Genomic DNA, 110,690 nt, shown 5'->3' with positions numbered 1-110,690 from the left:
GATCCACCCGCGCTACCGTGAAGCCGTCCAGCACGCCCTGCGTCAGGCCCAGATGTACGGCGCGTTTGAAGTCAGCTTCCCCGTGCCGGACGAGAACGGGCGCGCCCGCTGGATCGATGCCCGGGGTCAGGCGCGCGGCGAACGGGGACAGGACGGCTTCACCTCCGTGCTCGGCGTCGCCCTGGACACCACCGAGGCCCGTCGCGCCAAGTCGCAGGCCCAGGCCGCCGAAAGCCGCCTGCGCGACGGTATCGAGAGCGTCTCTGACGCCTTCGTCCTGTTCGACAAATCAGGTCGGCTGATCCTGTCCAACCAGGCTTTCCAGGACGCCTTCGCCTTCGAGGACGGCGTGGTGCGCAAGGGCGCCTACAAACAGGACCTGAACCGCATCGCCGCGCTGGCCATCAAGTCGGAGCAGCCCGCCGCGGGCGGTCGCGCCGGGGCGCGCGAGGTCGAGCTGGTCGATGGCCGCTGGCTGCAACTGGTCGAGCGCTTCACCTCGGATGGCGGCTCTGTGGTGTCGGCCGCCGACATCACCGCCATCAAGCAGAAGGAAGCCGAGCGCCAGCGCGCGGTCGAACGCCTGCACGTCACCATCGCCGAGCTTGAGGATCGCGAGGAGAAGCTGTCGCTTCTGGCCCGCAAATACGAAGTGGCCATGACCCGGGCCGAGGCCGCCAACCAGGCCAAGTCCGAGTTCCTGGCCAATATGAGCCACGAGCTGCGCACGCCGCTGAACGCCATCAACGGCTTCTCCGAGATCATGGCCAATGAGCTGTTCGGCCCCTTGGGTGACGCCAAGTACAAGGGGTATGCAGGGGACATCCTGAGGTCGGGCCAGCACCTGCTGAGCCTGATCAACGACATCCTCGACATGGCCAAGATCGAGGCCGGCAAGCTGACGCTGCACTATGAGCAGGTGTCACTGAAGGAGGTCGTCGATGACGCGGCGCGCCTCATGCGCGGCAAGATCGAGGAGGCCGGCCTCAAGCTGGTGGTCGACGCCGCCCCCCTGCCCGACATCGACGCCGACCATCGCGGCCTGAAACAGGTGGTGCTGAACCTGATCTCGAACGCCGTGAAATTCACCCCCGAAGGCGGCGACATCATCGTTTCGCTGTCACGGCTGGACGACGAGCGGGTGCGGGTCGCGGTCACGGATACCGGCATCGGCATCGCACCCGAAGATCTGGCCCGACTGGCGCGGCCGTTCGAACAGGTCGAGGGGCAGCATTCGAAGACGACCCAAGGCACCGGCCTCGGCCTGGCCCTGACCAAGTCGCTGATCGAACTGCACGGCGGCGAACTGGTCATGGAAAGCCGGCCTGGTCAGGGCACGACCGTCAGTTTCGACCTGCCGATCACCCGCCCCGGCGGCGCGCAGGCCCAGGCCCGCGCCGCCTGACGGCGCGGCTAGCGGTCCGCTTTCTTCCCGGCCGAGCTGTCCGTATTGGCCTTGGCCGCCGAACGGCCGCGACGGGACAGGATTTCCGACAGCACCTGCCGATCGGCCGGCCCGAGCGTCCCGAACAGCCGGATGGCGTCCGCCTCCAGCCGGGCGCGACCCCGCAGTTCCGCTGCGCGGGATTGCTCAAGCAGGGCATGCACCTGAGCCGGGTCGAATGTCGGCGCGGCGGACAGGGCGACAGCGGCGCGGCGCTTGGCGCGGGCCTCCTCGAAATCCGGTTTGGCGGCCAGCGCCGAAGCCTTCAGCGTCCGGCGAACGCGCTCGCGTTGGTCGGGGCTGAGGCGCGCGATGATCGCCATGGGCGAGCGGTTTCGGGACGCCTGTTCCTGCGCCTCGATCCGACTCTCGACCTTGGCGCGGGTGACCAGCATGGTCGCCCCGGCCGCCACGGCGAACAGGTTCAGTGCGACCGAGGCCGCGAGCGCGATCTTCAGGGCCTTGGGGCTCAACCGAGCACCTCCGTATCGTCCACGCCCTGCAGGGAGGCCTGGTAAAGCACGGCGTCGGCCTGGGCGTCGGCGGTCATGTGGGCGGTCATGACGATGCCCGCCGCGACGCCCGCGCAGGCCGCAGCGGCCCAACCGGCGCCGAGCGTAAGCGCCAGCCGGTCCAGCCAGAGACGGCCATGCTTGCGCGCCTTCAGTCCCGCGTCGGCCGCCGAGGCGATAATGCGGTCGCGCAGGGCGGACGGGACCTGGGGCGCGGGCGAGGCGTGCAACAGCGCATCAATGGCGTCGGCCTCGACCAGCGCCGCGCGCGCGACGTCGGGCTGCCCGGCCGCAAAGGCCTGCGCCGCTGCGCGCTCGCCCTCAGGCCAGCGCCGCACGTCAGCCCCGTAGGCCGACACCAGGGCGATGAACCGGTCCGCAGTCATGACACTCACGCTCCTTCAGCGTCCGGCCGCATATCGGCCAGAGCCAGTCTCAACGCCCGCCGTCCTCGTGACAGCAGGCTTTCCAATGCCTCGACGCTGATCTCCATCAGGGCCGCGGCTTCGATATTGGTCAACTCCTGATAGTGGCACAGGACGATGGCCTCTCTCTGGCGCTCGGGCAAACGGGACAGGGCCGCATCGACCCGGACGCCCACATCCGCCGCCAGCAATCCCCGATCCGGAGCCGGACTTTCGTCCGGCCGGTCCGGCGGCGAGTCCGTCGCGATCTCGCGCCGTCGGCGCAGCCGGTCGTAGCAGAGGTTCAGCGCCACACGGTGAAGCCATGTGTCGAACCGGGCCTTCCCGGGCGTCCATCTGGGCGCCTGTTTCCAGGCCCGCAACAGGGCGTCCTGCGCGACGTCCTCGGCTTCCATCGGATCGCCCAGCATGCGTCGCGCCAGCGCCAGCATCCGCGGCAGCTTTCGCGCGACCATGGCCTGGATGGCCGCGGGATCTCCCCGACCCACGCGGCGCACCAGATCCTCGTCGGGGTCGGCGATCAGCGGCAATCAGACCTCGTTCGAACGTCATCGACCGGGTCGCCCGGCACAGAACCGTCGTCCCCGACATCTCCTTACTCCGAAGCAGGCGTCTGAGGCGACGCCTGTCGTGCGGCGCGACGCTCGGCCATCCGCTCCCGACGATGCTCGCGCGCAGCCTGCTTGCCGGCGCGGCGTTCCTCTGTGGTGACGAAGCCATCGTTGTCGGCGTCCAGGCGGGCGAAGGCCTGTTCAGACCTCGCCTGCATTTCGGCGATCACCACCGGCCCCCGTTGGTTCCGCGACCCGGCATGGGCGTCGCGCGGACCATGGCGGCCCGGGCGGGCGTGGTCGCGCCCGGGATGGGCGGCGTGATCCGCGCGCGGAGCGCGGACAGCGGTGAACTCCTCACGGGTCAGACGGCCGTCGCTGTCGGCGTCCAGACGAGCGAAGCGGGCTTCGGCGCGTTGCTGGCGTCCGGCTCGACGCTGGCCCTGACGTTCCTCCGGAGTCACCGTACCGTCACGATCGGTATCGGCGGCGGTCAGGCGGTCCAGGCGGCGGCTGACGAACTCGGCGCGGCTGATCCGGCCGTCCTGGTCCGTATCGGCCCGCTGGGCGCGCGCAGGGCGTTCCACCAGCTGCTGGGCCGTCGCGGCTCCGGCGACGACGGCCAGGCCGAGCACAAATACGCCGGCCAGAAGGGTCTTTCTCATTCGATGATCTCCATGGCCTTTCGGCCTTGCTCGTCCCTGTCAGGAGATCAAACGGGGGTGACGTCAGTCTCCGTCGCCGACGGGCGGCAGAGCCTGCTCGAACGCCGCGCGCGCGGCCTGCCGAACATTCGCCAATCCGTCGGTCAGGGCGTCATAGTCGGCAAACCCCGTCGCCTCGGCCAGACGACGGCGGAAGCCCTCGGGCTCGGTGGACGGGTCACCCGGGTCATCAAAGGCCGCGGCCAGAACCTGTCCCAGCGCCTGCTGCAGCCGCCAGGCCTCGGCCAGTTCGGGGTCCCCGGTCAGGGCCTCGAGCGTGGAGACGGTCAGGGGTTCGCCGATGGCGGCGGCGTGAAGCTGCCGGATCTGTGCAACGAACTCGGCATCCACCTGACCACCGGGCGCCAGCTTCAGATCCCATGCGCCCTTGCCCGGCCGTTCGCGAGCCATCAGATCGCGCATGCGCCGGGCGTCGGCGGCGATGTTCACGCCGGGGCGTGGGCGGCGCAGAATGCCTTCCAGCGCCGTCGTCACAGTCTGCCCGAAGGCGGCGTCGTCCGCCCACACCACGCGCGCACGGGTCAGGGCCATGAACTCCCAGGTGTCCCCTTCTGCAGCGTAATAGTCTTCCAGCGCCGACAGCCGCAGCGAGACCGGTCCCTTGGCCGCCCCGGGACGCAACCGCATGTCGACCTCATACAGACCGCCCTCCGCTGTATGCGCCGACAGGGCCGCGATCAGGCGCTGGGTGAAACGCGACCAGAAGACGCCGGCGGCCCAACCCTTGTCCGCCGACACCGCATCCGGCGGAGCGTCATAGACGGTCATCAGATCCAGATCGGAGCTGGCCCGCATCTCCCGCGAGCCGGCCTTGCCCAGCGCCACGACCGCGACCCGGCCGCCCGGCAGCGCCCCGCCCTGCCGCACGGCCTCCGCGAGGGCCGCGGGAGCCAGCGCGGCCATGGCGGCGTCAGCCAGCGTGGTCAGGGCCTTGCCCGCCGCTTCCGGCCCCGCGCGCCCGGTCAGGATCTGAAGACCGATGCGGAACATCTGGTCGCGGTGGATGCGACGCACGACATTCATCGCCGCCTCGAAGTCGGGGGTCGCCGCAGCCTCGGCCAGCATCTGGTCGGCGACGCCGGTCTCTTCCTCAAGCTCGCGGGAGAACCGGGCGTCCAGCATGCTGTCCAGCGCCGCCGGATAGCGCCCCAGGGTCCGCGCCAGACGTGGCGCGAAGGCCATCACCCCGACCACCAGTTCGAACAGCTTGGGCTGGGCCAGAAACAGGGCCTGCACCTGAACCCCGGCATTCAGTCCCGCAAAGAAGACAGCGAAACGCGGGAAGGCGTCATCGGCGGCCTGGGTATCCGCCAGCGCCGTCAGCAGGCGCGGGGCGAGGCGGGTGAAAAGCTCACGTCCTCGCGCCGTGCGCGTGGCCGGAATGCGTCCATGGTGCCAGCTGCGTATGGCGTCGGCGACTTTTGCCGGCTCCGAGAACCCCATGCGGGCCAGCGTCGCCAGCGTCTCCGGGTCATTCTCCACCCCCGTGAAGACCAGCGAACCATAGGGCGATGACAGCTCCTCCTCGCCCTCGAACAGTTCGCCGTAGCGCCCGTTGACCCCGACCAGCAGGGCCTCGACCGAGGCGTCGAAGGCGGCAAGGTCGCCCTGCCCCGCCAGCGCACCGACCGCCGCGCGTCGGACAGGGTCCAGCGGGAGGCTGTGGGTCTGCTCGTCGTCCAGCATCTGGATGCGATGCTCCAGCCCGCGCAGTTCGATATAGGCGGCCGTCAGCTCCTCGCAGACCTGATCGGTGATGTGGCCGGCGTCACGCAGGGCGGCCAGCGCGTCGACGGTGCGGGGGGTGCGCAGTTTCGGGTCACGCCCGCCGAGGATCAGCTGCTGGGTCTGGGCGAAGAACTCGATCTCGCGAATTCCACCGCGTCCGAGCTTGAGATTGGCGCCGGCGGCCTCCAGCCCTTCTCCGGTCTTGTGGACGTGGATCTGGCGCTTGATCGACTGGATGTCGAGGATGGCCGGATAGTCCAGACTGCGACGCCAGATGAAGGGAATCAGCGCCTTCAGGAACGCCTTGCCTTCGCGGGGGTCGCCCAGCATGGCGCGGGCCTTGATGAAGGCGGCGCGCTCCCAGTTCTGGCCGACGCCCTCGTAATAGGTCAGGGCGAACGGCACGGCGACCACCGGCGGGGTCGAGGACGGGTCTGGTCGCAGCCGCAGATCGACCCGGAAAACATAGCCTTCGCCGGTTCGCTCCTGCATCAGGGTGGCGAAGGCGTGGGCCAGACGATCGACAAACCGCTGCGGCTCAACGCCCTCGGCCAGGGCGGCAGTCAGCACCTCCGGCTCCCAGAACAGGCTGATGTCGATGTCGGACGAATAGTTCAGCTCGTCCGCCCCATGCTTGCCCATGGCCAGGCCGAACAGGCCGGGGACGGGTCCGCGTTTGTCGTCGGCGGCGGAGATCAGCTTGCCACGCTCGCGTTGGTCATGGGCCACCGCCGCGAGGGCCGCGCGGGATGAGAGGTCGGCGAAGCGGCTGAGCGCGCCCGTCACCTGATCGAGGCTCCAAAGCCCGCCCAGATCGGCGAGCGCCGTCAGCAGATGCAGTTCGCCTTTCAGCCGCCGCAGCGGCGCCCGCAGGTCGTCCGCGCCGCCGGTCAGGGCGGCGGTGCGCGTCAGCACATTGCCCAGCCGCGCGTCCGGCCCCTGTTTCAGGAGTGCGCGCAGGGTGTCCGGCCAGCGTCGCGCAAGACCGAACAGATAAGGCGAGGCGGCGAACACAGGCGCCAGCGCGGGCCAGCGGGCTTCCAGCAGATCGCTCCAGCCGCCCTCGGCGGCGGCGTCCGACAGGCGCTCGTGAGCCCGGGCGGCGGCGTCGGAATCCAGCACCGGACCGCAGGACTTCACGGGGGCGGGCGGCGTCATTCCTCCGCCGCCGGGAGGACCAGCGCCACCCGCAGGCCGGGGCCGAAGCCGCCATAGGCGCCCGGGCCCTCATCCAGCACGATGCGCCCGGCGTGGGCCTCCATCACGGCGCCCACCAGCGACAGGCCCAGACCCGAGCCGGGCTCGGTGCGGCTGTTGTCCAGACGGACGAAGCGCTGGATGACGCGCTCGCGGTCCTCCTCGGGCACCCCGGGGCCGGTGTCGGTGACGGAGAACTCGATCTCCCCGGACGACCGGCGGCGCGCCCGCAGCATCACCGCCCCGCCGACCGGGGTGTATTTGATCGCATTGTCGATGATGTTGGCGATCGCCTGGGCAAGGAAGGGCTGGTTGGCGTTGACCATCAGCCCCTTCTCGATCTCGGCGGAGAACTCCAGCCCCTTCTCCTCGCTGGCGGGCTCGTAGAGTTCGGCCATGTCGGCGGCCAGTTCGGCGGCGTCGAAGAGGGCCGGATCGGGCGTGCGGCCAGACCCCGCCGCGGCCTGAAGGCGGGCGATGGCCAGAACGGTGTTGAAGGTCTTCAGCAGGTTGTCGGCCTCGGACAGGGCCAGTTCCAGCGCGTCCGTGCCGTCGATCTTGCCGGCTTCGGCGTCGATCAGGGCGACTTCCAGCTTGGCCCGCATCCGGGTCAGGGGCGAGCGCAGGTCGTGGGCGATGGCGTCGCCCGCGTGGCGGATGGACGACATCGAGCCCTCCAGCCGGTCCAGCATGGTGTTCAGCCCCTGCCCCAGTTCGTCCCACTCGTCGCCGGTGGCGCGGACGGTGGCGCGGGCCTTGAGGTCGCCCTCCTGCACCGCCGTGACCACCGCCTTGAGCCGACCCATGGCGCGCTCAAGATTGCGGCTGACCAGCAGGCCGCCTGCCAGGCCGAGCAGCAGGACAATGCCCATGGCCGCCCACAGCGCCTGGGTCAGGCGCGACAGATAGGCCTCGGTGTCGCCCATGGACTCGCCGACGAACAGGATCTCCCCGCTCGACAGCCGCATCTGCACGCCCAGCGACTGCGGGCGCGTGACCCGGCCGCTCGCGTCATTGTCGGTGTAGGTGAAGGTGTCCCAGGTCGGCGTCGTCCCGCCGTCGCCTTGATCCCGGGGCACGATGTCGATGGGGGTCTCGGTCAGATTGCCGGTGATCAGCCCGCCCTGCGGATCCATCAGCATATAGAGGTAGGGCCCGCCCCGGATGGTCCGGTCCACCAGCGCCGCGTTGAGGGCGTCGGACCCGCGCTCGCGATAGACGCCGGTCAGAACCTCGAACTCCGCCGTCACATCCGCCTGTGTCTTGGACCGCGCCTCATTGGCCGAGGCGATATAGACATAGGCCAGCACCGCGCTGGCCGCCGCCGCGAACAGGGCGACGAACAGCAGGGTCAGCCGGAAGGGCGTACGGCGAAGGAGGGAGGGAAGGCGCATCGGGAGGCGCTATGCCTCCAGCCGGTATCCCGCCCCGCGCACCGTCTGCAGCATGGCCTTGTCGAAGCCCTTGTCGATCTTGGCGCGCAGACGGCTGATGTGGACGTCGATGACATTGGTCTGTGGGTCGAAATGGTATTCCCAGACCTTCTCCAGCAGCATGGTGCGGGTGACCGACTGGCCGGCGTGGCGCATCAGGAATTCCAGCAGCTGGAACTCACGCGGCTGCAGGTCGATCTCCTGCCCGGCGCGGTGCACGGTGCGGGCGATGAGGTTCATCTCCAGATCGCCGACCTTCAGCATGGTGGCGATGGAGCCGGTTTCGCGACGACGCGACAGGGCCTCGACGCGGGCGATCAGTTCCGAGAAGGCGTAGGGCTTGACCAGATAATCGTCGGCCCCGGCCTTGAGGCCCGTAACGCGATCCTCGACCTCGCCCAGCGCGGACAGGAACAGGACCGGGGTCTGGTCGCCGTCCTTGCGCAGGGTCTCGACCATGCCGATGCCGTCGAGGCGGGGCATCATGCGGTCCACGACATAGACGTCATAGCCGCCCTTCTGGGCCTCCAGCAGGCCGAAAGCGCCGTCGACGGCGTGGGTCAGCTCGTGACCGGCCTCGGTCAGACCGCGGACCATCGCGGTCGCGGCCTCGGCGTCGTCCTCGACAACAAGAATGCGCATGGAATCAGCCCCTGAATGCAAAATCGCCGCCGATGTTAGCGCATCGGCGGCGACTTCGTCAGTTAAGGCTTATTCAGGTTGCGGACCATCACTCTTCGGCGAACTTGAGCACCACCAGAGCGGTGCCCTGCGGGGTCCAGACGGACAACAGGACGCCGGCGCGACCAGCGGCCTTCACCCGTTCGACCGCGCTCCGCAGATCGGCGACCGAGGTCACCGGGCGGTTGTCGGCGCGCGTGATGACCAGCCCTTGCTGGAGCTGAGCCCGTGAACCTGCTGTCCGGGGGGCCACGCCGGTGATGAAGACGCCCGTTACCGTATCCGGCAGTTCGTTGCGTGAGCGAAGCTGGGGCGTAACCGGCGTAACGCTGATGCCCTCGATCGGCTCGCCCTGCGCAGCAGGCGGGGTTCCCGGCGCAGCAGGGTTCTGGCTCCCGCCGTCCTGGGCGAGAAGGTCGGCTTCTGACGGACGGGTTCCCGCGCGGATACTCACAGTCTGACGGCGCCCCTCGCGGAGAACCTCCATGCGGATGGTCTCGCCAGGGCTGACCCCACCGACACGGCGGGTGACATCTGTGCTGTCATTGACGGCTTGACCGTTCACCGACACCACGATGTCGCCGACCTGCAGGCCCGCACGCTGGGCGGGGGCGTCGGGCGTCAGCGTCTCGACAAGGGCGCCCTTGAAGGTGCGCGACTGGCCGAGAGCCTCCCAAGCGTCCGGGGACAGGGTGCGCAGACCGGCGCCGACATAACCGCGCTGGATGGCTTCACCGCGCATCAGCTGATCCGTGATCGGCTTGGCGACCGAGGCCGGGATGGCGAAGCCGATGCCGACCGAGCCGCCCGAGGGCGACAGGATGGCCGAGTTCACGCCGATGACCCGACCATAGATGTCAAAGGTCGGACCGCCCGAGTTGCCCCGGTTGATGGCGGCGTCGATCTGGATGTAGTCGGTGTAGGGCGTGCGCGAGTCTAACTGGTTGCGGCCCTGCGCCGAGACGATGCCCGCCGTGGCGGTGCCGCCCAGGCCGAAGGGGTTGCCCACGGCGATGACCCAGTCGCCCACGCGGGGCTGTGCCGTTTCCTCGAAGGTGACGAACGGGAAGTCGGCCCCATCGACCTTGATGACGGCCAGATCGGTCGACTCGTCACGGCCCACCACGCGGGCGGGCATCTCACGCCCGTCAGCCAGTTTCACGCTGATCTCGATCGCGTCGGCGACAACGTGGTTGTTGGTGACGATGAAGCCGTCCGCCGAAATGAAGAATCCGGAGCCGGCGCCGGCGCCGGTCGCGCCTTCGCCATCCTCGCCCTCGCCTTCACCGCCCTGCCCGTTGGGGACCGGCACGGCGCCGAGGCCCGGGATCTGGATGAAGGCCTGACGCGGGTTGGCGACGCGGGTCTTGACGTCGATCTGCACGACCGCCGGGGCGACCTGCTGGAAGATGTCGGCGAAGCTGAGCGGCGCGCCCTGCGGCGGGGCGAAGGCCAGACCGGCGGCGCCGGCGCTGGGGGCCAGGCGTCCACTGACGCCGGCGACGGGCTCCGCATGGGCGGCGGGCCAGTCGATCACCCCACCCGCGGTCGCGGCGGCGGCGAAGGCCAGGCCGGCGACGGCTCCGAGCATGAATTCCTTGCGCTTCATCATAGGCGGTCGACAATCCTCTCACCGGGCGACGAACGCGCCCGTTACGGCGATGAATATAGGGCGTTTGTGCTTCACACCAACGCCATGACGCGATGTTGGCTCCGGCCTCGCGTCAGTCGTCGGACCGCTTTGCGTCAGGATCGCGGCGAAGCTGATTTCCCGAGAGAATATCGGCCAGCCGAACCTCCTCATCGGGCGACAGCGGCGCGACATCGACCTTGCGGCGGCGGGCGAAGGCGATGAAGGCCCCCGCCACGGCCAGCAGGACGGCGAACGGTCCGAACCACAGCAGCCAAGTCCCGATTCGCAGGGGCGGGGTGAACAGGACGAAGTCGCCGTAGCGGCGCACCAGATCGTCGCGGATGGCCTGATCCGATCGTCCGGCGGCGATCTGGTCGCGCACCAGGCCGCGCATGTCCGAGGCGATGCCCGCCGGGCTGTCGGCGATGGCCTCATGCTGGCAGACGACGCAGCGGATATCGGCGAACAGGCGTTTGGCGCGGGCTTCCTGCGCGGCGTCCGGCAGGGGCCGGTCTGGCGCGGGCGCGGGCTCGGCGGCGATCAGCCCCAGCGCAGCGACGGCGATCAGCAGGGCGCGCTTCATGCGGTCTTCTTTCCGCCGACCGCCAACCGGAGCCGGCGATCCAGCAGGGACAACACCCCGCCCAGCGCCATCAGGACCGGCCCGAGGAAGATCAGTCTCGCCCAGGGATTCCACCAGACCCGGACGTTCCAGGCCGGGGCGCCGTCGGTCGCCTGAGCCCGTTCGCCCATGACGACATAAACGTCGTCCAGCCCGCGGAAATCGAGGCCGACCTCGGTCGTGGTCTGGCCGCCCGCCGGGAAGAAGCGGCGCTCGGCGGTGATCTCGCGCGTCTGGCCGCCCGAGACCGAAACGTGCAGGCGCCCCTGCTCTGCCAGATAGTTGGGGCCCTCGACGATGCGGACGTCGTCCAGAGTCACGCTCCATTTGCCCGCCTGGATCGACTGGCCGATAGCCAGAGGCCGCGCCGCCTCGACGCGATAGCCGGTCTCGACCACCGCCCCCAGGACGAAGACGCCCAGCCCGGCGTGGGCCAAGGTCATGCCCCAGGCGCCCAGCGGCAGGCCCTTCGCCCGACGCAGGGTTTCGGCCAGAGGGGCGCGGAACAGCCGGATGCGCTCCGCGGTCTCGGCCAGCGCGCCCAGGATCAGCCAGGCGCCCAGACCGATGCCGGCTGCGGACAGGGCCTTGCGCGGCTCAAAGGCGGCGAAGGCCAGCAGGGCCATCACCACCGTCAGCCCGGCGGCCACGGCCAGACGCTGGCCGACGCCCTTCAGGTCGCCGCGCTTCCACGCCAGCAGCGGTCCGGCGGGCAGGATGACCAGCGCCACCGCCATCAGCGGCACGAAGGTCAGGGCGAAATAGGGCGGCCCGACCGAGATGGTCGCGCCGGACGCGGCCTCAAGGATCAGAGGATAGAGGGTGCCCAGCAGCACCGTCGCGGCGGCGGCGGTGAGGAACAGGTTGTTGATGACCAGCGCGCCCTCGCGGCTGATCGGGGCGAACATGCCGCCGCCCTTCAGCTGGGGCGCGCGCCAGGCGAACAGCAGGAAGGCCAGGCCGGCGGTCACGCCGAGGATGCCCAGCAGCATCATGCCGCGCTCGGGATCGACGGCGAAGGCGTGGACGCTGGTCAGCACGCCCGACCGGACCAGGAAGGCCCCCAGCATGGAGAAGGTGAAGGCCAGCAGCGCCAGGAAGGTCGTCCAGCCCGCCAGCGCTCCGCGCCGTTCGGTCACCACCGCGCTGTGCAGCAGGGCCGCCCCCGCCAGCCAGGGCAGGAAGCTGGCGTTCTCCACCGGATCCCAGAACCACCAGCCGCCCCAGCCCAGCTCATAGTAGGCCCAGAAGCTGCCCAGCATGATGCCGACGGTCAGGAAGGCCCAGCTGGCCAGCGCCCACGGTCGCACCCAGCGGCCCCAGGCGGGCCAGAAACTTGCGTTGGCGCGCCCCTCGATCAGGGCGGCGACGGCCAGGGAGAAGCAGACCGAGAACCCGACGTAGCCGCAGTAGAGAAGCGGCGGGTGGAAGGCGAGCGCCGGGTCCTGCAGCAGCGGGTTCAGAGATTCGCCCTGGAACGGGGCCGGGTTCAGGCGGGTGAAGGGGTTGGAGGTGAAGACGGTGAAGCTGAGGAACAGCGCGCCCAGCAGCCCCTGCGTCGCCACCGCGCAGGTCTTCAGACCGAACGGCAGGTTCTGCGCCCGCGCGAGAGCCGCGCCGAAGCCGGTCATAACCAGACACCACAGCAGCAACGAGCCCTCGTGGCTGCCCCAGGCCGCGGCCACCTTGTAAAGCATCGGCTTGTCGGTGTGGCTGTTGGCCGCGACGTTGGCGACCGAGAAGTCCGACACCGCAAAGGCGAAGATCAGCGCGGCGAAGGCGACCGCGATCAGGGCCGCGGAAGCGATGGCCGCGCCGTTGGCGGCGCCCGCCAGAACGGGGCTGCGGCGCACACGGGCGGCGGCGGCGATGAGGGCCTGCAGGACCGACAGGGTCAGGGCGAGAATGAGGGCGAAGGCCCCGGTTTCGACGATCACGAGACGGGGCCTCCCGCTTCGGGTCGCCACTCGCCCTTGGCCTTCAGGCGCTCCTGGACCTCGCGCGGCATATAGGTCTCGTCGTGCTTGGCCAGCACCTGTGTGGCGCGGAATGAGCGGTCGGGCAGGAAGGCGCCCTGGGCCACAATCCCCTGCCCTTCGCGGAACAGGTCGGGCAGGTCCCCGCGATAGACGACCCGGGTGGTGGCGACATTGTCGGTGACGGCAAAGGCGACTTCGCCGTCGGTGTTCCGCTTCAAACTGCCCATCTCGACCAGTCCGCCCAGCCGGATGACCCGGCCTTCCGGCGCTTTTTCGAGCGTGGCCTCGGACGGCGAGAAGAAGAAGGTCACGCTGTCGCGCATGGCGTACAGCGACAGGCCGACGGCCAGCGCCAGCACGGGCGCCACGACGGCGGCGATCCAGAGACGGCGACGCGCCTTGGGCGACTTCGGAAGCCAGCTCATGGCGTCGCTCCCGGCAGACGGCGCTCAAGATCGGCGCGGCGGGGGTCGGCGGGGTCCAGAGCCGCGATCAGGGGCAGCCACATCTCGCGCACCGTCGAGGCCTCGCCCCGGGTCAGGGCCGCTTCGCCCAGGAAGTAGCGGGCGCCGAGCTGGCCCGCATCCCGCTTCAGGGATTCCCGGAAGGCCGCCTCGGCGTCGCCGCCGACCGTCCCGGCATTGGCGCGCACGAGGCTTTCGCCCAGCCGGGCCCAGCTCTGGGCGTCCTCGGGGTTCAGCGCCAGCACCCGACGGAAGGCCGAGGCCGCGCCGATCGGGTCGCCCGCCTCGAACCGCGCGGCGCCGAGCATGGTCAGGGCCTGGCGATTGTTCGGCTGTTCCTTGACCAGACGATCAATGACGGCGGCGATCTGAACGGCTTCCAGCGTGTCCGGCTGGGCGGACCATTCGTCGACACGGCGTTCGTAGGGCTGGTCCGGCAGGCCGGAGGTTCCGACGAGCAGATAGAGGCCCAGCGCGCCGGCGACCGCCAGTCCGGCGCCGCCCAGGACCCAGACGCGATCCCTCCCACCGGCCTGAACCGGTGCGGTGACGCGCTCGCCCGCCAGAATGCGGCGCCCGGCCTCGGCGCGGGCGGCGGTCCAGGCGGCGTCGTCCATCAGGCCCCGGGCCTTCAGGCGATCCAGCTCGTCCATCTCGGCCCCGGCGGCGGCGGTTTCGACCGCCTCGCCCGCGTCCGCGCCCCGACGGGCGCCGGCCAGAACCAGCAGACCCGCGAGGGCCGCCAGAAGGGCTGTCATGGTCCAGAAGATTATCATCGTCGCGCGATGTAGCCGATCAGGCCGCCCGCGACGAGGCCCCGCCCGACACTGGGACCCCACCGGCGACTGCGGCCCGGCGACGCACGGTCCGCGCCGCCTCCTTGGCCTCGATGAGTTCGAGGTAGCGGGCGGCGATGGAAACCAGCTTCAGGGCGTGGCCTTCGTCCTCCGCCTCGGCGTCGTTGACCATGCTGAGCACCTGGTCGGCATAGTCGCTCAGCCGGTCGGTCAGGGCGTCGACCAGCGTCTTGCGCGCCGCCTCGCTGCCGAAGATGGCGGCGGCCCCGCGCGTGGCGCCGACCAGTCGCAGCAGGGACAGGGCGGCGTCGGCGGCATCGCCCCGTGCGGGAGCGGACAGCATCGGCGCCATCCGGCTCATGCGGCCGGAGGTCTGCACCCGCGCCAGCGGCAAGGCCTTGTCCACCGCCTTGTCCGCCGTCCGCAGCAGGCCGGACAACCAGCCGGACACCTTGACCCGGCTGTCGCGCACCCGGCGGCCCCATTCGGAGTCCGGGTCCAGCGTCAGGGTGACGTCCAGCTCGGCCAGCACATTGGCGCACCAGTCCAGGTCGGCGATCACCGCGTCGACCCCGCCGGGCGTTCCGTCCGGGCGATAGGCCGCGAGCCGCGCGCTGCGCTCGTCCACCCCGGCCAGCAGCCGATCGACGAAGCCGGCCAGTTCCGAGGCGCTGAGGAAACCTTTGCGTCCGGCCACGCCGGAGGTCCGCGTGATGATCCGCAGCACCAGAACGGCGTCGTCCAGCTGCGAGAATATCATCTCCAGCAGGCGGCTGGCGCCGTCGGCGTGGATTTCGGAACAGTCCTTCACCAGCAGACGCAGTTCGGCCAGTTGGTCGCCGTCGGGCCGCTTCAGCCAGATTTCGATGGACGGCAGCGCGCGCCGGGCCAGATGGGCCAGGTCGAGGCAGTTCGCCAGATCAACCAGGCCCTGCGCCCGCTGCTCGGACGCCAGCGCCTCGGGCCACACCAGCGCCGGGCGGTCGCGCACGGCGGCGGCGGCGGCGAGGCAGTAGCGGTTGGCCACGGCGACGGCGTCGGGCCCGTCCTTGTCGAGACGCGGCAGAAGGTCCGGCTCATGCTCGACGGCCGCGCGCCACAGTCGGGGCAGGACGGACGGTGGAAAGTGCATCGCCGAAATGCCGTCGGCGCGGCGCTGGAACATCCGGGCGACAGGGGCCAGGACGATGGCGCGGCGGGCGCGATCCCGCATCTCTTCGGCCAGCATCAGTCGCAGCTCGGCGGCCCGACCGCCCGGCAGGCTGACCACGGCGGCGCTGACGGCTTTCAGCACGCTTTCCGGGCAGCGCCCGATCAGGGCGGCTAACGCGATGCGATGGGCGGCGGTCAGCCCCGACATGATACCTCTTCGAACCGCCCCCGGCGTGAGCCCGAACTATGCAGCCCGTACGGTTAACAGGCCCTGACGGCCCTTCCTGCGGTCAGAGTTCCGCCGCCGGCAGCTCCAGCATCACCTTCAGCCCGCCCATGTCGCTGTCGCCCAGCGTGATCTTGCCGCCATAGGCGCGGGTCAGCTCCACGACGATGGACAGGCCGAGGCCGGAGCCCGGCGTGGTCTCGTCCATCCGCATACCGCGCTGCAGGGCGCCTTCGCGCTGATCGGCAGGGAGGCCTGGGCCGTCGTCCTCGACCACCACCACCATCTGGCCCAGGCCGGTGCTGCCCGCGGAGATGCGCACCCGGCGCTTCGCCCATTTGCAGGCGTTCTCAAGCAGGTTGCCGAGGATTTCCTGCAGGTCCTGCCGCTCGCCCCGGAAGCCCAGTTCGTCGGGCGCGCGCCAGTCGACCTCGACGCCCTTCTCCTCAAAGACCCGCTCCAGCATCACCGCCAGTTCGTCCAGAACCTCGGCGATGGGGGTGCGTTCGCCCAGCAGCTGGGCGCGGGCGGCGGCGCGGGCGCGGCGCAGGTGATGGTCGACCTGGGCCTTCATCACCTCGGTCTGTTTGCGGACCATGTCGGGCAGGTCGCCCTGCTGGGTTCCCGCCTCGGCCAGCATGACCGACAGGGGGGTCTTCAGGGCGTGGGCCAGATTGCCGACGTGGGTGCGCTGGCGCTCCACAGTCTCCTGGTTCTGGTCCAGCAGGCGGTTGACCTGCTCCGCCAGCGGCTGGATCTCGACCGGGTAGCTGTGGACGACCCGCGCGGCCTTGCCCTTGCGGACATCGGCGATCTCGTTGCGCAGGCCGAACAGGGGGCGCAGGCCAATCTGCACCTGCAGGAAGACCGCAATCACCAGACCACCGCCGAGGATGAGCAGCGCGATCCAGGTGAAGGTCGCGAACTGGCGTGTATCGGCGTCGATCATGGACCGGTCGACCCCGGACATCAGGACCAGCGGCTCCGTGCGGCCCGGCAAGGTCTTCAGGCTGGCCGCGATCCGCAACGGACTGCCGATGGGGCCGGTGGCGTTATAGCTGATGGTCTGTCCGAAGGCGTCGCGCAGGCGGTCCGGCAGGCCTTCCGGGACCGTCAGATCCTCGCCCGCCAGTGAAGGCGAACGGGCCAGGACGCGGATTCCGCCGCGATGGTCCAGTTCGCCGATGGCCCAGTATTTTCCGGACAGGGGACGAAGGGTCTGCGAATCCTTGATCTCGGCGACCTCCACGCCGCCGGGCGTGATGGTGGTGGCCAGCACCACATCATCGATGGTCGCGTTCAGCACGAAGCCGAGTCGCCGCAGGGTGCTTTCCTGATACTGGCTGGTCAGGGCCCAGCCGGTCAGCAGCAGGGCGACGATGATCCAGGCGGAGGCCAGCCAGATCAGGCGCCGCGTCAGGCTGCGGCCCGGACGACCGAACCAGCGGCCCCAGGTCTTCGGCTCGTCCGCGGACTGCTCGCCCCCCGTCGTCTCCGTCACGCCGCGTCGGACTCCCCGGCCAGCGGCGTCAGGCGATAGCCAAGCCCACGCACGGTCTCGATCCGGTCAGAGCCGATCTTCTTGCGGAGGCGGCCGACGAAGACCTCGATCGTGTTGGAGTCGCGGTCGAAGTCCTGATCGTACAGGTGTTCGACCAGCTCGGTGCGGCTGATGACCCGACCCTGATGCATCATCATGTAGTGCAGCAGGCGGTACTCCAGCGAGGTCAGGCGCAGGGGCTCGCCGTTGACGCTGGCGCGCGCGGCGCGGGGGTCAAGGCGCAGGCCGCCACACGACAGGGTCGCCGAGGCGATCCCGGCCGACCGGCGCAGCAGGGCGCGCAGACGGGCCAGCAGCTCTTCGGTGTGGAAGGGCTTGGTCAGGTAGTCGTCGGCTCCGGCGTCAAAGCCCGACACCTTGTCCGACCAGGCGCCGCGCGCGGTCAGGATCAGGACCGGCGTGGTCTTGCCGTCCCGCCGCCAGCGCTCCAGCACCGACACGCCGTCGATCTTCGGCAGACCCAGATCCAGGACGACGACGTCATATGGTTCATTGTCGCCGAGATAGTGAGCCTCCTCGCCGTCCGCTGCGTGGTCTACGGCGTAACCGGCGTCGCCCAGAGCGACCTTCAGCTGACGCGACAGGTCAACGTCATCCTCGACAAGAAGCACTCTCATGGATGAACCCTATCGGCTGGCGTCGACTGAAATATTGAAAATGCGTCCGCCGTCGTCGAACGCGAAGATGTAGCTGTTGCCCGACTGGCCGCGATACCCGACGAACCGGGCGCCGCCGGCGCGCGACTGGGCGATGCGCTGGGCCTCGGCCTGACTCATCTGCGGCCGCTCGCGTTCACGCTCGCGATCAGGACGTTGCGGCTGTTGCTGTTCGCGTCCCCCGGAGCGGCGATCACCACGCGGCCCATCCTGCGCGGCCGCGGCCTGGAGGGGCGCGACTGCGAGAAGAGCGGCGGCAAGAATGACGGACATCCGTTTCATGGTGACGGGTTTAGGCTCGCGGCTCTGAACGACGGCTGAACGGCCAGTGTAGACAGATTTCACCGTAACCGCTTCGCCCACCTGAGACGAAGCTGTCTTTTTCCAGCGACGATGAGATCGCCTCACGTGCGCGCGTACGCGGATCATTTCCCTGATTGCGTTTGCCGCTCCCGACCATGACGGCGATTTCACGCAGATGAACGCCAACTGACTTCGGCTGTTCAGATCGGGCTCAGGCCGGGGCTGCTTTTATCCGGGTCAACGCAGCCCATCCGGTTGCGGCGAACCAAGGAGAGACCCGATGTTCAAGAAAGCCCTTATCCCCGCCCTCGTCCTGGCCGCGGCTTCCGTCGCGGTCCCGGCTGTCGCCTCGGCCCAATCGCGCCACCACGACAACGGCCCGCGCTATGAGCAGAACCGCGGCTGGCAGCCGATCGCCCAGCGCAAATACCAGCTGGACCAACGGATCGACGTCGGTCAACGCAACGGCCAGCTGAGCCGCCGCGAAGCCACCCGCCTGCGCGGCGAGCTGAACTCGCTGGTGCGTCTGGAGTACGGCTATCAGCGCGGCGGACTGAGCCTGCGTGAGCGTCAGGATCTGGACCGCCGCTACGACAACCTGTCGCGTCAGGTCCGCGCCGAGCGCCGCGACCGCGACAACCGTCGCTACTAAGATCTGACCTTCCCTCCCCGAGAGGTCAGCGAGGGGCGCGATCCGGAAGGGTCGCGCCCTTTCTTCTGTTCAGAGCCTGAGTACGCTCTCGATCACCGTCACCGCCTGACCGCGCAGCAGGACCCGGTCGCCCTTCAGGACGGTGGCGATGTCGCCGCCCCGGCCCGGGAAGACCTGTCGGAAGCGCACATCCGCCCGGCCCAGCTTGTCGGCATACAGCGGCCCGAGGATGCAGTGGGCGGAGCCGGTGGCCGGGTCCTCGTCGACGCCGCAGCCCGGGGCGAAGAAGCGGTCGACCACATCCTCGTCGTCGGAAGGATCGGCGGGCGCGCAGACGATAACCTGCCCCGGCTCACCGGCTTCGCCCTGAAGGCTCGCCAGTGCGCGGATGTCGGGCGTGACGGCGTGAACGGCGGCGGCGTCCGCCAGCACGGCGACCAGATAGCGCCCGGCCCAGACCTCCAACGGCTCCACGCCCAGCGCCTCGGCCAGCCCTTCCAGCGGGCCGGTGCGGCGCGGCGGATCGGCGGGGAAGTCCATCTCGTAGCCGTCACCGCTCGCGCGTACGACCAGCGGGCCGGAGCGGGTGTCGAAGGTGAGGGCGTCAGCGGTCAGGCCCAGCTCAGCCAGCAGCACATGGGCGGAGGCGAGGGTGGCATGGCCGCAAAGATCAACCTCCATCCCCGGCGTAAACCAGCGCAGGCCGAATCTGGCGGGGTCATCGGTGCGCAGCAGGAAGGCGGTTTCGGCCTGGTTGTTCTCCCGGGCCAGCGCCTGCATCCACCCGGCGTCTGGCCACTGACTGAAGGGCTCGACCACGCAGGCGGGATTGCCCTTGAAGGGGGCGGACGCGAAGGCGTCGACGGTCCACTGCTTCATTCAGACGGTCTCCACCCTCAACTCCGGCCACCGCGCCTGTGCGCTGGCCACCGCCTTGTCCCAGCCCCTGGCCAAAGGCCGGTTCGGGTTGGGGCGCAGGACCATGTCGAACATGTCTTGAAGGCCGAAGGGGGCGGCGAGGCTGATGCTGTCGTCATCCTCGAGCCGGACGCCGACCGAGAAGGCCGGGGCGACGAAGCGGCTGAGCGCCGTGTCTGTGTCGGGCAGGGCCTCATAGGGTTCGCCGAAGCGGTCGGGGAACCAGATGTGGACGCGGGCCTGATTGCGGACCTCGACGATATCGCGGAAGGGCGGGTCGAAGGCGGCGGCGACGCGCTTGATGACGACGTCCTCCGCGTCCCAACTGGTGTCCGGGTCGAAATAGCCGAGGTCGTAGTCCTTGATGCCGTAACCCGCCGCGCGGCCGGTGACGTCGTTCCAGACGGCCTGATAGACGGCGCCGGAGAAGACCCGCCAGTCTTTGAGGCGCAGGTCGCGCACCGTGGTCAGGACGTGCATCAGGTCGGGATTGGCGTGGACGATGTCGGCGAGCCGGCTGTCGAGGTCGCTCATCTCCGCAGCGTCCAGCCGTGGTCCAGCGGGCCGTGGCCGCCGCCCAGACCGGGGGCGCGGCGGATGGCTTCGGCGACATAGGCCCAGGCTTCGGCCACAGCGGCTTCCAGCGGCAGGCCGCGCGCCAGACCGGCGGCGCAGGCGCTGGCCAACGTGCAGCCGGTGCCGTGGGTGTGGCGGGTGTCGACCCGCTCGCCCTCCAGCAGGGTCTCGCCCTCGGGCGTGACCAGCACGTCGATGACGGTTTCGCCGGGGACATGGCCGCCCTTCATCAGCACGGCCTTCGCCCCCATGCCGAGCAGGAAGGCGCCGGCGCGGCGCTGGCCGTCGAGGTCGGCGACGGTCAGCCCGGTCAGAGCCTCCGCCTCGGGCGCATTGGGGGTCAGCAGGGTGGCGCGCGGGATCATCAGCGACCGCACCGCCTGCACCGCCTCGTCGGGCAGCAGGGGGTGGCCGCCCTTGGCGATCATGACCGGATCAACGACCGTCAGGGCGTCGGAGCTGTCGAGGATGGCGGCGACGCGCTCGACCACATCGGTGGAGCCCAGCATTCCGGTCTTGATGGCGTCGGCGCCGATGTCGTCGAGCACGGCGCGGGCCTGCGCCTCGATCAGGTCCAGCGGCAGGGGATGGACGCCGTGGACGCCCAGGGTGTTCTGGACCGTGATGGCGGTGATGGCGGTGGCCGCATAACCGCCCATGGCGGTCACGGCCTTGATGTCCGCCTGTATCCCTGCGCCGCCCCCGGAATCCGAGCCGGCGATGATCAGGACGCGTCCGAGGGGCGAGGTCATGGGTTGGAGATGGCCGAGTCCGGCGCGGCGGGCAAGCCGTAGCGCGAGATCGCCGCCGTGACCGCCGCCTGCACGGCCAAGGCCTGGACCGTCTCGCGGACGTCGTGGACGCGGACGATGGCCGCGCCGCGTCGGGCGGCCTCCAGCGCCAGGGCCAGCGAGCCGCCGAGACGGTCGGAGGCGTCCGTCGCGGTCGGGTCTATGGCGGCGATCGTCCGCTTGCGGCTGGCGGCGTAGAGCACCGGCAGACCGGTGGCGCCCAGCCGGTCGAGGTTGGCGGTCAGGGCCATGTTGTGCGCCGGCGTCTTGCCGAAGCCGATGCCGGGATCCAGCCACAGCCGGTCCGGCGCGATGCCCGCCGCCATGACCTCGCCCGCGCGGACGGCCAGCCAGTCGACCACCTCGGACACCACGTCGTCATAATGGGGCGCGTCCTGCATGGTGCGCGGCTCCCCCTTCATATGCATCAGCACCACGTCACAGCCGAGGTCGGCGGCGGTCGGCAGGCTGGCGGGGGAGAAGCCCAGGGCGGTGACGTCGTTCCAGATGTTGGCGCCCGCGCCGACGGCGACGGCGGCGACCTCGGGCTTCATGGTGTCGATGCTGATCGGGCCGGCCCAGCCAGACGCGCGCAGGCCGGCGATGACCGGGGCGGTGCGGGCGATCTCGTCCTCGAGACTGACCGGTGCGGCGCCCGGGCGAGTGCTCTCGCCGCCGATGTCGAGGATGTCGGCGCCCTGCCGCACCAGCTCCAGCCCGTGGGCGATGGCGGCCTCGACCGTGTCGTGTCGCCCGCCGTCGGAGAAGCTGTCGGGCGTGACGTTGACGATGCCCATGACGCGGGGACGAGGATGGGGACGCAGGACGGCCATCAGCCCTTGCCCCCGATCAGGTCGCCCAGCGCCATCAGGTAGTCGTGGAAGGCCTTGCGGCCGGCGGCGGTGATGGAGACGCGGGTCAGGGGCTTGTTCTTCACGAAGCTCTTGTCGATGGCGACATAGCCCGCCTCCTCCAGCTTCTTGAGGTGGACGGAGAGGTTGCCCTGGGTGGCCTCGAGGACGGTCTTCAACTCGGTGAAGTCGGCGACTTCGGCCTCGACCAGATAGACCATGATCCCCAGCCGCATGCGGCCGTGGATGACGTCGTCGATCCGTCCGAGATCGGCCAGCCCCATGAACTCAGACGCCCTTGCCGCCGGCGCGGGCGTCGCGGAACAGGATCAGGCCCGGCAGGGCGAACAGCAGGAACAGGGCGACGGTGCAGACGCCGAGATAGGCCAACGGCTCCCGCACCAGCACGCCCAGCGCCACCGCCGCGACCCAGCCGCCCAGCGCGGTCGCCAGCATCCAGCCCTTGCGCTTCAGGGTCCAGGCCACAAACCACGCCGCCGCCTGGAGGGCGAAGACGATGGCGGCGTAGTAGAGCCAGATGCCGAAGTCCTGATCCCGCCAGGCGCCGACGGCGAAGACGATGATGACGGCGGTATTGGCCATGCCGGTGGCGCTGAAGGCGGCGTTGAGCGTGCGCGAGGCCAGAGGGCCACGGCTGGACGCACCCTGTTGGCGATCCCGCAGGATGGCCCAGGTCAGGATGGCCAGGAAGGTCGCGGTGATCCCGACCACGACGACCAGATTGGCCAGCTCCGGCAGGCGGATCACGCCGAAGACCTGACCCAGGTGGAACAGACACTGCGCGCCGTACAACAGTCCCCCGGCCAGATAGCAGACGGCCAGGGTCATCGGCACCCGGGCGTCGCCCTGCACGATGGAGCGCATGAAGGCGAGGTCATCCTCGGGGGAATGCAGGCGGGGTTTGGCGGACATGACGACTCTCTCGGAACCGGCTCACCCATCGGGTGGACGACCGGGGGGCTGTTTGCAAGTTATTCGGCGGGGACGGCGATCGGGTCTGCGGGGCGGCGCCAGGGGATGCGGCGGCCGTTCAGCCAGCGGCCCAGGACGCCGTGGCGCACCATCAGCTCATAGGTCAGAAGGCAGACGGCGAAGACGCCCAGCGACACGCCCGCCAGCTTGGCCCACCAGGGCGCGGCCCAATCCTGCACCCAGACCTGGGCCAGCATGACCAGCGGCAGGTGCAGGATGTAGACCCAGTAGGAGGCGTCGGCGAGGTAACGGCGCACGGCGCTGTGGCCCGACAGGAAGCGCAGGCACAGGCCCATGGCGGCGAAGGCGGAGGTATAGACCGCCAGCGCGACGACGACGGCGGCGACGGCCTTGTCCTGCGTCGGCTCGACCATGGGCGCGAGGCTGGGGCCGCCGGCGAGGATCCAGGCCCAGACGCCCGAGACCACGGCGGTGATCAGATAGACCGGCCACCAGCCGGCGATACGGGCCAGCAGATCCCGGCGGCGGTCCAGCAGGAAACCGAGCCCGAAGGCCGAGCCGAAACCGATCAGGGCGGCGGTGTTGGGGATCAGACCGGCGTCGGGGGTCGGCACGGCGAAGAAGGCGATCCATTTCGGGTCCAGCCACAGGGCCAGGGCCAGCGGCGCGGCGAGGACGGCGGGCGTCCACCAGCCGATCAGGGCGCCGGTGACGCGGTCCACCCTCCGGCCCCAGCTCCCCTTCCGGTCCAACGCCGCGAACGGGGCACGCAGGATCAGGGCGGCGAGGCAGAACAGGGTCAGGACATAGAGGAACCACAGGTGGGTCAGCGGGATGTTGGTCCAGTCATAGGTCGGCGGCGGGGGCGGCGTCGCGCCCGGGACAACCAGCCCCTGGACATGGGCGTTCCAGACCAGCGCCGTGACGATCCCGGCCATCACAGGGAACCAGAAGGCCAGCAGGGGGCCCGTGATGCGGACGGCGCGGTCGCGGGCGAAGCCGAGCCAGCCGCGACGGCTGAGCATCATATGGGCGAACAGGCCGGCGATCAGGAAGAAGGCCGTCATCCGGAACAGGTGGATGGCGAAGAAGACGACGGCCGCGCCCAGGGCGGTGCTGTCGTCGCCGACGATCCAGATCTGCTGCGGGAAGAAGGACAGGCTGGCGTGCAGGACGACGCCCAGCAACAGGGCGCCGCCACGCAGGGCGTCGAGGCCGTGCAGGCGTTCGGGAGACTGGGCGGGCGGATGGGCGGTCATGGCGGGCTCCCCTCGTTGAGAACTCCGATCTACAATAGACTTGTTTGGATTGCAAACTTGTTGGTCAATGAGCCGTCCGGCGGTTAGTCGGTACTTGTGAGTGGCGGGAATTCGCCAACCTGAACATCAGGTTGGGGGCGGGATCACCGCGTTGGCGGGCGGTGCTGGAGGGGCGTCAGGCGGTGTAAAAACACGTCCCATGCCGTCCATGCAGTCCATCCAACCCATGTGACCCATGTGACCCATGCAGTCCGCAACCCGTCGCTGGCGCGAAGGCCGGGTTGGCAGACAGGCTAACAGGCGGATGCGTCAGGATTGGTCGTGGGCACAATAAAAAAGGGGCGGCTCCGTCGCCGGGGCCGCCCTCTTCATTTCGCGATGCGCGTCGGTCAGTGGACCGTGGGAACCTCGACCTCGACGCCGTCCGAGACCGGGGTGATCGGCACGGAGACCGAAGGCCCGGCATTGGGGAAGTTGTTCTCGTCGCGGTTCGGGGCGAGGCCCTTCTCCAGCAGGTCCTTGATCTCCTGACCCGACATTGTTTCGTACTCGAGCAAGGCCTGGGCCAGGGTTTCGAGATCGGCGGCCTTGTCGGTCAGGATCTGGCGAGCTTCGTCCCAGCCCGAGGTGACCAGTCGCTTGACCTCGCTGTCGATGATGCGGGCCGTCTCCTCCGAGATGTTCTGGCTGCGCGCGACGGAGTGGCCGAGGAAGACCTCCTGCTCGTTCTCGCCATAGGCGACGGTGCCCAACACTTCCGAGAAACCCCACTGGGTCACCATGCGGCGCGCCAGCTTGGACGCCTGCTGGATGTCCGACGAAGCGCCCGAGGTGATGTTCTCCTTGCCGAAGATCAGTTCCTCGGCGACGCGGCCGCCGGCCATGATGGCGATGCGGTCGATCATCTGCTGGTATTTCATGGAATAGCGGTCGCCTTCCGGCAGCTGCATGACCATGCCGAGCGCCTGGCCGCGCGGGACGATGGTCGCCTTGTGCACGGGATCGGCCATCTTGACGTTCATGGCGACGATGGCGTGGCCGCCCTCGTGATAGGCGGTCAGGCGGCGCTCTTCCTCGTTCATGGCCATCGACTTGCGCTCGGCGCCCATCATGACCTTGTCCTTGGCGTCCTCGAAGTCGCGATGGGTGACCATGCGACGGTCCTTGCGAGCCGCCATCAGGGCCGCCTCATTGACCAGATTGGCCAGGTCGGCGCCGGAGAAGCCCGGGGTGCCGCGCGCGATGGTCTTGACGTTGACGTCGGCGGCCAGCGGCACGTCCTTCATGTGGACGCGCAGAATCTTCTCGCGGCCCGCGACGTCGGGGTTCGGCACCACGACCTGACGATCGAAGCGGCCGGGACGCAGCAGGGCCGGGTCGAGGACGTCGGGACGGTTGGTGGCGGCGATCAGGATGATGTTCTCGGACGCCTCGAAGCCGTCCATCTCGACCAGCAGCTGGTTCAGCGTCTGCTCGCGCTCGTCATTGCCGCCGCCCAGGCCGGCGCCGCGATGGCGACCGACGGCGTCGATCTCGTCGATGAAGATGATGCAGGGGGCGTTTTTCTTGGCCTGTTCGAACATGTCGCGGACGCGGCTGGCGCCGACGCCGACGAACATTTCAACGAAGTCCGAACCGGAGATCGAGAAGAAGGGCACGCCCGCCTCACCCGCGACGGCGCGGGCCAGCAGGGTCTTGCCGGTGCCGGGAGGGCCGACCAGCAGGGCGCCCTTGGGGATCTTGCCGCCCAGACGCTGGAATTTCGACGGATCCTTGAGGAAGTCGACGACCTCCTGCAGTTCTTCCTTGGCCTCGTCCACGCCGGCGACGTCCTCGAAGGTCTTGCGACCCTTGTGCTCGGTCAGCAGCTTGGCCTTGGACTTGCCGAAGCCCATGGCGCCGCGCGCTCCGCCCTGCATCTGACGCATGATCAGGATCCACAGGCCGATGATCAGGACGAACGGCAGCAGGCCGATCAGGGCGCTGACCCAGATGGACTGGCGGGTGTTCTTCACATCGACCGAGGCGCCCTTCTGGTTGATGCTCTCGATCAGGTCGGTGTTGGGCAGGGTGGTGGTCGTCTCGAAGACCTTGTCATCCTTGAGCGTGGTCTTCACCCGCTCGCCATGCACCTCGATGCTCTTGATCTGGTTGGCGTCACGCGCGCGCAGCAGCTCCGAATAGGTCATCGGCGCGGGACGCGAGGCGGCGGCCTTGGCGCCGTCGGCCGTGGGCACGACGCCGCCGCGGTTGAAGGCCAGGTAGGCGGTCAGCCCGCCCAAAATAATCACGCCTAAGATGGCCAGAGTGCGCAGATTCATTCTCGTCTCGTTCCCTCGGAACGCGGTCGCGTCCCGTCACTCGAAGATGTCACGCCCGAAAATAGGTGGTTCCGGGGCAAGGCGCCACGGGCGTGAGCCACCAGATCGTCTTCGTGCGTCATTCCGTCCAGCGCGGACGCCAGTCTTGCTTCGACCAGCGCATGCGCCCTGAACGCCTCACCTGCAAGAACCGCTGCATCCGGAGCGTTCCGGATCAGCACAGGTCGGCCGCCGCGGGCGGCGGCGGGCAGGGCCCGCAAATGCGCGTGATCGACAGGGGAAAGGGCGGCCATCCGCCCGGCGGCGGGAAGGACGGACCAGCCCGGCCCGGGCGCGGTCAGGGCCCAGCGGCCATCCCAGACGACCTCCTCTCCCGGCGGCAAGGACAGGGGCGGCGCGCCGGCGCGGCGGAACTCGCCGGCTTCACGGGTGACGGTGACGTCCGCGCCGTCCGCCTGGATCCGCGCGCCGCACAGGGTGGCGATGAAGTCGTCTCCCGCGGCCAGCCGGGCCAGGACGGCGACCAGCCGGTCGCCGCGCGGCGGACGGTCGCCGCCGCCGGCGCAGACGAGGGCGGCCGACAGGGCGCGGGCGTCCACGTCGCGCGACAGGCCGATGATATCCTCCCGAACACCGAGGACGCCCCTGCCCCGCCCCTCCGGCGGCGGCGTGGGCGCCGGGGCGCCGGCGGCCAGGGCCTTGCGGGCGCGAGGGCGGGCATAGCGCAGGTCGGCGTTGGCCGGGTCCTCGATCCAGTCGGCGCCGCGCGCGGTGAGCCAGTCGCGCAGCGCGGCCCGGCGAACGGGCAGCAGGGGGCGCAGCAGCATCAATCCCCGCCCCTCGGGCCAGACCGGCGACGGCGACCAGGCCCGCAACCGCCCGAGGGTCGAGCCTTCGGCCCGCATCAGTTCGCCCTCGTCCCGGTCGTCGGCGGTGTGGGCGATCAGGATGACCCTGGCCCCGGCCTCACGGGCGGCGGCGGCGATCAGGCGGTGACGGGCCAGACGGGCGGCGGCGGGCAGGCCGGTGACGGGCTTTTCGCCGGACCAGACCAGCCCGCGCCAGTCGGCGTCCTGCGCCTGCGCGGCGGCGGCGGCCCGGGCGGTCCAGTGCGCGCTGTCGGGATTGAGGTCGTGATCGACGGTCAGGGCCAGCAGTCGGCGGCCGTGCGCCCTCGCCCAGTCGGCGGCAAGGTGCAGCAGGGCGACGGAATCGCCGCCGCCGGACAGGGCGACCACGACGGGATCAGGGCTGTCGGACCGAAGGCGGGCGCCCAGCCGGGCGTGGGCGTCCGCGAGCCAGTCAGGGTCGCTCGGGCTCAGCCCGGGCGCCGGGCGGGCGTCCGCGCCGGCGCCGCCGGGGCGCGGGCGGGCGTGCAGGCGAAGCGCGTGGCCAGCTCGGTCGCCCGCGTGCGCTGGCTGGCCGAGGCGGTCGCGGCGTAGCGGTTGGTGAACTCGACCAGGGCGCCACAGGCGTCGGTCTTGCGGTCCGCCTCGTTGAGCGCGTTGGCCAGTTCCAGCGTCGTCGCCGCGGCCCAGGGCGTGGTCGGCCAGCCGCGGATCGCGGAGGAATAGGCGCGCACGGCGTTGGCGTAGTCCTGATCCGAGACACGCAGGTCGCCGATCCGGCTGAAGGCCTCACGGGCTTGCGGGGTGTCCGGCCAGGCCAGGGTGACGGTCTGCAGCGCCCGGTCGCCCAAGGCCGGATCGCTGGCGGCCAGACGGACGGCGGCGGTCAGGTCGCGGCTCGCATCGCCGGTCGGCGAGGTCGAGGAAATGGGGGCGTTGAGCTCGTTCTCGCGCGCCGCCGCCTGCTCCATCGTGCGGACCCGGCTTTCGGCGTCGCGCACGCGCGTGCTGAGGGCGGTGTTGTCGCGGCGGGATTCGTCGAGGGCGAAGGTCAGGCGCTCGATGTCCCCGTTGACCCGCTGGGTGGTGGCTTCCAGATCCTGCAGGCGGCGATCCATCAGGCTGACCCGGCCTTGCAGGGCGATGACCTCGGGGTCGGGCTCGACCAGCACCGGCTGACCGGCGGCGTTGCGCTGGGTCACCGCGCGCTCGAGACGGCGGACGTTGCGGTCCAGTTGATCCAGCCGGCGCTTGTCCCACTGAACAGCCTCAAGCGGTGCGGTCTGGGCGACGACCGTGGTCGTGCCGGCGATCATCAGCACGCCGAGCGCGGTGACGAGGGCTTTGCGGGTGCGCAGGGCGGGATGGAGCTTCAGCATGGGATCAGTTTCACCGGATTTGGGGCGCTCGCAAGGCGCTCAGTGGCCGAGCGCCAGGAACAGCACCGCGAGCAAGAACAGGGACATGGCCAGCACGCAGAAGATCTGCAGGAAGAAGAACCGCCAGAGGGTCGAGAACCAGCCGAGCTCGTAGCCGCCCTTGAGCTGGGCGAACTGGTGGACGGGCGTGCCGAGCATGACGGCGAACCAGGCCAGCCCGCCCAGAGCCGGGTGAATGAGCCCGAAGGCGATCGCGAGCAGGCCCGCCAGAACGACGAAGGTCAGCGAGTAGAGAACGAAGACGCCGTGGTCATACAGGGTGGTCTTGCGACGCCACAGGAACAGCAGGGCCATGAAGGGGATCGACAGCGGCACCAGCAGGAAGGCGAATTTGTAGAAGGTCTGCTGGACCTTGTAGATCGCCAGATCGGGATTCATCAGCTTCTTGGCGATCTTCCTGACGTTCTTGCTGGCGCCCTGGTCGGCATAGATGTCGGCGGCGACGTCGTGGACACCCGCCTGCCAGCTGCCGGGCTCCAGGCCGTCGGCACGGGGCGCTTCATCCTCGTCGACGGCTCCGGCCTTGCCGGCCATGCTCGCCATCACATTGTCGGCGACATCCAGCGCCGCCTTGTCCCTGGGGGTCGTCGCCTGGGCCCTGGCCGCCGCGATCTCCTGACGGCCCTTCTCGAAATCGGCCGCGCCCTCCTGCGCCGCGGCGGCGGCGACCGGGTGAACCGAAGGCTCGGGCATGTGCACGAAGCTGAGGGCGAAGAAGGTCACGAAGACCGTGAACAGGAAGATCGCCAGCGGGGAGATGTAGCGGGTGCGCTTGCCGTGGATCCATTCGCGCGTCAGCCGGCCCGGATTGAGGACCAGCAGCGGCAGGGTGCGCCAGATGCGGGCGTCGAAATGCATGACGCCGTGCAGCACCTCCTCGCCGAGGTGCAGCAGGCTGCGATGGACATGGGTGGGCTGGCCGCAGTTGGCGCAGAAATTGCCGGTGGTTTCGGAGCCGCAGTCGGAACAGGTTCCGGTGTGATCCTCGCCCGCCTTGCCCGTCGGCTTCTCGATCGCGCCGGCGACCAGACCCGCGGTCACGACGCCGCCCGCACCTTCGATATCCATCGGCAGTATCCCCCCTGGCCGAAAATCGGCGCGTTCCCCGAACCCGCCTTACAAAAGAAAGGGGCGCCGGTGAACCGACGCCCCTCCCCCTATACAACTGTCTTGAGGATTTAGCGCGTGGCGCCCGACACGATGGCGGTGTGGCCGTTGCGGTTACGGGCCCACGACTCTTCGGTCGAGCCGGCGGCGATCGGACGCTCCTTGCCGTAGCTGATGGTGTCGATGCGGGCGGCGTTGACGCCGCGCTCGATCAGATAGGTGCGGATCGACTCGGCGCGGCGGGCGCCGAGGGCCAGGTTGTATTCACGCGTGCCGCGTTCATCGGCATTGCCTTCGATGCGGATGGTGACGTTCGGGTAGCGCTGCAGCCAGGCCACCTGGGCGTCCAGACGCGGGAAGGCTTCCGAGCGGATCGAATAGCTGTCGAGGTCGAAATAGATTCGGTCGCCCACGTTGACGACGAAGTCCTGCTCGGAACCCGGCGCGGCGGCGCCGATGTTGCCGCCGTTGATGGGGCCGGTCGCCGGCGGATATTGCGGATTGGACGGGGGAGCGACTTCGCCCGAGCCGGTTTCCACCGGACGCCTGGGGGTGCAGGCCGCGATAGCGGTCACGGCGACGCCGACGGCGGCGAGGCGGACGAGGGTCGAGGGCTTCATCATCTGGATCGTCTCCCAAGATTGGTCGGGGCCCAGCCCCGGAAATAGCTTTGCTGTAAAGGGTCGGTACTGTCGCGCCAGTCAATTCACCAGACGCGATAACGCAGTAGTGAGACTAAAGGCTCCGCTTGAGAGCAGGAGCCTGATCGGCGGCGGTGAAATCGCTTCGCGATTTCGCTGATGCCGTAAATCAGGCTCCCGCTTTAATCCTGAGCGAAATCTGAGCCGGCTCGGGGCGCGCCCCGAGCCGACCGATTTCGCTTAGGCGGGACAGGCGTCCGGCCCGCCCGCGCCGGGACGGACGGGTTGCTCATCCAGCAGCGGCGACCACGCCGGGTCGGTGCCGCGACCGCCGTAGCCGGCCTGATTGATGACCCGGCCGGACAGGTCGACGGTCCACAGACGGGTGTCGCCGCCCGGGCTCTGACGCGCGAACATGATGTAGCGGCCATTGGGCGCCCACGACGGGCCTTCCTCGAAATAGCTGGACGACAGGATGCGCTCACCCGAGCCGTCGGGAGCCATGACGCCGGTCGAGAACCGCCCGCCCGACTGCTTGGTAAAGGCGATCAGGTCGCCGCGCGGGCTCCAGGTCGGCGCCGTGTACAGGCCGCCGCCGCGCGAGATCGGACGCTGGCCCGAGCCGTCGGCGCGCATGGTGTAGAGGCGCGCGTTGCCCGACCGGTCCGAGGTGAAGACGATCTGGCTGTTGTCGGGGCTGAACGACGGCGAGGTGTCGATGCCCGGATCATTGGTCAGGCGGCGCACCTGCCGGCTGCTGAGGTCCATCACATAGACGTCGGTATTGCCGTTGCGAATGATGGAGAAGGCCATCTTCGTGCCGTCGTTCGAGAAGCGCGGCGCCAGGACCTGACCGTCGAACTCGCCCAGGCTTTCACGGCGCTGGGTGGCGAGGTTGAACAGGTAGATGCGGCTGTAGTCCTTGCCCAGCGCGACATAGGTGATCTCGTTGGGGTCGCTGAGCGAGAAGCGGGGCGACATGATCACCTCTTCGCCCTGCGTCAGGTATTCCGGATTGTAGCCGTCCTGATCCGAGATCGCGAGGCGCGACACGCGGTTCAGCTGGGTGCCGCTTTCCGAAACGAAGACCACGCGGCTGTCGAACAGGCCGGTCTCGCCGGTCATGCGCTGATAGACGAGGTCGGCGATCTTGTGCCCGATCCGGCGCCACTGCTCGGCCGTGGCGGTGAACTGGTAGGAGGCCAGCTGGCACTGCCGATAGGGGTCGTAGAGGCGGAAGCCGAAGTCGTAGCGCTGGTCCTGGCGCGGGGTGACCGAGCCGTACAGCACGGCCTGGGCGCCGATGGAGGTCCACTGCGGGAAGTTGGGCGCATTGGCCAGGGTCAGGCCGGTCTCGACGAAGCTGTTGGGGTCCAGCGGCTCGAAATAGCCGGTGCGGCGCAGGTCGGCGCGGATGATGCCCGACAGGTCGGAGCCGTTCTGGCCGCTGAAATCGGCGACGGCGATGGCGAACGGGCGGATGTCGGCCTGGCTGATGACCACGTCCTCGCTCGCCTGGGGCGTCTGGGCGGCGACCACGCCGGGGACCAGGGCGACGGCCGTCGCGGCCATGAGCATCAGGAATTTCGATTTCACGCTTGGCTCTCCAAATTCATCGGCAGGCTCGCATAAGCCTGATCGACCGGCCACAGGTTCCCGGTCATTGCGGCGACAATCGGTCGGTGACGGCAGCTATCAGACGCCGTCAGCAATACTGTGACGCCGGGAACCGGAACGGTATGTCCTGCACCTCATAGTCTGACGGCATCGTGAACGGCTGGGCCGCATAGATGGCGCGGATAACCGCCTCGGACACCGGCTGGTAGCTGGGCCCGCCGCGCGGGGGCAGCAGCTGGGGCGTGCCGACGACGCGCCCGGATTCGCTGAGCCGGACCTGCACGCGGATTTCCAGGTCCTGCACGCCCTGCAGGGTGCAGCTGAAGGATGGACGGATCTGGGCGCCCAGCGCCTGCAGGGAGGCCCGGCCCAGGGTGCGCGGCGCCACGCCCGACGCGCCGCCGCCCGTCCGCGGACGGTTGCCGCGGTTGGGGGTGTTGTTCAGCTTGCCTTCCAGCTCGGGATTGAAGCCCGGCTGGGGGCGTTCGGCCGGGGGGCGCGGCTGGGTGCGCGGCGGCGTGGGCTGGGTCCGGGGCGGCGTGGGCGGGGTGCGCGGCGGCGTCGGCTGGGGACGCGGCGGCGTCGGTTGCGGACGCGGCGCCGGCGTGGGCCTTGGCGTGGGCGTCGGACGCGGCGCGGGCGGCGGCGGAGTCGGGGTCGGCTGGGGCGCGGGCGGCGTGGGCTCCGGCAGAACCTCGGACGGCGCGGTGTTGGCGTCCTCGGTGACCAGTTCCTCGCTGGGGTTCAGCGGCTGGGCGCCCAGAACCTCGACCTCGGATATCACCTGCACCGGCACAGAATTCGTCACCGGCAGGGGCGCGACCGGACGGCTGAACATCAGCGAGAAGGCGATGACGCCTGCGATGCCGGCGTGAACCGCGACCGATCCGATCAGGGCGGTGCTGGGACGCTCCACGCCGTCAGCCCTCCCCGGAGGTCGCGACGGTGTCGGTGATGAGGTTCAGCTTGGTGAAGCCTTCAGACGACAGGCGGGCCATGACGCGGGCCACGGCCTGATAGGGGGCGCGACCGTCGGCGCGGACGAAGACCGGCTTTTCGCGCGAGCCCACGCCGCCTTCCTGGGCCACGCGCAGAACCAGCTCATCCCATTGCACAAGGCTGTCGCCGACGAAGATTTCGCCGTCGCGCCTGATCGACACCGTCACCGGCTCGGTCGTGGTGTCGACAGAGCTGGCCTCGGTCTTGGGCAGCTCCACCTCGACGCCGGTCGTCAGCAGGGGGGCCGAGATCATGAAGATGATCAGCAGCACCAGCATGACGTCCACCAGCGGGGTGACGTTGATCTCGCTCAGGGGACGCTTGCGCGCCCGGCGGCCGCGGCGGCCGTGACCGCCTCCGCCTGCTCCACCCAGGGCCATGGCTCAGGCCTCCCGACGCGGGTCGGACGACGGGCCGGCGCCGGCGCCGAGACGGCGGGCCACGGCGGCCTGCAGGTCGTCGGCGAAGCTTTCGAGACGACCGGTGAACTTGCCCGCGTCGATCGAGAATTTGTTGTAGGCGATATAGGCCGGGATGGCCGCAAACAGCCCGATGGCGGTGGCGAACAGGGCTTCCGAAATGGCCGGCGCCACCGTCGTCAGATTGGTGTTCCCCGCCGAGGCGATGGCGCCGAAGGCGTTCATGATGCCCCAGACCGTGCCGAACAGGCCGATGAAGGGCGACGAGGTGGCGACGACCGACAGGACGCCCAGACCATCCTCGACCCGCTGGCTTTCCCGCGCGATCAGGCTGTCGAGCGCGCGGTCGATGCGCGACACCAGCAGATTGCCGGCGCCCTCGGTCAGGGGACCGCGGGTGCGGGCCTCACGCCAGTCGCTGAGGGCGATGACCAGCATGCGCGGCAGGGGGTGGGACGGATTCGGCCCGGCCTGGGCCGCGATTTCCTCAAGCGACCGGCCAGAGCCGACGGCGTCCTCGAAGGCGTTGGCCTGGCTGTTCAGAGAGCCGAAGCTGAGCGCCTTGCTGATGATGACCGCCCAGGACCAGACCGACGCGACCGCCAGACCGATCATGATCGCCTTCACGACGTAGTCGGCCCGCAGGAACAGGTCGACGGGGTTCAGCATCGAGGCTTCGGCGGCGATGGTCATTCAGGCGTCCTTCCGTGTCCGCCCTGTGCAGCGGACGGGCGTGGCGGTTCTGTGGCGAGTCAGGTGTCGTCAGGCGGTTTAGCGTCGTCTAGCGGCACGGTCACGCTTGTGCACATGACAGGTTCGCTATCGCAGCGAGGTTCGCTCGTGAGGTTAGTCGGCGGGCCGGTTCGTATTGGGCTGGACCGCGACCGAGACGGGGGCGCCGACGCTGATGATGACGCCCTCATGCCCTTCCTTGGCGATGGAATAGGTGGCGGCGTCGCGCAGCAACTGGTCCTCGCAGGCGACGTCGTTGGCGCGGCCCAGATCCTGACAGCCGCGCTTGGCGGCGTCAGCCCAGCCCCGCACCCGGCGGGTGGCCGCCTCGGCGCGCTTGATGGCGGCCTCGTCCTCGGCCGCGGCCTGGGCGATCAGGGCCTGACGGGCGCCCTGCTGGTACTGGAGCTCGGCCTGACCGGCCATCTTGCGCTCCCAGACCTTGTAGTAGGGGCAGCCGACCAGACCGCCGCCGACGGTGATCACGACGAGCAGGCCAATGACGATCAGGGCGCTCCAGCCCTGACGCTCGGTGAACTCGGTGTTTGAAGCCATGTCGTTCAGTCCTCTTTCGGGGCCAGCCAAGGGCCGACCTTTTCAATCAGGGCCTTGGTCGGACGGCGCGGACGACCGTCCATGTGGATGCAGACCACCTCGACCTCGGCCCGGCACAGAACGTCCGCGCCGCGCGCGATCTCCTGGGTGATCAGCAGGCGCGGTCCCCTGGCGGCGTCATACCAGGTGCGCACCACCAGTTCATCGTCGATGCGCGCGGGCTTGAGGAAGGTCAGGCCCATCTTCGACACCACGAAGGCCATGGGCTGGTCGCCGTCCAGAAGCTCGGCGTGGCCGATGCCCATCAGGCGCAGGCAGTCGGACCGCCCCCGCTCGAAATAGCGGACGTAGTTGGCGTGATAGACCAGACCGGTGAAGTCGGTGTCCTCGTAATAGACGCGGACCGGCAGGCGATGCTCCCGCCCCTCGAAGCGGCCGGCGGTGGGACTGTCGATCATCGGACGATGTCTCCCTGTCGCTTCAGGAAGCCGGGGCAGAGGTCGCCCTGCAACTGGTCGAACTCGGTCTTCAGGGGGTCGGTTTCCAGCATCAGACGATTGGGGCGCGAGACGAAGGCGACGACCTCATTGCCGTTGCGGATGTAGCCGCAGACGGCGCGGCGGCGGCCGGTCTCGGTATAGGTGACGCGCGCCTGTCGCCCGACCAGCCGGTGCACCTGGGCCTGCGCGCGCTGTTCGGGCGTCGGTTCACTGGGCCCGAAGGCGTTGCGGCTGAACAGCCACAGCATCAGGACGCCGAGCAGGATCACCGCCCCGCCCAGCACGACGATCAGTCGATCAACACGGATGGTCCGTTTAGCCATGCCGCAACCATGCCGGGGTTCGGCGTGCAGGTGAAGGCTATTTGCCCCCGAACAGGTCGCCCGCTTGCGGAACCTTGGGCGGTTCGGTCAGGCCGAGGTGGCTGTAGGCCCGCGCGCAGGCCATGCGGCCGCGGGGCGTGCGCTGGATGAAGCCCTGCTGGAGCAGATAGGGCTCGATGACATCCTCGACCGCGTCGCGCGCCTCGGCGATGGCGGCGGCGAGGGTGTCCATGCCGACGGGACCACCGCCGTAGTTCTCGATCAGGGCCTTGAGGAAGCGGCGGTCATTGGAGTCCAGCCCGACCTCGTCGATCTCGAGCCGGGCCAGGGCGCGGGCGGCGACCAGTTTGTTGATGGTCGCGTCGCCCCCGGCGTCGGCGAAATCGCGCACCCGGCGCAGCAGCCGGCCGGCGATCCGGGGCGTGCCGCGCGAACGGGAGGCGATCTCGAAGGCGCCGTCCTCGGTGATCGGCGCGCCCATCTTGCGCGCCGTGCCGATGACCACGCGGGTCAGTTCCTGCGGGGTGTAGAATTCCAGACGCAGCGGAATGCCGAAGCGGTCGCGCAGGGGCGTCGCCAGCAGGCCCGCCCGTGTCGTGGCGCCGACGAGGGTGAAGGGCGCCAGATCGATGCGGACGGACCGGGCCGACGGCCCCTCGCCGATGATCAGGTCCAGCACATGGTCCTCCATCGCCGGATAGAGGATCTCCTCCACCGTCGGGGCGAGGCGGTGGATCTCGTCGATGAACAGCACGTCGCGCGGTTCGAGATTGGTCAGGATGGCCGCGAGATCGCCCGCCTTGGCGAGGATGGGGCCGGAGGTGGCGCGGAAGCCGACGCCCAGTTCGCGCGCCACGATCTGCGCCAGCGTCGTCTTGCCCAGGCCGGGAGGGCCGAACAGCAGGACGTGGTCCAGCGCCTCCTGACGCCCGCGCGCGGCGTCGATGAAGATCTTCAGATTGCCCTTGGCCTGCTCCTGTCCGACGAACTCGGACAGCACCTGCGGACGCAGGGCGCGGTCATAGGCCTCGCCGGCGACGGGCTCGGGCGAGACGATGCGGTCGCTCATCGCCCCAGCTCCTGCAGCGCGGCGCGGATGACGGCGGACAGGTCGGCGTCCTCGCCCAGCCGGATCAGGGCCTGATCGACGGCGCGGCGGGCGTTGATCTCGGTCATGCCGAGGCCGAGCAGGGCCGAGACGGCCTCACCGGTCAGGCTGGGCGGAGGCGGCGCGATTTCGGTGTGAACGCCCGGCGCGTTGGGGGTGAAGGACGTGTCGCCCAGCGACTTGCCCTTCAACTCGGTGACGATGCGCAGCGCCAGCTTGGGGCCGACGCCGTTGGCGCGCCCGACCGCAGCCTTGTCGTCGCGCGCGACGGCGGACGCCAGATCGCCGGGGGGCAGGACATCCAGCACGCCCAGCGCCGCCTTGGGGCCGACCCCCTGGATGGCCAGCAGGGTGGTGAAGGCGCGGCGTTCGTCCCGGGTCAGGAAGCCGTACAGACGCGGGCCGGCGTCCTCGCTCCACTGCGAATGGACGTGCAGGGTGGCCTCGTCGCCGGGCGCGGGCAGGCGCTGCAGGGTGCGGGCGCCGCAGGACACGACATAGCCGACGCCGACGCAATCGATCAGGCAGTGATCCTGCTCGACCTCCGCCAGGACGCCACGAAGACGACCGATCATGCGTTTCTCCCCCACTGGGGGAGGTGGCGCGACGCGCTCGCGCGTCGTGACGGAGGGGCGCCCGACGCGGCGCCGAGCGCGCGGAACGACCCCTCCACCGCTCCGCGGTCCCCCTCCCCCGTGGGGGGAGGAACTAGCAGGGCCCGCTTGCGCAGCTGGGCATGGGTGATGGCGACGGCGAGAGCGTCGGCGGCGTCGGCCTTCGCATCACCGGACGCGGGCAGCAGGCGTTTGACCATGAAGGCGACCTGGCCCTTGTCCGCGTGACCGGCCCCGACCACCGCCTTCTTGATCAGGTTGGGCGAATATTCCGCGACCGGCAGGCCGCATTTGGCGGGCGCCAGCATGACGGCGGCGCGGGCGTGCCCCAGCTTCAGCGTCGAGGACGGGTTCACGTTGACGAACACCTCCTCGATCGCCGCCTCCTCGCAGCCGTAGTCGCCGCACAGGGCGGTGACGGCCTCCAGCAGATGCAGCAGGCGCTCGCTGAACGGCGCGGTTTCGGGGGGCGTGACCACGCCGTGCGCGATCCAGCGCAGGCGCGAGCCCTCGGCCGAAATCACGCCCCATCCGGTGCGCCTGAGACCGGGATCCAGCCCGATGATCCGAGTCGTTTCGTTCGCCATCCGTTCCCTTTTGCCCGAGAGATGCCTAACGGACAATGACCGGCGGACAAAGGGGGCCCTGTTCGTCGATCTACTCGTCCCTTGGCATGACCGAGAAGCCGGACAGGTCGTCCTCGGCGGACAGGCGGGCGACCAGGCCGTCGATGTCGAGCGGCATGGCGCCTTTCACCTTCAGATGATGCTCGTGCAGCTTGCCGTCCTGCGAGATGATGTGGCCGAGACGGACCGCCTTGAGGCCGGAATCGCGCAGCAGGTTGCGGACATGGGCCTCGCCGGGCGCGGCGTTGCGACGCCACTTCAGGACCACGTCCGTGACTCCGATGTGAGGCAGCTTCGCATCCGCCAGACGCAGCACGCCCAGCACCGCCAGCGTCGCGCCCGCCGCGATCAGGGCCAGCGGCAGCATGCCGACGCCGAACAGGACCCCGATGGCCGAGGTCACCCACAGGGACGCCGCCGTGGTCAGGCCGTGAACCGAAAAGCCCTCGCGGAAGATCACCCCGGCGCAAAGGAAGCCGATGCCGGTCAGCAGGCCGTGCGACATGCGGGTCGGGTCGATGACCACCGTCTGCCCCGGCAGGGCGGTGAAGGCCCAGGTCGACTGATGCATGGCCGCCAGCATCAGCACGCAGCTGGTCAGACAGACGAGGATGTGGGTTCGGAAGCCGGCCGGGTGCCCGTGATAGGTGCGCTCGACGCCGATCAGCCCGCCGGCCGTCATGGCCGCCAGCACCGGCCACACCAGATCCCAACTCATCAGAAATTCGCTCCGCAAACAGACGAATCCCGAGCCTAGGCCCGGTTCGCCGCGACGGGCAAGCGGCGGTCAGTCGTCGCGGGGGTCCAGTGAATAGCCGACCACGCCCTCGATCGCGCGCAGACGGGCGGCGAGGGCCTTGAGCGCGGGCTCGCCCTCGATCCGGAAGCGGAACGTGCGGCGCAGGCGGGTCCCGTCGTCGATCAGCTCGAACCGGTCGCCCCGGGGCGGGCGACGCAGACCCGCCAGGGCGGCCTCGATGCGGTCCTCGGCCCCGACGACGTCACGGCGCCAGACGATCTCGGCATCCACCACCGCCTCCTGCGGCAGACGCAGGCTGACCAGACGGAGGGCGACGAGGATCAGGACGGTCAGCGTCGTTCCGACCGCGCCCAGCAAAAACAGCCCCGCGCCGAACAACAGGCCGATGGCGGCGGTGATCCACAGCGACGCGGCGGTGGTCAGGCCATGGATCGAGAAGCCCGCGCGGAAGATCACCCCCGCGCACAGGAAGCCGATGCCGGTCAGGACGCCGTGGGCCAGACGGGCCGGATCAGCGACGACCTCCGCCCCGCCGATGGGCATGAAACGCCAGGCCCCCTGCGACACCGCCAGCTCCATCAGCAGGGCCGAGGCCAGGCAGACGAGAATGTGGGTGCGGAAGCCGGCGGCCCGCCCGCGCCACTCCCGCTCGAACCCGATCAGGCCTCCGGCGAGAACGGCGGCGAGCAGGGGCAGGGTGAAGCCGGGCAGGTCGCTGAAACTCATGCGCGACCAACGGGGGCCGGGCGGGGCGGTTCCGGTCAGCCCTCCGCGGGCGGTTCCGCGGGCGGATCGGCCCGGGGCGACGTCGGGTTCGACGTCTGGTCCGGAGTGTCCGGCGCCGGCGCCGCGGGCTCGGCCGGCGGTCGGGGCCGGTCGACGACGACGGGCGCGGGCGGACGGGCGTCGAAATGGACGCTGATCGTCGCCTCGCCATCCACGGGCCGACCACCACGGGTCATCGGTCGCATGCGGGCGGCGGCGAGAGCCGGGCGCATGCGCGCAGCCAGACCCGTGCCTGCGGGGATTTCCGTCGCCCGACAATCGGACAGAACGCCGGTGCGACTGACGGCGCAACCGAAGTCCACACGGATACGGGTGACGCCCTCGGGGAAGGTGTACCCGCGCAGCGCGGGCCACTGCGGACGAATCGCCCACTCCAGCGGTTGCGAGTCCGGTTCGGCGCGCGGCGCCGGGGCCGGGGCCGGGCGGGTCCTTGCGCCGGCCACATCCACCCCATGCTCTTCAAGGTAACGCCGCAGTTCTTCCTGCGACATGGCCTCGAAATTCGGGGCTGCAGGCACGGTGACAGGAGGCTGCGCATCCAACGGGGCTTCGGCGGCGGCCATCCGCTCCGCCTCGATGGCCTCGCGCCGCGCCTCCTCCGCCGCCCGCGCCTCGCGTTCGCGCAGACGTTCCGATTCCTGCGCCGCGCGCCAGGGCGCCGCCGCGCGGTACTGGTCCGCCAGATAAATCGCCGAGGCGAGGCCGATGACGGTCAGGGTCAGGCCCACGCCCCAGACCATGATCCGGTCGGTCCTGCTGCGCGCCGGGATCGGCGCGTGATCGTCGTAGCCGTAGGTCATGGATCCCCCTGCCCCATCATGACCGCTCCGGCCCGCCCGTGGCAACGCCGGAGACAGCGGCGGCGGTCCGGGTTAGCGTCCCCGCGTTCCGGGAGAAGCCTGATGTCACATTCCGCCGCATCCACCATGGCGATCATGGCCCATCACGCAGAAAAGCGCGTCGTCGAGACCCTGCGGAACCATGGCGCGGTCAGCGCGGACCGGGCCGTCCCGCTGGTCCTGTCGCGCGGGCTGGAACGGTCCGCCCTGCGTCGCCTGCTGCGGCGTCAGGCTGTTCGGGAGGCCGGGGAGCGGTACTGGTTGCACGAGGAAACCTATGCCGCCCTGCGCAAGGCCCGACGGGGCGGAGTGGTGATCATGCTGGCCGTCATCGTGCTGGTCGTGGCCGCCATTCTGATCTTCAGCGCCGGACGATCCGAGGCGCAGGCGACCGCGCCCCGACCGGGAGAGGCGGCGTTCCGCGACCTGTACAGGGCGCTGATCGAGACCAACACCACCCTGTCCGAAGGCAGTTGCACCCTCGCGTCCGAGCGGATGGCGGCGCGGCTTCTGGCCGTCGGCTATCCCGCCGCCGATGTGCGGGTGCTGGTCCCGGCCGAGCGGCCCCGGGACGGCAATCTGGCGGCGGTGCTACGCGGTTCGGATGCGACCGCCGCGCCGATCCTCCTGCTGGCCCATATCGACGTGGTCGAGGCGCGGCGCGAGGACTGGGCGCGTGACCCCTTCACCCTCGTTGAGGAGGACGGCTATTTTTACGCCCGCGGCGCCCAGGACGACAAGGCGCAGGCGGCCATCTGGGTCGACACCCTGATCCGGCTGAAGCAGGAGGGCTATGTGCCCCGGCGCGACATCAAGATCGCCCTGACCTGCGGTGAAGAGACGTCGGACACCTTCAACGGCGTGTCGTGGCTGCTGGAGACCCATCGCGACGCCCTGCAGGCCGGGTTCGCCCTGAACGAGGGCGCCCGCGGCCGGCTGGACGCGGACGGGAACCGCGTGGCGCTGGAAATCCAGGCCGGCGAAAAGATCTATCAGGACTACCGGCTGGAGATCACCAATCCGGGCGGACACTCGTCGCGCCCCGTCCCGGACAACGCCATCTATCGCCTGTCCGCCGCCCTGACCCGACTTGGCGCCTACACGTTTCCGACTGAGCCGAACGAAGCGGTGCGCGGCTATTTCACGGCACTGGCCCCGACCAATCCCACCCACGCGGCCGACATGAGAACCCTCGGCGCGGGCGCGTCGTCGGCGACCGACGCCGCCGCGCAACGGCTGTCCGCCGCCGATCCGGCCTGGAATGCGGTGCTGCGCACGACCTGCGTGGCGACCATGGTCGATGCGGGCCACGCGCCCAACGCCCTGCCCCAGCGCGCCACGGCCAACGTAAACTGCCGGATACTGCCCGGACACGATCCGCGCGTGATCCGCACCGAGCTGGAACAGGTGCTGGCCGACCCCGCCATCGCGGTGACCATCGCCGGCCACATCGACCCGACCTCGCCGCCGCCGCCGCTGCGCCCCGCCATCGTGGAGCCGATCCGTCGCGCCGCCGCCCTGATCTGGCCGGGTGTTCTGGTGCTGCCGTCGATGAGCCCGGGCGCCACGGACGGCCGCTTCACCAATGCGGCGGGCATCCCGACCTACGGGGTAACCGGCCTCTTCGCCGATCCCGACGGCGGCGGGGTCCACGGGCTGAACGAACGCATCCGCGTCCGCTCCCTGCTGGAGGGCCGGGACTTCCTGTTCGCGCTGGTCAAAGACTATGGAAATGCGCCGAATAACCCCTAGGTAGTTTTCCTCAGTGAATAAAGATGGGCGATATCAGGACGTTAATACATGCCTAATTCCCGCTCAATACGCCGGTATGGCGGGGTTCGTCTGGTTAACGACAAGTAAATGAACGGGATTCCGGCAAAAACTCCGACGGTTACTCAGAAATCAGCGGGAACAACCTGAAGTCAGTTTTCTTTTCCGATCGGGAAAGGAGAACACCATGCTTCACACAACCTCTGGCGCAGGCAAGGCCTTGATCTGCTGCGGGATTGCCGCAGCCGCTCTGGCCCTCACGGCCTGCAATGGCAATCGATCCTACTCTCTGGGCGGCGGGGGCGGCTTCGGCGGCGAAGGCCCGCAGGGCAACCCGGGTGAACCCGGAGCCCCCGGCGAGCCGGGCACGCCGGGAGCGCCCGGAACCCCCGGGACCCCGGGGACGCCAGGAAACCCCGGCTCTCCGGGCCTACCCGGCATCGGCGGCGGCCTGAGCGATCTCGGCGAAACCACCGGCCTGACCGGACTGACGGACGGCCTCGGTCGGGTCAGCGTCGGCGATCGAACCATCCTCGGCGCCGGCGGCTCAGGTGGTCCGGTGGGCGTCAGCGTCCTGTCACCGACACAGCAGAGCGGCACGGTGGCCACGGTCGGCGTCCTGTCGGGCGGCACGGTGGCGACGGTCTCCACCGGTACGCCGACCACGCCGGTCGGCAACGCCTCCGGTCCGGCCACCGGTCTGCTGGGCGTCAACCTCGGCGGCAACCAGCTGGTCGGCTCCGGCAACGGCAATCCGGCTGTCGATCTGAACGTCCTGTCTCCGGGCAGCGCCTCGGGCACGGCGGTGACCGGCAACATCCTGTCGAACGGCCAACCCGTCGGGGTGGGCGTGAGCGGCCCCGGCGCGACCGGCGGGACCAATCCTGTCGGCGGCCTTCTGGGCGGCGTGACGGGCACGGTCGGCGGCGTCCTCGGCGGCGCGACCGGCGGCGGAACCGGCGCCAACCCGGTGGGCGGCCTGCTGGGCGGCCTGCGACCCGGCGGCCACTGAACGGAGCCCCGGAAAGGACGGGCGGAGGACGTCGCTGATGTCTTCCGCCCTCCCCTCTCTCACGCAAGGACAGACTGAATGATCGCTTCCGCCTTGATGGCCGCGGTCCTGATTGCGGCGCCGGACGGTCCCCAGGACGGACTGATCGTGGATCGCGGCCGACTGGATCGCCGCACCCCCCTGCCCGATGCGGCGCAGGTCCCCGCCGCGACGACGGAGCCCGCCGCCGCCAGCGAGGCGCCCATTGCGCCCTTCGTGTTGCGCGCCGTCGATATCCGAACCCCGCCCGTGGTGGCGGAGGACATCCAGCGCGCCGTCGATCCCTTCATCGGCCAGACGCTGGATAACGAGGGCCTGGCCCGGCTTCGCGCCACGGTCAGCGCCGCCCTGTCCCGGCGCGCCGCCCTGCCCATTGTGGCCATGGACACGCGGGAGTCCGCCAATGGCGTGCTGCGCATCACCGCCGCGCCCGGCAAGGTCGGACGCGTGGCCATCTACGGCGACATCAAGCCCGATGTGGAGCTGATGCGGGGCTACGCCGGCAGACTGGCCGCCGAGGCGCCGCTGACCCGCGAGACCGCCGAGCGCTACCTCTCGCTGATCGCCGACATCCCCGGGGCCAAGACGACGCTGGAAAGCGTGCCCTCGGCCACGCCGGGCGCGACCGACCTGGGGTTCGACGTCGATTTCACCCGCTGGGTGGTCGAGACCGACATCAACAATCGTGGCTCGCAGGCCTTGGGCCGGACCCAGGTGACGGGGGCGGTGACCCTGAACGGCGGCTTCCGGATGGGCGACCAGACCCGGCTTGCCGTCACGGTTCCGACCGATCCCGAGCGGTTCCAGTTCGTCAGCCTGTCTCACCGCCAGCCCATCGGCTCGGACGGCATGGCGGTCTCGCTGGCGGCGGGCCGGCTGCGGACCCGGCTCGACGGACTGGACGGCGACGCGACCACCCTGTCCGCCGTGGTCAGCTGGCCGATGATCCGCAGCTATCGGCGCAATCTGGTGCTCAGCGCCGGGCTGGATGGACTGAACAGCGACAATGCGGTGTTCGGCAATCTGGTCGCGACCGAGAAGGTGCGCGCCCTGCGGGGGTCGGCCGCCTTCGGTCAGATCATGACCAACGCCACCCTGAACGCCAGCGCAACGCTGAGCCGCGGCATCGACGGCCTGGGTGCGGAGGTCGACGCCTTCACCGACGCGGACTTCACCAAGTTCAACGGCCGGATCGACGCCGCCCGCGCTTTCGGACGCACGATGCGGCTGAGCGGCGCGGTGGCCGTCCAGTATTCCGACGACCGCACCCCGACGGCGGAGCTGTTCAGCCTGGGCGGGACCGATTTCGGGCGCGGCTTCGGCGCGGGCCTGCTGGTCGGCGACAGCGGTTACGGGGCCAAGATCGAGACCGCCTGGCGCCCCGGCTTCGTGCCGCGCCCCTTCGCCGGCACCGAGGTCTATGCCTTCGCCGACGGCGGCGAGGTGACGGTCAATGCGCGCGGCCCGCTGGCCGACCGGTCAGAGAGCCTGATGTCCGCCGGCGGCGGCGTCCGCATCGCCATCGCCGACAAGGTGATGGTCGAGCTGGAAGGGGCCCGCGCCGTCGACGACCCCCGTCCATCCGGCGGCCGATCCCGCTTCGGCTTCGCCGTCACGGCCCGGTTCTAGGAGCACCCCGATGGGCCGCTGCCCCGACCGCCGGCTTCATCCCGATGACTTCGCCGCCCTCAAGGCCGAGGTGATGCGGGCCGCGGTGGAGCTGTCTGATGAACAGCTGATGGACCTGACCGACGCCCTGCACGGCATGAAGCGCCTGCGCCGCCCCGGCCGGCCGATCAGCCACGATGCGGGATGGCTGGTGGAGGAAGAGCCGTATCTGACGTGAGGCGGGCGGCGACTCCTGGCGCGGCAGGCGGTAAGCGTGGGCGTTGGTGTTCGACCTGATCACCGCCTATGCGATGTCGGGCCGGCCCGGCGCGTCAGCCGTGCTTTTCGACATAGGCCTCGGGGTCCTTGTTCACCGGCTTGATCCCGGTGATGTGATCGGCCTCGAAGGCGGCGAACTTCACCGCGAGGTCATGGCGCGTCTGCAGCGGGGCGTGGCGGCGGAAGTCTGTCAGCCCCTGCCGCTCCTCCTCGCCCATATGCTTTGAGTTCACGACATTGGCCTTGCCGACGGCCTCGATCCAGGCGCCCGTGCCGACGGGGTATTTGTCCACCGCCTTGACCGCGTCGCGCAGCTTGTTGTGGTCCTCGATCGCGTCCTCGGTCTCGGGCCCGGCATCGTCGCCCTCGGCGTCGTTCGCCGATTTCCCGACCTTCATCAGCTCCGGATAGAAGAACCGCTCCTCGGCCTCGGCGTGGACGTCGAGGAAGGCGGACAGGCGGCTCCAGACCTTGGTCAGGGCATCGACGTCGCTGGGGTCGATCTGTTCGATGATGGCGAACAGCCGACGCTGCTCGGCGTGATCGTCGAGGATCAGCTGGGTGATGTCCATGGCCGCGCTCCGCCCGCAAAGGTGAAGCGCATTACGTACGCGTCGGCGCCCGGTTCCATGCGAACGACTTGCATCGCCCGGGCGCATCATCGCAGACGGCTGTCGGCTTTTCTGCCGGCCCGGGCGACGCGGATCAGATCCGTGAGGCCGTCGGGCGCATCAGCCCGCGTATTTGGCCACGTCCTCGTCCGAGATGTCCTCGTTCGAATAGACGTTCTGGACGTCGTCCTCGGCGTCCAGCGCATCGAGCAGCTTCATCAGGGTGCCGACGGCCTCGCCGGTGACGGGCACGTCGGACTGGGGCTTCCAGACGATGGCGGTCGACTTGGGATCGCCCAGCACCTTGGACATGGCCTCGGCCACCTCGTTCAGATCCTCGAAGGCGGTCCAGATGGTGTGGCCGGGCGCGTCCTCATAGATGTCCGGCTTGATCAGATCGCTCTCGACGTCCTGGGCGCCGGCCTCGATGGCGGCCTCCATGACGGCGTCTTCCGAGCCGGCCTCGGCCTTGTAGATGATCTGGCCGACTCGATCCCACATGAAGGCGACCGAGTTCATCTCGCCCAGGGCGCCGCCGTTCTTCTTGAAGGCGGTGCCGATGTTGGAGGCGGCGCGGTTGCGGTTGTCGGTCAGGGCCTCGACGATGATGCCGACGCCGCCGGGGCCGCGGCCCTCGTAGCGGACCTCTTCCATCGTATCGACGTCGCCCGAGGCGGCCTTGTTGATGGCGCGCTGGATGACGTCCTTGGGCAGGCTTTCGGCCTTGGCGTTGTTCACCGCCAGACGCAGGCGCGGATTCATGGCCGGATCGGGCATGCCCGACTTGGCCGCGACGGTGATGTCGCGCGACAGTTTGGAGAACAGTTTGGAGCGCTGGGCGTCGGCGCGCCCCTTGCGGTGCATGATGTTCTTGAACTTGGAATGGCCGGCCATGGATAGGTCTCTACGTTTGGACGCTGACGCTCGCGGTGCGGCCGCTCGCGGCTTGAGCGCCCGGTCGCGATGGAATGTTGGAGCCGCGATCTAGCCGATGGCGGACACGGTGTCACGATTCAGGAACCGGTAGAGCTTTACAGGCATTTGGGACCCAGCAGACGGAGCCCGAAAATGACCGCCGAAGACGCCATCTACGCCAACGAAGGCTTCCACGATGACGACCTGCACGAGGCCGACATCGTGGAATGGTACGAGGCCCGCCCCGTCACCGTGCCCACCGCCGTCGCCACCGGCGCCGTGATCGGCGCCTTTGCGCTCGGCGTCCTGACCGCCGTGGGCGCGCTGGCGCTGCTGGGCCGTCTGGACGACTAGCTCTTCAGGCTTTCGAGGAAGCCGCGCATCTTGTCGTCCACCGACACCGGCCGCTTGCTCTCGCGGTCGACATAGACGTGGACGAAATAGCCGACGGCGGCGGCCTCCTGCTCGTTGTTGCGGAACAGGCCGATCTCGTAGCGGACCGAACTGGTCCCGACGTGGGCGACGCGCACCCCGGCCTCGATCTCGTCCGGGAAGGCCGTCGGCGAGAAGTAGCGGCAGCCGGTTTCGACCACGAGACCGATGGTCGTGCCCTCGTGGATGTCCAGCACCCCGTTGACGACCAGCAGCCGGTTCACCGCCGTGTCGAACCACGAGTAGTAGACGACATTGTTCACATGGCCGTAGACGTCGTTGTCCATCCAGCGGGTCGAGATCTGCTGGAAGCGGCGGTAGTCGCTGCGTTTCGTGCGTTCGATGGTGCCGGTCATTGTCCCTCCAGTGAAGTCCGCTAACGCTCGCGACGCGGTCGCTCGCGGCTTGAGCGCGAAGGACGCGCTGTCGCCCGGCGGCGGCGCCTCGCTGCGACAGCGCGGCTCTGTGATCGTTCGTCCCTCGGAGTCGGTCTGCGCCGACTTCCGATACCGACGCTCGGGCTTGGCGGACGCCGCGTCAAGCGCCTAGCGTCAAACCCATGAACCAGCCGATCCAGACCCGCGCCGCCGTTCTTCGCGCCATGGGCGCCGCCCGCCCCTATGCCGACAGCCGTCCACTGGCGATCGAGACCGTGACGCTGGACCCGCCCGGCGCCGGGGAGGTGCTGGTGGCGATCAAGGCGGCGGGCCTGTGCCATTCGGACCTCAGCGTCATCAACGGCGACCGGCCGCGCCCCCTGCCGATGGCGCTGGGCCATGAGGCGGCGGGGGTGGTCGAGGCGGTGGGCGAGGGGGTGACCGATCTGAAGATCGGCGACCACGTCGTCATGGTCTTCATGCCCAGCTGCGGCCACTGTCCGCCCTGCGCCGGAGGCCGCCCGGCCCTGTGCGAGCCGGGGGCGGCGGCCAACGGCAGGGGCGAGCTGCTGGGCGGCGGGGTCCGGCTGCATGACGCCGAAGGCGACCTGCATCATCACCTGGGCTGTTCCGCCTTCGCGGATCGCGCGGTCGTCTCGCGCCGGTCGCTGGTCAAGGTTCCCGCCGACCTGCCGTTCGAGCAGGCGGCCCTGTTCGGCTGCGCGGTCCTGACCGGTGTCGGGGCCGTCGTGAATACGGCGCAGGTGCGGGCCGGGCAGTCGGTGGCCGTGGTCGGGCTGGGCGGGGTCGGCCTGGCCTCGGTGCTGGGGGCCCTGGCCAGCGGGGCCAGCCCGGTGGTGGCGGTAGACCTGTCGGAGGACAAGCTGGCGCTGGCGCGGAGCCTCGGCCCGGTGCTGACCGTCAACGCCGCCGACGCCGACGCCGTGGAGCAGGTGCGCGCCCTGACCGACGGAGGGGCCGAGGTGGTGCTGGAGATGGCCGGGTCGGTGCGGGCGCTTGAGGCGGCGTGGAGGATGACCCGCCGGGGCGGGACCACCGTCACCGCCGGCCTGCCCCCGCCCGAGGCCGCGCTGGCGGTCAATGTGGTCAATCTGGTCGCCGAGGAGCGGACCCTGAAGGGCAGCTATATCGGCACCGCCATCCCGTCGCGCGACATCCCCCGCTATATCAAGCTGTTCCGCGAGGGCCGACTGCCGGTGGACCGGCTGCTGACCGGGGTGGTCCGGCTGGAGGACATCAACGCCGCCTTCGACGCCCTGCATGCGGGCGAGGCGGTGCGGACGGTGATCCGCTTCTGATCCTCACGCCTTGTCGCGGATGCGCATGGCCCCGCCCGAGCTGGTCTGCACGTCGAACCGGCCGGTGGCGCGGATCAGGTCCGACAGCTTGGCGTGACCGTAGGAGCGCTGGTCGAAGTCCGGATAGGCGTTGCGCAGCCGGTCGCCCAGCCCGCCGACCGAGACCCAGCCGTCGCCGTCCTCGTCCATGTCGGCGATGACCGAGGCGATCAGGCGCGAGGCCTCGCTGGGCTTGCGGCGACCCGCCGGCTCGGGCGCGGTCTTGCCGGCGGGGGCGGCCACGGCGCCCTCCTCGGGCGGAGGGGCGCTGAGGTTCTCGGTATAGATGAAGCGGGTGCAGGCCTGGCGGAAGCTTTCGGGCGTCTTGCGCTCGCCGAAGCCGTAGACATCGACCCCCTCCTCGCGGATCCGCGACGCCAGCCGGGTGAAGTCGGCGTCGGACGAGACCAGGCAGAAGCCGTCGAACCGGCCCGAATGCAGCAGGTCCATGCCGTCGATCACCAGGGCGATGTCGCCGGAATTCTTGCCCTTGGTATTGGCGAAATTCTGCTGCGGCTGGATGGCGAACCGGGCCAGCACCCGGGTCCAGCCGGCCAGCTGGGCGCTGGCGAAATCGCCGTAGATGCGCCGCGACGAGGCCTCGCCCAGGGTGGCGATCTCGGTGAACAGCGCCTCGGCGATGCGGGCCGAGGCGTTCTCGGCGTCGATCAGGACGGCGAGGCGGGGCGGTTTGGCGGCAGGCGACATGGCGGGCTTTCGAAAGGCGGAGGACGGTCGGAGGGTCGAGGGTCGGCTTCGCGGCGGGCCGGGTCAACGGGTCTTCGGTGGCGGGGTGCGGCGGCGGCCGCTTTGCGCTAGAGCGCCGGGATGACCCAAGCCCCCCTGCGCCGCCTGATCGACCTGCCCGGCCTCGACGCCCTGGAGATGAAGGCGCTGATGAAGCCGTCCGTCGCCGACCTGGACCGTCGCGACGAATTCCCCGAGATCGCCGAGGCCGCGAAGGCCGCCTTCGGCCTGACCCCGGAGGAGGCCGAGGCCGTCGCCCGGCCCGCCGACTGGGACGGGATCGACCAGCTGGAGGGCTTCGACCTGACCGACGCCTTTGAGGCCGAAGGCTGGGACGTCACCGACAGCAAGCGCAAACCCCTGCGCATGATCCGCCACTGGGCCCTGCCGCTGGCGCTGGCCATGCGCGGCGTGGCGGGCGAACTGCCCTTCCAGCCCGAGCCGGGGCCGGATGATCGCGGCGATGACTGGGGATCGAAGATGGCGGCCGAGGCGACGCGGTTCAGGAAGCGGTAGGCGACAGGCAGCAGGCAGTAGGCAGTAGGCAGTAGGGGGCAGGAAGAGGGCTGCCTTCAGATCGCGTTCCCCTGTTGCGCCCTGATCGGGGCTGCATCCATCAACGCCAGTTGGGCCCGGGACAGGGTGGCCGAGACCACGTAGTCCGGCCAGCGGACCTAGGACGGAGTGGCGCGGTTCACCTCTCCATCGCCGCTTCAAGGCGATAGGGAGGACCGATCGCGCAGCGATCAGGTGGGGGCGGCGCAGGGGGGGAGTGGGTGGCCGCAGACACCGGTGTTCGAGATTTGTCCGGCCCTGACGGAGCCGCCCTCTCCTGATCGGCGAAGACGCCGATCTGTCCTCTCCATCGCCTTGAAGCGGGCGATGGAGAGGTGAGGCTGTGGCGGCGGTGTCGGTTTGTAGAGCACCGCCCCTGGCGCCGTAGCCATGCCTATGCCTAACCTGGAATGGGCAGGGGCAGATGGCAGACCAATCCAAAGTAGGAACCGACTGGCAGGCGGATGAGCTGGAGGCGATCGTCGCCGACTACTTTTCCATGCTCGTGGATGAGGTCGCCGGCAGGAGCTATGTGAAGTCGCGCCATAACGCGGCGCTGCAAGCGAGGATCGGACGGACGGCGGGGTCCATCGAGCGCAAGCACATGAATATTTCCGCGGTGCTGCGGGAACTGAGCCTGCCGTTCATCGATGGCTACAAGCCGTTCTCCAACTACCAGGATGCCCTTGGCCGCACCATTGAACGCTATCTCGTCGCTCACCCGAATATCCTGATTGGTGAGACGATGCTGCCGACGTGGGCGCGGACTGGAGAGCTCCAACCGGCGGTCGGCTTTTCCGATGCCCCCTCTCTGTTCGAAGACCCGGGACCACCGTCTCCCGCCCCGCCGAGGGCGCCGCGACCGGCGGGGCTGGAAAGACTGGTGCGGAAATTCGACCCCACGGTCAGAGACTTCCGAAACCGCGCGCTGGGCAAGGCGGGCGAAGCGCTCGTCGTCGATTTCGAACAGCGCAGGCTAACGGCGCTGGAGCGACCTGATCTGGCGGAGAAGGTTCGGTGGGTCGCACAGGACGATGGTGACGGAGCCGGCTACGACGTCCACTCCTTCGACAGGCTGGGGAATGACCGGCTAATCGAGGTCAAGGCCACGAATGGCGGAAGGACCTCACCGTTCTTTATCACGCGCAACGAACTGGCGCTGTCGGAAGAACGACCCGACCATTTTCGCCTCTACCGACTGTATGATCTCGCGAAAGCGCCGCGCATGTTCCGCCTCAAGCCGCCCATTCCGCAGGCGGTCACACTGGAACCGGAGACGTGGAGGGCGCGGGTCAGCTAAACCGGATCAACCCGTACTTCTCCGCGAACCACTCCACGAACGCTTCCGGTGTCTCGTCGAAACGCCAGTAGCGGAGCACGTCTTCGTCAGACCAGCCGGCATCCTCGGCGTCGATGCACCAGTCGCGCTTCATCACCGCGTTGACGCAGTTGAGCCAGTCACGACAGGCGTCTGGGAGGTTGGTGGACATGCGGTAGAGCCTGTCTGGACGCAAACCACGATGCAACCACCCGAAGGTTGTTGTTACACCGCGTTTTACTCCCCTTCTCGCCGCCCACCTTGGCCACCGAGACGTCGAAGAGCCCATGACGGAAGTTCAGGCCAGCGCCCGCAGCGCCCCTCTGCCCGGCGCCGCGCGGGGCGGTCGGGGGAGGCTTGAGGCAATCGGGCTGACGCGGACGGAAACGGGCGCGCGGCGGGGAGGCCGCGCGCCCGTCCGGGACTTCGGGGAGGAGGCGCTCCGACGTCCGCGGCGGGCGGACGCCGGAGCCGTCGGCCGGCGGTTAGGCCAGCACGACGATGGTCACGCGCCGGTTCTGGGCGCGGCCTTCGGGGGTGTCGTTGGAGGCGACCGGCGATTCCTCGCCGTAGGAGATGGCCGACATGCGGTTCAGGGCCACGCCGCGACGGCTGAGGTAGCGACGCACGGCCTCGGCGCGGGCCTCGCCCAGCTGGTCGTTGTGGGTCTCGTCACCGACGCTGTCGGTATAGCCCTGGATCTCCAGATAGACGTTCTGGTTCTCGGCGGTCAGGCGCTGGGCGAACTCGGCCAGACGCTGTTCGGCTTCCGGCGACAGGGCGTTGCCGTCGGTGGGGAATTTGACCGAGTCGTCGGAGAGGACGACCTCGTACAGGAACTTGCCCTGGGCCAGATGGTGGGCGGCGTTGGCGCGGGCGAGCGCCTCGCCGGCGGTGCCCTCGACCGTCGTCACGCGGGCGTCGACCACAGCGGTCTGGTCGCGCACGAAGCGGTGGCTGGCGCAGCCCGAAGCGGCGACGCCGAAGGCCAGGATGACGCCGACGGCGGCTGCCGTTCTGAATTGCGATTTGATCAAGAGTCTCTCCATCAATGATCCGGTGCGCCATACCCGGTTGTCGCGCGCGCCGCCCAGCACAGGTTGCCCAACGGTGAAGCCCGCGCAAGGTTGCATGAGACGAATGGAAGCTGAGCCGCGAACTGCGGAAAACTGATCTGTGACGGAGGTCGGTTCAGCTTTGCCAAGACTGTCGGTGTTGCGCCTTGATGCTGACGCGGGGACAGGTTCATCATGCGGGATCGACCACTGATCTAACGGCGTTCGGGAGAGCGGATGAGCGAGACGGGACGGCGGGGGGAGGAAAAGCGCAGGCTGGCGCGGCGCGCGGGCGCGTCCGTGGCGGCGGTGGCGGCGCATCTGGCCCTGCTGCCGGTGCTGTTCGCGGCGCGCGGGGATCCGGGCGCCCTGCCGATGGCCGTGGAGCCGCCGGTGCTGCTGGTCGAACTGGTTGCGCCGCCCCCGCCGCCGCCGCCGCCCGTTCCGCCGGTCGCGCCCAAGGACCCGCCGCCGGGCGCCAAGGCCCAGGCCGCGCCGCCCGCCGGCCCGCCGCAGCCCGCTCCGGTCGCGCGGCCCGCGACCCCGCCGCCGCCGCCGCGCCTGCGTCCGGCCCGGCCGACGCCGCGCATGGCCCCGGTCCCCCTGCCCGTCGCGCCGCGGACCCCGCCCGAGATTCCCATGCCGACCATCGGCGACGCCCAGCTGGTCGGGGCGACCCGGGTCGGCGCGGGCGTCGGCGGCGGCGGCGGCGCGGGTGGAGGCGGCGGCGGCGGCGGCGGCGGTGCGGGGACCGGCGGCGGCTGCGACATGGTGCGCGAGCTGCAGAACGCCCTGCGCGAGGACGCCGAGGTCCGCGACGCCATCATCCAGGCGCATCGCGCCGGCGGTCAGGGCCGCGCCCTGCTGGTCTGGGACGGCGACTGGCGCCAGACGCCGGGGCAGTCGGGCAAGGGACTGGCGGGGGTGCGTCAGGCCATCGCCCTGGAGGTCGCCTTCGCCCCCCAGGCCTGCCGCCGCGAGGCCATGCGCGGGATGGTGCTGATCACCATGAGCGATGCGCCGGGGGCCGCGCGGCTGGCGCTGGGCACCGGGAGCTGGCGCTGGAGCGACCTGCTGCAACGGTGAAGCTGCCGTAAAGAGGCCGCGCGTCCGCCGCACCGGGGTCGCGCCCCGCCCCTACCAGCCCCCGCGGGCGGATGGCTCGTCCATATGAACGGCGGACAACGGGGCCATCAGGTTCCGTTGGGCGCGACCGTTGCATACGGCGAAGGTCGAGGATGCTCGACAAGGGTTGTGGGGCTGAACACGTGAAAATCGCTATCCTTGCGGGCACCCGCCCGGAGGTCGTCAAGATGGCGCCGGTGCGCGCGGCCCTGGCCGCCACCCCGGGCGTCGAACCGATCTGGATCTCGACCGAGCAGCAGGGCGCGCTGAACGCCCAGGCGCTGGAGACCTTCGGCATCACACCCGAAATCCGGCTGGACCCGCCGGCGCCCGAGCGGACGCTGGGCGGCCGGTTCGCGCAGATCATGGACCGGCTGGACGACGTGCTGGGGCGGCTGGAGCCCGAACTGGTGCTGGTCCAGGGCGACACCTCGACGACGGCGGCGGGGGCGATGGCGGGCTTCGCGCGGCGCATTCCGATCGGCCATATCGAGGCGGGCCTGCGCACCTTCGACCTCGCCCAGCCCTTCCCCGAGGAAGGCTGGCGCTGCGTGGTCGGGCAGCTGGCCGACCTGCATTTCGCCCCGACGGACGCCGCGGTCCGGAACCTGCTGCGCGGGGGCGTGTCCCGACACCGCATCCATATGACCGGCAATACCGGAATCGACGCCGTGCGGCTGTCGGGCGCCCGCGTGACGCCCGCACCGCTGACCGACGGCCTGCGCCGCGTGCTGGTGACGGTGCACCGGCGCGAGAACTGGGGCGCCGAATTGGAACAGGTGCTGGCCGCGCTTGTCCTGTTGCGGGACAGGGTGGCCGACATCGAGATCGTCTTCGCCGCCCACGCCAACCCGGCGCTGCGCGGTCGGGTCGACGCCGCCCTGAAGGGGCAGGACCGCATCCGCATCGTCGAGCCGCTGGATTATCTCGGCTTCCTGTCGCACCTGAAGAGCGCGACCCTGGTGCTGTCGGACTCCGGCGGGGTGCAGGAGGAAGGGCCGGTGCTGGGCGTGCCCGTGCTGGTGCTGCGCGACGCCACCGAGCGGGCCGAGGCCGTCGAGGCCGGGGTGGCGCGACTGGTCGGGACGCGCACCGAAGACGTGCTGGCCGCCGCGACGGGACTGCTGACCGAAGAGCCCGAGCGCATGCAGATGGTGCGCGCCGTCAGCCCGTTCGGCGACGGCTTCGCGGCGGACCGCATCGCCGACATCGTGTCCCGCTGGAGCCCGGTGAAGACGCCGGGCGGCGACCAGATCCGGTCGGCCGTCTGAGATGTCGCCCTTCCTGGCCGTCACCTTCGGGTACTGGCTGAGCCTGCTGGCGACGCACGCGCCGACGGGCGGGGACTGGTATGGCTTCGTGCTGGGCTACTGGGAGGTGCTGCGCTGGGCGGTGATCGTCTCGGCGGTGCTGATCCTGATCAGCTCACTCGACGACCTGTTCATCGACATCGCCTACTGGTGGGGCCTGCTGGTGCGGTTCTGCACCTTCTGGGACCGGCCGCCGGCCCAGGCGCTGCTGGCGCGCGAGCCGGAAAAGCTGATCGCCATCATGGTGCCCGCCTGGCAGGAGTCGGACGTCATCGCCAGCATGGTGGCCAACACCAACAACACCTTCGACTACAGCCGCTACCACATCTTCGTCGGCGTCTACGCCAATGACCCGGAGACGCGCCGCGAGGTCGAGAAGGTGCGCCGGCGCTTCCCCAATGTGCACCGGGCCGAGGTGCCGCATGACGGGCCGACGTCCAAGGCCGACTGCCTGAACTGGATCGTGCAGAACATCCTTCTGTACGAGGAGAAGACGGGCCAGAAATTCGGGGCCTTCCTGATGCACGACGCCGAGGACGTGGTGCACCCGTTCGGGCTGAAGACGGTCAACTGGTACGTCGACGAGGCGGCCATGATCCAGATGCCGGTCCTGTCGATGGACCGCAAATGGACCCAGCTGGTCGCCTGTCACTACATGGACGAGTTCGCGGAGTTCCACACCAAGGACCTGCCCGTGCGCTCGGCCCTGGCGCGGATGACGCCCTCGGCGGGGGTGGCCACCGCCTTCCACAGACAGGCCATGCTGGCGCTGGTCCACGAGAAGAACGGCCTGCCCTTCAACACCGACAGCCTGACCGAGGACTATGACGTCGCCCACCGGCTGAGCGCCCTGGGCTATCCGTCCGCCTTCGTGCGCTACCACGCCCGGGTGCCGCGCCAGCGCAAGGCCTGGTTCCGCAAGGGGATGGTCGACATCCAGCGCCGCGAACTGGTCTCGACCAAGGAGTTCTTCCCGCACAAATTCGCCTACAGCGTCCGCCAGAAGGCGCGCTGGACCCTGGGCATCTCGATCATGGGCTGGGCCCAGCTGGGCTGGTTCGGCGGGCTGGTGAACCGCTACTATCTGTTCCGCGACCGCAAGGCCCTGCTGACCGCGCCGGTCGGAATGTTCGGCTATGTGATCGTGATCCAGCTGCTGGGGCTGCTGCTGGTCGAGCGGATCTGGCCGGAGGCGGTCAACCTGCCGCCGGTGATCGACCGGCACTGGGTCTGGGTGCTGGTCACCGCCAACTTCCTGTTCCTGGTCAACCGCATCCTGCACCGCGCCTGGTTCACGGGGCTTAATCACGGCCTGAAGCATGTGCCGCTGACGCCGGTCCGGATCGTGACCTCGAACCTGATCTCGTTCGGCGCCTTCTGGCGGGCCTCGGGCCAGTGGATCGGCCACCTGACGACCGGTCGTCCCATCGCCTGGGACAAGACCCAGCACGCCTATCCGTCGTTGTCCGAGCTGCAGCAGGGCACGGGGCGGCTGGGCGATACGCTCAGGTTCTGGAACCACGTCAGCGAGGCCGACCTGACCACCGCGCTGGAGGCGCAGAAGGCCGGCTATCGTCCCCTTGGCCTGCTGCTGCTCGATCTGGCGGCGGTGGAGGACGACCATCTGGCCGAGGCCTTCGCCGAGCGGGGCGAGACCTACGCCTCCATCTTCGACCCCTTCCAGATTGATCGCGAGGTGCTGAACCTGCTGACGCTGGAAGAGGCCGCGCGCTATGGCGCGGTGCCGCTGCGCCGCAACGGACCCGACCTCGACGTGGCCCTGGCCGAGCCCCTGCCCCCCGCCCTGCGGTCCGCGCTGGAGAAGCGGTTCGGGCAGCAGGGCGTGCGCAGCGTGCGCTTCCTGTTCGCGCCGCTCAGCGACATCGCCTTCGCGATCCGCTTCGCCTGGGGCGAGGATCCCTTCTCCCGCGTGCGCGAGCAGCTGGGGCGGCTGAGGGCGGCGGGTCATCTGGACGCCTCGCGCGAGGCCATGCTGTGGCGTTCGGTCCGGGCGGGCTATGCGCGGCTGGGCGACATCCTGATCCGGCAGGGCCGCATCAGCCACGCCGACCTGCAGACCGCCCTGGCCGCCTCGCGCGCCGACGGCCGATCGCTGGGCGAGACCCTGACCCGGCTGCGCCTGGTGTCCGCCCCCGACATCGAGGCCGCATTGAAGGACCAGCGCAGCGCGCGCTGGCTCAACGAACATCTGGCCGAGGCGCTGCGTCGCGCGCCGGCTGACCATGAACCCGCCTGACCGCCGAGGATATCCCGTGCGCCGTTCCCTTTTCCTCGCCTCCGTCGCCCTCGCCGCCAGCGGCGCCGCCGTGCTGACGCCCGCCGCCGTGCAGGCGCAGACCGTCGCCGCCGCCCCTGACGGCTACGCCGACGCGACCGCCGCCTATGCCGCCATGAGCGCGCGCCGTCCCGCCGACGCCGTGGCGCCCGCCGCCCGCGCGGTCGCCGCCTCGCCCGAAAATCTGGAGTGGCGGCTGCTGCTGGCCGACGCCCTGACCGGGACGGGCGACCACGCCGGAGCCCTGGCCGCGCTGCAGCCGGTGGCGAACAGCTGGGATCACCGGGTGCAGACCCGTCGCGCCGAGGCCGCGCGCCAGACCGGCGACCTGCAGCAGGCGGCCGAGGCCTATGGTCTGGCGGCGCCGCTGGCCCCGACGGCCGACAGCCGGGCCTATCTGACCCGGGCGCGGGCGCAGGCGCTGACGCAGCTGGGCCGTCCCGCGGAGGCGCGCGCCGTGCTGCGCGAGGGCGCCGCCAACGGCATGCTGCCGGGCGAGGCGCCGCTGGACTTCGCCTATGCCGCCGCCGGCGCGGGCGATGACCGGCTGGCCGTGCAGGGCTTCGCCGCCGCCGACCGGGCGGAGCCGCTGAAGGGCGCCCAGGCCCTGGACGCCGCCTATGCGGCCCGTCGCGCCGGTCAGGACGCGGAGGCGATCGTCTGGCTGGAACAGGGCGCCCGCACCCTGCCCGCCGACCAGCTGACGCCGCAGCGCCGCCACGAGATCGGCCGCGAACTGCAGACGCTGGAGCAGCGCTGGGGTGGGACCGCTACCGTCTCGACCGGCCCGGCGGCCAGCGCGACGACGCTGGTCAACGGCGGCGGCGAACAGGTGACCCAGGTCGGGGGCGAGGTCTGGGCCCGCGTCGGCGGCGACAACAACGGCCGCCCCGTGCAGGTCTTCGCCCGCGCCTATCAGACGGTGGACGCCGACAGTGGACCGACCGGCGGCGACACGACCCAGGGCTGGGTCGGCGTTCGCTGGAAGCCGCTGACGGAGACCAATCTGGTCGTCGAGGCCAGCCGCCTGATCGCCATCGGCGACGCCGCGCGCGACGACACCATGCTGCGCGCCGCCTGGTCGGCCGACGTCGGCGGCGACCTGCGTTACGACCGCGACAGCTGGCCATCGGCCAATGTCTATGTCGACGCCGCCCGCCTGATCGAGGACGAACAGACCTACGCCGTCGCCGACGCCAACCTCGGCTGGACCTGGGTCGCCAGCGAAAGCCGCCGCGACACGATCACCGCCGGGGTCGGCCTGCGCGCCGACTACGACAGCCTGCGCGACGAGGAATGGGCCGTCGCCGCCGGCCCGCGCGTCGCCTGGCGCCACTGGATGGACGGCGACGATGTGCGGGCGCCGGGGCGGTATCTGGACCTGTCGCTGGGGTATTACGCGCCGATCGGCGACGGTCCGCGGGATGCGGGGGTGGTGGCGGCGGTGACGGTGGGGTTCTGAGGGTTCCCGCGCCTCAACACTCGAACGCGAAACTAGAACATACCCACAGGTCGCATTCTGCGAACAAAAAAAGAACTTGAAGAGGGCTGCGATATTTGGAAACTAACGTTCGACGAGGAACCACATTATGCCCACGGTCAACTTCTCGAGCTTCTCTTACTACCCAAGCATGCTTTCCTCATATGGAGAGCTCAGCGGGTACAGTCAGCTTTCAGGAGAGGATAAAGCTGCTCTCCTGCCAATAGCGGCCCTAAGCTGGCTGGGCTTTAATGTTTCCTTTGAACAGACAGCGGATCGCCTCAGAGCTTGTTTCGGCGACAACAGCTTTCTGCTCGATCTGGACCATCGTCCTGCCCCACCGCCTTACGAAGCCGTTGATCCACAAGACCCCGACGCACAAGCTCGCCGCTTGGTCGAACAAAGAGCCGCTCAAACAGCATATAATGCTCACTTAGAGCAGGCCTTGTCGGCGACCGATGGTTTCGCGGCTTGGAGGGCTCTTGCCGCGACGTTCCCCAACGCAGTGCCGATCCTCCAGCATCGCGACTTCTCAACAGAGGCCCCCGCCATACTACGTCAGGCCGCGCGGCTTTCAGCGGGCGGGCGTTCAATCGCTATTAGAGTGAGCGAAGAAAATGCGGACGATTCCACGTCAAGCATAGCTCAAATTCTATCCATACTTGAAGCACCAGAACAACTTCTGATCATCTACGACGCAGGCCCAGGGCGACGGTCGATAAACGAGCGCGCTGAGAGAGCCGTCGATTTCATCTCATCCCTGAGCGCTGAACTCGACGTGCAAGACGCAAGTCGCATTGTCTCAGCGCTGATATCCAACTCCTTCACTGCCGCGGTCCTCAACTACGATGAAACTCGCGTCTCGCCCAACCTTGATCGGACGCTCTGGGAGGCTGCACGGGAGTCTTTCCCGTTCATTTACGGCGACTACGCGACGACAGCGCGCACTAATGCCCACTCCGCATACATACCACCGGACTCTAGACCCACAGTTGTTTACCCGCTGACAGGCGGCTGGATTATTTACAGAGGCGAAAACCTAAATGACCCTCAAGGCTGGATTGATGGATCACAGGCAGTCACTGCACACCATGACTACGACGGCCCTGTAACCACTTGGGGCCAAAGCGTCATTGATCAAGCCGCAGGTGGGAATCTCGAGGAGATCAATTCCCCGCGCTTCTGGCGTGCCGCCAAGGTCAATCTTCACATATACCGACAACTTCATCATCCGTCCGCTGAGGGACCGGGTAATGATGTCGATTGGGATGAATTTTCATAACCCCATGACGTTGCCTAAGGATCGTTCGACAGCTCGAACGAAAACGAGGATGACTCATTAAGCCAACGGCAGCCTCCACCGTCGCGCGACGGCTTTGATTCCGCCGAATTTTACCCCCCAGAAGCCTGATAACTTGCTCAAGCTCAGGCACTGACATTGCGTGGACAAGACTCTCCGGTCGTCTCACAGGGTTTCTTTTCGCCCGCCTCAATGTCCTTGGTTTACAGTCTGGCCGAACGACTACAATTCCCCACCAGTCGGGAACAATCGCTGACGCCCTATCGAGATGCGTGTCCGTAGTAACGATATTGACGCGGTCAAACAGCGCGCTGAAGCACTTGATCTGACGAGGGAGGCGCTTCAGCGTATCAAGATCACCTTTAATCTCATAGCCAACAACTTCGCCGTTTATTACAGCAAGATCGGCGCGGCCAGATGGCCGAGGGATCTTAAACTCGTGGACCAAGCCGGTGGGAGAGGTGTGCTTCGCTCTAGCGATCCACTCGCTCAGCACCGATCTGATCTCAGCGTCACGCATAGCTGCCTCCGACTCAAGTACACAGCATGCGAATGGTTAACGCGAGATTCACGCTCAATCCTCATCCATCTTCAGCGCGGCGATAAACGCTTCCTGCGGGATCTCCACCTTGCCGAACTGGCGCATGCGCTTCTTGCCGGCCTTCTGCTTCTCGAGCAGCTTCTTCTTGCGGGTGGCGTCGCCGCCGTAGCATTTGGAGGTGACGTCCTTGCGCAGGGCGCGGACGGTTTCGCGGGCGATGATCTTGCCGCCGATGGCCGCCTGGATCGGGATGACGAACATGTGGGGCGGGATCAGCTCCTTCATCTTCTCGACCATGCCGCGTCCGCGCGTCTCGGCGCGACCGCGGTGGACCAGCATCGACAGGGCGTCGACGGGCTCGGCGTTGACGAGGATGCTCATCTTCACAAGGTCGCCGGTCTTGTAGCCGGTGATCTCGTAGTCGAAGGAGGCATAGCCCTTCGAGATCGACTTCAGGCGATCGTAGAAGTCGAAGACGACCTCGTTCAGCGGCAGCTCATAGACCACCAGGGCGCGGCTGCCGACGTAGGACAGCTCCAGCTGGTTGCCGCGGCGGTCCTGGCACAGCTTGATGACGCTGCCGAGGTAGTCGTCCGGGGTCAGGATGGTCGCCTTGATCCACGGCTCGCTAATCTCGAGGATCTGCATGACGTCCGGCAGGTCGGCCGGGTTGTGCAGGTCGATGGTCGTGCCGTCGCGCTGGGCGATCTTGTAGACGACCGACGGGGCGGTCGCGATCAGGTCGAGATTGAACTCGCGGCTCAGGCGCTCCTGGATGATCTCCAGATGCAGCAGGCCGAGGAAGCCGCAGCGGAAGCCGAAGCCGAGGGCCGCCGAGCTTTCCATCTCGTAGGTGAAGCTGGCGTCGTTCAGGCGCAGGCGGGCGATGGCGGCGCGCAGGTCCTCGAAATCGGCGGCGTCGACCGGGAAGAGGCCGCAGAAGACCACGGACTGAACTTCCTTGAAGCCCTTGAGCGGTTCGGCGGTCGGCTTCTTCTCGTCGGTGATGGTGTCGCCGACGGCGGCGTGGGCGACTTCCTTGATCTGGGCGGTGATGAAGCCGACCTCGCCTGCCGACAACTGGTCGACCGGGGTGTTCTTGGGCAGGAAGACGCCGACTCGGTCGACCAGGTGGGTCGAGCCGTTCTGCATGAATTTCACGCGCTGGCCGGCCTTGAGCACGCCGTCGAAGACGCGGACCAGCAGGACGACGCCGAGATAGGGATCGTACCAGGCGTCGACCAGCATGGCCTTCAGCGGCGCGTCCGGGTCGCCCTTGGGCGGCGGTAGGCGGGTGACGATGGCCTCGAGGACCTCCTCGATGCCGATGCCCGACTTGGCGCTGGCCAGGACGGCCTCGGACGCGTCGATGCCGATGACGTCCTCGATCTGGGCGCGGACGCGCTCGGGCTCGGCGGCGGGCAGGTCGACCTTGTTGAGGACCGGCACGATCTCGTGGTTGTTGTCGATCGCCTGATAGACATTGGCCAGGGTCTGGGCCTCGACGCCCTGCGAGGCGTCGACGACCAGCAGCGAGCCTTCACAGGCGGCCAGCGAGCGCGAGACCTCATAGGCGAAGTCGACGTGGCCGGGGGTGTCCATCAGGTTGAGGACGTAGTCGAGACCGTCCTTGGCCTTGTAGTTCAGGCGCACGGTCTGCGCCTTGATGGTGATCCCCCGCTCCTTTTCGATGTCCATATTGTCCAGGACCTGGGCGGACATTTCACGCGCGGTCAGGCCGCCCGTGAACTGGATCAGCCGGTCGGAGAGCGTGGACTTGCCGTGGTCGATGTGCGCGACGACGGAGAAGTTGCGGATGCGGTCGATGGGAGGGGTCGTCATGGTCCGGCGCGCCTAGCACGGCAGGCGCCAAAGCGCCAACGGAACGCGAGGAAGAGCCGGGTCCGCCACTGATTTCGTGGCGGATTACTTCGAGGTAAGGCGACGCTTTGTCCGTTTCCGAACGCGGGCGAAAACTGTATTCAACGACGGATGACAACCGAACGTCCGCAGGGGCGTTCATTCGCTCGACCGGTGGGCTCCCCTCCCCGCCGTCGCCATGGGGATCAGACTTGTCGCTCAAAATCCGTAGCCGCCGGGTCGGCGCCGCCGCCGTGCTCATGACCGCCGCCCTCGCGCTGGCCGCGTGCGACCATGGCCAGGACAACAAGAAGACCGAGCGCCCCGCCGGTGGCCAGACCGTCAGCGTCGAGACCGCCACGACCCAGAACCTGCCGCAGTCGGTGACCGCCTCGGGCACGGTGACGGCTTGGGAAGAGGTGCCGATCGGCGCCGAGGCCGGCGGACTGGTGGCGACGGCCGTCTATGTCGACGAGGGCGCCTATGTGCGTCAGGGCCAGCCGCTGGTGCAGATGAACACCGCCCTGCTGGAGGCCCAGGTGCGCCAGCAGCAGGCCGGGGTGCAGACCGCCGAGGCCAATGTGGCGCGCGACGACGCGGCCCTGGGCCGGGCGCAGGAGCTGAAGGAGCGCGGCTTCCTGAGCCAGGCGTCGCTGGATACGGCCCTGGCCAACCAGCGCGCCTCGCAAGCCAACCTGGCCTCGGCCCGCGCCTCCCTCGCCGAGACCCGCACCCGCCTGTCGCAGGCCACGATCCGCGCGCCGGTGTCCGGCCAGATCATCAGCCGCAGCGTGACGCGCGGGCAGATCATCGCCGCCGGGACCGAACTGTTCCGCATGGTCCGCGACGGCCGTCTGGAGCTGGACGCCCAGGTGCCTGAAACCGAACTGGCGCTGATCCGCGCCGGCCAGTCGGCCCAGGTGACCTCCAGCCAGGCCGCGCCGACGACCGGCACGGTCCGCATCGTGACCCCCGAAGTGGACGCCGAGACCCGGCTGGGTCTGGCCCGCGTCGCCCTGTCGTCCGGCAGCGCCCTGCGCCCCGGCATGTTCGCCCGCGCCGTCATCGACGTCGGGGCCCAGCCCGCGACCGTCGTGCCCACCTCCGCCATCCTGTACCGCAACAACCGCGCCGGGGTGTTCGTCATGGCGAGCGCCGATACGGTCCGCTTCCAGCCCATCACGGTGCTGAACCGTCAGGCGACCCGGACCTCGGTTTCGGGCGTCACGGCGGGGACGCGGGTCGTGGTCGAGGGGGCGGGCTTCCTCAACGAGGGCGACCGGGTGCGCATCGCCGCCGCCGCCGCCGCCCGTGAGGCCCAGGCCGCCCGGACCGCCGCCCAGTCCGACGCGCGTTAACCGGAACAGACCTCATGAACCAGATTTCCTCCTGGTCGATCCGGAATCCCATCCCGATCATCCTTCTGTTCCTGCTGCTGACGCTGGGCGGGATCGTCGGGTTCGCGGGCATGCGGATCAACAACAACCCCGACGTCGACTTCCCGCTGGTCAACGTCACCGCCGCGCGTCCCGGCTCGGCCCCGGCCGAGATGGAGGTGCAGGTCACCCGCCTGATCGAGGACGCCCTGGCCGGCCTGTCGGGCGTGCGCCACGTCAACTCGACGGTCACCGACGGCGTCTCGACCACCCTGATCGAGTTCGAACTGGGCACGGATACCGACCGCGCGACCAATGACGTGCGCAACGCCATGACCGGCCTGCGCGCCTCGCTGCCGCAGGACATGCAGGAACCGGCGGTGCAGCGCATCGACATCACCGGCGACGCCCTGATCACCTATGTGGTCCGGTCCGAGACCCTGACGCCGGAACAGATCAGCTGGTTCATCGACAATGACGTGTCCCGGGCGCTGCTGGCGCTGGGCGGCGTCGGCGAGGTCAACCGCTCCGGCGGCGTGGATCGCGAGATCCGGGTCGAGCTGGATCCGCAGCGTCTGTCCGCCTACGGCGTGACCGCCGCGCAGGTCAGCCAGGCCCTGAGCAGCGTCAACAACAACCTGCCCGGCGGGCGGGTGACGGTGGGCGGCTCGGAGCGCGCCGTGCGCACCGTCGGCTCGGCCACCTCTGTCCAGCAGTTGCGCGACACCCTGGTGCCGCTGGAGGGCGGGCGGACCGTGCGCCTGAGCGACCTGGGCTCGGTCGAGGACAAGTGGGGCGAGCCGCGCCGCATCGCCCGTTACGATGGACAGGAGGCGGTGACCTTCAACTTCCTGCGCTCGCGCACCGCGAGCGAGGTCAAGGTCGCCGAAAAGGTCCGCGAGGAAGTGGCCCGCATCGACGCGGCCAACCCCAACCTGACCATCCAGCAGGTCACCTCCAGCGTGCAGTATATCGAGGAGAGCTATCTCGCCTCGCTGGAAGCGCTGGCGCTGGGCGCCCTGCTGGCCGTGATCGTGGTCTTCATCTTCCTGAGGGACTGGCGGGCGACGCTGATCGCGGCCGTGGCCATGCCCATGTCCCTGATCCCGACCTTCGCCATCATCGGGCCGATGGACCAGTCGCTGAACGTGGTGACCCTGCTGGCCCTGTCGCTGACCATCGGCATCCTGGTCGATGACGCCATCGTGGAGATCGAGAACATCGTCCGCCACATGCGCGACGGCAAGGCGCCCTATAACGCGGCCATCGAGGCGGCGGACGAGATCGGTCTGGCGGTCGTGGCGACCACCGGCACCATCATCGCCGTGTTCGCGCCCGTGGGCTTCATGCCGGGCATCATCGGGCAGTTCTTCAAGGCCTTCGCCCTGGCGGCCTGTATCTCGGTCTTCTTCTCGCTGGTGGTGGCGCGGACGCTGACGCCGCTGATGGCGGCCTTCATGCTGAAGCACTCGAACCACGAGGACCGCGACCCCTTCTGGATGAACGGTTATCTGAAGGGTCTGCGCTGGTCGCTGTCCAACCGCTGGAAGGTCTTCCTGCTGGGCATCCTCTTCCTCGTCGGCTCGATCGGAATCTCGATCGTGGCCAAGATGTCGTTCGAGTTCATGTCGCCCGCCGACGAAGGCCGCGCCGCCTTCCAGGTGGAGACGCCGCCCGGATCGACCCTGGCCCAGACCGACGCCATCGTGCGTGAAGTGACGCGTCGGCTGGAGGCCCGGCCGGAGGTGACGTCCGTCTATGCCGCCATCGGCGGCCAGGACGTCAACCAGGCCAATGTCTATGCGGACATGGTGGGCAAGGGCGATCGCGACCTGACCCAACAGGCCTTCGCCCGCGAAATGGTCGATGAACTGAAGGCCATTCCCGGCGCCCGCATCCGCGCGGGCATCGCCCAGCAGGGCGGCGGACCGGGCGACGGCACCAGCTACACCTTCTCCATCCTGGGCGATGATCCCGCCACGCTCGACGCCGCGGCCCGCAAGGTCGAGGAGGAGATGCGCGGGGTCGCCGGGCTGGCCAACATCGTCAACAGCGCGGCCATCGCGCGACCGGAAATCGTGGTCACGCCGCGTTCGGACGAAGCGGCTCTGGCCGGGGTCTCGGCCTCCGCGATTTCGCAGGCGGTGCGGGTCGCCACCATCGGCGACGTCGACCAGAACCTGCCCAAATACAATCTGGGCGACCGGCAGATCCCGATCCGCCTGCAGCTGACCGAACAGGCCCGCGAGGACCTGACGGTGATCGAGAACCTGCGCGTGCCGACCTCGAACGGGGGGCAGGTGCCGCTGAGCGCCGTCGCCGACGTCGCCTTCGGCGCCGGCCCGGCCACCGTCAGCCGTCAGGACCGGTCGCGGATCGCCTCGATCACCGCCGAACTGGACGGGATCACCACCGGCGCCGCCGGGACGGCGGTCAACGCCCTGCCTTCGGTCAGGAACCTGCCGGAAGGCGTGCGTCAGGTGCCGGCCGGCGATGCGGAGTTCATCCAGGAGATGATCACCGGCTTCGCCATCGCCTTCATCTCGGGCATCCTGCTGATGTACGCGGTGCTGACGCTGCTGTTCAAAAGCTTCGCCTATCCGATCACCATCATGGCGGCCCTGCCGCTGGCGATCGGCGGCGCCTTCATCGCCCTGGCCGTCGCGGACAAGAATTTCTCCATGTCCGCCCTGATCGGGGTGCTGATGCTGATGGGCATCGCGGCCAAGAACTCCATCCTGCTGGTGGACTACGTCATCATCGCCGAGAAGGAGGGGATGACCCGCCACGAGGCCATTATGGACGCCGCCCACAAGCGGGCGCGGCCCATCCTGATGACCACCTTCGCCATGGGCGCGGGCATGGTGCCGATCGCCATCGGCGTGGGCGCCGACGTGGAGTTCCGCTCGCCCATGGCCGTGGCCGTGCTGGGCGGACTGATCTCCTCGACCTTCCTGTCGCTGCTCTACATCCCCGCGATCTTCACCATCGTGGACGACATCGCGGGCTGGATCCGTCGCCACCTGGGCGGCGGCTTCACGGCGCGGAAGAACGAGGGCGAACGACCGGCGACGGAACCGGTCCCGGCTGTGGACGACCGCTACTAGGCGCATTCCGGTGGGGCGGGTGGCGCTGTGCGCCGCTCGCCCGCCGTCGCTCCCGGCCGGTCAGCCCGCCCAAGCCTCCAGTTCGTCCAGAATCCGCAGCGCCGGATAGTGGCGTTTCAGGGGATATTCGGTCCGGTAGTAGGCGTTCCAGTAGCTGGTCGCTCTGGCCCGTATCGTCCTGAGGGCGACCGGATTCCGGCGGACGAGGTCGGCATAGAGCGCCCTGTCCAACAGCGGCAGGGCCGCGCCGATGTCGTCCACGATCTCGATGACATACTCGCCCAGCAGGCTGAGGACGTAGGGCCCGGCCCACGCTTCGTCGGCGGCGAAGAGGGACCGGACCGCCGCCTGTCGTAGCCGGCCGTCGGTCGAGCGGGAGACAAGACAGGCCGGCGCCAGGGACAGCCTCTCGACCTTCCCCCTGCCCAGCCCGGTGAAATGCAGCCTTCGCGGAAGCGCGATCTCCTGCCCCTCCACGACATACCGCTCGGCGCCCTGTCGGTAGGAATCATCCACGAAGGGCGAAAGGGTCGTGAAGGCCTGTTCCGCCTGCGGCCTCGCGTCGGTGGGGAAGGCGCGACGGGCCGAGGTGATGAAGGGTTCGGGAGCGAAGGCGTCCATGGCCTCGTTATGTGTCAGATCCCGGGACCGCCCAAAACAAAACCGGCCGGGGTTTCCCCCGGCCGGCTGCTCATTTCGCGGTGAGCGAAGCGATCAGTATTTGAAGCGCAGGGTCGCGCCGTAGGTGCGCGGCTGGCCCAGGAAGGCGTTGTAGGTCTGGGTGTCCAGCGCCTGGTTGTAGAAGGTCCCGGGGTTGCTGCCGCCGGCCTGAACGGTCGACTGGAAGGCGGTGCCTTGCAGCGGGCCGTTGTAGCCGACCTGCAGGTACTCCTCGTCGGTGATGTTCTGACCCCAGAACTCCATCGTCCAGCGCTCGTCCTCGGTGCCGACCATGATGCGGCCGTTCACCGTGGTGAAAGCGTCCTGCTGCTTGAAGGGCGAGAGGTCCGAGCCGGTGTTGTATTCCGACATATACTTGCCGGCGAGGCTGAAGCCGGCGCGCAGGCCGCCACCCATGTTGCGCTCGTAGTTGATCGACAGCGAGGCCGAATACTCCGGAGCGAACGAGGGGCGCGAACCCGGCAGCAGCGAGGCCTGCGGGAAGTTGTTCGGATCCACCAGATCGGCGGCGGTGAACTGGCCGTACTGCGCGTCCGTGTAGGTCAGGCCGCCCTGGAAGCTCAGGCCCTCGATGGGCGAGAACCAGACCATGTCGGCGTCGATGCCGCGCGAGGTCAGTTCCGGGATCGGCTCAACCACGAAGCCCACGCCGTTGAAGGTGTTGAGCTGGAAGTTCTCGAACGTCTGGTCGAAGTAGGTGGCGTTCAGCAGCAGTGTGCGGTCCAGCAGCGTCATCTTCACGCCGGCTTCGTAGCTGTCGACGTATTCCGACGGGAAGTAGAGCGACGACACGGGCGTGATGGTGCCGGTGCGGTGCACGCGGTCCAGATTGAAGCCGAAGCTCTTGTACCCGCGAGCGTACGATCCATAGAACATGACCGAGTCGTTCAGGCGGTAGGCCGCCTTGATCGTGCCGGTCAGTTCGCTGTCATCGGCGTCCTGGGCGATGACGCGGTTGTTGAACGCGCTGTTGGCGAACGGCAGGCAGAGGGCGCCGAGGACGCCGCCGACATTGCCCGCGCCGATCGCGCCACCGATGGCGGCGGCGTTCAGCTGGGCCGCCGTACAGGCGGCGCCGTTGGTGCCGACGTTGTCCTGGACGGCGTCGAGCGACTTGTCGTCCATCGTGTAGCGCAGGCCGAGGGTCAGATCGAACTGGTCCGTGACGTGCCAGGTGTTGTTCGTGAAGATCGCGAACGAGGTCGATTCCTGCTCGTAGGAGTCGGCGTAGCCCTGACCCAGGGTGAAGCCCTGCCCGGTCGCGGTGGCGGTCGGGACGACAGCGCCGCCCGGCCCGATGGCGCCGGTGCCGCCGCTGGCGAGACAGCCTTGCAGGCCCGTCGGGCCGGCGGTCTGGCCGGGGCGGGTGAAGCAGCCGACGATGCCGGGGCTGATCGGGATGGCGCCCGCGGTGGCCGCGTTCAGGTTGGCGCTCAGCAGGTAGGAGATGAACGGCGTGTAGTCAGCGCCGAAGTACCAGCTGTCGTGACGCTCGATGGTTTCCTTGGTCGCGAACACGCCGACCAGCCAGTCGAAGCGGTCGTTCTGGCCGGCCAGGCGGAATTCCTGGGTCCAGTTTTCAACGCCGTAGCCGTTTTCGCTGTCCTGCAGGCGGTAGGCGATGTCGGCGCCGGTGTAGTCGATGTCCTGGCCGAGCTCGGTCGACCAGTCACGCCACGAGGTGACCGAGGTCAGGGTCGCGCCGCCGAACAGCGACGGCATGTCGAAATTGGCTTCCAGCGAGAGGCCCTTGTCCTCGATGCTCTGGCCGCTTTCGCGGTTGGCGTAGGCCTGACGCGAGAACGGCAGCGGCGCGAAGCCCGGCGCCGGCGGACGCACGCCCGGGCCGACGGACAGGGCGTCGATGAAGGCCGCGGTCGGACCCGAACGGATCTGGACGCCGGTGCAGCAGTATTCGTCGCGCGTGGTGTAGTCGGCGATCAGGCGGAACGAGGTGTTGTCGTTCGGCAGCCACAGCATCTGGCCGCGGACCGAGCCGAAGTCCTGGTTCTGGTCGTCGGTCTGCGGGCGCGGGCCGTCGCCGATGTTGACGTCATAGAAGCCGTCGCGCACGCGGCGGGCGCCGTACAGGCGGAAGGCCAGGGTGTCGGTGATCGGGCCGGTGATCGAGCCCGAGACGCCCATGGCGCCGTAGTTGCCCACGGTGCCTTCGGCGTTGAAGCCCGGCGTGAACGACGGGGCCTCGGTGATGATGTTGATGACGCCGGCCGAGGTGTTCTTGCCGAACAGGGTGCCTTGCGGACCCTTCAGCACTTCGATGCGGCTCATTTCGCCCAGGTCGCCGAAGCCGACCGAGTTGCGCGAGCGATAGACGCCGTCGATCACGACGCCGACCGAGCTTTCCAGACCGGGGTTGTCGCCGACGGTGCCGACGCCGCGGATACGGGCGGTGGTCGAGGCTTCCGACGAGGTCGAGGTGACCGTCATGCCGGGGGTCAGGATCTGCAGATCCTTGATGTCACGGACGCCCGCGTTTTCCAGGACCTGCGCCGGCAGGCTGGTGACCACGATCGGCACGTCCTGCAGGTTCTGTTCCCGCTTCTGGGCGGTGACGATGATGTCGTCGATGGTGGTCGGGCCGTCCTGAGGCGTGCTCTGGGCCGAGGCGACACCGGCGAAGCCGAAGGCGCAGGCGCCCACGACAGCCGCCGAAACGGTGGTGCGAAGAAGATTGGTAAGGCGCATGCAAGGCTCCCCGACATAAGGCCGGGCTCCGTTCTTCAAACGGCGACCGCGGCGTTTCCTGATCCCTTGGGCCGCGCTCTTACGTGGAACGCGAAACTCCAGTTCCCAATGGGGTAACGCAGGCCGGAGTCACCGACAAGAAGCGCCGTTTGGTCACGCCGCATTTCAACGGTGCGCGAAGCCAAACTGTGACGCAAAAGCGACAGAAACCGATGACGCTACGTCAATATTCGCTCAACTCTGGTGAGTATCCGCGGTCAAATCGGCCAATTTTTTGCGTCTGCCCGCCGCAATTGCGAGAACCGTTGCGCCAGTGATCGCTGATAACATAGACCCGCCGAGCACCCCGATCTTCACCTCGACCTGTTCCGGCGAGTCGATCGCGCCCGGGAAGGCCAGAATACCGATGAACAGGCTCATGGTGAATCCGACGCCGCAGAGAAGACTGACGCCGTAGAGCTCCAGCCAGGTCGCGCCGGTCGGCTTCCGCCCCAGGCCGGTCGCGGAGGCCAGGGCGGCGGCGCCGAAGACCCCCAGCTGTTTGCCGATGAACAGGCCGAACGCGATCCCCAGCACCAGAGGCGCGAACGCCTGATCCAGCGACAGACCGGCGAAGCTGACCCCCGCCTTGGCGAAGGCGAAGAGGGGCAGGATGACGTAGGCGACGTAGGGATGGAGGTCGTGCATCGCCTCCTGCAGCGGGCTCTGGCCGTCGGACCTGCGGTCCTTGACGGGAACGATGGCGGCGAAGGCCACGGCGGTCAGCGAGGTCGACAGGCCGGACAGCACCGTCAGGTACCAGACCAGGCCGAAGCCCAGCACCCAGAAGGGCGCCGGGATCTTCTTCCACTGGCCGACCACCGCCCCGGCGGCCAGCAGGCCGGCGATCCACAGAAGCGGCGCGAACTGCACCCCGCTGGAGAAGAGGACGGCGATCAGGGCGATGGCGCCCAGGTCGTCCACGATGGCGAGGGTCAGAAGGAAGACCCGCAGCGAGGACGGCAGGTTGCGCGCCACCATGGCGAAGACGGCGAGGGCGAAGGCGATGTCGGTCGCCAGCGGGATCGGCCAGCCGCCATGCGGACCGGAGAAGACGCTCGAGAAAGCCAGATAGACCGCCGCCGGGGCGATCATGCCGCCCGCGGCGGCCAGCACCGGCGTGGCCAGTTTGCGCGGATCGCTGAGTTCGCCCCGCAGAATCTCGTATTTGATCTCCAGCCCCACGACGAGGAAGAAGATCGCCATCAGACCTTCCTTGATCCACTCCGAGACCGTCAGCTCCAGCATGACGGGCCCGAGCTGGACCACGTGCTCGCTCTTCAGCCAGCCGAAATAGTCCGCGGCCCACGGCGAGTTGGCGACGAACAGGGCCGCCAGGGCCGCGAAGCCCAGGACCGCGCCGGATCCGGCCTCGGTCTTGAGGAATTGGAGTGTGAGTTTGCGCGCCATACGGCCTCCGGATCAAAGGTCAGTGGCGTCAGGTTATCGACGGACGCCGGACCGGGTTCGCGGGAGGGGCGCCGGCCTGACCCGACGCGCGAGGCGGCGGGCCTGATCTCTGGGGCCAACATACCGCCCCCGTCCGACGGTTCAAGGCGAACCGGACCCGCCAACGGTTGCGCCGGAGCCCTCGAGGCCGCATCTGGCCCCCATGCCCGTCTCCCCCGCCTACCGCCCCGAGCCCCGCTTCTTCGATCTGGGGGACGAGTACGGCGACGCCGTGCGGGCGGCGGACTTCCCGCAGGCGATCCTGCGCTTCCGCAACGACCGGGCGGCGGCGACCGTGGGGCTGGAGACGCTGAGCGACGCGGAGTGGGTCGACCACTTCGCCCGCTTCCCCCCCCTGCCCGGCCAGCCGGGGCCGGTGGCGATGCGCTATCACGGCCACCAGTTCCGCACCTACAATCCCGACCTCGGCGACGGGCGCGGCTTCCTGGCGGCGCAGCTGAGGGAAGTTCTTCAGGGTCCGGCCGCGAGCGACAGCCCCCTCACCGGCCGCCTTCTCGACCTCGGCACCAAGGGGTCGGGCACGACGCCTTGGTCGCGCACGGCGGACGGGCGGCTGACGCTGAAGGGCGGGGTGCGCGAGGTGCTGGCGGCGGAGATGCTGGAGGCGCAGGGCGTGCCGACCAGCCGCGCCTTCAGCCTGATCGAGACGGGCGAGGAACTGGAGCGGGGGGACGAGCCCTCCCCGACCCGCTCGGCGGTGCTGGTGCGGCTGTCGCACAGCCACATCCGCTTCGGCACCTTCCAGCGCGCGGCCTGGTTCGGGCGGGCCGACATGATCGAGACCCTGGTGGAGCACGCGCGGTCGCTTTACCACCCGCAGGTCGCAGTGGGCGACACGCCGGGCTTCCTCGCCGCCGTGGTCGCGGCCTCGGCCCGGCTGGCGGCGCGATGGGTGGCCGCTGGCTTCGTCCACGGCGTGCTGAACACCGACAATCTGAACGTCACGGGCGAGAGCTTCGACTACGGCCCCTGGCGGTTCCTGCCGTCCTATGAGCCGGGCTTCACGGCCGCCTATTTCGACCACAGCGGCCTCTATGCCTTCGCGCGTCAGCCGGAGGCGGTGTTCTGGGCGCTGACCCAGCTGGGCGGCGCGCTGAAGCTGGCGGCGGACGCGGGCGCCCTGACCGAGGCCCTGAACGGCTTCGGCCCGGCCTATATCCGGGAGCTGCGCACCGCCTTCCTGGATCGGCTTGGGGTGAAGAGCCTGGGGGAGGCGGCGGATCAGCGGCTGCTGGACACCACCCTGGCCCTGCTGCGCGAGACGGGCGAGGCGGCGCGGTGGGAGCCTCTGTTCCACGACTGGTTCGGCGGCTTCGCCTCGTCGGCGCGGGCGCTGGCGGGGCCGCGCGCGAAGCTATGGCAGGGCAAGGCCTTCGACACCTTCCGCTTCGCCCTGTTCGAGCACGAGCCCGACCGGCCCGAGCGGCTGGAAAGCCCGGTCTTCGCGCGGCCCGAGCCGGAAGAAATGCTGATCGATGAGGTCGAGGCGATCTGGGCCGCCATCGCCGAGGCGGACGACTGGGCGCCCTTCCACGACAAGCTGGCGCGGCTGGATGCGGTGCGAGCCGCCCGCGCCTGACCTTACGAAAGTTTCATATCGTTTATCGACAATTTCCTTGATTGATAATCGATGTTTCCATATCGACTATCGACATGGCCGCGCGAGGCGGCAGGAGGTAGCCAGATGAAGCTCATCGGTCGTCGATCCGTCGCCAGCGGGGTTCGCTGGATACTGGGGTTCGTGAACATCTTCGTCATGATCGGGGTCATCGGCTCCGCCGTCGGCTTCATGGTCTCTCTGATCGCCCCGGAAGCCGCCGCCGGGTTCATCGATGGACTGGCGCGGGAAACCACGGGCGAGACCGGCATCCTGTTGTCCCAGAGGCTGGTGTACGCCGGCGCCTTCGTGGCGACCCTCAGCACCTGGTGGATCCTGAACCGGCTGCGGCGGATCTTCCTGGCGGTCAATCAGGGGGACGCCTTCGAGCGCGCCAATGTCGGACGGCTGCAGGGCATCGGCCTGGGCCTGATCGGCGTCCAGCTGAGCGCGCTGGTCCTGGCCCTGACCGTTCCCGAGGGGATGCCGGGCGACGCCGACTACACCTTCGATCTCGGATCGTGGCTGGGCATCCTGATCGTCTTCATGCTGGCCGAGGTGTTCCGGCAGGGCGCGTCCATCCGTGACGACCAGCAGATGACGGTCTGAGGGAGGCCCGGATGTCCATCACCGTTCAACTGGATCGCCTGCTTCTCGACCGCCGCATGTCCCTGACCGAACTGAGCGACCGGGTCGGGGTGACCGTGGCCAATCTGTCGATCCTCAAGACCGGCAAGGCCCGCGCCGTCCGCTTCAGCACCCTCGATGCGCTGTGCCGCGAACTGGACTGTCAGCCGGGCGAACTCCTGGCCTCCGACGACAGTCCGCAGGGCCCGGCGTCCGAAGCCTGGGACGCCTGACGACGCCGCCGGAAAGCGTGCTTGTCATGATGTAAAAGACGCTTGACTGAACGGCTCGGCGGTGTAAAACAGCCTTGTCACAACGACAGGGAGCCTTGACATGACCACCTCGACGTCTCCGGCCACGACCCGGTGGACCCCAAAGCGGGGCGAGATCGCCGTCCTGCTTCTGGCCATGGTCGCCATCGTGTCGGACATGCCCGAGCCCGTCCCCTTCTGGCCGACACCCTGGGGGCATGCGCCCTCGGTCGGCACGGTGCTGCTGATCGCCGCCATCCTTCTGGCCTTCAGCCGGTTTGGGCGCGACCTCTGGGAGACGGCCAAATGACCGAACTTCATCCGCTCAAGGCCATGCGCCTTGAGCAGAAACTGACCCAGGCGGAACTGGCCGATCGCCTCGGCGTGTCCCTGCGGACCCTGAGGGCGATGGAGCAGGGCTTCTATGACCCCTCCATCACCCTCGCCTTCAGGGCCGCCCGGGCGCTGAACCGGCCTGTGGAAGACCTCTTCCGCCTCTGAGCCCCGGCTCCAACCTCACCACAAGGAACACGACCATGACCACCAGCACCGCTCTGGGGCGCGCCGCCTCATGCCTGGAACGCTTCGCCGCCGGCCTGTGCCTGACCCTCGTTGCCGCCGCCTTCTTCTCGGCCGCCGAGGCGCAGGTCAGCGTCTCGCACCCGGTCCCGGCGCCGGCGGGAATCTAGCAGACCTGACACCCGGTGTACGGCTGCTGACAGTCTGTTGGCAGGAGGGTGGCGGTAGAGAGCCGGGGTCGGCGCCCAGCCCGCCCCTCCTGTTTCCGGACCCGCCATGACCTGCCCGTCCAACCCGCGCCACGACGCTCTTAACCCCGCCGAAACGCCGTTCACATTACAACGATTTATAGATACGGCCACGCTTTGGCCGCGGGGTGGCGTCACAGGGAAGTCACGGATGGTTACACCCGCTTTGCGCCCCCTTGCGGAACGGCGTGGACGATCCGATCTCGCCACTGTTGCAAATAACAAGAGCGCCCACCGGGCGTCATCGAAAATGACTTCTCAGACCCTTACCCCGACCCCCGCCCGCTCGCGGCTGAACGCCAGCTACCGGAACCTGACCCTGTGGACCCTGCAGGGCTGGATCGCGATGTTCTTCATCGCGGCCGGCTACGCCAAGCTCAGCGAGCCCATGGCCAATCTGATCGACCTCATGAAGTGGCCGGCGTTGATGCCGGAAAACTTCGTGCGCGGCCTCGGCGTCGCCGAGATCGTGCTGGCCGTGCTGGTGCTGGCGCCGCTGGCGTCTTGGAAGCATGGCCGCCCGCTGCTGGTCGTCGCCGCATCGGGCCTGCTGCTGCTGGAGATCGCCATGCTGGCGATCCACGCCACCGGCCTGAACGCCGGCCCGGCGATCACCAACGCCATCCTGATCGCCATGACCGCGCCGGTCCTGTGGATGCGGGCGCGCGAGGTTCGCTGAACCTCGAGGCAGTAGGCAGATAGGCATTAGGCAGCAGGGCCGCGGCGGAAACGCTGCGGCCCTTTCGCTTGAGCGCGGGTCGCCCGACCTGCTGCCTGCTGCCTGCTGCCCCGGCCCAAAACCTTCCCTTTACGTCCGCGTCAAGTTCGGGATAGAACTTCGGCATGGCGACCGCCGACGATCACCGCACCTATTCCATCCGTCAGCTGTGCCGCGAGTTCAGCGCGACGGCGCGCGCCCTGCGCTTCTATGAGGACAAGGGCCTGCTGAATCCGGCGCGCAAGGGCCAGACCCGGGTCTATGACGCCCGCGACCGCGCCCGGCTGAAACTGATCCTGCGCGGGCGTCGCATCGGCTTCAGCCTGCAGGAAATCCAGTCGATGCTGGATCTGTACGATCGCAAGGATCACAACGCCCATCAGATGGCCGTGGCCCTGCGCCAGCACCGCGCGCAGATCGCGACCCTGAAACAGCAACTCGAAGACATCGAAGGCGCTATCGGCACGGCGGAAGAAGCCTGCCGCTGGATGGAGGAGAAGCTGGGCGAATACCGTCCCGATCTTCTGCCCGGCGCCGACGAGTATGCGAGCCTGATGAAGGCCCGCCTGAACACCGAACACCATCACCCGCCCTTCAAAGCGAGAGCCTGAGCCGCATGGCCTACAAAGCCCCCGTCCGCGACCTGACGTTCATCCTGAACGAGGTTCTGGAAATCGACCGCTACACCAACCAGCCCGGCTTCCAGGACGTGTCCTCCGAGCTGGCGCAGCAGATCCTCGAGGAAGCGGGCCGCTTCTCGGACGAGGTCATCGCCCCGATCAACCACTCGGGCGACAAGGAAGGCTGCACCTGGGCCGAGGGCGGCGTCGTCACCACGCCCAAGGGCTGGAAGGAAGCCTATCACCAGATGGTCGAGGCCGGCTGGCCTTCGCTGACCGCTGACCCCGCCTATGGCGGTCAGGGCATGCCCTCGATCATCGGTTCGGCCGTGGGCCAGTTCACCGCCGGCGCTTCGGCGGCCTTCTCGATGTATCCCGGCCTGACGGCGGGCGCCCATGCGGGCATCCACGCCAACGCCTCGGACGAGATCAAGGCCAAGTATCTGCCGAAGATGACGTCGGGCGAATGGACCGGCACCATGAACCTGACCGAGCCGCAGTGCGGCACCGATCTGGGCATGGTCCGCACCAAGGCCGTGCCGAACGGCGACGGCAGCTATTCGATCACCGGCCAGAAGATCTGGATCTCGGCCGGCGAGCACGACTTCGCCGACAACATCATCCACACCGTGCTGGCCCGCGTCGAAGGCGCGGTCCCGGGCATCAAGGGCCTGTCCCTGTTCGTGGTGCCGAAATTCCTCGTCAACGAGGACGGCTCGCTGGGTGAGCGCAACAACCTCGAATGCGCCGGCCTCGAGCACAAGATGGGCATCCACGGCAACGCGACCGCCGTCATGCAGTACGACGGCGCCAAGGGCTGGCTGATCGGCGAGGAAGGCCGGGGCATGAACAACATGTTCGTGGTCATGAACGAAGCCCGCCTCGGCACCGGCCTGCAGGGCCTGGCCATCGGCGCCGCCGCCTATCAGGCCGCCGTCGAGTTCGCCAAGGACCGCCTGCAGGGCCGCTCGCTGACCGGACCGAAGAACCCGGACGGCCCGGCCGATCCGATCATCGTCCACCCCGACGTGCGCCGCATGCTGCTGGAGGCCCGCGCCTTCGTCGAAGGCGGCCAGGCCTTCATCCTGTGGACCGCGCTGCAGGCCGACCTCGAGAAGTCCGAGGACGAAGCCGTCGCCCAGAAGGCCAAGGACTATATGGGTCTGCTGACCCCGGTGCTGAAAGCCTATCTGACCGACAAGGGCTTCCACGCCGCCTCGCTGGCCATGCAGGTCCATGGAGGTTCGGGCTACACCGAGCATTTCCAGGCCAGCCAGTACCTGCGTGATGCGCGCATCACCATGATCTACGAAGGCACCAACGGCATCCAGGCGCTGGATCTGGTGGGCCGCAAGCTGCCGTCGGCCGGCGGTCGCGCGATCATGAGCTGGTTCGGCGACATCGACGCCTTCGTCACGGAGCACGGCGGCGAGAGCGCGGTGAAGCCTTTCATCGACGGTCTGGCCGACGCCAAGAAGAAGCTGCAGGACGGCACCATGTGGCTGATGCAGAACGGCATGGCCAACCCGGACAACGCCGGCGCCGCCTCGACCGACTATCTGAACCTGTTCGGCATCACCGCCCTGGCCTATGTTTGGGCCCAGATGGCGATCGCCGCCCAGAAGCAGATCGACGCCGGGTCGAGCGACCCCTTCTACGTCTCCAAGCTGCAGACCGGCCGCTACTTCGTCGAACGCATCCTGCCCGACGCGGGCGCGCACCTGACCAAGATGAAGACCGGCGCCGACGTCCTGATGGCGATGCCGGCGGACGCGTTCTGAGACCTGTCTCCTCCCTGTTCGCGCAGCGAATGGGGAGGTGGCGCGGCGCGGATATGCGCCGTGACGGAGGGGTTCTTTCCGTCACCAGAAATCTGAGCGGTGGTCCAGAACCCCTCCACCGCTTCGCGGTCCCCCTCCCCACGGAGTGGGGAGGAGACATCAGATGAACGTCCTCAACAGCCCCGACCCCGCCTTCATGCAGGACGAGGAGATCACCCTCTTCTCCGACAGCGTCGGCAAATGGATCGACGAGCACGCGCCGCTGGAGAAGGTCCAGTCGTGGATCGCCAACAGCTCCGTGCCGCGTCAGCTGTGGAACGACGCGGGCGACGCGGGCCTGCTGGGCCTGTCGATGCCGGAAGAGGACGGCGGCTTCGGCGGCGACTACCGCCACGAAGTCGTGCTGATGCGCCAGCTGGGCTGGAAGGGCGCCGATCACTTCGGCATCTCGCTGCACAATGCGATCGTCATGCCCTACGTCTGGCATTACGGCACGGCCGAGCAGAAGGCGCGCTGGCTGCCGCGTCTGGTCTCGGGCGAACTGGTCGGCGCCATCGCCATGACCGAGCCGGGCGCGGGCTCCGACCTGCAAGGGGTCAAGACCACCGCCATCAAGCAAGGCGACCACTACGTCCTGAACGGCTCCAAGACCTTCATCACCAACGGCCAGCTGGCGAATTTCATCATCGTCGTGGCCAAGACCGACCCGGCCGAGGGCGCCAAGGGCACCTCGCTGATCGTGGTCGAGACCGACGGCGCGGAAGGTTTCGAGCGCGGCCGGAACCTGCACAAGATCGGCATGGAGGGGAACGACACCTCCGAGCTGTTCTTCAACGACGTGAAGGTCCCCGCCGAGAACATCATCGGCGGGACCGAGGGCCAGGGCTTCATCCACCTGATGCAGCAACTGCCGCAGGAGCGGCTGAACATCGCCGTCCAGGGCGTCGCCGCCGCCGAGCGCGGGCTGCAGGAGACGCTGGCTTACGTGAAAGAGCGCAAGGCCTTCGGCAAGCGGATCCTCGACTTCCAGAACACCCAGTTCAAACTTGCGGAAGTGAAGACCAAGCTGACCGTCGCCAAGGTCTTCGTCGACCACTGCATGGGCCTGCACCTCGAGGGCAAGCTGGACGCCGCGACCGCCTCGATGGCCAAATACTGGGTCACCGACATCCAGGGCGAGGTCATCGACGAGATGCTGCAGCTGCACGGCGGCTACGGCTATATGAACGAGTACCCGATCGCCCAGCTGTACAAGGACGCCCGCGTCCAGCGTATCTACGGCGGCACCAACGAGATCATGAAACTGCTGATCGCGCGGACGCTCTAGGGCTCGCGGGTCAGCAGGAAGAAGAAGGGCGCGGGGGTCAGGCGCAGGTCCATGAGGCCCAGCACCCGCGTCTCGTCCACCCGCCGGAAATGGTCGATGATCGGCAGGTCGTCATAGACCATGGCCGCCGACGCCTGACCGGCCCACTCGACGCTCCGCAGCCGCGCCTTGGGCGCGCGGGTGGCGAGCAGGGGCAGGACCGCCCTGAACAGGCCCCGCGCCGCGTCGGTCCGCGCGATCCGCGGCAGGGACAGGGCCAGCCCCAGCGGCAGCTTGCCGGGATCCAGCGCCAGCACCCGATCCTCCCGATCGAACAGCAGCGGATCGACCGTGTCGGCGTCCGTGAACCGCTTCCCGCGCCAGCCGTACAGCGCCAGCAGACCGTCCAGCGGATGGCCGGTGGGCAGTTCGGATCCTCGCCAGCTGCCGATCATGTCGGTGAGCGTGACCGGAGGCTGGCGCTCAAAGGCGCCCACCGCGGTGTCGGCGCTCCAGCCCTCTTCAGCCCAGGTCTTCAGCCACGGCATGTTGGTCTCCGGTCAGTAATGCAGGGACGCGGAACGCACCGGCGAGGGCGATGATCCTGCCTTGACACTCACCGTCACGTTGCGAGAACGTACTCGATCGCGTACATTGCGGGTCATGAACGCGATCTCCATCACCGAACTGCGCAAAAACCTCGCGGCCGCCGTGGATCGCGTGACGCAGGATCACGACTATACGATCATCACACGCGAGGGCGGAAAGCCCGCCGCTGTGCTCATGTCGCTTGAGGACTTCGCCTCCTGGCAGGAGACGGAGTATCTGCTGCGCAGCCCGGTCAACGCCGCGCGACTGCGTGAGGCCATCGCTGAACTCGATGCCGGCGGCGGACAGGTCCGCGAGCTGATCGAGGAATGAAGCTCACCTTCCAGACACTTGGCTGGGAGGACTACCTTCACTGGCAGGAGACTGACCGGAAGATGCTCCGGAAACTCAACAGCCTGATCAAGGAGTGCCTGCGCACCCCTTTTGAGGGGACCGGCAAGCCGGAACCGTTGAAGGGCGAATTCCGGGGGTGGTGGTCCCGGCGCATCGATCAGGAGCATCGGCTGATCTACCGCGCCACCGAAGACACCTTGCTCATCGCCCAGTGCCGGTACCATTACGTCCGATGACCCGCCTCCACATCCCCCAGCCCCTGTCCCCCGGCGCGGCCCTGGCGCCGACGCTCGACCAGTCACGCTACCTGACGCAGGTGATGCGGCTGAAGGCGGGCGATGACCTCCTGGTGTTCAACGGCGCGGACGGCGAATGGCGCGTCAGCATCGCCGAGGTGCTGAAGAAGGGCGTCGTTCTGAAGGCGGAGGAGAAGGTCCGCGACCAGATCGATCCGCCCGATGTCCACCTGCTGATCGCCACGGTGAAGAAGGCGGCGCTGGAGTTCGCGGTGGAGAAGGCGACCGAACTGGGCGCCGCCCGTATCCGGCTGGTGACCACCGCCCGGACCCAGCCGCAGCACCTGCGCCTCGACCGTCTGGACGCCATCGCCGAGGAGAGCGCCGAACAGACCGGGCGGCTGGACGTGCCGCTGGTGGATGCGCCGGCGAAGCTGGACGCCCTGCTGGACGGTTGGGACGGGTCACGCCGGCTGATGTTCTGCGACGAGACCGGCGGGGCGCCGGCCGTTCCGGCGCTGCAGGCGGTCGGAGCCGGACCTTGGGCCATCCTGATCGGGCCGGAGGGCGGGTTCACACCGGACGAAGGCGAGCGACTGCGCGCCCTGCCTTACGCCACCGCCGTGTCGCTGGGGCCGCGCATCCTGCGGGCCGACACCGCCGCCACCACCGCCCTGACCCTCTGGCAGGCGGCGATCGGCGACTGGGACCGCTAGGGAAATCGACGCCACTCGCGGAAGTCGGACGTCGCCCCTTGAGCAAGCGATGAATACCGCCCATCTAGCCGCGACAGATGGGCTGAAAGAACACCATGGCCGACGCCGCACCGCTTTCCCGGGAAGACCTGATCGGGGCCATGTCGAAGGGCGCCAAGCCGCGCTCCGAATGGCGGATCGGCGCCGAGCACGAGAAGTTCGGTTTCGACCGCTCCACCCTGCGCCGCCCGACCTATGAAGGCCCCAGCGGCATCAAGGCGATGCTGGACGGCCTGACCCGCTTCGGCTGGGACAAGGTCTATGAGGGCGACAACGTCATCGCCCTGGAGCGCAGGAACGGCGAGGGCATGACGGCCTCCATCAGCCTGGAGCCCGGCGGCCAGTTCGAGCTGAGCGGCGCGCCGCTGAAGGATGTTCACGAGATCTGCAACGAAACCGGCCAGCATCTGCTGGAGGTCAAACAGGTCGCCGACCAGCTGAACCTCGGCTTCCTGGGGACCGGCTTCGACCCGATGTGGGCGCGCGAGGACGTGCCGGTCATGCCCAAGGGCCGTTACGGCATCATGCGGGCCTATATGCCGAAGAAGGGCGGGCTGGGCCTCGACATGATGCTGCGCACCTGCACCATCCAGTCGAACCTCGACTTCGAGAGCGAAGCCGACATGGTGGAGAAGTTCCGCGTGTCGCTGGCGCTGCAGCCGATCGCGACGGCCCTGTTCGCCAACAGCCCCTTCACCGAGGGCAAGCCCAACGGCTTCCTGACCGCCCGCGCCAACGTCTGGACCGACACGGATCCGGACCGCACCGGCATGCTGGACTTCGTCTATCAGGACGGCTTCGGCTTCGAGCGCTACGCCGACTATGCGCTGGACGTGCCGATGTATTTCGCCAAGCGCAACGGTCAGTACATCGACCTGTCCGGCCGCTCGTTCCGCAAATTCATGGACGGCAAGCTGGACGATCTGCCCGGCGAGCTGGCGACGATCAAGGACTGGAACGACCATCTGACCACCCTCTTCCCCGAGGTGCGGCTGAAGGCCTATCTGGAAATGCGCGGCGCCGACGGCGGCCCGTGGAGCCGCATCTGCGCGCTGCAGGCCCTCTGGGCCGGCGTGCTGTACGACGCCCCGTCGCAGGCCGCCGCCTGGGATCTGGTCAAGGGCTGGGATATCGCAGACCACGAGCGCCTGCGCCGGGACGTGACCCGTCTGGGCCTGAAGGCCGAGGTCGGCGGCCGCACGGTGCGCGACATCGCCGTCGACATGGTCGCCATCGCCAAACAGGGCCTCAAGAACCGCGCCCGCTTCAGCGGCGGCATGGTCGATGAGCGGGGCTATCTGTCCGAGCTGGAAGACATCGCCGACAGCGGCGTCACCCCGGCGGAGCGCCTGCTGGAGCTCTACAACGGCGACTGGCAGGGCGACCTGACCCGGCTGTACCGCGACTTCGCCTACTAGGTCGTGCCGACCGAGAACGAGCGCAAATACGTCCTGTCCGATCCGGAGGCCGTGCTGGCGCTCTGGCCGCCAGAGGACTGGGATGACGTCCGGCAGGGCTATCTGCCGGGCGACGCGCGCATCCGGCGACGGACGCGGGCCGGGCGCACCACCGAGACCTTCACCTACAAGATCGACGCCGCCGGGCGGCTGGTCGAGATCGAGACGGGGCTGGAGCCGCGCGACTTCGACGACCTGTGGCCGCTGACCACCCGCCGCATCCACAAGCGGCGCCGGGCCATGACCGATGCGCACGGACTGGCGTGGGACATTGACCTGTTCCTTGACCCCCAAGGCCGGTTCTACTTCGCCATGGCCGAATGCGAGATGCCGGAGGGGATGGACGCGCCGGCCGAGGTTCTGCCGGAACTGGCCGGACTGATCGGCTACAGCGTGCCGCGCGACCGACAGACCGAGTTTGTGAACAGCCGGCTGGGCGATCCGGCCTATGTGGCCGCCCTGACCTTCTGATCAGTTCGGCGTCACCAGCCCCTGCAGGCCGACCAGGATGGCGATGACGCCGTAGATGGCCAGCACCAGACCCGCGCCGGCCGAACCGCTGGCGGGCAGGTCGCGACCGGTGCGGCGGCGCAGGTTCAGGCGGTCCCACAGCAGCAGGACGCCGGTGATGATGCCGACGACCTCGAAATGCATGACGCGCGGGCCGCTGATCAGGTGGACGATCAGATACCAGCCGCCCGTGATCAGGGCGGCGACGCCGACCATCCAGCCGAACGGCCCGAGCCTGCGCGCGAAATCGGCGAGCTTGTCCCCCACCGAAGGCAGTCGCGCGAGCAGGCCGATGGCCAGCAGGAAGCCGCCGAGGATGTTCGAGAGGTCGAGCAGAAGAGCGATCATCCTGTCCGAATGTCCGGCCCGCTGCGACGTTCCGCCCGGCAAAGCTCTATGTCGGCAAGGCGTCTTTAACGGTAACAGCCATAGGCTCCGAGCCATACCGGTCCTGAGACGGGAGTCCCGATGAGTTGCGCCGACCCGACGTTCGACTATCCGTCACCGGCCAATGATGAGGGACAGGGCGAGCTGTCGATCTTCTTCGACGCCTCGCTCGATCTTCTGGTTATCCGGGACATCGAGGGCGTCGTGATCCGGGTCAATCCGTCCTGGCAGCGGACCTTGGGCTGGTCGTTGCAGGAGATGGTCGGGACGCGGCTGCTGGATCTGGTGCACCCGGACGACCTGGCCGACACCAGGGCCAGCGCGGTCGAGGTCGAGAACCGCCGCGCCGGGGATCCGGTGCGGGGTCAGATCAACCGCTACCGTCACCGCGACGGCCACTACGTCACGGTCGAGTGGCGGGCGCAGCGAGTCGGCGACCGCGTCTACGGCGTCGCCCGCGACGTGACCGACCGGGTCGCGGCCGAACAGGCGCTGATCGAGGCCAAGGCCGCGGCCGAGGCGGCCAGCGAGGCCAAGTCCGACTTCCTGGCCAATATGAGCCACGAGATCCGCACGCCCCTGAACGGCGTGATCGGCATCGTCGACGCCCTGTCGCGGACCGGCCTGACGCCGGAACAGGCGGAGATGGTCGATCTGATCCGCGGCTCCGGCGTGACGCTGGAGCGGCTGGTGTCCGACATTCTGGACGTCTCCAAGATCGAGGCGGGCCAACTGGATCTGGAATCGCGCGCCTTCGATCTGGACGAGGCGCTGGAGCCGGTCTGCGTGATGCAGGCCCGCGCCGAGGACAAGGGTCTGAGCTTCACGCTGAACCGCGCCCCCGAGGCGCACGGCGCCTTCATCGGCGACAGCACCCGCATCCGTCAGGTGCTGGGCAACCTGCTGTCCAACGCCATCAAATTCACGCCGCACGGCGGCATCACGGTCGATATCGCGGTCGAGGCCGCGGGCGGTCTGGCGATCACCATCACGGATACGGGGATCGGCTTTGACGCCGGTCACGCCGCCCGCCTGTTCGAGCGCTTCAACCAGGCGGATGGCACGATCACCCGTCGCTTCGGGGGCACCGGTCTGGGCCTGTCGATCTGCCGCTCGCTGGTGGAGATGATGGGCGGCGAAATCCGCGCGCGCTCCACGCCCGGTCAGGGCAGCTGCTTCCACTTCACCGTGCCGCTGCAACGCAGCGGGACAAGCCTCGATGCCGGCGCCGCGCCCATGCCGATGATGGCCCGCGCCCTGCGCGTCCTGCTGGCCGAGGACCATCCGACCAACCAGCGCGTCGTCCAGCTGATCCTTCAGGGACAGGGCGTGGAGGTCCTGATCGTCGAGGACGGGGCCGCCGCCGTGGCGGCCTTCCAGGCGGACGACTTCGATCTGGTGCTGATGGACATGCAGATGCCGGTGATGGACGGCCTGACCGCCACCCGCGCCATCCGCGCCGCCGAGGCCGCCACGCCGCAACGCCCGCGCATCCCCATCGTCATGTTGAGCGCCAACGCCATGGCGGAACACCGGGCCGAGGGCGCGCTCGCCGGCGCCGACGGCCACATCGCCAAGCCGATCACCGCCTCCAGCCTGCTGGCCGGCATGCAGGCCGCGCTGGACGCATAAGGGTCGGTGACGCGCGGCGCGGCGCCGCCTATGGTGGCGCTTCGGGTCATCGTCGGGGGGCGGGCATGAGCGCGTTCGAGTTCTTCTTCAGCTTCTACGGCCTGGTCCTGGGCCTGTCGGTCGCGGTCATCGCCACCGGCGCGGCGCGGGCGTTCAAGCATCGCAAGACCGTGCGCGTCGGCTGGAAGACCCCGCTGCTGGCCGTGTTCGCCGCCTTCGACATCGCCACCTTCTGGGACGCCGCCTGGACCAATCTGGGTCAGGCCCCCTACAGCTACGGGATGCTGATCGCCGGGCTGGCGGTGGCGATCGTCTATTTCATCGCGGCCAACCTGATCTTCCCCGAGCCGGAAGACGACGCGACCAGCCTCGACCAGCATTTCGTCGCCAACAAGCGGGCGGTCCTGCTGCTGCTGACCTTGGCCAATGTCCTGATGGTGGCGCTGTGCCTGTTCATCCTGGCCGGCAAGCCGGGCTTCGCGATCATGGCCACCGGCTACGCCTTCAACTTCCTGTTCTATCTGGCGCTGGTCATTCCGGCCGCCCTGACGAAGCGCGCCTGGATATTCGCCACGACGATGGGCGTGCACATCGCCGTCTATCTGATCCTCGCGGTTTTCAGCGTCGCGCAACCGCACCTGATGGCGGGGGCGGCCGCAGGCGCGGCGCCGACACAGCCGGAAGCCGCCAGCCCGGCGTCATAATTTGACAAGGATTGCCATCAGGAAGACCCTCACCGGATGGCCACCATGAACATCTCCCTGCCCGACCAGATGAAGCAGTGGGTCGAGGACCAGACGAAGGACGGGCGCTACGCCAACTCGTCCGACGTCATCCGCGACCTGATCCGCCGCGAGCAGATCAAGGCCGAGAAGATCGCGCATATGCAGCGGCTGATCGACGAGGCCTATGCGTCGGGGATCAGCGAGAAATCCCTCAACGACATTTTCGCCGACGCGCGTGCGGAGGCTTTGACCCACCTGAAAACCCACGCGACCTGAGTGCCTCGTCTGGCTATCTCCGAAGCGGCGACGGCGGATATCCGCGCGCATTACCGCAAGGGGATGGAGATGTTCGGCGTCCGGCAAGCCGATGACTACGCAACCGGGCTTCGCGAGACCATCCGACGTCTGGCCGACTTCCCTCGCAGCGCGGCGGAACAGTCAGGCTTTCGACAGAGCGTCCGGATTGCGCCGTACCGCTCGCACATGATCGTCTACACTGCGAACGACGAAGAGGTTCATATCCTGCGGGTCAGACATGCGGCCGAGGACTGGGCTAAAGACCCGATTGGAGAACACCGTTGACCCACCCCATTCGCGTCGGCATCGGCGGCTGGACGTTCGAGCCCTGGCGCGGCGTCTTCTATCCGGAGAAGCTGAGCCAGAAGAAGGAGCTGGCCTACGCCAGCGAGAAGCTGACCTCGATCGAGATCAACGGCACCTATTATTCCGGCTTCAAGATCGACACCTGGATGAAGTGGCGCGACGAGACGCCGGACGATTTCGTATTCGCGGTGAAGGCCAGCCGGTTCTGCACCAACCGGAAAGTCCTGTCCGAGGGCGGCGAGAGCTTCGAGCGCTTCCTGGATCAGGGGCTGACGGCGCTGGGCGACAAGCTGGGGCCGATCAACTGGCAGTTCATGGCCACCAAGAAGTTCGATCCGGTCGATTTCGAGGGCTTCCTCAAGCTGTTGCCCAAGGAGAAGGACGGGGTCCGGCTGCGTCACGCGCTGGAGGTCCGCAGCCCGACCTTCGACACGCAGCAGTTCTACGACCTGGCCGAGACATACGGCTGCGCCATCGTCTATGCCGAGGACGACGAAGAACCGACCTGGCCGAAGATCGACCGGCCGACCGCGGACTTCACCTATGCCCGCCTGATGTCGAGCAAGCCCGACGAACCGACCGGCATGACCGCCGCCGAACTGGATGCGATCGCCAAACAGACGAAGGCGTGGGCCAAGCGGGGCGACGTGTTCGCCTACTTCATCGCCGGGGCCAAGGTGCGCAATCCGGCGGCGGCGCAGGCCCTGATCGCCAAACTGGGCTGAGGCGAACCGGTAAAGCTGCGTAACCGCGCCTTCCCGAGCCACGCCGGGCGGGCTAAAGCATATCGACGGCAGGCGACCCGACAGAGGTCGCCGCTCCAGGAAACAAAGGGAAGCTCATATGGCTCGCGTCGCACTGGTGACGGGTGGAACCCGCGGTATCGGCAAGGCCATCGTGCAGCGGCTGAAGGAGGATGGCCTTCTGGTGGCCGCCGGCTATTCCGGCAATGTCGAGGCCGCCGAAGCCACCGCGCGCGAACTGGGCGTCATGGTGGTGAAGGGCAATGTCGGCTCCTACGAGGACTGCGCCCGCGCCGTCGCCGACGTGGAGGCCGAACTGGGCCCCATCGACGTGCTGATCAACAACGCCGGCATCACCCGCGACGGCTTCTTCCACAAGATGAGCGCCGACCAGTGGTCCGACGTGATCCGGGTCAATATGGACAGCGTCTTCAACATGACGCGCCAGGTGATCAACGGCATGCGCGACCGGGGCTTCGGCCGCATCGTCAACATCTCGTCGATCAACGGCCAGAAGGGCCAGATCGGCCAGACCAACTATTCCGCCGCCAAGGCCGGCATGATCGGCTTCACCAAGGCGCTGGCGCTGGAGAACGCGCGCAAGGGCGTGACGGTCAACTGCATCGCCCCCGGATATATCGACACCGAAATGGTCGGCGCCATGGACGAGAAGGTGCTGGCGGGAATCGTCGCCCAGATCCCGGTCGGAAGGCTCGGAAAAGGCGAGGAAATCGCCGACATGGTCTCCTGGCTGTCCGGAGAGCGTGCCGGATATGTCACAGGCTGCACCCTGTCGCTGAACGGCGGTCAGTATCTGGTCGGGTGATCCGGTCCCTGCCCAAAATCCGCCGCGTGGCAGTTCCACCTGTATCGGCATGAAGTTGACGGTGAAGGTCAGGACGGCGCGAACGCCGCTTCAGACTGCGATGGCCAGCGCCGTCGCGGCCGCCGCCCTGCTTTCGCTGACCGTCACCGAGGTCCAGGCGCAGGAGCGCGGCAACGCCCAGGCCGAACAGAGCCAGTCGCTCCGCAACCGGGGCGGCGGCAGCAGCCGCACCCTGCCCCCGGTCGGCCGATATGTGTCCGAATCCGGCGAGGCCTTCACCCTGGATCGCTCGGGCCAGCGTCCGCTGCTGCGTTTCGACCGTCGGGACGAGACCTGGGTGCTGCGCCCCAGCCCGGCCCCGCGCGGCGACATCATCTATCGCAACGACGCCGGTCAGCAGATCCTGCGCATGACGGCCGGTGGGGGGATGACGGTCTTCACGGCCCGCGCGCCCAGCGGCTCTCCTGCCTCCTTCACAGGCGTGGGCGAGAACCTGGCCCAGCCCTCGCTCGGCCCGGCCCAGCTGTTCCAATTGATGACCCGCCGCAGCGCCATGGTCAGCCAGAGCGTCGGCCGCCTGATCGAAATCAACATCGACACCGACGGAGAGGCCGAGGGGTTGACGGTTGAGGCCCTGATCGTCTCCACCGACGCCGTGCTGCGGGTCGCCCGTTCGCCCGGCGGCCGCTCGTCGCTCAACCAGTTGCGCCGGATCGTCATCCTTCAAGGCAGCGTCGCCACCGTCAGCTATACGCGCGGGGAGTTGCGGATCGTGGTCGCGCCGCTTCAGGGTGTGGCGGGCCGTCCATCATCGGCACGGGTGATCCGCGCCTTCCTGCCGCAGAACCCGCCTAGCCGGTAAAGCCGTCCTTGGCCGCGCGCCGGGCCGCGAAGTCCGCCGCGTCCGTGGCGCGCAGGAAGGGGTTGAAGGCCTTTTCCGCCCCGATGGTCGTCGGGACCGTAGGCTCGCCCCGCTCCCGCATTGCGAAGATGTCCGCCGCCCGCGCCTGCATCTCCGGGCGGTCATCGAGGCTGAGGGCGAAACGGGCGTTGGCCGCGGTGTATTCGTGGGCGCACCAGATCACCGTCTCGTCGGGCCAGGCGGCCAGGGTCTGAAGACTGGCCCACATCTGTTCGGGCGTGCCCTCGAACAGGCGGCCACAGCCGAGGTTGAACAGCACGTCGCCTACGAAGGCGAGGCCGTCCGACGGGGCGTGATAGACGATATGGCCGAGGGTGTGGCCGGGTGCGTCCGACACCTCCAGCACCGTCTCGCCCAGCCTGACCGTATCGCCGCCGCGCACCACGCGGTCCAGCGGCGCCGCCTTGCGCACCTCTTCCGGCCCGATGATCTCGCAGCCCGTCGCCGCCTTCAGCGCCGCATTGCCCTGGGTATGATCCGGGTGCCAGTGGGTGTTCAGGATCAGGTCCAGCCGCCCCCACCCGGCCCGCTCCAGCTCCGCCAGAACGGCGTCGGCGTCGGGCGTGTCGACCGTGGCCACGGTCCCGGTCGCGTCGTCGCGGACCAGGAAGCCATAGTTGTCGTTGAGGCAGGGGAAGAGGCGGACTTGCAGCGTCATGACGCCATTCTGGCAGCGGCCCGTCCGTGGGTCTATGCTGGGATCATGCGGCGCAGCATCGAAGACCTTCGACTGTTCTACGGCGAACCGGCCGGCCGGCTGGCGCGACGCCTGCTGGCCCGACGACTGCAGGACGCCTGGGGCGAGGCCGCCAACTGCGACGTGCTGGGCATAGGCTATGCCACGCCCTGGCTGGACGCCTTCGTCGGCGCGCGCCGGGTGGTGGCGGCCATGCCGGGCGGACAGGGCGTGGAGCTGTGGCCGCAGGCGGGCAAGAACCGCACCGTGCTGGTCGACGACCGCCGCCTGCCCTTCGCCGCCGGATCGTTTGATCGCATCCTGATGGTGCACGCGCTCGAGGAGGCTGACGACGCCCAGGCCCTGATGCTGGAGGCCGTGCGGGCGCTGGCGCCGACGGGCCGGATCATCCTGATCGCGGCGGCCCGCGGCGGGCTGTGGGCGCGGTCGGAGAACACCCCGTTCGGCCACGGCCGCCCCTTCACCCGTCGCCAGCTGGAGCGGCTGGTGCGTGAGGCCGGGCTGGAGCCGACCGCCAGGTCGCAGACCCTGTATGTGCCGCCCTGGGGGCCGCTGCTGCCGCTGGCGGACGGACTGGAAACGCTGGGCAAGTCGATCATGCCGGGCGCGGCGGGCGTCATCCTGCTGGAAGCCACGCGTCAGGCCTATGCCCGTGCGCGCCCCGGCGGGGCGGTCGCCACGGCCCCCGTCCGGACCCCGGCCCTGCAGCCTCAGCCCGCGTCACGGGCCGCCTCACGCGCCCGCCGCGACGGCGTCGGGTGATCTGGCGAAATGGCTCGAACACCCGTAAAGGCGGGCCATGCAGCGATTGATCCTGATGCGTCACGCCGAAGCGGAACGGGCGAGCGGCTCCGGCCGTGATCGCGACCGCGATCTGTCGGCGCGCGGGCGCAGCGACGCCGCCCTGATGGGCCGCGCCCTGGCGGCGAAGGGCGTGCGCCCGGACCTGGCGCTGGTGTCCCCCGCCAACCGCACGCAGCAGACCTGGGATCTGGTCCACGACGCCATGGGCGATGTCCAGGTGCGCGGCGGCGAGCCCCTCTACAACGGCTCCGCCGACACCCTGCGCCGCGCCGTCGAGGGCGTGGAGGACGAGGCGGGCTGTCTGCTGGTGGTGGCGCACAATCCGGGCATCCATCTGCTGGCCGTCGAATATCTGACCGAAAGCGCCGCCTCTCCGTCCGTGCTGGACCGGATGAGCGGCGGCTTCCCGCCGGGGGCGGCGGCCCTCTTCACCGTCGATGTCGCCGGTCGCCCGACCTTCGAGGGCTTCCTGCAGCCGCGCGACATCTCCGAATGAGCGACGTCGCCTTCAAACTGGTCGATCGCGCCGAGTGGGAGGCCGCCCGCGCCGCCGGCGCCTATGCCGGCTCCGCCGTCGATCTGGCGGACGGCTACATCCACATGTCCAGCGCGGCCCAGCTGGCCGAGACGGCGCGCCGCCACTATCGCGGACGCACCGATCTGGTGCTGGTGACCGTGGACCTGACGGCGCTCGGCGAGGCGCTGAAATGGGAGGCGTCGCGCGGCGGCGACCTGTTCCCGCATCTGTTCGCCCCCCTGCCCCTGTCCGCCGCGCGGGAAGAGCGCGGCCTGTCGGTGGATGCGGACGGCGTCGTGCGGTTCGACGATGGAGCGATCGGATGGGGCTGACCGACATCGGCGCGGCCCTGCTGCGCACCCTCGACCCCGAGACGGCGCACCAGCTGGCGATCAAGGCCCTGCAGGTAGCGCCCCTGCCCGCCCCGCCGGCGGACGATCCCATACTGCACACCCGGCTGGTCGGGCTGGACCTGCCCAATCCGGTCGGTCTGGCGGCGGGGCTGGACAAGAACGGGGAGGCCCTGCACGGGCTGGCGCGACTGGGGTTCGGCTTTCTGGAGTGCGGCTCGGTGACGCCGCTGGCCCAGCCGGGCAATCCCAGACCCCGCCTGTTCCGGCTGTATGAGGACCGGGCGATCATCAACCGGATGGGCTTCAACAACGCCGGGCTGGAGGCCTTCGCCGACCGTCTGGCGCACCGCCCGAAGACGGCGGTGGTCGGCGCCAACCTCGGGGCCAACAAGGACACCGAGGACAAGGCCGCGGACTATGTGAAGGGTCTGATGCGGCTGAAGGGGCTGGCGGACTATGTCACCGTCAACGTCTCGTCGCCCAACACCCCGGGCCTGCGCGCCCTGCAGGGGCGGGCGGCGCTGGATGACCTGCTGGGCCGTCTGGCCGCCGCGCGGGGTGACGACCCGACCCCGGTCTTCCTGAAGATCGCGCCGGACCTGACCGGTCAGGAGATCGGCATGATCGTCGAGGCCAGTCTCGACCACGGGCTGGACGCCCTGATCGTGTCCAACACCACGCTCGATCGTCCGGACAGCCTGCGCTCGCCGCACAGGGACGAGGCCGGCGGCCTGTCGGGCGCACCGTTGCGGGCGCGGGCGCTGGACGCCCTGCGCGCCGCCGCTGACGCCTCGGCCGGACGCCTGCCCCTGATCGCCGTGGGCGGCATCGACAGCGGCGCCGAGGCCTGGGCCCGGATTCGCGCCGGCGCCTCGGCGATCCAGATCTATTCCGCCCTGATCTACGAAGGCCCCGGACTGGTCGCCCGCATCAAGCGGGAGCTGGCCGAACGGCTGCGCGCGGACGGGTTCTCCACAGTGTCCGAGGCCGTCGGAACCGCCCGTTGACGGAGCGTTAGGGCAGACGCGTCATTCTGGCGGGAAGGGCAAACAGGCCCATTCCCTGAGGAGACGCATGGCGAACGTCAGCGCCGCCAGCACCGAGCCGGTGACCGATCCGTGGGTCACCGCCATCCGCCAGCGCCGCAAGGCGCTGTTGCAACGCCTCGGCATGGCCGCGGCGAGCGCCCTCGTCTTCAGCCCCCTGATCGGCTGGGACATCAGCGCGGGCTGGATGCTGGGCTATTTCCTGATCCAGGCGCTCGATCTGTGGGTATTCGGCCCGATCATCGGCGGCCGCGCGCAGAAGCTGACCGGCTTCCGCGCCTTCGCGGGCCATGTCCTGCTGGTCGCCAACGCCAGCTATTTCGGCAGCCTGTCCGTCCCGCTCTGGCTGGTCGGCGGTGCGATGGGCGGCGTCTGCGCGGCCCTGCTGCTGTCCGCGGGGGCCATCTATTCGATGATCAACGCACCGCGTTCGCGCCGGGTGCTGATCCTGACGGTGATGCCGCAGTTCCTTTATCTGACGTCCATCCCCTTCTTCATGGCCACATTCGGGGCCTCGACCGGCTTCGTCACCGCCGCCGCCATCGCCGTGGGCGTCTTCATCACCTACTGCCTCTCGACCTGGCAGCGCATGAACGAGGCCCGCACCGCCGAAAGCGCCGCCCGGATCGAGGCCGAGCGGGAGCGTCAGGACGCCATCCGCATCATGGAGGGTCGCAGCGCCTTCCTGGCCGCCGTCGGCCACGACCTGCGCACGCCCATCACCGCCATCCTGACCGGAGCCGCCGAGCTGGAGCGCGGCGCGACCGACAGCTCCGCCCGCGCCCATGCCCGACTGATCAACGACGCGGGCTTCATGATGAAGGCCCTGCTGGACGATCTGCTGGATCACGCCAAGCTGGAAGCCGGTCATATGACGGTGGACGCCGTCGATTTCGACCTGCGTGAACTGTTGAACCAGACGGTCCGTCTGTGGCGCGGTCCGGTGCGGGCCAAGGGCCTCAAATTCCGCGTCGAGGGCGCGGCGACCATGCCGGCCTCGGTGCGTGGCGACCCGATGCGTCTGCGTCAGGTCCTGAACAACCTGATCTCCAACGCGGTGAAATTCACCGCGACCGGCGCGATCACCCTGCGCCTGAACGGCTGGGCGGAAGAGCCCGGCGGCCATGCGATCCTGATCGAGGTCGCCGACACCGGCCCCGGGATGACGGCCGCCCAGGTGGCGCGCCTGTTCACCCCCTTCGACCAGATCCTGGACGGCGTCAGCGCCCGCCACGGCGGCACCGGACTGGGCCTGTCCATCAGCCAGCAACTGGCCGAGCTGATGGGCGGCCGCCTGACCGCGCGCAGCCGTCCGGGCGAAGGCGCCCGCTTCACCCTGGCCCTGCGACTGGCGCCGGGCGAGATGACGGAAGCCGTCACCCCCGGACTGGATCAGGAAAGCCGCGACGCCGTCGCTCGCGTGCTGGCCGACCGTCACCCCTCGGCGGTTGCGCCGCGCCCGCTGGACGCCCGCCCGGCGCCGGCGCCCGTTCCCGCGCCCGAGCCTATCGAAGCGGGAGAGGCGATCCTCGCGGACGAGGGCGAATATGACGAGGACGAGGGGCGTCCCATGCGGGTGCTGGTGGTCGACGACCACGACATCAACCGTCGCGCCATCCAGCTGATCCTGCAGCCGCTCGGCTGCGACATCGCCACCGCCGCCGACGGCATGGCGGCGCTGAAAATCTGCGAGCAGACCGCCTTCGACCTGATCTTCATGGACGTGCGGATGCCCGAGCTGGACGGGCGCGAGACGACGAAGCGTATCCGGGCGGGCCACGGCCCGAATGCGAACGTGCCGATCATCGCCGTGACCGCCGACACCGCCCCGGAAGACATCGCCGCCTGCACGGCCGCGGGCATGACCTATTTCGTGCCCAAGCCGATCACGCCGCCGATGCTGCTGGGGGCCATCACCCATGTGATGACCATGGCCCCGGATCAGGGCGTCGCAGGGTCTGAAGAGATCGAGACCGCCGCCGCCTGACCCCGCACGGCCGCCAGCAGGCGATCGGGAAAGTCGGCGGACTTCATCGCGCACTCCCAGACGGTGACGACACGCCATCCGGCAACCGAGAGAGCCTCCGCGTTGGCGGCGTCGCGTGTGCGATTGCGATCGATCTTGGCGATCCAGTAGTCGGCGTTGGCCTTGGGCTGTCGCGCGCCGCGCGAGCAGCTGTGCCCATGCCAGAAACAGCCGTGAACGAAGACGACCGTGCGCCGCCCCCGCATCACCAGATCCGGCCGTCCCGGCAGACCGGCGCCGCCGAGGCGATAGCCGATCCCGGCCGTGCGCAGGATGCGGCGCACGGCCAGTTCAGGCGTGGTGTCCTTCCCCTTCACGCGCCGCATGACGGCGCTGCGTTGCTCGGGGGTGAAGACGTCGGTCACGGGAGGACCGTGCTCATGACCGCGTCACGAGCGGTAGCGCCTAGAGCTGCGCCAGCAGATGCTCGGCCGACGAGACCTTGAACTCGCCGCCCTGTTCGATGTTGAGCTGCTCGACCACGCCGTCCTTGACCAGCATCGAATAGCGTTGCGAACGCTCGCCCATGCCGAAGCCCTTGGCGTCCAGCGCCAGGCCGATCTGGCGGGTGAAGTCGCCGTTGCCGTCGGCCAGCATCAGGATGTCGTCCTTGCCGATGCCCTGGCTGTCGGCCCAGGCGCCCATGACGAAGGCGTCGTTGACCGAGACACAGGCGATGGTGTCGACGCCCTTGCCGGCCAGGGCTTCACGGTTGTCCTTGAACCCCGGCAGGTGGCGGGCCGAGCAGGTCGGGGTGAAGGCGCCGGGAACGGCGAACAGGGCCACCGTCTTGCCGGCGAAGATGTCGTCCGTGGTGACCGGCTTGGGGCCGTCATCGGTGGCGCGGGTCAGGTTGGCCGAGGGAATGCGGTCGCCGATCTGGACGGTCATGGGCAGGCTCCAAGAGGAAGGTGAGGATCAAACTCCCGCACCAGATAGGCGTTGCCGGGGGCGCCGCCAACCGCCGATCACGCGCCTGCGTCGTCCGGCGTCCTTGCGCGGCCCGTCCCGCGTACCGATGATAAGGTCATGGACGACTTCCAATCCCTCGTCGGCCGCCTGCTGGTGGCCATGCCCGGCATCAGCGACCCGCGCTTCGAGCATGCGGTGATCCTGGTCTGCGCCCACGGCCCGGACCACGCCATGGGCCTGCGGCTGGACCGGCCCGCGCCCGGCGTGGACCTGAAGGACGTGCTGGAGAAGCTGGCGACGCCCGCCCCCGGCGACGCGTCCCTGCGCAAGGTGCTGGTCGGCGGACCGGTGGAGCGCGAGCGCGGCTTTGTCCTGCACACCGACGACTGGATGATGGAGGACGCCTCCATGCCCTTCGGCGCGGGGCTGGCCATGACCGGCACGCGCGAGGCTCTGGCGGCCATGGTCGACCCGCTCAAGGGGCCGAAACAGTCGATCCTGCTGCTCGGCTATGCGGGCTGGGGCGACGGTCAGCTGGAAGATGAGCTGGGCGAGAACGTCTGGCTCACCGCCGACGCCGACCCGGGCCTGATCTTCGACACCGACTACGACGCCAAATGGGCGCGGGCGGTGGCGACGCTGGGCGTCGATCCGGGGCAGCTGTCAGGGCAGGCGGGAAGGGCCTGAGTTGAGGAAGTCCCGACAGGCTTCGAGCATCTGATACTCATGAGGGCTCTGTAGACCGACCCAGTAGGGCGCGACCTCGACCACCTCTTCCATGAATGGAATCCGTGAGTGGCGCGTGATGACCGCCACCAGGCCTTCATCGCGGTCAATGATCGCGCACCAGAGAGTGGAGCGTCTGCTCCCCCATGGGGCCTCCACCATCTTCGTCATCGTCGCCCCGCCCGCGACGTTCGCCACGGCGGCTTTCGCGAGTTTGCGCTCTGCGTAGGGGCTGTAGAGAATCGATCCTCCGGCGATGCCGAGGGCCAATATGATCGTCACGATCAACTGGATCGGCTTCTCCGGCTTTTTCAAGCCGACCTTGCCTTGATCGGCGCCGTGCCGTCGGCCAGCGACTCGTTCAGATAGACCTCGGCCTCCTGCGCGGGCAGAGCCTGGGCGTAGCCGAAGCCCTGACCGTAGTGGCACTGGGCGTCCAGTAGCAGTTTGGCCAGGCCCGCGTTCTCGACGCCTTCGGCGACGACTTCCAGCGACAGGTCGCGGCCCAGGTTGACGACCGATTTGACGATCTTGGCCGAGCCCTCGTCCTTGTCCATGGTCAGGACGAAATAGCGGTCGATCTTCAGCGTATCGAACGGCAGCTTGGCCAGATAGCTGAGCGACGAGAAGCCGGTGCCGAAATCGTCCAGCGCCAAGGAAGCGCCGACGTCGCGAAGCTTCTTCAGCGTCTCGGCGGCGCGGGTGGTGTCGCGCATGATATCGCCTTCGGTGACCTCCAGCTTCAGCGCGCCCTTGGGCAGGCCGGCGTCGCTGATGATGCGGGCCACGTCCTCGACCAGATTGGGCCGCTCGATCTCGCCGACCGACAGGTTGACGCTGCAGAACAGCTTGCCCGCCGACGGGTGCCGCCCCAGCCATTCCGCCAGTTGCCGCGCGGACTCGGTCATCATCAACAGGCCCAGGTCGTTCATCAGGCCCATCTCGTCGGCCAGGCCCAGGAACTCGTCCGGCGGCACCAGACCGCGTTTGGGGTGACGCCAGCGGGCCAGGGCCTCGAACCCCGCCACCGCGCCGGTATTGAGGTTCACGATGGGCTGGTAGAAGGGCTCGATCTCGCCGCGCACGAAGGCGTTGCGCAGGTCGGCTTCGAGGGCCAGCCGGGACAGGCTGTCGCTCTCCAGCGCCCGGCCATAGGCGGCGATGCCGCCGCGTCCCGCGGTCTTGGCCTGTTCCACCGCCAGTTCGACCCGGCGCAGCAGTTCGGCGGGATCGGCGGCGTCGGGGCCGCCCTCGACGGTCACGCCGCCGATGGAGACGGTCGGATAGATGTCGAAGCCCGCCACGCGCAGCGGCTGCTCCAGCGCCTCACGCAGGCGTTCGGAGGCCGCCGAGGCGCCGCGCGGCACCAGGATGGCGAACTCGTCCTCGCCGATGCGGGCGGCGTTGGAATCGTGCGGGAAGGCGGCGTTCAGGCGCGAGCCCAGCGCGGCCAGCACCAGATCGGCCCGCTCATGCCCCAGCGCCTCGTTCAGCCGGCGCAGGCGGTCCACATCGGCCACCACCAGTTCGAACTCGCCCATCTGCGTCAGGGCCTCGCCCGCCCGCGACAGGAAGGTGCGGCGGTCCAGCAGGCCGGTCAGGTGGTCGCGGTGCGAGGCGGCGAACTTGGTCTCCAGCGCCACCACCCCGGCGGCGCGCAGCCCGTCCTCCAGCCAGACGCCGCGCCAGATGCAGGTCTCGGAATCGCGCATGCGCAGGCGAACGGCGACCTCGGTCCCCTCCTCCTGCGGCTTCAGAATCTTTTCAGCCAGCGACCGGTCCTGCGGAATGGCCACGGCGGTGAAGGCCGCGCCCGAGCATTCCGGGGCCAGCGGACCCAGACCCAGCGCCCGCGTGGCGCCGGTGAAGCGCATCTGATCGTCGGCGGGCGTCCAGATCCACAGGGCGGTGTCCGCCGCCGCCAACGCCTCAATGGCGGTGGTCGCATCCCAGGCCAGACTTCTGGAGCGAGTATTCACGCGCCGCGGTTCTCCGGTGCTCGGCTCAGCCGGCGCGCCCGGCCCCGTCATTCACGCAGCCGAACAGAAGATGGTCTGCCCAAGCGCCGTTAATTTTAAGATAAGCCCGCGCCCGGCCCTCATGCTCGAAGCCCGCCTTTTCCAGCACCCGGCGCGAGGCCGTGTTGTGCGGGACGCAGGCCGCCTCGACCCGGTGCAGCTTCAGGTCCCCGAACGCAAAGCCGACCAGGGCGCGAACGGCGGCGGTGGCCAGCCCCCGTCCGGCGAACGGACGACCGATCCAGTAGCCGACCGTTCCCGTGTCGGCGACGCCACGCCGGACGTTCGACAGGGTGATCGCCCCCACCAGGGTGCGGCCGTGGTCCGTGAAGATGAAGAAGGGCCAGGCGTTTCCGGCGTCCAGCTCGCGCTGATAGATGGCCAGCCGCCGCTTGTAGGCCGCGCGGGTCAGGTCGTCCTCGGGCCAGAGCGGCTCCCACGGCTGGAGATAGTCGTAGGACGCCTCGCGCAGCATGGCCCAGACGTCGTGGTCGGAGGCGCGCGGCGAGCGCAGGATGACCCCCTCGCCCTCCACCACGGGACCGCCCGCGTCACTGATCCAGTCCAGAAGCGCCATGCCCTAAACTAGCCCCGTCGCGCTCAGCCGAACAAGGCGGCGCGGAACGCCGCGCCCGCCGGAGCCGCCGCCCTCGGCCCCAGCACCGCCGTGGCGGCCTTGCCGGGCGTCAGGCAGGCGGCGGCGGCGTCGCGGACGTCGTCGGCGGTCTGGGCCAGGGCGCGGTCGGCCATGGTCTGGGAGGCGATGGGCGCGCCGAACAGCAGGACCTGGGCCGCCGCCCGGCCCGCGCGCGACGCCGGGCTTTCGTCCGACATCCACAGGCCCGCGTTCATCACCGCCTTGGCGCGCGACAGTTCCTTGTCGGTCGGCCCGCCCTCGGCCAGCGCCTTCAGCTCGGCGGCGCAGACCTGGGCCAGCTCCACCGCCCGGTCCGCCGAGGCGCCCGAATAGATGCCCAGGATGCCCGCATTCTCATACGGCTCGTGATAGGCGTCGATGGCGTAGGCCAGCCCCCGCTCCTCGCGCGCGCTCTGGAACAGGCGCGAGGCCATGCCGCCGCCGAGGATTTCGGTCATCAGCCGCGTCGCCGCATAGGCCGGGTCGTGGGCCGAGGGCGCGGGCAGCTGGAAGACAATGTTGGCCTGTTCGATGCGCCGCGTCAGGGCCGCGTCGCCGCCGGTGAAGACGGGGGTGTCCGGCGCCTCCGCCGGGGTCGCGACCTGATCGCCGAACCAGCGCTCGGCCAGGGCCAGAAGCTCCGTCTCGTCCACCGCGCCCGACGCCGCGACCACCATGCGGTCCGGCGAATAGAGCCGGGCGCGCCAGGCGCCGATGGTCGTCCGGTCGATCGGTTTCAGGCTGGCGACGGAGCCGAGGATGGGCCGCCCCAGCGGCTGGTCCGTGAAGGCGCGGGTCTGGGCCATTTCGAAGACGTGGTCGTCGGGCGTGTCGAAGGCCTCGGCGATCTCCTGTGCGACGACATCCTTCTCGCGGACGATTTCGGCGGCATCGAGGGTCGGCCGGAAGACGAGATCCGACAGCACCTGCATGGCCAGCGGCAGGGAGCCTTCCAGCGCGCGGATCTCGAAACTGGTCCGCTCATAGCCGGTGGCGGCGTTGATGGAGCCGCCCTCGGCCTCTATCCGCTCCACAATCTCGCGCGCGCCCATGTCGCCCGCGCCCTTGAACACCAGATGTTCGAGGCAGTGCGACCAGCCGGACGTGGCCGCGCTTTCCCATTTGGCGCCGCCGCGCACGGCGACGGTCAGGGCCAAGGTGCGCAGACCGGGCATCGGATCGCAGACGATGCGGACGCCGTTGGACAGGGTGTGCAGGGTGGCGGTCAGGAGGGGCTCTTTTCAGGCGTCGGGGCGCTCAGCTTGCGCCGGAGCAGGGCGATGTAGAAACCCGCCAGCGCCAGCGCCAGCCCGAACCAGGTCAGGGCATAGCCGAAATGATTGTTGGAGAAGGCCGCGGGCGGGGCCGAGGGCTGCAGCGCGGGCCACTCCGGATTGCTCGAGGTCAGGGCGTAGAGGGTCCAAGGCGCGACCGGGCCGGTGACGTTCAGGGCGCGCGCCATGGCGGCGGTGTCGCGGGCGTAGAAATGGATGCCGGTGGAGGGGGCGGACATCGGACCGGGCGGCGGGGTATGGCGCAGCTCGACCGTCAGGGTGACCGGCGCGTCCGACGACCCGACCGGCGGCCGCGTCGACACGGTGTCGGGGACAAAGCCCCGGTCAATCAGCCAGGTCTCCGCCGAACCCTCGGGCCGACAGGCGGAGACCAGACGCACGCCGACCTGGGACTCCTGCACGGTCTGCAGTTCGACGAAGGGCGCGGAGGCCAGACCGGGACAGGTCAGGGTCGCCTTGCGGAACTCGGGATCGGCGGCGGCCAGCGCGGCGGACAGGGGCTGCGGCGGCAACGCCGCGGCGGCCTCCGCCTCGGCGATCAGGGCCTCTTTCCACTGCAGGCGCTGCACCTGCCAGACGCCCAGCGACAGCAGCAGGACCAGCGCCAGACCCGAGGCGATGGTCAGCCCCCAGGGGAAGCGGTTGCGGGTCTCAGCCATGGGTGGACTGTCCGGACTTGTTGCGCATCTGCAAGGCGATCATCACGCCCTTGCCCGGCCGCATCAGGCCGATCGACAGGCCCGCCACCAGCGGCAGGGTGATCAGCAGCAGCAGCCAGATCGGCGGGTTCCAGGCGATCATCGCGTACAGGGCGCCGAAGACGACGATGCCGCCCGCGATCTGCATGATGAAGATGGCCGCGCCGTCGCCGGTGTTCAGGCGGCTGTAGTCGAAGCCGCAGGCCTCGCACCGGTCCACCACCTTGAGGAAGCCCGCATAGAGCGGACCGCGCCCGCAGTTGGGGCAGCGGCAAAGCAGACCGGCGCGGATCGGGTCGATCCGCGCCGGTTGAAGATCATGCCCTGTGGGGCCTTCGCTCACCCGAAGGTGACGTAGACGAAGGCGAACAGGAACAGCCAGACCACGTCGACGAAATGCCAGTACCAGGCGGCGGCCTCGAAGCCGAAATGCTTGTCCTTGGTGAACTGGCCGGCCAGCAGGCGCAGCAGGCAGACCGCCAGGAAGATAGTGCCGATCAGGACGTGGAAACCGTGGAAGCCGGTCGCCATGAAGAAGATCGAACCGTACAGGCCCGAGTTGATGGCCTCTTCGTTGAAGAAGAGGTTCTCGTGCAGGATGTGCTGGTACTCATAGGCCTGAACGGCGGTGAACAGCACGCCCAGGGCCACGGTGATGATCAGGCCCAGTTTCGTGGCCTTGCGGTCGCCCTGCGCCAGCGCGTGGTGCGCCCAGGTCACCGTCGTGCCCGACAGCAGCAGGATGACGGTGTTCAGCAGCGGCAGCTGCCAGGCGTCCAGCGTCTCGATGCCCTTCGGCGGCCAGGTCGACCAGGCCTTGGCGGTGTCCGCCCAGGCGCCGACTTCCGGAATGTGGGTGCGGGCCTCGTTGAAGAGGCTCATCTCGAAGAAGACCCAGAAGAAGGCCACGAAGAACATCACTTCCGAAGCGATGAACAGCAGCATGCCGTAGCGCAGGCCGATCTGGACGACCGGGGTGTGATCCCCCGCGCGGCTTTCCTTGATGACGTCCGCCCACCAGCCGAACATCGCGACCAGAACGCCGGCCAGACCGACGAAGAACAGGATCTTGTCGCCCTTGGCCAGAAGGGCGCCGGTGACGGTGCCGGCCTCGGCCGGGGCCAGACCCTTCATCCACACCACGGCGCCGACCATCATGATGGTCACGGCGATGGAGGACACCAGAGGCCAGGGGCTCGGGTTGACCAGGTGATAGTCGTGATGCGGTTTCGCGTGGGCGTCGGCCATCTGTATCTCTTGAACGGTCGAGAGTCGTATTGGGGGCAGGCTATAGCGCTCGCTATCCAGCCGCGCCAGTGGCTTGCGCCCCGGTTTGGTCACCGTTTGCCGCCTGCTGGAAGCTCTCGGTCGGATAGAAGGTGTAGCTGAGGGTGATTTCGCGCACGCCGCGGCTCTCCGCGTCGGTCGCCATCTCGGGCGCCACGAAATACTGGACCGGGAATTTCATCGTCTGGCCGGGCTGGATGATCTGCTCGTCGAAGCAGAAGCACTGCAGCTTCTGGAAATAGGGGCCGGCGCGTTCGGGCACGACATTATAGGCGGCCTTGGCGCTGATCGGCTTGTCCGAGGTGTTGGTCACATCGAAGAAAGCCATGCCGGTTTCGCCGATCCGCACCCTCTGGCTGACCTGTTCGGCGCGGAACTGCATCGGCAGGTCGCGGACATTGGTGTCGAAGCGGATCAGCACCGTCTGGTCCAGTTGGACGTCCGGCGCTTTCTCGGCCCGGCTGACGGTGCCGTCGAAGCCGGTGACCTGACAGAACATCCGGTACAGGGGCACGGCGGCGAAGGACGCGCCGGTCATCCCCATGACGCCGAGCACGCAGACGATGGCGATGGCGTTGCGGGACAGTTTCACTGGGCGTACCCCACCGGCTGACCCGCCGCGATGGCTTCCTTGCGGGCGTCGATGTTGCGCTTCAGGTTCAGGATGGTGACGCCGAACACGATCACCATGAAGGCGACCAGCGCAGCCGCGATGGCGTAGTTGCGCTTCTTGCGCGCGGACAGTTCGTCGGGGGTCAGTTGGCGCATGGGTCTTAAAGTCCCGGGGTAAAGCTCTCGACCAGCAGAGCGGCGAACAGGGCCATCAGATACAGGATCGAGAAAGCGAACAGGTTGCGCGCCGGTTTGGCCTCGGCGCGGACATCATACAATGCGGCCTCTCGCCCCACGGCCTCGGCCTTGTCGGGCTGGTCGCCGGCGCGCGAGCGCCACAGCCGCACCGCCAGCAGCAGGAAGCCCAGCCCGCCGGCGATGGAGACGATCTGGTAGATCAGCCCGCCCATGCCGGCGAAGCCCGGCGCGATGGCCGCGGGCAGGAAGATCAGGGTGTAGATCAGGATCTGCAGACGGGTGCTCTTCGCCCCGCGCGCCACGGGCATCATCGGAATGCCCGCCTTGGCGTAGTCGCCCGCCGAATACAGGGCCAGGGCCCAGCTGTGCGGCGGGGTCCACAGGAAGATGATCAGGAACAGCAGCCAGGCCTGCCACGGGGCCTGCCCGGTCGCCGCGGCCCAGCCGATCACCGGCGGCAGCGCGCCCGCGGCGCCGCCGATGACGATGTTCTGGGGCGTCCGGCGCTTCAGCAGCAGGGTGTAGAAGACGGCGTAGTACAGGATGGTCAGCAGCAGCAGACCGCCCGCCAGCCAGTTGGTCGTCATGCCCAGCAGCATGACCGAAAACACCGACAGGATGACCCCGAAGGCCATCGCATCATTTTTCCGCACGCGCCCGGCGGCGACCGGACGGCCGCGCGTGCGGCGCATCAGGGCGTCGGTCTCGCCCTCCAGCGCCATGTTCAGCGCCCCGGCCGCGCCCGCGCCCACGGCGATGCACAGGATGGCGATGGCTGACGACAGCCAGTCCAGCCCGCCCCCCGCCACGACCAGCCCGGTCACGGCGGTGAAGATCACCAGCGACATCACGCGCGGCTTCAGCAGCTGGAAGAAGTCTTCCGGCTGGGCCGTGGAGAGCGCGGGATGGGCGGCGGGTTCGGTCATCGGTCTCTCTGTGCACGGTCGCGCGATGCGCTGTGCGGCACAAAACGGGCGGAAATCGCGCGGCGCGGCTCAGCCCTGGAAAAGGTGAGGGCCGCTCCCTTGCAGAAGCGGCCCCCGGTTCTCGGTCCGGCCGGGGCCGGTGTCGTCAGTGTTCGTCGCTCTTGACCACCGGCAGTTCGTTGAACTGGTGGTGCGGCGGCGGCGAGGACAGGGTCCACTCCAGCGTCGTGGCGCCTTCGCCCCACGGGTTGTCGACGCCCGGACGGCGACGGATCGCGGCCTCAATCAGCATGATCAGGAAGACGCCCACGCCGATGATGGTGATCAGATAGCCGACCGACGAGACGTGGTTCCACAGGGCGAACGCGTCCGGATAGTCGATGTAGCGGCGCGGCATGCCCTGCAGACCCAGGAAGTGCTGCGGGAAGAACACCAGGTTCACGCCGACGAACATGATCCAGAAATGGGTCGCGCCGAGGAACTCGTTGTACTTCACGCCGAACATCTTCTCGAACCAGTAGTAGAAGCCGGCGAAGATCGCGAACACGGCGCCCAGCGACAGGACGTAGTGGAAGTGGGCCACGACGTAATAGGTGTCGTGCAGGCTGTAATCGATGCCGGCGTTCGACAGGACCACGCCGGTCACGCCGCCGACGGTGAACAGGAAGATGAAGCCGATGGCCCACAGCATGGGCGTCTTGAAGCTGATCGAGCCGCCCCACATCGTCGCGATCCACGAGAAGATCTTAACGCCCGTGGGCACCGCGATGATCATGGTCGCGGCCACGAAGTAGGCGCGCAGGTTCACGCTCATGCCGACCGTGTACATGTGGTGCGCCCACACGATGAAGCCGATGAAGCCGATGGCGACCATGGCGTAGGCCATGGCGAGGTAGCCGAAGACGGGCTTCTTCGAGAAGGTCGAGACGATGTGCGAGATGATGCCGAAGCCCGGCAGGATCAGGATGTAGACCTCGGGGTGGCCGAAGAACCAGAACAGGTGCTGGAACATGACGGGGTCGCCGCCGCCGGCCGGGTCGAAGAAGCTGGTGCCGAAATTGCGGTCCGCCAGCAGCATGGTGATGGCGCCCGCCAGAACCGGCAGCGACAGCAGCAGCAGGAAGGCGGTGATCAGCACCGACCAGGCGAACAGCGGCATGCGGTGCAGGGTCATGCCCGGCGCGCGCATGTTGAAGATGGTGGTGATGAAGTTCACCGCGCCCAGGATTGACGAGGCGCCCGCGACGTGCAGCGAGAAGATCGCCAGATCCATCGCCGGACCGGTGTGGCCCTTGGTCGAGAGCGGCGGATAGATGGTCCAGCCGCCGCCGAAGCCCTTGCCCGGTCCGCCGTCGACGAACATCGAGGCGCACAGCAGCACCCAGGCCGCGACCAGCAGCCAGAAGGAGATGTTGTTCATGCGCGGGAAGGCCATGTCCGGCGCGCCGATCATGATCGGCACGAACCAGTTGCCGAAGCCGCCGATCATGGCGGGCATGACCATGAAGAAGATCATGATCAGGGCGTGGGCCGTGACGGTGACGTTGTAGCCGTGCTTGGACGCCTCAACGAGACCCAGTTGCTCGATGATGCCGCCAGGGACGAAATACTGGATGCCCGGAGCCGCCAGCTCCAGACGGATCAGGCCCGAGAGGGCGCCGCCCACGATCCCCGCCATGATGGCGAAGATCAGGTACAGGGTCCCGATGTCCTTGTGGTTGGTCGACAGGAACCAGCGGGTGAAGAAACCCGGCTTGTGGTCATGATGCCCATCGTGGTCGTGGGCGAGATTTTCGGCTGCGGTGGCCATGTCTGCGGGGCTCTCGCGGTTCGTTACTGGGCGGCCGGGGCGGCGGCGGGAGCCGCGGCCGGGGCCGACGTAGCCGCGGCGGGCGCGGCAGGAGAAGTGGCGGCGGGAGCCGCGGCGGGGTCGGCGGCCGGAACGGCCGGGGCGGCGACGGCCGGAGCCGCGGCGCCTTCCGGAGCCTTCGGCGTCATCGAGCCGCCCTTCTGGGCGACCCACTGCTCGAAGCGGGCCTGGCTGACGACGTGGATTTCGATGGGCATGAAGGCGTGGTCGACGCCGCACAGCTCGGAGCACTGGCCGTAGAAGACGCCTTCACGGTCGGCGCGGAACCAGGTCTCGTTCAGACGGCCCGGGACGGCGTCGATCTTCAGACCGAAGGCCGGCAGGGCGAAGGCGTGGATCACGTCGGCGGCGGTGACCTGGACGCGGATGGTCTTGCCGACCGGAACCACGATCGGCTCATCGGCGGCCAGACGGTACAGGTCATGCGACATGCCGCGCCGGGCGATCTCTTCTTCCGGCAGCATGTTCGAGATGTACTCGGGGATGCCCTGGTCCGGATATTCGTAGGCCCAGTTCCACTGGTTCCCGGTCGCCTTCACGGTCAGATAGGGATCCGGCATGTCGTGGTAGGCGAACAGCAGGCGGAACGAGAACAGGGAGATGAACACCAGGATCAGCACCGGGACGACCGTCCAGATGATCTCGATCAGGGTGTTGTGGCTCCACCGGGCCGGAACCGGGTTGCGCTTCTTGTTGTAGCGGATGGCGATCCAGATCAGGAGACCCAGCACCAGCACGCAGATCGCCACCGTGATCGGCAGCAGGATCAGGTCGTGGAAATGATGCGCCTCGACCTTCAGCGGCGAAGCCGCCGGCTGAAGCCCGATACCACCCGGCGTCGGCTGACCCATCCGGTCACCCGAAGCCAAGGCCGGCGTGGCGGCGAAAACGGCCAGGCTCAGGGCAGCGATACCGCCACCGACAATAGCCCGGGCCCGCGTGCCCATCCCCATGCGAGACATCCTCATAAAAACCGTTTCGTCGCAAGCGCTTGCGAGTGAATCGCAAACAGGCGCCGGGGCGACTTGCCCACGGCGGCTCTTCGGGCGGTCCATATCGCCCCCTCCCGCAATTGCCAAGCGTTCCGACCCATCCGCGACGTTCGGGCGCTCGATTAAATCGGTGTCATGTTTCGACAGCTACCTTGCGGCGCAAGATACCTTGCGGTACCAAATCTCCATCACAGGAGACCTTGATGTGCCTGAAACCATAGAAATCCAGCTGAAAAAGGGGGTGCTGACGCTGTGCGTTCTGGCCCTGCTGAACCGGCGCGACAGCTACGCCTACGAGATCGCATCCACGCTTTCGGACGCCATCGATATGGGCGAGGGAACCATCTATCCGCTGATGCGGCGGATGCAGTCCGACGGCCAGGTCGAGACCTATCTGGTCGAATCGCCCTCCGGCCCGTCGCGCAAATATTATCGTCTGACCGATGCCGGTCGCCGGGCCCTCGAGGCCCAGCGCACCGAATGGCGGGGCTTTGTCCGCGCGGTCGAGACCCTTCTGGACGACGCGGGCCAACCCGTCGCCGACATCGCTGAACAGGGAGCTGAACAATGACCCGAGCCGAATTCATGGCCCGCCTGCGGCAGGGGCTTGTGGGCATGCCCATGGCCACCGCCGCCGAGATCACCGCCGATTACGACACCCATTTCGACGACGGCGTCGCCGCCGGTCGCAGTGAGGCTGAGATCTCCGCCGCCCTGGGCGATCCGTCGCGTCTGGCCCGCGAACTGCGCGCCGAGGCCGGCGCCCGTCGCTGGACCCAGGAGCAGAACCCGTCGGCCGCCGCCGGCGCGGTGTTCGGCCTGATCGGGCTGGGCGCGCTGGACATCATCATCATCCTGCCGCTGATCCTGCCGATCTTCGGCACGGTGCTGGCCTTCCTGATCACCGGCATCGCCATCTTCGTCAGCGGCGGCATCGCCGCCGTGGTCGTGCCCTTCGCGGGCGGACCGGGCGGGGCGCTGGCCGGCATCCTGCTGGGCGTGGGCCTGATGGGACTCGGCCTGTTCATGGGCGGCCTGATGGCCATCCTGACCAAATGGCTGGTCGACGCCACGGTCTGGTACGCCCGCCTGCACTACCGGGTGCTGAAGCCTGTGCTCGACAATCAACCCGCCGCTCAGGCCTGAAGGAGAGACTGACATGATGCGCAATCTTCTCGTCATCACCGGCGTGGGTTTCGTCCTCGCCATCGTCGGCATCGGCGGCGCCTTCGCCATGGTCGGCGCCGACGTCCGCAAGCATGACTGGACCTGGGTCGTCACCGACGACGCGCCCGGCGACTCCAGCTTCCGGCTCGAACGGGGCGAGGTCCAGCCGGACATCGACCGCACCATCGCCTGGACCGGCGGCGACAGCCTGTCGATCGACGTCCCCGGCGAGGTCACCTACGTCCAGGGCGCCACCGCGGGCATCCGCATCACGGGGCCGAAGGACATCGTCGACAGCATCCGCTTCGAGGACGGTCGTCTGAGCATGACCCATGACGACACCCAGGACCGCGGCTACATCCGCTGGACCGGCACGGGCATCCGCGTGTGGAGCGAGTCCGAGGCCCTGAAGATCGTCGTCACCGCGCCTTCGGTGACGAATTTCGAAATGGGCGACAACGGCCACCTGACAGTCCGCGACTATGACCAGCCCTCCCTGGCCGTCGTGATCCAGGGGGAAGGCGCCATCGATGTGCAGGGCCGCACGGACAAGGCCTCCATCACCGTCAACGGCGACGGCGACGCCGATCTGGATCGTCTGGTCCTGGCCGAGGCCACGGTCCAGATCCCCGGTCGCGGCGACGTCCGCGTCGGACCGACGGAGCGGGCCGATATCGACCTGTCGGGCCGGGGCGACGTGACCCTGACCCGCAACCCGGCGCAGGTGAACCAGTCGATCACCGGCTGGGGCGAAGTCGAGATCGAATAGTCGATCCCGGCGCATGGTGACGCGGGGACGGTCAGCCCCTACTTAAGGCTCATGACCGTCCTCGTTTCCCCGCCCGCCATTCTCGACAGCGCCGACGTCGGCGCCGACGAAGCCCTCTCGATCCTTCAGGACGCCCTGACCGGAGCCGACGACGGCGAACTGTTCCTCGAGCGCTCCGAATCGGAGTCGCTCGTTTTTGATGACGGCCGGCTGAAGTCCGCGGCCTATGACGCCACTGAAGGCTTCGGCCTGCGCGTCGTCGCCGGTGAGACCGCCGGTTACGCCCACGCCAACGAGATCAGCGGCCCCGCCCTGCGCCGCGCCGCCGACAGCGCCGCCCTGGCCAAGTCCGGCCATGCGGGCGTCAGCGCCGAAGGGCCGCAGGCGACCAACCAGAAGCTCTATGACGAGGTCGATCCCCTCGCCTCCCCCGCCTTCTCCGACAAGATCGCCCTGCTCGCCGAGATCGACGCCTGGGCCCGCGCCCGCGATCCGCGCGTGGTGCAGGTGTCCGCCTCGCTGATCGGCGAGCACCGCCAGATCGAGATCCTGCGCGGCGACGGCCGGCTGATGCGCGACATGCGCCCGCTGGTCCGCCTCAATGTCTCCGTCACGGTCGAGAAGGACGGCAAGCGCGAGAGCGCCTCGTCCGGCGCCGGCGGCCGCGCGGGCTTCGAGGCCTGGGTCGCGCCCGAGCGCTGGCAGGGTCAGGTCGATGAGGCCCTGCGTCAGGCGCTGGTCAATCTGGAGGCCGTCGACTGTCCGGCGGGCGAGATGGATGTGGTGCTGGGCGCCGGCTGGCCGGGCGTGCTGCTGCATGAGGCCATCGGCCACGGCTTCGAAGGCGACTTCCACCGCAAGGGCTCGTCGGTCTTCACCGGCATGATGGGCAAGCGGGTCGCCGCCCCGGGCGTGACCGTGGTCGACGACGGCTCCATCGCCGGCCGCCGCGGTTCCCTGACCATCGACGACGAGGGCACCCCGACCAACCGCACGGTCCTGATCGAGGACGGCATCATGGTCGGCCTGATGCACGACCGTCTGTCGGCGCGTCAGCTGAACACCACGGCCACCGGCAACGGCCGCCGCCAGTCCTTCGCCCACATGCCGATGCCCCGCATGACCAACACCTTCATGGAAGGCGGCAAGGACTCGAAGGCCGACATGATCGCCAACACGAAGCGCGGTCTCTACGCCGCGAATTTCGGCGGCGGCCAGGTGGACATCACCAACGGCAAATTCGTGTTCCAGTGCACCGAGGCCTATCTGATCGAGGACGGCCGGATCACCGCCCCGGTGCGCGGCGCCACCCTGATCGGCGACGGCGCCACGGCCCTGACCCAGGTGCAGATGATCGGGGACGACTTCGCGTTCGATCCGGGCGTCGGCGTCTGCGGCAAGGCCGGTCAGGGCGTCCCCGTCGGCATCGGCCAGCCCTCGCTGAAGATCGGCGGACTGACAGTGGGCGGCACGGCCGTCTGAGGCGACGCCGACCGACGTTCTATGGTAGAGCTTCCCTCGACGGTTGCGGGAACGATCGCTTTCGCAGTCGCAGCCGGTCAGGGGAGACGCTTATGAAGGCCGCCCTCTCTCAGTACGAGGTCGATATCCGGTTGTCGCCGGATACGCTGCAGGCGCTCATGGCGACCGGCTACTCGCTATTGGTCCTCAAGGCCGTCCAGACCAAAGACGGCGGCGCGGCGCCGCTGGTGTGGTTCCGAACGGACCGACTGACGCTGACGACCTCAGTCACCTGGCAGGAACAGTATCAGGCCTACATCTCGCCCAGCCAGATCGTCTCCAACGGCATGATCCACCCTGGCGCGACCGTGGACATCAGCGTGGGTCAGACCGCCCAGGTCAGCGCCGACGGCGTCATGACGGCCGCCGATGGAGGCGCGACCTCGGCGATCTCCATTTTCAACCAGGACTATCAGACCTGGACCTGTGGCGTTTCGCAGGTGGTCGCAGGCCAGGCGAACCCGGTCTGCGCGGTGCAGGTCATCAGCAACATGGTCGACATCATCACCCCGGTCGAGCAGGT

The 110,690-nt window shown here is 68.8% G+C and carries 118 protein-coding genes and 1 pseudogene (2 of these 119 cut by a window edge); 50 read left to right on the top strand and 69 right to left on the bottom strand.

What is annotated here, in order from left to right; translation table 11 throughout:
• Positions 1-1,405, top strand: partial view of a sensor histidine kinase gene (locus tag ACW174_RS09390; RefSeq protein ID WP_492014166.1) — the 3' portion only. Its footprint begins 443 nt before the window's first position; the window shows 1,405 of its 1,848 coding nt (coding positions 444-1,848); the start codon falls outside the window, past its left edge; the stop codon is at positions 1,403-1,405.
• Between the two features lie 8 nt (positions 1,406-1,413).
• On the opposite strand, the gene ACW174_RS09385 is transcribed toward ACW174_RS09390, so the two are convergent.
• The 16 genes from ACW174_RS09385 to ACW174_RS09310 all read right to left on the bottom strand — a co-directional run bounded on the left by ACW174_RS09385 (position 1,414) and on the right by ACW174_RS09310 (position 18,068).
• Positions 1,414-1,917, bottom strand: a complete 504-nt coding sequence (locus ACW174_RS09385; protein WP_492014165.1) for a periplasmic heavy metal sensor — start codon at positions 1,915-1,917, stop codon at positions 1,414-1,416.
• The gene (locus ACW174_RS09380; protein ID WP_492014164.1) at positions 1,914-2,342 is read right to left on the bottom strand and encodes a hypothetical protein; all 429 of its coding nucleotides are present in this window, start codon (positions 2,340-2,342) and stop codon (positions 1,914-1,916) included. Before ACW174_RS09380 ends, ACW174_RS09385 begins: the two co-directional genes overlap by 4 nt.
• A 5-nt stretch (positions 2,343-2,347) precedes the next feature.
• Positions 2,348-2,911 (bottom strand): RNA polymerase sigma factor, encoded by a 564-nt coding sequence (locus ACW174_RS09375; RefSeq protein ID WP_492014163.1) that lies wholly within the window; start codon positions 2,909-2,911, stop codon positions 2,348-2,350.
• Between the two features lie 65 nt (positions 2,912-2,976).
• Complete coding sequence (locus ACW174_RS09370; protein WP_492014162.1) at positions 2,977-3,597, bottom strand: EF-hand domain-containing protein; 621 nt, start codon at positions 3,595-3,597, stop codon at positions 2,977-2,979.
• A gap of 63 nt (positions 3,598-3,660) precedes the next feature.
• On the bottom strand, positions 3,661-6,543 hold the full coding sequence (locus tag ACW174_RS09365; RefSeq protein ID WP_492014161.1) for a bifunctional [glutamine synthetase] adenylyltransferase/[glutamine synthetase]-adenylyl-L-tyrosine phosphorylase: 2,883 nt from the start codon (positions 6,541-6,543) through the stop codon (positions 3,661-3,663).
• On the bottom strand, positions 6,540-7,976 hold the full coding sequence (locus ACW174_RS09360) for a sensor histidine kinase (protein WP_492014160.1): 1,437 nt from the start codon (positions 7,974-7,976) through the stop codon (positions 6,540-6,542). Before ACW174_RS09360 ends, ACW174_RS09365 begins: the two co-directional genes overlap by 4 nt.
• A gap of 9 nt (positions 7,977-7,985) precedes the next feature.
• Positions 7,986-8,657 (bottom strand): response regulator transcription factor, encoded by a 672-nt coding sequence (locus ACW174_RS09355; protein WP_492014159.1) that lies wholly within the window; start codon positions 8,655-8,657, stop codon positions 7,986-7,988.
• Positions 8,658-8,745: 88 nt separating this feature from the next.
• The gene (locus ACW174_RS09350) at positions 8,746-10,308 is read right to left on the bottom strand and encodes a trypsin-like peptidase domain-containing protein (protein WP_492014158.1); all 1,563 of its coding nucleotides are present in this window, start codon (positions 10,306-10,308) and stop codon (positions 8,746-8,748) included.
• A 112-nt stretch (positions 10,309-10,420) separates the two neighbouring features.
• A complete protein-coding gene (locus ACW174_RS09345; protein ID WP_492014157.1) occupies positions 10,421-10,912 on the bottom strand; it encodes a cytochrome c-type biogenesis protein in 492 nt (163 codons plus the stop codon).
• Positions 10,909-12,888, bottom strand: a complete 1,980-nt coding sequence (locus ACW174_RS09340; protein ID WP_492014156.1) for a heme lyase CcmF/NrfE family subunit — start codon at positions 12,886-12,888, stop codon at positions 10,909-10,911. The genes ACW174_RS09345 and ACW174_RS09340 overlap by 4 nt, the downstream gene beginning before the upstream one ends.
• On the bottom strand, positions 12,885-13,355 hold the full coding sequence (gene ccmE, locus ACW174_RS09335; protein WP_492014155.1) for a cytochrome c maturation protein CcmE: 471 nt from the start codon (positions 13,353-13,355) through the stop codon (positions 12,885-12,887). Before ccmE ends, ACW174_RS09340 begins: the two co-directional genes overlap by 4 nt.
• The gene (ccmI, locus tag ACW174_RS09330; RefSeq protein ID WP_492014154.1) at positions 13,352-14,152 is read right to left on the bottom strand and encodes a c-type cytochrome biogenesis protein CcmI; all 801 of its coding nucleotides are present in this window, start codon (positions 14,150-14,152) and stop codon (positions 13,352-13,354) included. Before ccmI ends, ccmE begins: the two co-directional genes overlap by 4 nt.
• 37 nt (positions 14,153-14,189) lie before the next feature.
• Positions 14,190-15,551, bottom strand: a complete 1,362-nt coding sequence (locus ACW174_RS09325; protein ID WP_492014153.1) for a hypothetical protein — start codon at positions 15,549-15,551, stop codon at positions 14,190-14,192.
• A gap of 82 nt (positions 15,552-15,633) precedes the next feature.
• Entirely contained in the window at positions 15,634-17,070 is a 1,437-nt protein-coding gene (locus tag ACW174_RS09320) for an ATP-binding protein (protein ID WP_492014152.1), read from the bottom strand.
• On the bottom strand, positions 17,067-17,747 hold the full coding sequence (locus ACW174_RS09315; protein WP_492014151.1) for a response regulator transcription factor: 681 nt from the start codon (positions 17,745-17,747) through the stop codon (positions 17,067-17,069). The genes ACW174_RS09320 and ACW174_RS09315 overlap by 4 nt, the downstream gene beginning before the upstream one ends.
• Positions 17,748-17,756: 9 nt before the next feature.
• Entirely contained in the window at positions 17,757-18,068 is a 312-nt protein-coding gene (locus tag ACW174_RS09310) for a hypothetical protein (protein WP_492014150.1), read from the bottom strand.
• 301 nt (positions 18,069-18,369) lie between these two features.
• Between ACW174_RS09310 and ACW174_RS09305 the strand changes: the two genes are divergently transcribed.
• Positions 18,370-18,741: a hypothetical protein gene (locus ACW174_RS09305; RefSeq protein ID WP_492014149.1), complete on the top strand. Its 372-nt coding sequence runs from the start codon at positions 18,370-18,372 to the stop codon at positions 18,739-18,741.
• 69 nt (positions 18,742-18,810) lie between these two features.
• Here ACW174_RS09305 and ACW174_RS09300 read toward each other — a convergent pair whose 3' ends face one another.
• From ACW174_RS09300 to ACW174_RS09180, 25 genes and pseudogenes are all read right to left on the bottom strand, one after another.
• A complete protein-coding gene (locus ACW174_RS09300) occupies positions 18,811-19,620 on the bottom strand; it encodes a PhzF family phenazine biosynthesis protein (protein ID WP_492014148.1) in 810 nt (269 codons plus the stop codon).
• Positions 19,621-20,193, bottom strand: coding sequence for a nucleotidyltransferase family protein (locus tag ACW174_RS09295; protein WP_492014147.1), 573 nt, complete (start codon positions 20,191-20,193; stop codon positions 19,621-19,623).
• Complete coding sequence (thiD, locus tag ACW174_RS09290; protein WP_492014146.1) at positions 20,190-20,987, bottom strand: bifunctional hydroxymethylpyrimidine kinase/phosphomethylpyrimidine kinase; 798 nt, start codon at positions 20,985-20,987, stop codon at positions 20,190-20,192. Before thiD ends, ACW174_RS09295 begins: the two co-directional genes overlap by 4 nt.
• Entirely contained in the window at positions 20,984-21,859 is an 876-nt protein-coding gene (gene folP / locus ACW174_RS09285; protein ID WP_492014145.1) for a dihydropteroate synthase, read from the bottom strand. Before folP ends, thiD begins: the two co-directional genes overlap by 4 nt.
• Entirely contained in the window at positions 21,859-22,161 is a 303-nt protein-coding gene (locus tag ACW174_RS09280; RefSeq protein WP_492014144.1) for a winged helix-turn-helix domain-containing protein, read from the bottom strand. Before ACW174_RS09280 ends, folP begins: the two co-directional genes overlap by 1 nt.
• Before the next feature lie 4 nt (positions 22,162-22,165).
• Positions 22,166-22,810, bottom strand: a complete 645-nt coding sequence (locus ACW174_RS09275) for a hypothetical protein (protein ID WP_492014143.1) — start codon at positions 22,808-22,810, stop codon at positions 22,166-22,168.
• 59 nt (positions 22,811-22,869) lie between these two features.
• Positions 22,870-24,090, bottom strand: a complete 1,221-nt coding sequence (locus ACW174_RS09270; protein WP_492014142.1) for an acyltransferase family protein — start codon at positions 24,088-24,090, stop codon at positions 22,870-22,872.
• 389 nt (positions 24,091-24,479) lie between these two features.
• Positions 24,480-26,411, bottom strand: a complete 1,932-nt coding sequence (gene ftsH, locus ACW174_RS09265) for an ATP-dependent zinc metalloprotease FtsH (RefSeq protein WP_492014141.1) — start codon at positions 26,409-26,411, stop codon at positions 24,480-24,482.
• A complete protein-coding gene (gene tilS / locus ACW174_RS09260) occupies positions 26,408-27,649 on the bottom strand; it encodes a tRNA lysidine(34) synthetase TilS (RefSeq protein ID WP_492014140.1) in 1,242 nt (413 codons plus the stop codon). Before tilS ends, ftsH begins: the two co-directional genes overlap by 4 nt.
• Before the next feature lie 80 nt (positions 27,650-27,729).
• Complete coding sequence (locus ACW174_RS09255) at positions 27,730-28,638, bottom strand: tetratricopeptide repeat protein (RefSeq protein ID WP_492014139.1); 909 nt, start codon at positions 28,636-28,638, stop codon at positions 27,730-27,732.
• A 39-nt stretch (positions 28,639-28,677) separates the two neighbouring features.
• Complete coding sequence (locus tag ACW174_RS09250) at positions 28,678-29,766, bottom strand: DUF3667 domain-containing protein (protein ID WP_492014138.1); 1,089 nt, start codon at positions 29,764-29,766, stop codon at positions 28,678-28,680.
• A 110-nt stretch (positions 29,767-29,876) separates the two neighbouring features.
• Positions 29,877-30,425, bottom strand: a complete 549-nt coding sequence (gene pal, locus ACW174_RS09245) for a peptidoglycan-associated lipoprotein Pal (protein WP_492017263.1) — start codon at positions 30,423-30,425, stop codon at positions 29,877-29,879.
• A 261-nt stretch (positions 30,426-30,686) separates the two neighbouring features.
• A complete protein-coding gene (gene tolB / locus ACW174_RS09240) occupies positions 30,687-32,042 on the bottom strand; it encodes a Tol-Pal system beta propeller repeat protein TolB (RefSeq protein ID WP_492014137.1) in 1,356 nt (451 codons plus the stop codon).
• A gap of 109 nt (positions 32,043-32,151) precedes the next feature.
• Positions 32,152-32,979: a cell envelope integrity TolA family protein gene (locus ACW174_RS09235; protein WP_492014136.1), complete on the bottom strand. Its 828-nt coding sequence runs from the start codon at positions 32,977-32,979 to the stop codon at positions 32,152-32,154.
• 4 nt (positions 32,980-32,983) lie between these two features.
• Positions 32,984-33,442, bottom strand: a complete 459-nt coding sequence (locus ACW174_RS09230; protein WP_492014135.1) for an ExbD/TolR family protein — start codon at positions 33,440-33,442, stop codon at positions 32,984-32,986.
• Positions 33,443-33,445: 3 nt separating this feature from the next.
• Positions 33,446-34,174 (bottom strand): protein TolQ, encoded by a 729-nt coding sequence (gene tolQ / locus ACW174_RS09225; RefSeq protein WP_492014134.1) that lies wholly within the window; start codon positions 34,172-34,174, stop codon positions 33,446-33,448.
• A gap of 153 nt (positions 34,175-34,327) precedes the next feature.
• Positions 34,328-34,768 carry a hypothetical protein gene (locus ACW174_RS09220; RefSeq protein WP_492014133.1) on the bottom strand — a complete coding sequence of 147 codons (441 nt, stop codon included), beginning with the start codon at positions 34,766-34,768 and terminating at the stop codon, positions 34,328-34,330.
• Positions 34,769-34,773: 5 nt separating this feature from the next.
• A complete protein-coding gene (gene ybgC, locus ACW174_RS09215) occupies positions 34,774-35,226 on the bottom strand; it encodes a tol-pal system-associated acyl-CoA thioesterase (RefSeq protein WP_492014132.1) in 453 nt (150 codons plus the stop codon).
• A complete protein-coding gene (locus ACW174_RS09210) occupies positions 35,223-35,591 on the bottom strand; it encodes a hypothetical protein (protein WP_492014131.1) in 369 nt (122 codons plus the stop codon). The genes ybgC and ACW174_RS09210 overlap by 4 nt, the downstream gene beginning before the upstream one ends.
• A gap of 37 nt (positions 35,592-35,628) precedes the next feature.
• A complete protein-coding gene (ruvB, locus tag ACW174_RS09205; RefSeq protein WP_492014130.1) occupies positions 35,629-36,660 on the bottom strand; it encodes a Holliday junction branch migration DNA helicase RuvB in 1,032 nt (343 codons plus the stop codon).
• Positions 36,657-37,274: a Holliday junction branch migration protein RuvA gene (ruvA, locus tag ACW174_RS09200; RefSeq protein WP_492014129.1), complete on the bottom strand. Its 618-nt coding sequence runs from the start codon at positions 37,272-37,274 to the stop codon at positions 36,657-36,659. The genes ruvB and ruvA overlap by 4 nt, the downstream gene beginning before the upstream one ends.
• Positions 37,275-37,408: 134 nt before the next feature.
• Positions 37,409-37,900, bottom strand: a pseudogene (gene ruvC / locus ACW174_RS09195) (crossover junction endodeoxyribonuclease RuvC); the annotation flags it as partial.
• 70 nt (positions 37,901-37,970) lie between these two features.
• Positions 37,971-38,657 carry an MgtC/SapB family protein gene (locus tag ACW174_RS09190; RefSeq protein WP_492014128.1) on the bottom strand — a complete coding sequence of 229 codons (687 nt, stop codon included), beginning with the start codon at positions 38,655-38,657 and terminating at the stop codon, positions 37,971-37,973.
• 69 nt (positions 38,658-38,726) lie between these two features.
• Positions 38,727-39,425, bottom strand: a complete 699-nt coding sequence (locus ACW174_RS09185; RefSeq protein WP_492014127.1) for an MgtC/SapB family protein — start codon at positions 39,423-39,425, stop codon at positions 38,727-38,729.
• Positions 39,426-39,460: 35 nt separating this feature from the next.
• Positions 39,461-40,285: a hypothetical protein gene (locus ACW174_RS09180; protein WP_492014126.1), complete on the bottom strand. Its 825-nt coding sequence runs from the start codon at positions 40,283-40,285 to the stop codon at positions 39,461-39,463.
• A 357-nt stretch (positions 40,286-40,642) separates the two neighbouring features.
• Between ACW174_RS09180 and ACW174_RS09175 the strand changes: the two genes are divergently transcribed.
• The 4 genes from ACW174_RS09175 to ACW174_RS09160 all read left to right on the top strand — a co-directional run bounded on the left by ACW174_RS09175 (position 40,643) and on the right by ACW174_RS09160 (position 44,991).
• The gene (locus ACW174_RS09175) at positions 40,643-42,076 is read left to right on the top strand and encodes a M20/M25/M40 family metallo-hydrolase (RefSeq protein WP_492017262.1); all 1,434 of its coding nucleotides are present in this window, start codon (positions 40,643-40,645) and stop codon (positions 42,074-42,076) included.
• A 205-nt stretch (positions 42,077-42,281) separates the two neighbouring features.
• Positions 42,282-43,106 (top strand): hypothetical protein, encoded by an 825-nt coding sequence (locus ACW174_RS09170; RefSeq protein WP_492014125.1) that lies wholly within the window; start codon positions 42,282-42,284, stop codon positions 43,104-43,106.
• A 78-nt stretch (positions 43,107-43,184) separates the two neighbouring features.
• Complete coding sequence (locus ACW174_RS09165; RefSeq protein ID WP_492014124.1) at positions 43,185-44,774, top strand: ShlB/FhaC/HecB family hemolysin secretion/activation protein; 1,590 nt, start codon at positions 43,185-43,187, stop codon at positions 44,772-44,774.
• A 10-nt stretch (positions 44,775-44,784) separates the two neighbouring features.
• Entirely contained in the window at positions 44,785-44,991 is a 207-nt protein-coding gene (locus ACW174_RS09160) for a hypothetical protein (protein ID WP_492014123.1), read from the top strand.
• A gap of 94 nt (positions 44,992-45,085) precedes the next feature.
• Here ACW174_RS09160 and ACW174_RS09155 read toward each other — a convergent pair whose 3' ends face one another.
• A complete protein-coding gene (locus ACW174_RS09155; RefSeq protein ID WP_492014122.1) occupies positions 45,086-45,604 on the bottom strand; it encodes a hemerythrin domain-containing protein in 519 nt (172 codons plus the stop codon).
• Between the two features lie 159 nt (positions 45,605-45,763).
• A complete protein-coding gene (locus tag ACW174_RS09150; protein WP_492014121.1) occupies positions 45,764-46,537 on the bottom strand; it encodes a YebC/PmpR family DNA-binding transcriptional regulator in 774 nt (257 codons plus the stop codon).
• A 174-nt stretch (positions 46,538-46,711) separates the two neighbouring features.
• Here ACW174_RS09150 and ACW174_RS09145 point away from each other — a divergent pair, with 174 nt between their 5' ends.
• Positions 46,712-46,912 carry a hypothetical protein gene (locus ACW174_RS09145; RefSeq protein ID WP_492014120.1) on the top strand — a complete coding sequence of 67 codons (201 nt, stop codon included), beginning with the start codon at positions 46,712-46,714 and terminating at the stop codon, positions 46,910-46,912.
• On the opposite strand, the gene ACW174_RS09140 is transcribed toward ACW174_RS09145, so the two are convergent.
• Positions 46,909-47,346, bottom strand: a complete 438-nt coding sequence (locus tag ACW174_RS09140) for an acyl-CoA thioesterase (RefSeq protein WP_492014119.1) — start codon at positions 47,344-47,346, stop codon at positions 46,909-46,911. The genes ACW174_RS09145 and ACW174_RS09140 overlap by 4 nt on opposite strands.
• 203 nt (positions 47,347-47,549) lie before the next feature.
• On the opposite strand from ACW174_RS09140, the gene ACW174_RS09135 reads away from it, so the two are divergent.
• The gene (locus ACW174_RS09135; protein ID WP_492014118.1) at positions 47,550-48,686 is read left to right on the top strand and encodes a zinc-dependent alcohol dehydrogenase family protein; all 1,137 of its coding nucleotides are present in this window, start codon (positions 47,550-47,552) and stop codon (positions 48,684-48,686) included.
• Between the two features lie 3 nt (positions 48,687-48,689).
• Here ACW174_RS09135 and ACW174_RS09130 read toward each other — a convergent pair whose 3' ends face one another.
• Entirely contained in the window at positions 48,690-49,433 is a 744-nt protein-coding gene (locus ACW174_RS09130) for an NYN domain-containing protein (RefSeq protein WP_492014117.1), read from the bottom strand.
• 120 nt (positions 49,434-49,553) lie between these two features.
• Between ACW174_RS09130 and ACW174_RS09125 the strand changes: the two genes are divergently transcribed.
• Positions 49,554-49,988, top strand: a complete 435-nt coding sequence (locus ACW174_RS09125; protein ID WP_492014116.1) for a hypothetical protein — start codon at positions 49,554-49,556, stop codon at positions 49,986-49,988.
• Positions 49,989-50,451: 463 nt separating this feature from the next.
• Positions 50,452-51,327: a protein NO VEIN domain-containing protein gene (locus tag ACW174_RS09120; RefSeq protein WP_492014115.1), complete on the top strand. Its 876-nt coding sequence runs from the start codon at positions 50,452-50,454 to the stop codon at positions 51,325-51,327.
• On the opposite strand, the gene ACW174_RS09115 is transcribed toward ACW174_RS09120, so the two are convergent.
• Entirely contained in the window at positions 51,320-51,517 is a 198-nt protein-coding gene (locus ACW174_RS09115; protein ID WP_492014114.1) for a hypothetical protein, read from the bottom strand. The two genes, ACW174_RS09120 and ACW174_RS09115, sit on opposite strands and share 8 nt — an antisense overlap.
• A gap of 313 nt (positions 51,518-51,830) precedes the next feature.
• On the bottom strand, positions 51,831-52,394 hold the full coding sequence (locus ACW174_RS09110; protein WP_492014113.1) for an OmpA family protein: 564 nt from the start codon (positions 52,392-52,394) through the stop codon (positions 51,831-51,833).
• Between the two features lie 243 nt (positions 52,395-52,637).
• On the opposite strand from ACW174_RS09110, the gene ACW174_RS09105 reads away from it, so the two are divergent.
• From ACW174_RS09105 to ACW174_RS09085, 5 genes are all read left to right on the top strand, one after another.
• The gene (locus ACW174_RS09105) at positions 52,638-53,486 is read left to right on the top strand and encodes a hypothetical protein (RefSeq protein ID WP_492014112.1); all 849 of its coding nucleotides are present in this window, start codon (positions 52,638-52,640) and stop codon (positions 53,484-53,486) included.
• A gap of 182 nt (positions 53,487-53,668) precedes the next feature.
• Complete coding sequence (gene wecB, locus ACW174_RS09100; protein WP_492014111.1) at positions 53,669-54,796, top strand: non-hydrolyzing UDP-N-acetylglucosamine 2-epimerase; 1,128 nt, start codon at positions 53,669-53,671, stop codon at positions 54,794-54,796.
• Between the two features lies 1 nt (position 54,797).
• Entirely contained in the window at positions 54,798-57,092 is a 2,295-nt protein-coding gene (locus tag ACW174_RS09095; protein WP_492014110.1) for a glycosyl transferase family protein, read from the top strand.
• A gap of 16 nt (positions 57,093-57,108) precedes the next feature.
• The gene (locus tag ACW174_RS09090; protein ID WP_492014109.1) at positions 57,109-58,593 is read left to right on the top strand and encodes an NfrA family protein; all 1,485 of its coding nucleotides are present in this window, start codon (positions 57,109-57,111) and stop codon (positions 58,591-58,593) included.
• 127 nt (positions 58,594-58,720) lie between these two features.
• Positions 58,721-59,893, top strand: a complete 1,173-nt coding sequence (locus tag ACW174_RS09085; RefSeq protein ID WP_492014108.1) for a beta family protein — start codon at positions 58,721-58,723, stop codon at positions 59,891-59,893.
• Here ACW174_RS09085 and ACW174_RS09080 read toward each other — a convergent pair.
• Positions 59,811-60,431, bottom strand: coding sequence for a sce7726 family protein (locus ACW174_RS09080; RefSeq protein ID WP_492014107.1), 621 nt, complete (start codon positions 60,429-60,431; stop codon positions 59,811-59,813). The genes ACW174_RS09085 and ACW174_RS09080 overlap by 83 nt on opposite strands.
• Before the next feature lie 54 nt (positions 60,432-60,485).
• Positions 60,486-62,294 (bottom strand): translation elongation factor 4, encoded by a 1,809-nt coding sequence (gene lepA / locus ACW174_RS09075; RefSeq protein ID WP_492014106.1) that lies wholly within the window; start codon positions 62,292-62,294, stop codon positions 60,486-60,488.
• A 230-nt stretch (positions 62,295-62,524) separates the two neighbouring features.
• Between lepA and ACW174_RS09070 the strand changes: the two genes are divergently transcribed.
• Together ACW174_RS09070 and ACW174_RS09065 are read left to right on the top strand one after the other, a co-directional pair.
• Positions 62,525-63,670, top strand: coding sequence for an efflux RND transporter periplasmic adaptor subunit (locus ACW174_RS09070; protein ID WP_492014105.1), 1,146 nt, complete (start codon positions 62,525-62,527; stop codon positions 63,668-63,670).
• 14 nt (positions 63,671-63,684) lie between these two features.
• On the top strand, positions 63,685-66,795 hold the full coding sequence (locus ACW174_RS09065) for an efflux RND transporter permease subunit (protein ID WP_492014104.1): 3,111 nt from the start codon (positions 63,685-63,687) through the stop codon (positions 66,793-66,795).
• A 60-nt stretch (positions 66,796-66,855) separates the two neighbouring features.
• Here ACW174_RS09065 and ACW174_RS09060 read toward each other — a convergent pair whose 3' ends face one another.
• The 3 genes from ACW174_RS09060 to nhaA form a co-directional block, all read right to left on the bottom strand.
• Positions 66,856-67,416, bottom strand: a complete 561-nt coding sequence (locus ACW174_RS09060) for a hypothetical protein (RefSeq protein WP_492014103.1) — start codon at positions 67,414-67,416, stop codon at positions 66,856-66,858.
• A gap of 93 nt (positions 67,417-67,509) precedes the next feature.
• Complete coding sequence (locus ACW174_RS09055) at positions 67,510-70,182, bottom strand: TonB-dependent receptor (RefSeq protein WP_492014102.1); 2,673 nt, start codon at positions 70,180-70,182, stop codon at positions 67,510-67,512.
• Positions 70,183-70,416: 234 nt separating this feature from the next.
• On the bottom strand, positions 70,417-71,631 hold the full coding sequence (gene nhaA / locus ACW174_RS09050; RefSeq protein WP_492014101.1) for a Na+/H+ antiporter NhaA: 1,215 nt from the start codon (positions 71,629-71,631) through the stop codon (positions 70,417-70,419).
• Between the two features lie 202 nt (positions 71,632-71,833).
• Here nhaA and ACW174_RS09045 point away from each other — a divergent pair, with 202 nt between their 5' ends.
• The 10 genes from ACW174_RS09045 to ACW174_RS09000 all read left to right on the top strand — a co-directional run bounded on the left by ACW174_RS09045 (position 71,834) and on the right by ACW174_RS09000 (position 79,379).
• Positions 71,834-73,270 (top strand): protein adenylyltransferase SelO family protein, encoded by a 1,437-nt coding sequence (locus ACW174_RS09045; protein ID WP_492014100.1) that lies wholly within the window; start codon positions 71,834-71,836, stop codon positions 73,268-73,270.
• Between the two features lie 105 nt (positions 73,271-73,375).
• Entirely contained in the window at positions 73,376-73,897 is a 522-nt protein-coding gene (locus ACW174_RS09040) for a DUF2975 domain-containing protein (RefSeq protein WP_492014099.1), read from the top strand.
• Between the two features lie 11 nt (positions 73,898-73,908).
• Positions 73,909-74,148 carry a helix-turn-helix domain-containing protein gene (locus ACW174_RS09035; protein WP_492014098.1) on the top strand — a complete coding sequence of 80 codons (240 nt, stop codon included), beginning with the start codon at positions 73,909-73,911 and terminating at the stop codon, positions 74,146-74,148.
• A 100-nt stretch (positions 74,149-74,248) separates the two neighbouring features.
• The gene (locus tag ACW174_RS09030) at positions 74,249-74,476 is read left to right on the top strand and encodes a hypothetical protein (RefSeq protein ID WP_492014097.1); all 228 of its coding nucleotides are present in this window, start codon (positions 74,249-74,251) and stop codon (positions 74,474-74,476) included.
• A complete protein-coding gene (locus tag ACW174_RS09025) occupies positions 74,473-74,667 on the top strand; it encodes a helix-turn-helix transcriptional regulator (protein ID WP_492014096.1) in 195 nt (64 codons plus the stop codon). The genes ACW174_RS09030 and ACW174_RS09025 overlap by 4 nt, the downstream gene beginning before the upstream one ends.
• Positions 74,668-74,702: 35 nt before the next feature.
• The gene (locus ACW174_RS09020; RefSeq protein ID WP_492014095.1) at positions 74,703-74,855 is read left to right on the top strand and encodes a hypothetical protein; all 153 of its coding nucleotides are present in this window, start codon (positions 74,703-74,705) and stop codon (positions 74,853-74,855) included.
• 328 nt (positions 74,856-75,183) lie between these two features.
• Positions 75,184-75,612: a DoxX family protein gene (locus ACW174_RS09015; RefSeq protein WP_492014094.1), complete on the top strand. Its 429-nt coding sequence runs from the start codon at positions 75,184-75,186 to the stop codon at positions 75,610-75,612.
• A gap of 164 nt (positions 75,613-75,776) precedes the next feature.
• Complete coding sequence (locus ACW174_RS09010) at positions 75,777-76,262, top strand: MerR family transcriptional regulator (RefSeq protein ID WP_492014093.1); 486 nt, start codon at positions 75,777-75,779, stop codon at positions 76,260-76,262.
• Positions 76,263-76,267: 5 nt separating this feature from the next.
• Positions 76,268-78,052, top strand: a complete 1,785-nt coding sequence (locus ACW174_RS09005; RefSeq protein ID WP_492014092.1) for an acyl-CoA dehydrogenase C-terminal domain-containing protein — start codon at positions 76,268-76,270, stop codon at positions 78,050-78,052.
• 163 nt (positions 78,053-78,215) lie between these two features.
• A complete protein-coding gene (locus ACW174_RS09000) occupies positions 78,216-79,379 on the top strand; it encodes an acyl-CoA dehydrogenase family protein (RefSeq protein WP_492014091.1) in 1,164 nt (387 codons plus the stop codon).
• Here the strand turns inward: ACW174_RS09000 and ACW174_RS08995 are convergent.
• On the bottom strand, positions 79,376-79,906 hold the full coding sequence (locus tag ACW174_RS08995; RefSeq protein ID WP_492014090.1) for a DUF4334 domain-containing protein: 531 nt from the start codon (positions 79,904-79,906) through the stop codon (positions 79,376-79,378). The two genes, ACW174_RS09000 and ACW174_RS08995, sit on opposite strands and share 4 nt — an antisense overlap.
• A gap of 115 nt (positions 79,907-80,021) precedes the next feature.
• On the opposite strand from ACW174_RS08995, the gene ACW174_RS08990 reads away from it, so the two are divergent.
• The 5 genes from ACW174_RS08990 to ACW174_RS08970 all read left to right on the top strand — a co-directional run bounded on the left by ACW174_RS08990 (position 80,022) and on the right by ACW174_RS08970 (position 83,219).
• Positions 80,022-80,279 carry a type II toxin-antitoxin system Phd/YefM family antitoxin gene (locus ACW174_RS08990; protein WP_492014089.1) on the top strand — a complete coding sequence of 86 codons (258 nt, stop codon included), beginning with the start codon at positions 80,022-80,024 and terminating at the stop codon, positions 80,277-80,279.
• The gene (locus ACW174_RS08985) at positions 80,276-80,536 is read left to right on the top strand and encodes a Txe/YoeB family addiction module toxin (protein ID WP_492014088.1); all 261 of its coding nucleotides are present in this window, start codon (positions 80,276-80,278) and stop codon (positions 80,534-80,536) included. The genes ACW174_RS08990 and ACW174_RS08985 overlap by 4 nt, the downstream gene beginning before the upstream one ends.
• The gene (locus tag ACW174_RS08980; protein WP_492014087.1) at positions 80,533-81,252 is read left to right on the top strand and encodes a 16S rRNA (uracil(1498)-N(3))-methyltransferase; all 720 of its coding nucleotides are present in this window, start codon (positions 80,533-80,535) and stop codon (positions 81,250-81,252) included. The genes ACW174_RS08985 and ACW174_RS08980 overlap by 4 nt, the downstream gene beginning before the upstream one ends.
• 95 nt (positions 81,253-81,347) lie before the next feature.
• Positions 81,348-82,709: a glutamate--cysteine ligase gene (locus ACW174_RS08975; protein WP_492014086.1), complete on the top strand. Its 1,362-nt coding sequence runs from the start codon at positions 81,348-81,350 to the stop codon at positions 82,707-82,709.
• Between the two features lie 3 nt (positions 82,710-82,712).
• Complete coding sequence (locus ACW174_RS08970; RefSeq protein ID WP_492014085.1) at positions 82,713-83,219, top strand: CYTH domain-containing protein; 507 nt, start codon at positions 82,713-82,715, stop codon at positions 83,217-83,219.
• Here the strand turns inward: ACW174_RS08970 and ACW174_RS08965 are convergent, their stop codons facing one another.
• Complete coding sequence (locus tag ACW174_RS08965; protein WP_492014084.1) at positions 83,220-83,606, bottom strand: hypothetical protein; 387 nt, start codon at positions 83,604-83,606, stop codon at positions 83,220-83,222.
• A gap of 120 nt (positions 83,607-83,726) precedes the next feature.
• Between ACW174_RS08965 and ACW174_RS08960 the strand changes: the two genes are divergently transcribed.
• The 7 genes from ACW174_RS08960 (at position 83,727) to ACW174_RS08930 (ending at position 89,036) form a co-directional block, all read left to right on the top strand.
• On the top strand, positions 83,727-85,277 hold the full coding sequence (locus ACW174_RS08960; protein WP_492014083.1) for a PAS domain-containing hybrid sensor histidine kinase/response regulator: 1,551 nt from the start codon (positions 83,727-83,729) through the stop codon (positions 85,275-85,277).
• A gap of 65 nt (positions 85,278-85,342) precedes the next feature.
• The gene (locus tag ACW174_RS08955) at positions 85,343-85,981 is read left to right on the top strand and encodes a hypothetical protein (protein WP_492014082.1); all 639 of its coding nucleotides are present in this window, start codon (positions 85,343-85,345) and stop codon (positions 85,979-85,981) included.
• Between the two features lie 36 nt (positions 85,982-86,017).
• Entirely contained in the window at positions 86,018-86,278 is a 261-nt protein-coding gene (locus tag ACW174_RS08950) for a type II toxin-antitoxin system ParD family antitoxin (protein ID WP_492014081.1), read from the top strand.
• The gene (locus ACW174_RS08945; protein ID WP_492014080.1) at positions 86,279-86,584 is read left to right on the top strand and encodes a type II toxin-antitoxin system RelE/ParE family toxin; all 306 of its coding nucleotides are present in this window, start codon (positions 86,279-86,281) and stop codon (positions 86,582-86,584) included.
• A complete protein-coding gene (locus ACW174_RS08940; RefSeq protein ID WP_492014079.1) occupies positions 86,581-87,330 on the top strand; it encodes a DUF72 domain-containing protein in 750 nt (249 codons plus the stop codon). Before ACW174_RS08945 ends, ACW174_RS08940 begins: the two co-directional genes overlap by 4 nt.
• A 118-nt stretch (positions 87,331-87,448) precedes the next feature.
• Positions 87,449-88,174 carry an acetoacetyl-CoA reductase gene (gene phbB / locus ACW174_RS08935; protein ID WP_492014078.1) on the top strand — a complete coding sequence of 242 codons (726 nt, stop codon included), beginning with the start codon at positions 87,449-87,451 and terminating at the stop codon, positions 88,172-88,174.
• A gap of 100 nt (positions 88,175-88,274) precedes the next feature.
• Entirely contained in the window at positions 88,275-89,036 is a 762-nt protein-coding gene (locus ACW174_RS08930) for a DUF4908 domain-containing protein (protein WP_492014077.1), read from the top strand.
• Here ACW174_RS08930 and gloB read toward each other — a convergent pair.
• A complete protein-coding gene (gene gloB, locus ACW174_RS08925; protein WP_492014076.1) occupies positions 89,026-89,754 on the bottom strand; it encodes a hydroxyacylglutathione hydrolase in 729 nt (242 codons plus the stop codon). The genes ACW174_RS08930 and gloB overlap by 11 nt on opposite strands.
• Positions 89,755-89,799: 45 nt before the next feature.
• Between gloB and ACW174_RS08920 the strand changes: the two genes are divergently transcribed.
• The 5 genes from ACW174_RS08920 to ACW174_RS08900 all read left to right on the top strand — a co-directional run bounded on the left by ACW174_RS08920 (position 89,800) and on the right by ACW174_RS08900 (position 94,500).
• Positions 89,800-90,555, top strand: a complete 756-nt coding sequence (locus ACW174_RS08920; RefSeq protein WP_492014075.1) for a class I SAM-dependent methyltransferase — start codon at positions 89,800-89,802, stop codon at positions 90,553-90,555.
• Between the two features lie 37 nt (positions 90,556-90,592).
• Positions 90,593-91,093, top strand: a complete 501-nt coding sequence (locus ACW174_RS08915) for a SixA phosphatase family protein (RefSeq protein WP_492014074.1) — start codon at positions 90,593-90,595, stop codon at positions 91,091-91,093.
• On the top strand, positions 91,090-91,446 hold the full coding sequence (locus ACW174_RS08910) for a DUF952 domain-containing protein (protein WP_492014073.1): 357 nt from the start codon (positions 91,090-91,092) through the stop codon (positions 91,444-91,446). The genes ACW174_RS08915 and ACW174_RS08910 overlap by 4 nt, the downstream gene beginning before the upstream one ends.
• On the top strand, positions 91,437-92,474 hold the full coding sequence (locus ACW174_RS08905; RefSeq protein ID WP_492014072.1) for a quinone-dependent dihydroorotate dehydrogenase: 1,038 nt from the start codon (positions 91,437-91,439) through the stop codon (positions 92,472-92,474). The genes ACW174_RS08910 and ACW174_RS08905 overlap by 10 nt, the downstream gene beginning before the upstream one ends.
• Positions 92,475-92,541: 67 nt before the next feature.
• Entirely contained in the window at positions 92,542-94,500 is a 1,959-nt protein-coding gene (locus ACW174_RS08900) for an ATP-binding protein (protein WP_492014071.1), read from the top strand.
• Here the strand turns inward: ACW174_RS08900 and ACW174_RS08895 are convergent.
• On the bottom strand, positions 94,455-94,904 hold the full coding sequence (locus ACW174_RS08895; protein ID WP_492014070.1) for a very short patch repair endonuclease: 450 nt from the start codon (positions 94,902-94,904) through the stop codon (positions 94,455-94,457). The genes ACW174_RS08900 and ACW174_RS08895 overlap by 46 nt on opposite strands.
• 40 nt (positions 94,905-94,944) lie before the next feature.
• Positions 94,945-95,430 (bottom strand): peroxiredoxin, encoded by a 486-nt coding sequence (locus ACW174_RS08890; protein WP_492014069.1) that lies wholly within the window; start codon positions 95,428-95,430, stop codon positions 94,945-94,947.
• A 138-nt stretch (positions 95,431-95,568) separates the two neighbouring features.
• Here ACW174_RS08890 and ACW174_RS08885 point away from each other — a divergent pair, with 138 nt between their 5' ends.
• Entirely contained in the window at positions 95,569-96,138 is a 570-nt protein-coding gene (locus tag ACW174_RS08885) for a YqgE/AlgH family protein (RefSeq protein WP_492014068.1), read from the top strand.
• Here the strand turns inward: ACW174_RS08885 and ACW174_RS08880 are convergent.
• The 12 genes from ACW174_RS08880 to coxB all read right to left on the bottom strand — a co-directional run bounded on the left by ACW174_RS08880 (position 96,115) and on the right by coxB (position 106,671).
• On the bottom strand, positions 96,115-96,492 hold the full coding sequence (locus ACW174_RS08880) for a hypothetical protein (RefSeq protein ID WP_492014067.1): 378 nt from the start codon (positions 96,490-96,492) through the stop codon (positions 96,115-96,117). The two genes, ACW174_RS08885 and ACW174_RS08880, sit on opposite strands and share 24 nt — an antisense overlap.
• The gene (locus ACW174_RS08875) at positions 96,489-98,156 is read right to left on the bottom strand and encodes a putative bifunctional diguanylate cyclase/phosphodiesterase (protein ID WP_492014066.1); all 1,668 of its coding nucleotides are present in this window, start codon (positions 98,154-98,156) and stop codon (positions 96,489-96,491) included. The genes ACW174_RS08880 and ACW174_RS08875 overlap by 4 nt, the downstream gene beginning before the upstream one ends.
• Positions 98,157-98,181: 25 nt before the next feature.
• Positions 98,182-98,772: a GNAT family N-acetyltransferase gene (locus ACW174_RS08870; RefSeq protein WP_492014065.1), complete on the bottom strand. Its 591-nt coding sequence runs from the start codon at positions 98,770-98,772 to the stop codon at positions 98,182-98,184.
• A 23-nt stretch (positions 98,773-98,795) separates the two neighbouring features.
• The gene (locus tag ACW174_RS08865; protein WP_492014064.1) at positions 98,796-100,007 is read right to left on the bottom strand and encodes a M16 family metallopeptidase; all 1,212 of its coding nucleotides are present in this window, start codon (positions 100,005-100,007) and stop codon (positions 98,796-98,798) included.
• 50 nt (positions 100,008-100,057) lie between these two features.
• Positions 100,058-100,786 carry an SURF1 family protein gene (locus ACW174_RS08860; protein ID WP_492014063.1) on the bottom strand — a complete coding sequence of 243 codons (729 nt, stop codon included), beginning with the start codon at positions 100,784-100,786 and terminating at the stop codon, positions 100,058-100,060.
• Positions 100,779-101,168, bottom strand: a complete 390-nt coding sequence (locus tag ACW174_RS08855) for a DUF983 domain-containing protein (RefSeq protein WP_492014062.1) — start codon at positions 101,166-101,168, stop codon at positions 100,779-100,781. Before ACW174_RS08855 ends, ACW174_RS08860 begins: the two co-directional genes overlap by 8 nt.
• Positions 101,165-102,073 carry a cytochrome c oxidase subunit 3 gene (locus ACW174_RS08850; protein ID WP_492014061.1) on the bottom strand — a complete coding sequence of 303 codons (909 nt, stop codon included), beginning with the start codon at positions 102,071-102,073 and terminating at the stop codon, positions 101,165-101,167. Before ACW174_RS08850 ends, ACW174_RS08855 begins: the two co-directional genes overlap by 4 nt.
• Positions 102,074-102,125: 52 nt before the next feature.
• Positions 102,126-102,656 carry a cytochrome c oxidase assembly protein gene (locus ACW174_RS08845; protein WP_492017261.1) on the bottom strand — a complete coding sequence of 177 codons (531 nt, stop codon included), beginning with the start codon at positions 102,654-102,656 and terminating at the stop codon, positions 102,126-102,128.
• 44 nt (positions 102,657-102,700) lie between these two features.
• On the bottom strand, positions 102,701-102,880 hold the full coding sequence (locus ACW174_RS08840; protein ID WP_492014060.1) for a cytochrome c oxidase system small membrane protein: 180 nt from the start codon (positions 102,878-102,880) through the stop codon (positions 102,701-102,703).
• Positions 102,881-102,885: 5 nt separating this feature from the next.
• A complete protein-coding gene (locus tag ACW174_RS08835; protein WP_492014059.1) occupies positions 102,886-103,848 on the bottom strand; it encodes a heme o synthase in 963 nt (320 codons plus the stop codon).
• A gap of 145 nt (positions 103,849-103,993) precedes the next feature.
• Entirely contained in the window at positions 103,994-105,658 is a 1,665-nt protein-coding gene (gene ctaD / locus ACW174_RS08830) for a cytochrome c oxidase subunit I (RefSeq protein WP_492014058.1), read from the bottom strand.
• 23 nt (positions 105,659-105,681) lie between these two features.
• Entirely contained in the window at positions 105,682-106,671 is a 990-nt protein-coding gene (gene coxB, locus ACW174_RS08825; protein WP_492014057.1) for a cytochrome c oxidase subunit II, read from the bottom strand.
• 244 nt (positions 106,672-106,915) lie between these two features.
• Between coxB and ACW174_RS08820 the strand changes: the two genes are divergently transcribed.
• From ACW174_RS08820 to ACW174_RS08800, 5 genes are all read left to right on the top strand, one after another.
• On the top strand, positions 106,916-107,281 hold the full coding sequence (locus ACW174_RS08820) for a PadR family transcriptional regulator (RefSeq protein ID WP_492014056.1): 366 nt from the start codon (positions 106,916-106,918) through the stop codon (positions 107,279-107,281).
• Positions 107,278-107,856 carry a DUF1700 domain-containing protein gene (locus ACW174_RS08815; RefSeq protein ID WP_492014055.1) on the top strand — a complete coding sequence of 193 codons (579 nt, stop codon included), beginning with the start codon at positions 107,278-107,280 and terminating at the stop codon, positions 107,854-107,856. The genes ACW174_RS08820 and ACW174_RS08815 overlap by 4 nt, the downstream gene beginning before the upstream one ends.
• A gap of 13 nt (positions 107,857-107,869) precedes the next feature.
• Complete coding sequence (locus tag ACW174_RS08810) at positions 107,870-108,646, top strand: GIN domain-containing protein (protein ID WP_492014054.1); 777 nt, start codon at positions 107,870-107,872, stop codon at positions 108,644-108,646.
• 51 nt (positions 108,647-108,697) lie between these two features.
• Entirely contained in the window at positions 108,698-110,128 is a 1,431-nt protein-coding gene (gene tldD / locus ACW174_RS08805; RefSeq protein WP_492014053.1) for a metalloprotease TldD, read from the top strand.
• Between the two features lie 92 nt (positions 110,129-110,220).
• Positions 110,221-110,690, top strand: partial view of a hypothetical protein gene (locus tag ACW174_RS08800; protein ID WP_492014052.1) — the 5' portion only. 208 nt of this gene lie beyond the right edge of the window; only the first 470 of its 678 coding nucleotides appear in the window; the start codon lies at positions 110,221-110,223; its stop codon lies off the right edge, out of view.

It is taken from the genome of Brevundimonas sp. AVps31, assembly GCF_058681355.1.
The sequence above is the reverse complement of the archived record's forward strand: the minus strand, read 5'-3'. Positions and strand labels throughout refer to the sequence as shown.

Coding starts and splice junctions, on each gene's coding strand:
- ACW174_RS09380 (WP_492014164.1), bottom strand. CDS start 2,342: ATGACTGCGGACCGGTTCATCGCCCTGGTGTCGGCCTACGGGGCTGAC.
- ACW174_RS09370 (WP_492014162.1), bottom strand. CDS start 3,597: ATGAGAAAGACCCTTCTGGCCGGCGTATTTGTGCTCGGCCTGGCCGTC.
- ACW174_RS09365 (WP_492014161.1), bottom strand. CDS start 6,543: ATGACGCCGCCCGCCCCCGTGAAGTCCTGCGGTCCGGTGCTGGATTCC.
- ACW174_RS09360 (WP_492014160.1), bottom strand. CDS start 7,976: ATGCGCCTTCCCTCCCTCCTTCGCCGTACGCCCTTCCGGCTGACCCTG.
- ACW174_RS09355 (WP_492014159.1), bottom strand. CDS start 8,657: ATGCGCATTCTTGTTGTCGAGGACGACGCCGAGGCCGCGACCGCGATG.
- ACW174_RS09350 (WP_492014158.1), bottom strand. CDS start 10,308: ATGATGAAGCGCAAGGAATTCATGCTCGGAGCCGTCGCCGGCCTGGCC.
- ACW174_RS09345 (WP_492014157.1), bottom strand. CDS start 10,912: ATGAAGCGCGCCCTGCTGATCGCCGTCGCTGCGCTGGGGCTGATCGCC.
- ccmE (WP_492014155.1), bottom strand. CDS start 13,355: ATGAGCTGGCTTCCGAAGTCGCCCAAGGCGCGTCGCCGTCTCTGGATC.
- ccmI (WP_492014154.1), bottom strand. CDS start 14,152: ATGACAGCCCTTCTGGCGGCCCTCGCGGGTCTGCTGGTTCTGGCCGGC.
- ACW174_RS09325 (WP_492014153.1), bottom strand. CDS start 15,551: ATGTCGGGGCTGACCGCCGCCCATCGCATCGCGTTAGCCGCCCTGATC.
- ACW174_RS09315 (WP_492014151.1), bottom strand. CDS start 17,747: ATGAGAGTGCTTCTTGTCGAGGATGACGTTGACCTGTCGCGTCAGCTG.
- ACW174_RS09310 (WP_492014150.1), bottom strand. CDS start 18,068: ATGAAACGGATGTCCGTCATTCTTGCCGCCGCTCTTCTCGCAGTCGCG.
- ACW174_RS09305 (WP_492014149.1), top strand. CDS start 18,370: ATGTTCAAGAAAGCCCTTATCCCCGCCCTCGTCCTGGCCGCGGCTTCC.
- ACW174_RS09300 (WP_492014148.1), bottom strand. CDS start 19,620: ATGAAGCAGTGGACCGTCGACGCCTTCGCGTCCGCCCCCTTCAAGGGC.
- ACW174_RS09295 (WP_492014147.1), bottom strand. CDS start 20,193: ATGAGCGACCTCGACAGCCGGCTCGCCGACATCGTCCACGCCAATCCC.
- thiD (WP_492014146.1), bottom strand. CDS start 20,987: ATGACCTCGCCCCTCGGACGCGTCCTGATCATCGCCGGCTCGGATTCC.
- folP (WP_492014145.1), bottom strand. CDS start 21,859: ATGGCCGTCCTGCGTCCCCATCCTCGTCCCCGCGTCATGGGCATCGTC.
- ACW174_RS09280 (WP_492014144.1), bottom strand. CDS start 22,161: ATGGGGCTGGCCGATCTCGGACGGATCGACGACGTCATCCACGGCCGC.
- ACW174_RS09275 (WP_492014143.1), bottom strand. CDS start 22,810: ATGTCCGCCAAACCCCGCCTGCATTCCCCCGAGGATGACCTCGCCTTC.
- ACW174_RS09270 (WP_492014142.1), bottom strand. CDS start 24,090: ATGACCGCCCATCCGCCCGCCCAGTCTCCCGAACGCCTGCACGGCCTC.
- ftsH (WP_492014141.1), bottom strand. CDS start 26,411: ATGAATCTGCGCACTCTGGCCATCTTAGGCGTGATTATTTTGGGCGGG.
- ACW174_RS09255 (WP_492014139.1), bottom strand. CDS start 28,638: ATGCTGAAGCTCCATCCCGCCCTGCGCACCCGCAAAGCCCTCGTCACC.
- ACW174_RS09250 (WP_492014138.1), bottom strand. CDS start 29,766: ATGGATATCGAAGGTGCGGGCGGCGTCGTGACCGCGGGTCTGGTCGCC.
- pal (WP_492017263.1), bottom strand. CDS start 30,425: ATGAAGCCCTCGACCCTCGTCCGCCTCGCCGCCGTCGGCGTCGCCGTG.
- ACW174_RS09230 (WP_492014135.1), bottom strand. CDS start 33,442: ATGGCCCTGGGTGGAGCAGGCGGAGGCGGTCACGGCCGCCGCGGCCGC.
- tolQ (WP_492014134.1), bottom strand. CDS start 34,174: ATGACCATCGCCGCCGAAGCCTCGATGCTGAACCCCGTCGACCTGTTC.
- ACW174_RS09220 (WP_492014133.1), bottom strand. CDS start 34,768: ATGGCTTCAAACACCGAGTTCACCGAGCGTCAGGGCTGGAGCGCCCTG.
- ybgC (WP_492014132.1), bottom strand. CDS start 35,226: ATGATCGACAGTCCCACCGCCGGCCGCTTCGAGGGGCGGGAGCATCGC.
- ACW174_RS09210 (WP_492014131.1), bottom strand. CDS start 35,591: ATGGCTAAACGGACCATCCGTGTTGATCGACTGATCGTCGTGCTGGGC.
- ruvB (WP_492014130.1), bottom strand. CDS start 36,660: ATGAGCGACCGCATCGTCTCGCCCGAGCCCGTCGCCGGCGAGGCCTAT.
- ruvA (WP_492014129.1), bottom strand. CDS start 37,274: ATGATCGGTCGTCTTCGTGGCGTCCTGGCGGAGGTCGAGCAGGATCAC.
- ACW174_RS09190 (WP_492014128.1), bottom strand. CDS start 38,657: ATGAGTTGGGATCTGGTGTGGCCGGTGCTGGCGGCCATGACGGCCGGC.
- ACW174_RS09185 (WP_492014127.1), bottom strand. CDS start 39,425: ATGAGTTTCAGCGACCTGCCCGGCTTCACCCTGCCCCTGCTCGCCGCC.
- ACW174_RS09180 (WP_492014126.1), bottom strand. CDS start 40,285: ATGACCTACGGCTACGACGATCACGCGCCGATCCCGGCGCGCAGCAGG.
- ACW174_RS09175 (WP_492017262.1), top strand. CDS start 40,643: ATGCTGGCCGTCATCGTGCTGGTCGTGGCCGCCATTCTGATCTTCAGC.
- ACW174_RS09170 (WP_492014125.1), top strand. CDS start 42,282: ATGCTTCACACAACCTCTGGCGCAGGCAAGGCCTTGATCTGCTGCGGG.
- ACW174_RS09165 (WP_492014124.1), top strand. CDS start 43,185: ATGATCGCTTCCGCCTTGATGGCCGCGGTCCTGATTGCGGCGCCGGAC.
- ACW174_RS09160 (WP_492014123.1), top strand. CDS start 44,785: ATGGGCCGCTGCCCCGACCGCCGGCTTCATCCCGATGACTTCGCCGCC.
- ACW174_RS09155 (WP_492014122.1), bottom strand. CDS start 45,604: ATGGACATCACCCAGCTGATCCTCGACGATCACGCCGAGCAGCGTCGG.
- ACW174_RS09150 (WP_492014121.1), bottom strand. CDS start 46,537: ATGGCCGGCCATTCCAAGTTCAAGAACATCATGCACCGCAAGGGGCGC.
- ACW174_RS09145 (WP_492014120.1), top strand. CDS start 46,712: ATGACCGCCGAAGACGCCATCTACGCCAACGAAGGCTTCCACGATGAC.
- ACW174_RS09140 (WP_492014119.1), bottom strand. CDS start 47,346: ATGACCGGCACCATCGAACGCACGAAACGCAGCGACTACCGCCGCTTC.
- ACW174_RS09135 (WP_492014118.1), top strand. CDS start 47,550: ATGAACCAGCCGATCCAGACCCGCGCCGCCGTTCTTCGCGCCATGGGC.
- ACW174_RS09130 (WP_492014117.1), bottom strand. CDS start 49,433: ATGTCGCCTGCCGCCAAACCGCCCCGCCTCGCCGTCCTGATCGACGCC.
- ACW174_RS09125 (WP_492014116.1), top strand. CDS start 49,554: ATGACCCAAGCCCCCCTGCGCCGCCTGATCGACCTGCCCGGCCTCGAC.
- ACW174_RS09120 (WP_492014115.1), top strand. CDS start 50,452: ATGGCAGACCAATCCAAAGTAGGAACCGACTGGCAGGCGGATGAGCTG.
- ACW174_RS09115 (WP_492014114.1), bottom strand. CDS start 51,517: ATGTCCACCAACCTCCCAGACGCCTGTCGTGACTGGCTCAACTGCGTC.
- ACW174_RS09110 (WP_492014113.1), bottom strand. CDS start 52,394: ATGGAGAGACTCTTGATCAAATCGCAATTCAGAACGGCAGCCGCCGTC.
- ACW174_RS09105 (WP_492014112.1), top strand. CDS start 52,638: ATGAGCGAGACGGGACGGCGGGGGGAGGAAAAGCGCAGGCTGGCGCGG.
- ACW174_RS09095 (WP_492014110.1), top strand. CDS start 54,798: ATGTCGCCCTTCCTGGCCGTCACCTTCGGGTACTGGCTGAGCCTGCTG.
- ACW174_RS09085 (WP_492014108.1), top strand. CDS start 58,721: ATGCCCACGGTCAACTTCTCGAGCTTCTCTTACTACCCAAGCATGCTT.
- ACW174_RS09080 (WP_492014107.1), bottom strand. CDS start 60,431: ATGCGTGACGCTGAGATCAGATCGGTGCTGAGCGAGTGGATCGCTAGA.
- lepA (WP_492014106.1), bottom strand. CDS start 62,294: ATGACGACCCCTCCCATCGACCGCATCCGCAACTTCTCCGTCGTCGCG.
- ACW174_RS09065 (WP_492014104.1), top strand. CDS start 63,685: ATGAACCAGATTTCCTCCTGGTCGATCCGGAATCCCATCCCGATCATC.
- ACW174_RS09060 (WP_492014103.1), bottom strand. CDS start 67,416: ATGGACGCCTTCGCTCCCGAACCCTTCATCACCTCGGCCCGTCGCGCC.
- ACW174_RS09055 (WP_492014102.1), bottom strand. CDS start 70,182: ATGCGCCTTACCAATCTTCTTCGCACCACCGTTTCGGCGGCTGTCGTG.
- nhaA (WP_492014101.1), bottom strand. CDS start 71,631: ATGGCGCGCAAACTCACACTCCAATTCCTCAAGACCGAGGCCGGATCC.
- ACW174_RS09045 (WP_492014100.1), top strand. CDS start 71,834: ATGCCCGTCTCCCCCGCCTACCGCCCCGAGCCCCGCTTCTTCGATCTG.
- ACW174_RS09040 (WP_492014099.1), top strand. CDS start 73,376: ATGAAGCTCATCGGTCGTCGATCCGTCGCCAGCGGGGTTCGCTGGATA.
- ACW174_RS09035 (WP_492014098.1), top strand. CDS start 73,909: ATGTCCATCACCGTTCAACTGGATCGCCTGCTTCTCGACCGCCGCATG.
- ACW174_RS09030 (WP_492014097.1), top strand. CDS start 74,249: ATGACCACCTCGACGTCTCCGGCCACGACCCGGTGGACCCCAAAGCGG.
- ACW174_RS09025 (WP_492014096.1), top strand. CDS start 74,473: ATGACCGAACTTCATCCGCTCAAGGCCATGCGCCTTGAGCAGAAACTG.
- ACW174_RS09020 (WP_492014095.1), top strand. CDS start 74,703: ATGACCACCAGCACCGCTCTGGGGCGCGCCGCCTCATGCCTGGAACGC.
- ACW174_RS09015 (WP_492014094.1), top strand. CDS start 75,184: ATGACTTCTCAGACCCTTACCCCGACCCCCGCCCGCTCGCGGCTGAAC.
- ACW174_RS09010 (WP_492014093.1), top strand. CDS start 75,777: ATGGCGACCGCCGACGATCACCGCACCTATTCCATCCGTCAGCTGTGC.
- ACW174_RS09005 (WP_492014092.1), top strand. CDS start 76,268: ATGGCCTACAAAGCCCCCGTCCGCGACCTGACGTTCATCCTGAACGAG.
- ACW174_RS09000 (WP_492014091.1), top strand. CDS start 78,216: ATGAACGTCCTCAACAGCCCCGACCCCGCCTTCATGCAGGACGAGGAG.
- ACW174_RS08995 (WP_492014090.1), bottom strand. CDS start 79,906: ATGCCGTGGCTGAAGACCTGGGCTGAAGAGGGCTGGAGCGCCGACACC.
- ACW174_RS08990 (WP_492014089.1), top strand. CDS start 80,022: ATGAACGCGATCTCCATCACCGAACTGCGCAAAAACCTCGCGGCCGCC.
- ACW174_RS08985 (WP_492014088.1), top strand. CDS start 80,276: ATGAAGCTCACCTTCCAGACACTTGGCTGGGAGGACTACCTTCACTGG.
- ACW174_RS08980 (WP_492014087.1), top strand. CDS start 80,533: ATGACCCGCCTCCACATCCCCCAGCCCCTGTCCCCCGGCGCGGCCCTG.
- ACW174_RS08975 (WP_492014086.1), top strand. CDS start 81,348: ATGGCCGACGCCGCACCGCTTTCCCGGGAAGACCTGATCGGGGCCATG.
- ACW174_RS08965 (WP_492014084.1), bottom strand. CDS start 83,606: ATGATCGCTCTTCTGCTCGACCTCTCGAACATCCTCGGCGGCTTCCTG.
- ACW174_RS08960 (WP_492014083.1), top strand. CDS start 83,727: ATGAGTTGCGCCGACCCGACGTTCGACTATCCGTCACCGGCCAATGAT.
- ACW174_RS08955 (WP_492014082.1), top strand. CDS start 85,343: ATGAGCGCGTTCGAGTTCTTCTTCAGCTTCTACGGCCTGGTCCTGGGC.
- ACW174_RS08950 (WP_492014081.1), top strand. CDS start 86,018: ATGGCCACCATGAACATCTCCCTGCCCGACCAGATGAAGCAGTGGGTC.
- phbB (WP_492014078.1), top strand. CDS start 87,449: ATGGCTCGCGTCGCACTGGTGACGGGTGGAACCCGCGGTATCGGCAAG.
- ACW174_RS08930 (WP_492014077.1), top strand. CDS start 88,275: ATGGCCAGCGCCGTCGCGGCCGCCGCCCTGCTTTCGCTGACCGTCACC.
- gloB (WP_492014076.1), bottom strand. CDS start 89,754: ATGACGCTGCAAGTCCGCCTCTTCCCCTGCCTCAACGACAACTATGGC.
- ACW174_RS08920 (WP_492014075.1), top strand. CDS start 89,800: ATGCGGCGCAGCATCGAAGACCTTCGACTGTTCTACGGCGAACCGGCC.
- ACW174_RS08915 (WP_492014074.1), top strand. CDS start 90,593: ATGCAGCGATTGATCCTGATGCGTCACGCCGAAGCGGAACGGGCGAGC.
- ACW174_RS08910 (WP_492014073.1), top strand. CDS start 91,090: ATGAGCGACGTCGCCTTCAAACTGGTCGATCGCGCCGAGTGGGAGGCC.
- ACW174_RS08905 (WP_492014072.1), top strand. CDS start 91,437: ATGGGGCTGACCGACATCGGCGCGGCCCTGCTGCGCACCCTCGACCCC.
- ACW174_RS08900 (WP_492014071.1), top strand. CDS start 92,542: ATGGCGAACGTCAGCGCCGCCAGCACCGAGCCGGTGACCGATCCGTGG.
- ACW174_RS08890 (WP_492014069.1), bottom strand. CDS start 95,430: ATGACCGTCCAGATCGGCGACCGCATTCCCTCGGCCAACCTGACCCGC.
- ACW174_RS08885 (WP_492014068.1), top strand. CDS start 95,569: ATGGACGACTTCCAATCCCTCGTCGGCCGCCTGCTGGTGGCCATGCCC.
- ACW174_RS08870 (WP_492014065.1), bottom strand. CDS start 98,772: ATGGCGCTTCTGGACTGGATCAGTGACGCGGGCGGTCCCGTGGTGGAG.
- ACW174_RS08865 (WP_492014064.1), bottom strand. CDS start 100,007: ATGCCCGGTCTGCGCACCTTGGCCCTGACCGTCGCCGTGCGCGGCGGC.
- ACW174_RS08860 (WP_492014063.1), bottom strand. CDS start 100,786: ATGGCTGAGACCCGCAACCGCTTCCCCTGGGGGCTGACCATCGCCTCG.
- ACW174_RS08850 (WP_492014061.1), bottom strand. CDS start 102,073: ATGGCCGACGCCCACGCGAAACCGCATCACGACTATCACCTGGTCAAC.
- ACW174_RS08845 (WP_492017261.1), bottom strand. CDS start 102,656: ATGGGGATGACCGGCGCGTCCTTCGCCGCCGTGCCCCTGTACCGGATG.
- ACW174_RS08840 (WP_492014060.1), bottom strand. CDS start 102,880: ATGCGCCAACTGACCCCCGACGAACTGTCCGCGCGCAAGAAGCGCAAC.
- ACW174_RS08835 (WP_492014059.1), bottom strand. CDS start 103,848: ATGACCGAACCCGCCGCCCATCCCGCGCTCTCCACGGCCCAGCCGGAA.
- ctaD (WP_492014058.1), bottom strand. CDS start 105,658: ATGGCCACCGCAGCCGAAAATCTCGCCCACGACCACGATGGGCATCAT.
- coxB (WP_492014057.1), bottom strand. CDS start 106,671: ATGGGGATGGGCACGCGGGCCCGGGCTATTGTCGGTGGCGGTATCGCT.
- ACW174_RS08815 (WP_492014055.1), top strand. CDS start 107,278: ATGACCCGAGCCGAATTCATGGCCCGCCTGCGGCAGGGGCTTGTGGGC.
- ACW174_RS08810 (WP_492014054.1), top strand. CDS start 107,870: ATGATGCGCAATCTTCTCGTCATCACCGGCGTGGGTTTCGTCCTCGCC.
- tldD (WP_492014053.1), top strand. CDS start 108,698: ATGACCGTCCTCGTTTCCCCGCCCGCCATTCTCGACAGCGCCGACGTC.